The organism is Pseudomonas sp. NPDC089401, assembly GCF_044749485.1.
Lineage (GTDB): Bacteria > Pseudomonadota > Gammaproteobacteria > Pseudomonadales > Pseudomonadaceae > Aquipseudomonas.
Window position 1 is genome coordinate 322,199 of sequence record NZ_JBIVIA010000001.1, and the last position, 115,343, is coordinate 437,541.

General features: G+C 64.7%; 84 protein-coding genes, 10 tRNA genes and 1 pseudogene (1 of these 95 cut by a window edge). 66 read left to right on the forward strand and 29 right to left on the reverse strand.

The genetic code is table 11. From position 1 onward, the window contains the following. Positions 1–86: 86 nt before the first annotated feature. Positions 87–2,102 carry an excinuclease ABC subunit UvrB gene (gene uvrB, locus ACIP21_RS01545; RefSeq protein ID WP_400683163.1) on the forward strand — a complete coding sequence of 672 codons (2,016 nt, stop codon included), beginning with the start codon at positions 87–89 and terminating at the stop codon, positions 2,100–2,102. Positions 2,103–2,214: 112 nt separating this feature from the next. On the opposite strand, the gene ACIP21_RS01550 is transcribed toward uvrB, so the two are convergent. Further along, complete coding sequence (locus tag ACIP21_RS01550; protein ID WP_400684273.1) at positions 2,215–3,705, reverse strand: MDR family MFS transporter; 1,491 nt, start codon at positions 3,703–3,705, stop codon at positions 2,215–2,217. A gap of 49 nt (positions 3,706–3,754) precedes the next feature. Beyond that, a complete protein-coding gene (locus ACIP21_RS01555; RefSeq protein ID WP_400683165.1) occupies positions 3,755–4,810 on the reverse strand; it encodes an HlyD family secretion protein in 1,056 nt (351 codons plus the stop codon). A gap of 143 nt (positions 4,811–4,953) precedes the next feature. Here ACIP21_RS01555 and gltX point away from each other — a divergent pair, with 143 nt between their 5' ends. The 12 genes from gltX (at position 4,954) to ACIP21_RS01615 (ending at position 11,175) form a co-directional block, all read left to right on the forward strand. Continuing rightward, positions 4,954–6,435 carry a glutamate--tRNA ligase gene (gene gltX / locus ACIP21_RS01560; RefSeq protein ID WP_400683167.1) on the forward strand — a complete coding sequence of 494 codons (1,482 nt, stop codon included), beginning with the start codon at positions 4,954–4,956 and terminating at the stop codon, positions 6,433–6,435. Positions 6,436–6,723: 288 nt separating this feature from the next. Further along, a tRNA-Ala gene (locus ACIP21_RS01565) sits at positions 6,724–6,799 on the forward strand. 73 nt (positions 6,800–6,872) lie between these two features. Continuing rightward, positions 6,873–6,948: transfer RNA gene (locus ACIP21_RS01570), tRNA-Glu, on the forward strand. 53 nt (positions 6,949–7,001) lie between these two features. Then, positions 7,002–7,077, forward strand: a tRNA-Ala gene (locus ACIP21_RS01575). Positions 7,078–7,119: 42 nt separating this feature from the next. After that, positions 7,120–7,195, forward strand: a tRNA-Glu gene (locus ACIP21_RS01580). A gap of 53 nt (positions 7,196–7,248) precedes the next feature. Further along, positions 7,249–7,324, forward strand: a tRNA-Ala gene (locus ACIP21_RS01585). Positions 7,325–7,366: 42 nt separating this feature from the next. Beyond that, positions 7,367–7,442: transfer RNA gene (locus ACIP21_RS01590), tRNA-Glu, on the forward strand. 172 nt (positions 7,443–7,614) lie between these two features. Next, the gene (locus ACIP21_RS01595; protein WP_400683169.1) at positions 7,615–8,154 is read left to right on the forward strand and encodes a TetR/AcrR family transcriptional regulator; all 540 of its coding nucleotides are present in this window, start codon (positions 7,615–7,617) and stop codon (positions 8,152–8,154) included. Positions 8,155–8,178: 24 nt separating this feature from the next. Next, complete coding sequence (locus ACIP21_RS01600) at positions 8,179–9,006, forward strand: alpha/beta fold hydrolase (RefSeq protein ID WP_400683171.1); 828 nt, start codon at positions 8,179–8,181, stop codon at positions 9,004–9,006. Positions 9,007–9,049: 43 nt separating this feature from the next. After that, the gene (locus ACIP21_RS01605; protein WP_400683173.1) at positions 9,050–9,484 is read left to right on the forward strand and encodes an acyl-CoA thioesterase; all 435 of its coding nucleotides are present in this window, start codon (positions 9,050–9,052) and stop codon (positions 9,482–9,484) included. Between the two features lie 51 nt (positions 9,485–9,535). Then, positions 9,536–10,507, forward strand: a complete 972-nt coding sequence (locus ACIP21_RS01610; RefSeq protein ID WP_400683176.1) for a tRNA dihydrouridine synthase — start codon at positions 9,536–9,538, stop codon at positions 10,505–10,507. A 224-nt stretch (positions 10,508–10,731) separates the two neighbouring features. Then, positions 10,732–11,175: an Hsp20 family protein gene (locus ACIP21_RS01615; RefSeq protein WP_400683179.1), complete on the forward strand. Its 444-nt coding sequence runs from the start codon at positions 10,732–10,734 to the stop codon at positions 11,173–11,175. A gap of 49 nt (positions 11,176–11,224) precedes the next feature. On the opposite strand, the gene ACIP21_RS01620 is transcribed toward ACIP21_RS01615, so the two are convergent. Together ACIP21_RS01620 and ACIP21_RS01625 are read right to left on the reverse strand one after the other, a co-directional pair. Further along, positions 11,225–14,521, reverse strand: coding sequence for a PAS domain S-box protein (locus ACIP21_RS01620; RefSeq protein WP_400683182.1), 3,297 nt, complete (start codon positions 14,519–14,521; stop codon positions 11,225–11,227). A 62-nt stretch (positions 14,522–14,583) separates the two neighbouring features. Further along, positions 14,584–15,462 (reverse strand): LysR family transcriptional regulator, encoded by an 879-nt coding sequence (locus ACIP21_RS01625; RefSeq protein WP_400683184.1) that lies wholly within the window; start codon positions 15,460–15,462, stop codon positions 14,584–14,586. A 131-nt stretch (positions 15,463–15,593) separates the two neighbouring features. Between ACIP21_RS01625 and leuC the strand changes: the two genes are divergently transcribed. The 21 genes and pseudogenes from leuC to ACIP21_RS01730 all read left to right on the forward strand — a co-directional run bounded on the left by leuC (position 15,594) and on the right by ACIP21_RS01730 (position 35,133). Then, positions 15,594–17,027 carry a 3-isopropylmalate dehydratase large subunit gene (leuC, locus tag ACIP21_RS01630; protein ID WP_400683186.1) on the forward strand — a complete coding sequence of 478 codons (1,434 nt, stop codon included), beginning with the start codon at positions 15,594–15,596 and terminating at the stop codon, positions 17,025–17,027. Then, positions 17,024–17,668, forward strand: coding sequence for a 3-isopropylmalate dehydratase small subunit (leuD, locus tag ACIP21_RS01635; RefSeq protein WP_400683188.1), 645 nt, complete (start codon positions 17,024–17,026; stop codon positions 17,666–17,668). Before leuC ends, leuD begins: the two co-directional genes overlap by 4 nt. A 159-nt stretch (positions 17,669–17,827) precedes the next feature. After that, positions 17,828–17,926 (forward strand): annotated as a pseudogene (locus tag ACIP21_RS01640) (SAM-dependent methyltransferase); the annotation flags it as partial. 54 nt (positions 17,927–17,980) lie between these two features. Beyond that, positions 17,981–19,063 carry a 3-isopropylmalate dehydrogenase gene (leuB, locus tag ACIP21_RS01645; RefSeq protein WP_400683191.1) on the forward strand — a complete coding sequence of 361 codons (1,083 nt, stop codon included), beginning with the start codon at positions 17,981–17,983 and terminating at the stop codon, positions 19,061–19,063. A gap of 62 nt (positions 19,064–19,125) precedes the next feature. After that, positions 19,126–20,238, forward strand: a complete 1,113-nt coding sequence (gene asd / locus ACIP21_RS01650; protein WP_400683193.1) for an aspartate-semialdehyde dehydrogenase — start codon at positions 19,126–19,128, stop codon at positions 20,236–20,238. 205 nt (positions 20,239–20,443) lie between these two features. Next, positions 20,444–21,448: an aspartate-semialdehyde dehydrogenase gene (locus ACIP21_RS01655; RefSeq protein WP_400683196.1), complete on the forward strand. Its 1,005-nt coding sequence runs from the start codon at positions 20,444–20,446 to the stop codon at positions 21,446–21,448. Between the two features lie 72 nt (positions 21,449–21,520). Continuing rightward, positions 21,521–24,286 carry a FimV/HubP family polar landmark protein gene (locus tag ACIP21_RS01660; protein WP_400683199.1) on the forward strand — a complete coding sequence of 922 codons (2,766 nt, stop codon included), beginning with the start codon at positions 21,521–21,523 and terminating at the stop codon, positions 24,284–24,286. A gap of 148 nt (positions 24,287–24,434) precedes the next feature. Next, on the forward strand, positions 24,435–25,295 hold the full coding sequence (gene truA, locus ACIP21_RS01665) for a tRNA pseudouridine(38-40) synthase TruA (protein WP_400683201.1): 861 nt from the start codon (positions 24,435–24,437) through the stop codon (positions 25,293–25,295). Positions 25,296–25,356: 61 nt separating this feature from the next. After that, on the forward strand, positions 25,357–25,977 hold the full coding sequence (locus tag ACIP21_RS01670) for a phosphoribosylanthranilate isomerase (protein WP_400683204.1): 621 nt from the start codon (positions 25,357–25,359) through the stop codon (positions 25,975–25,977). A gap of 222 nt (positions 25,978–26,199) precedes the next feature. Beyond that, on the forward strand, positions 26,200–27,093 hold the full coding sequence (gene accD / locus ACIP21_RS01675) for an acetyl-CoA carboxylase, carboxyltransferase subunit beta (RefSeq protein ID WP_400683206.1): 894 nt from the start codon (positions 26,200–26,202) through the stop codon (positions 27,091–27,093). Beyond that, positions 27,093–28,379: a bifunctional tetrahydrofolate synthase/dihydrofolate synthase gene (folC, locus tag ACIP21_RS01680; RefSeq protein ID WP_400683208.1), complete on the forward strand. Its 1,287-nt coding sequence runs from the start codon at positions 27,093–27,095 to the stop codon at positions 28,377–28,379. The genes accD and folC overlap by 1 nt, the downstream gene beginning before the upstream one ends. 4 nt (positions 28,380–28,383) lie before the next feature. Next, positions 28,384–29,049: an SPOR domain-containing protein gene (locus ACIP21_RS01685; protein WP_400683211.1), complete on the forward strand. Its 666-nt coding sequence runs from the start codon at positions 28,384–28,386 to the stop codon at positions 29,047–29,049. A 249-nt stretch (positions 29,050–29,298) separates the two neighbouring features. Further along, positions 29,299–29,856 (forward strand): CvpA family protein, encoded by a 558-nt coding sequence (locus ACIP21_RS01690; RefSeq protein ID WP_400683213.1) that lies wholly within the window; start codon positions 29,299–29,301, stop codon positions 29,854–29,856. Between the two features lie 42 nt (positions 29,857–29,898). After that, positions 29,899–31,404: an amidophosphoribosyltransferase gene (gene purF, locus ACIP21_RS01695; RefSeq protein WP_400683216.1), complete on the forward strand. Its 1,506-nt coding sequence runs from the start codon at positions 29,899–29,901 to the stop codon at positions 31,402–31,404. Positions 31,405–31,420: 16 nt separating this feature from the next. After that, positions 31,421–32,632, forward strand: a complete 1,212-nt coding sequence (locus tag ACIP21_RS01700; protein WP_400683218.1) for an O-succinylhomoserine sulfhydrylase — start codon at positions 31,421–31,423, stop codon at positions 32,630–32,632. Further along, the gene (locus ACIP21_RS01705; protein ID WP_400683221.1) at positions 32,632–33,402 is read left to right on the forward strand and encodes an SDR family oxidoreductase; all 771 of its coding nucleotides are present in this window, start codon (positions 32,632–32,634) and stop codon (positions 33,400–33,402) included. Before ACIP21_RS01700 ends, ACIP21_RS01705 begins: the two co-directional genes overlap by 1 nt. Before the next feature lie 148 nt (positions 33,403–33,550). Continuing rightward, a tRNA-Val gene (locus ACIP21_RS01710) sits at positions 33,551–33,626 on the forward strand. 67 nt (positions 33,627–33,693) lie between these two features. After that, a tRNA-Asp gene (locus ACIP21_RS01715) sits at positions 33,694–33,770 on the forward strand. Positions 33,771–33,869: 99 nt separating this feature from the next. Beyond that, positions 33,870–33,946, forward strand: a tRNA-Asp gene (locus ACIP21_RS01720). 140 nt (positions 33,947–34,086) lie between these two features. Then, positions 34,087–34,163: transfer RNA gene (locus tag ACIP21_RS01725), tRNA-Asp, on the forward strand. Between the two features lie 190 nt (positions 34,164–34,353). Further along, complete coding sequence (locus ACIP21_RS01730; protein ID WP_400683223.1) at positions 34,354–35,133, forward strand: DUF2242 domain-containing protein; 780 nt, start codon at positions 34,354–34,356, stop codon at positions 35,131–35,133. Between the two features lie 393 nt (positions 35,134–35,526). On the opposite strand, the gene ACIP21_RS01735 is transcribed toward ACIP21_RS01730, so the two are convergent. Together ACIP21_RS01735 and ACIP21_RS01740 are read right to left on the reverse strand one after the other, a co-directional pair. Then, positions 35,527–36,567, reverse strand: coding sequence for an AraC family transcriptional regulator (locus ACIP21_RS01735; RefSeq protein ID WP_400683225.1), 1,041 nt, complete (start codon positions 36,565–36,567; stop codon positions 35,527–35,529). A gap of 4 nt (positions 36,568–36,571) precedes the next feature. After that, positions 36,572–37,690: a nitrilase-related carbon-nitrogen hydrolase gene (locus ACIP21_RS01740; RefSeq protein ID WP_400684276.1), complete on the reverse strand. Its 1,119-nt coding sequence runs from the start codon at positions 37,688–37,690 to the stop codon at positions 36,572–36,574. A 186-nt stretch (positions 37,691–37,876) separates the two neighbouring features. On the opposite strand from ACIP21_RS01740, the gene ACIP21_RS01745 reads away from it, so the two are divergent. Beyond that, positions 37,877–39,913, forward strand: coding sequence for an FAD-dependent oxidoreductase (locus tag ACIP21_RS01745; protein ID WP_400683228.1), 2,037 nt, complete (start codon positions 37,877–37,879; stop codon positions 39,911–39,913). Between the two features lie 135 nt (positions 39,914–40,048). Beyond that, positions 40,049–40,939: a 1-aminocyclopropane-1-carboxylate deaminase/D-cysteine desulfhydrase gene (locus tag ACIP21_RS01750; protein WP_400683230.1), complete on the forward strand. Its 891-nt coding sequence runs from the start codon at positions 40,049–40,051 to the stop codon at positions 40,937–40,939. On the opposite strand, the gene cybB is transcribed toward ACIP21_RS01750, so the two are convergent. Further along, positions 40,930–41,475, reverse strand: coding sequence for a cytochrome b561 (gene cybB, locus ACIP21_RS01755; RefSeq protein ID WP_400683232.1), 546 nt, complete (start codon positions 41,473–41,475; stop codon positions 40,930–40,932). The two genes, ACIP21_RS01750 and cybB, sit on opposite strands and share 10 nt — an antisense overlap. Before the next feature lie 185 nt (positions 41,476–41,660). Here cybB and ACIP21_RS01760 point away from each other — a divergent pair, with 185 nt between their 5' ends. After that, positions 41,661–43,268, forward strand: a complete 1,608-nt coding sequence (locus tag ACIP21_RS01760; RefSeq protein ID WP_400683234.1) for a WG repeat-containing protein — start codon at positions 41,661–41,663, stop codon at positions 43,266–43,268. 9 nt (positions 43,269–43,277) lie between these two features. Here the strand turns inward: ACIP21_RS01760 and ACIP21_RS01765 are convergent, their stop codons facing one another. Beyond that, positions 43,278–44,255, reverse strand: a complete 978-nt coding sequence (locus ACIP21_RS01765) for a DUF1853 family protein (protein WP_400683236.1) — start codon at positions 44,253–44,255, stop codon at positions 43,278–43,280. A 43-nt stretch (positions 44,256–44,298) separates the two neighbouring features. Between ACIP21_RS01765 and ACIP21_RS01770 the strand changes: the two genes are divergently transcribed. The 11 genes from ACIP21_RS01770 (at position 44,299) to ACIP21_RS01820 (ending at position 56,308) form a co-directional block, all read left to right on the forward strand. Next, positions 44,299–45,189 carry an NAD(+) kinase gene (locus ACIP21_RS01770; protein ID WP_103449750.1) on the forward strand — a complete coding sequence of 297 codons (891 nt, stop codon included), beginning with the start codon at positions 44,299–44,301 and terminating at the stop codon, positions 45,187–45,189. Continuing rightward, positions 45,189–46,160, forward strand: coding sequence for a metallophosphoesterase (locus ACIP21_RS01775; protein ID WP_400683238.1), 972 nt, complete (start codon positions 45,189–45,191; stop codon positions 46,158–46,160). The genes ACIP21_RS01770 and ACIP21_RS01775 overlap by 1 nt, the downstream gene beginning before the upstream one ends. Continuing rightward, positions 46,157–47,035 (forward strand): rhomboid family intramembrane serine protease, encoded by an 879-nt coding sequence (locus ACIP21_RS01780; protein WP_400683241.1) that lies wholly within the window; start codon positions 46,157–46,159, stop codon positions 47,033–47,035. Before ACIP21_RS01775 ends, ACIP21_RS01780 begins: the two co-directional genes overlap by 4 nt. Before the next feature lie 13 nt (positions 47,036–47,048). After that, positions 47,049–47,309, forward strand: coding sequence for a YeaC family protein (locus ACIP21_RS01785; protein WP_003247224.1), 261 nt, complete (start codon positions 47,049–47,051; stop codon positions 47,307–47,309). Further along, positions 47,306–48,136, forward strand: coding sequence for a DUF2797 domain-containing protein (locus tag ACIP21_RS01790; RefSeq protein ID WP_400683244.1), 831 nt, complete (start codon positions 47,306–47,308; stop codon positions 48,134–48,136). Before ACIP21_RS01785 ends, ACIP21_RS01790 begins: the two co-directional genes overlap by 4 nt. Positions 48,137–48,149: 13 nt before the next feature. Further along, positions 48,150–50,822, forward strand: a complete 2,673-nt coding sequence (gene pepN, locus ACIP21_RS01795; protein ID WP_400683246.1) for an aminopeptidase N — start codon at positions 48,150–48,152, stop codon at positions 50,820–50,822. Positions 50,823–51,079: 257 nt separating this feature from the next. Further along, on the forward strand, positions 51,080–52,093 hold the full coding sequence (locus ACIP21_RS01800; protein ID WP_400683249.1) for a WD40/YVTN/BNR-like repeat-containing protein: 1,014 nt from the start codon (positions 51,080–51,082) through the stop codon (positions 52,091–52,093). 20 nt (positions 52,094–52,113) lie between these two features. Beyond that, positions 52,114–54,489, forward strand: coding sequence for an RND family transporter (locus ACIP21_RS01805; protein WP_400684279.1), 2,376 nt, complete (start codon positions 52,114–52,116; stop codon positions 54,487–54,489). A 126-nt stretch (positions 54,490–54,615) separates the two neighbouring features. Continuing rightward, positions 54,616–54,906: a DUF5629 family protein gene (locus ACIP21_RS01810; RefSeq protein WP_400683252.1), complete on the forward strand. Its 291-nt coding sequence runs from the start codon at positions 54,616–54,618 to the stop codon at positions 54,904–54,906. Next, positions 54,872–56,002 (forward strand): lactonase family protein, encoded by a 1,131-nt coding sequence (locus tag ACIP21_RS01815; RefSeq protein ID WP_400683254.1) that lies wholly within the window; start codon positions 54,872–54,874, stop codon positions 56,000–56,002. Before ACIP21_RS01810 ends, ACIP21_RS01815 begins: the two co-directional genes overlap by 35 nt. Positions 56,003–56,131: 129 nt before the next feature. Then, entirely contained in the window at positions 56,132–56,308 is a 177-nt protein-coding gene (locus ACIP21_RS01820) for a hypothetical protein (RefSeq protein ID WP_400683256.1), read from the forward strand. A 119-nt stretch (positions 56,309–56,427) separates the two neighbouring features. On the opposite strand, the gene ACIP21_RS01825 is transcribed toward ACIP21_RS01820, so the two are convergent. The 13 genes from ACIP21_RS01825 to ACIP21_RS01885 form a co-directional block, all read right to left on the reverse strand. Next, positions 56,428–57,021: a glutathione S-transferase gene (locus tag ACIP21_RS01825; protein WP_400683259.1), complete on the reverse strand. Its 594-nt coding sequence runs from the start codon at positions 57,019–57,021 to the stop codon at positions 56,428–56,430. Beyond that, entirely contained in the window at positions 57,018–60,662 is a 3,645-nt protein-coding gene (locus ACIP21_RS01830) for an AAA family ATPase (protein WP_400683261.1), read from the reverse strand. Before ACIP21_RS01830 ends, ACIP21_RS01825 begins: the two co-directional genes overlap by 4 nt. Beyond that, positions 60,659–61,897, reverse strand: coding sequence for an exonuclease SbcCD subunit D C-terminal domain-containing protein (locus ACIP21_RS01835; protein ID WP_400683264.1), 1,239 nt, complete (start codon positions 61,895–61,897; stop codon positions 60,659–60,661). Before ACIP21_RS01835 ends, ACIP21_RS01830 begins: the two co-directional genes overlap by 4 nt. 188 nt (positions 61,898–62,085) lie before the next feature. Further along, on the reverse strand, positions 62,086–63,711 hold the full coding sequence (locus tag ACIP21_RS01840; RefSeq protein WP_400683267.1) for a BatD family protein: 1,626 nt from the start codon (positions 63,709–63,711) through the stop codon (positions 62,086–62,088). Next, positions 63,708–65,429, reverse strand: coding sequence for a tetratricopeptide repeat protein (locus tag ACIP21_RS01845; protein WP_400683269.1), 1,722 nt, complete (start codon positions 65,427–65,429; stop codon positions 63,708–63,710). Before ACIP21_RS01845 ends, ACIP21_RS01840 begins: the two co-directional genes overlap by 4 nt. Next, entirely contained in the window at positions 65,426–66,502 is a 1,077-nt protein-coding gene (locus ACIP21_RS01850) for a vWA domain-containing protein (protein WP_400683271.1), read from the reverse strand. Before ACIP21_RS01850 ends, ACIP21_RS01845 begins: the two co-directional genes overlap by 4 nt. Continuing rightward, positions 66,495–66,989, reverse strand: a complete 495-nt coding sequence (locus tag ACIP21_RS01855; protein ID WP_400683274.1) for a DUF4381 domain-containing protein — start codon at positions 66,987–66,989, stop codon at positions 66,495–66,497. The genes ACIP21_RS01850 and ACIP21_RS01855 overlap by 8 nt, the downstream gene beginning before the upstream one ends. Further along, the gene (locus ACIP21_RS01860; protein ID WP_400683277.1) at positions 66,986–67,930 is read right to left on the reverse strand and encodes a DUF58 domain-containing protein; all 945 of its coding nucleotides are present in this window, start codon (positions 67,928–67,930) and stop codon (positions 66,986–66,988) included. The genes ACIP21_RS01855 and ACIP21_RS01860 overlap by 4 nt, the downstream gene beginning before the upstream one ends. Positions 67,931–67,933: 3 nt before the next feature. Beyond that, a complete protein-coding gene (locus ACIP21_RS01865) occupies positions 67,934–68,893 on the reverse strand; it encodes a MoxR family ATPase (protein WP_060477736.1) in 960 nt (319 codons plus the stop codon). Between the two features lie 135 nt (positions 68,894–69,028). Further along, positions 69,029–69,220 carry a hypothetical protein gene (locus ACIP21_RS01870; protein WP_400683280.1) on the reverse strand — a complete coding sequence of 64 codons (192 nt, stop codon included), beginning with the start codon at positions 69,218–69,220 and terminating at the stop codon, positions 69,029–69,031. Between the two features lie 169 nt (positions 69,221–69,389). Next, entirely contained in the window at positions 69,390–69,647 is a 258-nt protein-coding gene (locus tag ACIP21_RS01875) for a hypothetical protein (RefSeq protein WP_400683283.1), read from the reverse strand. A 207-nt stretch (positions 69,648–69,854) separates the two neighbouring features. Further along, on the reverse strand, positions 69,855–70,340 hold the full coding sequence (locus tag ACIP21_RS01880) for a hypothetical protein (protein WP_400683286.1): 486 nt from the start codon (positions 70,338–70,340) through the stop codon (positions 69,855–69,857). After that, entirely contained in the window at positions 70,337–75,010 is a 4,674-nt protein-coding gene (locus ACIP21_RS01885; RefSeq protein ID WP_400683288.1) for an RHS repeat-associated core domain-containing protein, read from the reverse strand. Before ACIP21_RS01885 ends, ACIP21_RS01880 begins: the two co-directional genes overlap by 4 nt. 239 nt (positions 75,011–75,249) lie before the next feature. Between ACIP21_RS01885 and ACIP21_RS01890 the strand changes: the two genes are divergently transcribed. Beyond that, positions 75,250–76,494 (forward strand): phospholipase effector Tle1 domain-containing protein, encoded by a 1,245-nt coding sequence (locus ACIP21_RS01890; protein WP_400683291.1) that lies wholly within the window; start codon positions 75,250–75,252, stop codon positions 76,492–76,494. Positions 76,495–76,582: 88 nt separating this feature from the next. Here ACIP21_RS01890 and ACIP21_RS01895 read toward each other — a convergent pair whose 3' ends face one another. After that, positions 76,583–76,936, reverse strand: coding sequence for a hypothetical protein (locus ACIP21_RS01895; protein ID WP_400683294.1), 354 nt, complete (start codon positions 76,934–76,936; stop codon positions 76,583–76,585). A 274-nt stretch (positions 76,937–77,210) separates the two neighbouring features. On the opposite strand from ACIP21_RS01895, the gene ACIP21_RS01900 reads away from it, so the two are divergent. Continuing rightward, complete coding sequence (locus ACIP21_RS01900; RefSeq protein ID WP_400683296.1) at positions 77,211–82,076, forward strand: NAD-glutamate dehydrogenase; 4,866 nt, start codon at positions 77,211–77,213, stop codon at positions 82,074–82,076. 166 nt (positions 82,077–82,242) lie between these two features. Here the strand turns inward: ACIP21_RS01900 and ACIP21_RS01905 are convergent, their stop codons facing one another. Then, positions 82,243–83,061, reverse strand: coding sequence for a pyruvate, water dikinase regulatory protein (locus ACIP21_RS01905; RefSeq protein ID WP_400683299.1), 819 nt, complete (start codon positions 83,059–83,061; stop codon positions 82,243–82,245). Positions 83,062–83,249: 188 nt separating this feature from the next. Between ACIP21_RS01905 and ppsA the strand changes: the two genes are divergently transcribed. From ppsA to ACIP21_RS01945, 8 genes are all read left to right on the forward strand, one after another. Further along, the gene (gene ppsA / locus ACIP21_RS01910) at positions 83,250–85,625 is read left to right on the forward strand and encodes a phosphoenolpyruvate synthase (RefSeq protein WP_400683302.1); all 2,376 of its coding nucleotides are present in this window, start codon (positions 83,250–83,252) and stop codon (positions 85,623–85,625) included. A 102-nt stretch (positions 85,626–85,727) separates the two neighbouring features. Beyond that, positions 85,728–86,720 (forward strand): alpha/beta fold hydrolase, encoded by a 993-nt coding sequence (locus ACIP21_RS01915; RefSeq protein WP_400683305.1) that lies wholly within the window; start codon positions 85,728–85,730, stop codon positions 86,718–86,720. A 207-nt stretch (positions 86,721–86,927) separates the two neighbouring features. Continuing rightward, positions 86,928–87,419: a ribonuclease E activity regulator RraA gene (gene rraA, locus ACIP21_RS01920; protein ID WP_400683307.1), complete on the forward strand. Its 492-nt coding sequence runs from the start codon at positions 86,928–86,930 to the stop codon at positions 87,417–87,419. Between the two features lie 27 nt (positions 87,420–87,446). Continuing rightward, a complete protein-coding gene (locus ACIP21_RS01925) occupies positions 87,447–88,442 on the forward strand; it encodes a zinc transporter ZntB (RefSeq protein ID WP_400683310.1) in 996 nt (331 codons plus the stop codon). A gap of 93 nt (positions 88,443–88,535) precedes the next feature. Beyond that, positions 88,536–88,799, forward strand: coding sequence for a CrfX protein (locus ACIP21_RS01930; protein WP_167272106.1), 264 nt, complete (start codon positions 88,536–88,538; stop codon positions 88,797–88,799). A gap of 2 nt (positions 88,800–88,801) precedes the next feature. Further along, a complete protein-coding gene (locus tag ACIP21_RS01935; protein ID WP_400683313.1) occupies positions 88,802–89,626 on the forward strand; it encodes a mechanosensitive ion channel domain-containing protein in 825 nt (274 codons plus the stop codon). Positions 89,627–89,739: 113 nt separating this feature from the next. Further along, on the forward strand, positions 89,740–90,306 hold the full coding sequence (gene sigX / locus ACIP21_RS01940; protein WP_400683316.1) for an RNA polymerase sigma factor SigX: 567 nt from the start codon (positions 89,740–89,742) through the stop codon (positions 90,304–90,306). 111 nt (positions 90,307–90,417) lie between these two features. Then, positions 90,418–91,452, forward strand: a complete 1,035-nt coding sequence (locus tag ACIP21_RS01945; RefSeq protein WP_400683319.1) for an OmpA family protein — start codon at positions 90,418–90,420, stop codon at positions 91,450–91,452. Between the two features lie 165 nt (positions 91,453–91,617). Here ACIP21_RS01945 and ACIP21_RS01950 read toward each other — a convergent pair whose 3' ends face one another. From ACIP21_RS01950 to ACIP21_RS01965, 4 genes are all read right to left on the reverse strand, one after another. Continuing rightward, positions 91,618–93,273 (reverse strand): protein kinase, encoded by a 1,656-nt coding sequence (locus ACIP21_RS01950; protein ID WP_400683321.1) that lies wholly within the window; start codon positions 93,271–93,273, stop codon positions 91,618–91,620. Positions 93,274–93,282: 9 nt separating this feature from the next. Beyond that, entirely contained in the window at positions 93,283–94,494 is a 1,212-nt protein-coding gene (locus ACIP21_RS01955) for a nitrate/nitrite transporter (RefSeq protein ID WP_400683324.1), read from the reverse strand. Between the two features lie 310 nt (positions 94,495–94,804). Beyond that, positions 94,805–95,380 carry an ANTAR domain-containing response regulator gene (locus tag ACIP21_RS01960; RefSeq protein ID WP_400683327.1) on the reverse strand — a complete coding sequence of 192 codons (576 nt, stop codon included), beginning with the start codon at positions 95,378–95,380 and terminating at the stop codon, positions 94,805–94,807. An 11-nt stretch (positions 95,381–95,391) separates the two neighbouring features. Then, the gene (locus ACIP21_RS01965) at positions 95,392–96,594 is read right to left on the reverse strand and encodes a CmpA/NrtA family ABC transporter substrate-binding protein (RefSeq protein ID WP_400683329.1); all 1,203 of its coding nucleotides are present in this window, start codon (positions 96,592–96,594) and stop codon (positions 95,392–95,394) included. A gap of 129 nt (positions 96,595–96,723) precedes the next feature. Here ACIP21_RS01965 and ACIP21_RS01970 point away from each other — a divergent pair, with 129 nt between their 5' ends. Continuing rightward, positions 96,724–97,746, forward strand: coding sequence for a quinone-dependent dihydroorotate dehydrogenase (locus ACIP21_RS01970; RefSeq protein WP_400683331.1), 1,023 nt, complete (start codon positions 96,724–96,726; stop codon positions 97,744–97,746). Positions 97,747–97,958: 212 nt separating this feature from the next. On the opposite strand, the gene rmf is transcribed toward ACIP21_RS01970, so the two are convergent. Beyond that, complete coding sequence (rmf, locus tag ACIP21_RS01975; protein ID WP_003248687.1) at positions 97,959–98,174, reverse strand: ribosome modulation factor; 216 nt, start codon at positions 98,172–98,174, stop codon at positions 97,959–97,961. A gap of 565 nt (positions 98,175–98,739) precedes the next feature. Here rmf and rlmKL point away from each other — a divergent pair. From rlmKL to ACIP21_RS02010, 7 genes are all read left to right on the forward strand, one after another. After that, complete coding sequence (gene rlmKL / locus ACIP21_RS01980; protein WP_400683333.1) at positions 98,740–100,938, forward strand: bifunctional 23S rRNA (guanine(2069)-N(7))-methyltransferase RlmK/23S rRNA (guanine(2445)-N(2))-methyltransferase RlmL; 2,199 nt, start codon at positions 98,740–98,742, stop codon at positions 100,936–100,938. A 391-nt stretch (positions 100,939–101,329) separates the two neighbouring features. After that, positions 101,330–104,242 carry a type VI secretion system tip protein VgrG gene (locus ACIP21_RS01985; RefSeq protein WP_400683336.1) on the forward strand — a complete coding sequence of 971 codons (2,913 nt, stop codon included), beginning with the start codon at positions 101,330–101,332 and terminating at the stop codon, positions 104,240–104,242. Beyond that, positions 104,239–109,014, forward strand: coding sequence for an RHS repeat-associated core domain-containing protein (locus tag ACIP21_RS01990; protein ID WP_400683338.1), 4,776 nt, complete (start codon positions 104,239–104,241; stop codon positions 109,012–109,014). The genes ACIP21_RS01985 and ACIP21_RS01990 overlap by 4 nt, the downstream gene beginning before the upstream one ends. Before the next feature lie 11 nt (positions 109,015–109,025). Further along, complete coding sequence (locus ACIP21_RS01995; protein ID WP_400683341.1) at positions 109,026–109,397, forward strand: hypothetical protein; 372 nt, start codon at positions 109,026–109,028, stop codon at positions 109,395–109,397. A 97-nt stretch (positions 109,398–109,494) separates the two neighbouring features. Continuing rightward, positions 109,495–109,866 carry a hypothetical protein gene (locus tag ACIP21_RS02000; protein WP_400683344.1) on the forward strand — a complete coding sequence of 124 codons (372 nt, stop codon included), beginning with the start codon at positions 109,495–109,497 and terminating at the stop codon, positions 109,864–109,866. A 737-nt stretch (positions 109,867–110,603) separates the two neighbouring features. Next, positions 110,604–110,978: a hypothetical protein gene (locus tag ACIP21_RS02005; RefSeq protein ID WP_400683347.1), complete on the forward strand. Its 375-nt coding sequence runs from the start codon at positions 110,604–110,606 to the stop codon at positions 110,976–110,978. Between the two features lie 1,067 nt (positions 110,979–112,045). Continuing rightward, entirely contained in the window at positions 112,046–114,439 is a 2,394-nt protein-coding gene (locus ACIP21_RS02010) for a diguanylate cyclase (RefSeq protein ID WP_400683350.1), read from the forward strand. 113 nt (positions 114,440–114,552) lie between these two features. Here ACIP21_RS02010 and dacB read toward each other — a convergent pair whose 3' ends face one another. Then, positions 114,553–115,343, reverse strand: partial view of a D-alanyl-D-alanine carboxypeptidase/D-alanyl-D-alanine-endopeptidase gene (dacB, locus tag ACIP21_RS02015; protein ID WP_400683352.1) — the 3' portion only. 676 nt of this gene lie beyond the right edge of the window; the window shows 791 of its 1,467 coding nt (coding positions 677–1,467); the start codon falls outside the window, past its right edge — the gene reads right to left on this strand; it ends in the stop codon at positions 114,553–114,555.

Below are 115,343 nucleotides of genomic sequence, written 5' to 3' on the forward strand. Positions count from 1 at the left end.
TGGCCTTGATTCTGGTCCCGGCAGGGCACATTTGGGTATAGACTACTGGCTAAATTTACAGTTGCTGCGTTACCGCGAGGTCCGTCATGTCCGAGTTCCAGCTCGTCACCCGTTTCCAGCCGGCCGGCGACCAGCCCGAGGCCATTCGCCAGATGGTCGAGGGCATCGACGCGGGCCTGGCGCACCAGACCCTGCTCGGGGTGACCGGTTCGGGCAAGACCTTCAGCATCGCCAACGTCATCCAGCAGGTGCAGCGCCCGACCCTGGTGCTGGCGCCGAACAAGACCCTGGCGGCGCAGCTGTATGGCGAGTTCAAGGCGTTCTTCCCGAACAATGCGGTGGAGTACTTCGTTTCCTACTACGACTACTACCAGCCCGAAGCCTACGTGCCGTCGTCGGACACCTTCATCGAGAAGGACGCCTCGATCAACGACCACATCGAGCAGATGCGCCTGTCGGCGACCAAGGCGCTGCTGGAGCGGCGCGACGCGATCATCGTCACCACCGTGTCGTGCATCTACGGCCTGGGCAGCCCCGAGACCTACCTGAAGATGGTCCTGCACGTCGACCGCGGCGACAAGCTCGACCAGCGCGCGCTGCTGCGCCGCCTGGCCGACCTGCAGTACACCCGCAACGAGATGGACTTCGCCCGTGCCACCTTCCGCGTGCGCGGCGACGTGATCGACATCTTCCCGGCCGAATCCGACCTCGAGGCCATCCGCATCGAGCTGTTCGACGACGAGGTGGAGAACATTGCCGCCTTCGACCCGCTGACCGGCGAGGTTTTCCGCAAGTTGCCGCGCTTCACCTTCTACCCCAAGAGCCACTACGTCACCCCGCGGGAAACGCTGCTGGAGGCGGTGGAGGGCATCAAGGTCGAGCTCAAGGAGCGCCTCGAGTACCTGCACAAGGCCAACAAGCTGGTCGAGGCCCAGCGCCTGGAACAACGCACCCGCTTCGACCTGGAGATGATCCTCGAGCTGGGCTACTGCAACGGCATCGAGAACTACTCGCGCTACCTGTCCGGGCGCCCGGCCGGGGCCGCGCCGCCAACCTTGTACGATTACCTGCCGGCCGATGCGTTGCTGGTGATCGACGAGTCCCATGTCAGCGTTCCGCAGGTCGGGGCCATGTACAAGGGCGACCGTTCGCGCAAGGAGACGCTGGTGGAATACGGCTTCCGTCTGCCTTCGGCGCTGGACAACCGGCCGATGCGCTTCGACGAGTGGGAAGGCGTCAGCCCGCAGACCATCTTCGTCTCCGCCACCCCCGGGCCTTACGAGGCCGAGCATGCCGGGCGCGTGGTCGAGCAGGTGGTCCGCCCGACCGGCCTGGTCGATCCGCAAGTCGAGATTCGCCCGGCGCTGACCCAGGTCGACGACCTGCTGTCGGAGATCCGCAAGCGGGTCGCGGCTGGCGAGCGGGTGCTGGCCACCACGCTGACCAAGCGCATGGCCGAGGACCTCAGCGATTACCTGGCCGACCACGACGTTCGGGTGCGCTATCTGCACTCGGACATCGACACGGTGGAGCGGGTGGAGATCATCCGCGACCTGCGCCTGGGCACCTTCGATGTACTGGTCGGGATCAACCTGCTGCGCGAGGGCCTGGACATGCCCGAGGTATCGCTGGTGGCGATTCTCGATGCCGACAAGGAGGGCTTCCTGCGTTCCGAGCGCTCGCTGATCCAGACCATCGGCCGCGCCGCGCGCAACCTCAATGGCCGGGCGATCCTCTACGCCGACAACATCACCGGCTCGATGCAGCGCGCCATCGACGAAACCGAGCGGCGCCGGGAAAAGCAGATCGCCTTCAACCAGGCCAATGGCATCGTGCCCAAGGGCGTGGTCAAGGACATTACCGACATCCTGGAAGGCGCCACCGTGCCGGGGGCGCGCAGCAAGAAGCGCAAGGGCATGGCCAAGGCAGCGGAAGAGAGTGCGCGTTACGAAGCCGAACTGCGCACGCCGGGCGAGATCACCAAGCGCATCAAGCAGCTGGAAGAGAAGATGATGCAGTTCGCCCGCGACCTGGAATTCGAGGCTGCCGCGCAATTGCGTGACGAGATTGCCCAGCTTCGCGAGCGGCTGATTACCAGCTGATTGATCTTTCGCCTGTTCCGGCCTCTTCGCGGGTAAACCCGCTCCCACAGGAACCGCAGCACCTGTGGGAGCGGGTTTACCCGCGAAGAGGCCGGTACAGACGACAAAAGGTTCAGTGAGCTTCCCCAGCCTTCAACCCCTGCGGCAACTTACGGGTCAGCAGCACCGCCACCATGCTCACCGCCAGTCCGATCCCGACCAGGTGAAAGGCATCGTTGTACGCCATGATCATCGCCTGCTGGTGGGTGATCTCGCTCAACCTGCCCAGTGCCGCAGTGTCGTTGCCCAAGCGCTCCGCCAGTTGCGTCAGGCGCTCGGCCACCTGCGGATTGCCCGGCACCACCGACTCCCTCAGGTAATCGAAGTAGACCTTGGTCCGCGCATCCAGCAGGGTCGCCAGCAGGGCAATGCCGATGGCGCCCCCCAGGTTGCGCAGGATGTTGAACAGGCTCGACGCCGATCCGGCATCCTGCGGCTGGATATACGCGGTGGCGATCAACGAAATGGTCACCATGATCATCGGCTGGCCGACCGCGCGGATGATCTGGATATGATTGAATTGCGGCCCGGCGAAGTCCGGGTTCAACACGCCCGAGCTGAAGCTGGCGACACCGAACAGGCAAAAGCCAACGGCGCACAGCAGCTTGGGCGAGATCACCTTCATCAGTTGCGGCACCAGCGGGATCAGGAACAGCTGCGGGATACCCATCCACATGATCACCTCGCCGATCTGCAGGGCGTTGTAGCCCTGGATCTGCGCCAGGTACAGCGGCAGCAGGTAGATCGACCCATACAACCCGACCCCCATGCCCAGGCTGGCGATGCTCGACAGGCCGAAATTGCGGTTGCCGAGGATGCGCAGGTTGATCAGCGGGTGCGGTTTGGACAGCTGCAGGATGACGAAGGTGATCAGGCTGACCAGGGCGACCGTGGCCAGGCCGACGATCAGGCTGGATTCCAGCCAGTCCTTGCGGTGACCCTCCTCGAGAAACACCTGCAGGCAACCCAGGCCGACGCCGAGGGTAACGATGCCGGCATAGTCGGTGCTTTTCAGCAGCTCCCAGTGCGCCTCCTTCTTCTCCAGCCCGTAGAGCAGGCCGGCGATCATCACCAGCCCGGGCGGGATGTTGATGTAGAAGATATATTCCCAACCCCAGTTCTCGGTCAGCCAGCCACCCAGGGTCGGCCCGATCGAGGGGGCGAAGGTGGCCGTCATGGCGAACATGGCCATGCCCTTGGCGCGGTGGTGTTCGGGCAGCTTGATCAGGGTCAGGGTGAAGGCCAGCGGGATCAGCGCGCCACCGGTGAAGCCCTGCAGGGCGCGGAACAGGATCATGCTTTCCAGGTTCCAGGCCATCGAGCAGAGCAATGACGACACCAGGAAACCGCCCGACACCCACACGGCAAGGCGCCGTGCCGACAGCAACTGCACCAGCCAGGCAGTCAGCGGGATCATGATGATCTCCGCCACCAGGTAGGAGGTGGAAATCCACGAGCCTTCCTCCAGGGTCGCCGACAGCGCGCCCTGGATGTCCTTGAGCGAGGAGTTGGTGATCTGGATGTCGAGTACGGCCATGAAGGCGCCGAGCATCACGCTCATCACCGCGATCCAGTCGCGCCGGGTCGGCTCCGCGACAGGGCGCAGCAGCTGATCACCGGCCATCGTGGCCTTCGTCTTCGCGGCGCAGGTCGACGGTGGCGGTGACCGACATGCCGGGGCGAATGCGCCCGTGCAGCGGGTTGTCGGCGGAGAAGGTCAGTTTGACCGGGATGCGCTGCACCACCTTGGTGAAGTTGCCGGTGGCATTGTCTGGCGGCAGCAGGCTGAACTGCGCGCCGGAGGCGGCGAACAGGCTCTCGACGCGGCCTTCGATCGGTGTGTTGGGATAACTGTCGAACACCAGTTCGGCACGCTGGCCGGGCTGCATGTGGCCGATCTGGGTTTCCTTGAAGTTGGCCTGCACCCAGATGTCTTCGTCAGGCACGATCGACAGCAGGTAGGCGCCGGCTTGCACCACCTGGCCGTTGCGCGCGCTGCGCTGGCCGATGGTGCCGCTGAGCGGCGCGCGGATCTCGCAGCGGGCCAGGTTCAGCTCGGCCTGGGCCAGGTCGGCGCGGGCGTTGGCGATCTGCGCGTCGAGGCGCTTGAGCTCGGCGTTCAGCGCATTGACCTGCTGGCGCTGGCTTTGCAGGTCGGCGCGGGCCTTGTCGACCTGGGAGCCGGCGACATGGCTGTCGGCTGCCAGGGTGGTGACCCGTTCCTCGGAGACGAACCCGGGCTTGCGCAGTTTTTCCACCCGGCTCAAGTCCAGGCGCGAACGGTCGAAAGTGGCCTGGCTGGCCGCCACCTGGGCCTGGCCTGCGGCGATCAGGCTGCCTTGCTGGGTCAGGCGGCTCTGCGCCTGGGCATATTCGGCTTCGCGGGTGGCGAGGGCGGCGCGGGCGCGCTCCAGCGCCAGTTCGAAGTCGGCGGACTCCAGGCGCACCAGCAGGTCGCCCTTGTCGACGTGCTGGTTGTCGTCGACCCGTACCTCGTCGATTCGGGCGCCAAGCTGGCTGGAGATGCGGGTGATCTCGCCCTGCACATAGGCGTTGTCGGTGCTTTCGTAGAAGCGACCCTTGAAATACCAATGGGCCAGGAAGGCGAGGGCGATGATGGCCACCAGGGTGAAGAAGATCGCCAGGCGGCGTTTGAGTTGGGCAGGCATGGGGACTATCGTTCCAGAAATGTAAGTAAATTTAACAGCGGCAGATGGCCCGTCGACAAGTGACGTTCGCGCCATTGCTGGAGCCCGGTGCCTGCTCCCTGCTAACATCGCGCCTTTGTTTCATCTTTCGTCCGAGACTCTCCATGACCACCGTTCGCACGCGTATCGCGCCATCGCCCACTGGCGACCCCCATGTCGGCACCGCCTACATCGCCCTGTTCAACTACTGCTTTGCCAAGCAGCACGGCGGTGAGTTCATCCTGCGTATCGAAGACACCGACCAGCTGCGCTCCACGCGCGAGTCGGAGCAGCAGATCTTCGACGCCCTGCGCTGGCTCGGCATCGAATGGAACGAAGGCCCGGATGTCGGCGGCCCGCACGGCCCGTACCGGCAGAGCGAGCGTGGCGAGATCTACGCCAAGTACGCCAAGGAACTGGTCGACGCCGGCCACGCCTTCTATTGCTTCTGCACCGCTGAAGAGCTGGAGCAGATGCGCGCCGAGCAGATGGCCCGCGGCGAGACGCCGCGCTACGACGGCCGTGCCCTGCTGCTGAGCGACGAGGAAGTGCAGCGTCGCCTGGCCGCCGGCGAGCAACACGTGATCCGCATGAAGGTGCCGAGCGAAGGGATCTGCGTGGTCCCGGACATGCTCCGTGGCGACGTCGAAATCCCGTGGGACCGCATGGACATGCAGGTGCTGATGAAGAACGACGGCCTGCCGACGTACTTCCTCGCCAACGTGGTCGACGACCACCTGATGGGCATCACCCACGTCCTGCGCGGCGAAGAGTGGCTGCCGTCGGCACCCAAGCTGATCAAGCTGTACGAGTACTTCGGCTGGGAGCAGCCCAAGCTGTGCTACATGCCGCTGCTGCGCAACCCCGACAAGTCCAAGCTGTCCAAGCGCAAGAACCCGACTTCGGTGACGTTCTACGAGCGCATGGGCTTCATGCCCGAGGCGATGCTCAACTACCTCGGTCGCATGGGCTGGTCGATGCCCGACGAGCGCGAGAAGTTCTCCCTGGACGAGATGGTCGAGCACTTCGACCTGTCGCGTATTTCCCTGGGCGGGCCGATCTTCGACGTCGAGAAGCTGTCCTGGCTCAATGGCCAGTGGCTGCGTGAGCTGCCGGTGGAAGCGTTCGCCGCGCGCCTGCAGAAATGGGCCTTCAACAGCGACTACATGATGAAGATCGCCCCGCACGTGCAGGGCCGGGTCGAAACCTTCAGCCAGGTCGCGCCGTTGGGTGGGTTCTTCTTCGAGGGTGCGCTCAAGCTCGACGCCAAGCTGTTCGAAAGCAAGAAGCTGTCCGCCGACCAGGTGCGCCAGGTGATGCAGCTGATCCTGTGGAAGCTGGAAAGCCTGCGTCAGTGGGAAAAAGACCGTATCACCGGTTGCATCCAGGCGGTGGTGGAAGCGCTGGAATTCAAGCTGCGCGATGCCATGCCGCTGATGTTCGCCGCCATCACCGGCCAGGCCAGCTCGGTGTCGGTGCTCGACGCCATGGAAATCCTCGGCCCCGACCTGACCCGCTACCGCCTGCGCCAGGCGCTGGACCTGCTGGGCGGCGTGTCGAAGAAAGAAAACAAGGAATGGGAAAAGCTGCTGGCGAACATCGCCTGAGCGCATTTCTGAAGCGATAGCTGAACCTGTGGGAGCGGGTTTACCCGCGAATACGATGGGTCATGCACCGCCGCATTCGCGGGTAAACCCGCTCCCACAGGGCTCGGTGCTTGTTTTTCACCAGGGCAGGGCGGTAAGTGATTGTTATCTGTGAAAAAAATTTTGAATATTTTCAAAATTTAGTTTGACAGCCCTGCAATCCGATCTTAATATGCGCCCCGTCCACAGCGATGAACGAAAACGAAACGCCAGGCACCCAGCCAGCGCTTCTGTTCAGAGCGACATTGTGGGGCTATAGCTCAGCTGGGAGAGCGCCTGCATGGCATGCAGGAGGTCAGCGGTTCGATCCCGCTTAGCTCCACCAAATTCCGCTTGGCAGCCGACGGCTGGCAAGCAAGACCGGGTCCAGCAACCGGGTCTTGAAGGTAAGAAGGTTCGTCCCCTTCGTCTAGTGGCCTAGGACACCGCCCTTTCACGGCGGTAACAGGGGTTCGAGTCCCCTAGGGGACGCCAGTTTCACACAAGCGATGTTTTACTATGTCGCTGGGCCGCGAGGCTAGAAATCCGGGGCTATAGCTCAGCTGGGAGAGCGCCTGCATGGCATGCAGGAGGTCAGCGGTTCGATCCCGCTTAGCTCCACCAATTTTGCCGCGATTCGCTTCGGTGGGTCGGCACGAAGGTTATGTCCCCTTCGTCTAGTGGCCTAGGACACCGCCCTTTCACGGCGGTAACAGGGGTTCGAGTCCCCTAGGGGACGCCAGTTTCACACAAGCGATGTTTCACTATGTCGCTGGGCCGCGAGGCTAGAAATCCGGGGCTATAGCTCAGCTGGGAGAGCGCCTGCATGGCATGCAGGAGGTCAGCGGTTCGATCCCGCTTAGCTCCACCAATTTTGCCGCGATTCGCTTCGGCGGGTCGGCACGAAGGTTACGTCCCCTTCGTCTAGTGGCCTAGGACACCGCCCTTTCACGGCGGTAACAGGGGTTCGAGTCCCCTAGGGGACGCCATTTTTACCCGCGTTTTGCGGGACTTTAAAGGCTCATTCGCATATTGAATGGGCCTTTTGTTTTTCTCCCTTTCCGAACTTTTCCTCGTCGACCAACGGTTGCGATTTTGCTTGCATAAAAATATGATGAAGATCATATTTCGATCATCATATTTTGCTCGGTGAATGCTTCCATGAGCGACAAGAAGACCAGAACCCGCGAACGCATCCTTGAGGCTGCCCGCAGTGCATTGATCCAGCACGGCCCGGCCGAGCCGAGTGTCAGCCAGGTGATGGGGGCCGCAGGCCTGACGGTAGGGGGCTTCTATGCGCATTTCGACAGCAAGGACGAGCTGATGCTCGAAGCCTTCAGCCAGTTGTTGAGCGAGCGCCGGGCATTGCTTGCCCAGGTCGACCCCAGCCTCGACGGGGAAGGCCGCCGCGCCCTGGTCAGTGCGTTCTACCTGTCGCGCAAGCACCGCGACGCCGAGGTGCATGCCTGCCCGCTGCCCAATGCACTCGGCGAAATGCAGCGCCTGCCGGAGGCTTTCCGGGAAGTGCTGGCAGAGCACATCGAGCTGATGACCGCCGCCATGGTCGACCGCCCGGAGGACGCCGACAAGGCCCTGGCCGACCTGGCCCTGATGATCGGCGGCCTGGCCCTGGCGCGTGCCCTGGGCACGGGCGAGCTGTCCGATCGCATCCTGCGTGCCGCCAAATCGGCGGTTCTCTAACCTAGTGCAACCTGGAGCAAGGCGATGACAACCCTGAGCTGGATTCGCGGCGTCAACGGCACCCTTGGCCATCTGGCCCCTGAGCATGTCGCCGGCAAGATGCGCCGCGCTTTCATGACCCCGCGCAATCTGCCGCCCAGGCACTGGGAGCTGCCGCTGCTGGCCAGCGCCGAGCGCATCACCTTGCGCTTCGGCCTGTCGGCGCTGCGCTGGGGCAAGGGGCCGACGGTGTTGCTGATGCACGGCTGGGAAGGGCGCCCGACCCAGTTCGCCGCGCTGATCGAAACCCTGGTGCGCGGCGGCTACACCGTGGTGTCGCTGGAAGGGCCGGCCCATGGCCGTTCGCCGGGGCAGCAGGCGCACGTGGTGCTGTTTGCCCGGGCGTTGCTGGAGGCCGCTGCCGAGTTGCCGCCGCTGCGCGCCGTGATTGGCCACTCCATGGGCGGTGCCAGCGTGCTGCTGGCATTGCAGATGGGCCTGCGTGCCGAGGCTGCCGTGAGCATCGCCGCGCCGGCGCAGTTGCTTGGCGTGTTGCGTGGCTTTGCCCGGCGCCTGGGGCTGCCGGCGCGGGCCAGGGCGGCGTTCATCCGCCAGGTCGAGCGAGACGTCGGCATGCAGATCGCCCGCCTTGATGTCAGTGGCTATCAGCTGGAACTGCCGGGCCTGGTGGTGCATGCCAGTGATGATGGCCTGGTGCCCGCCAGTGAGGCTGCGCTCATCCACAAGGCCTGGTTCGACAGCCGCCTGATGCTGCTGGAGGAGGGTGGGCACCAGCGCGTGCTGGCTGATCCGCGCCTGAGCGAGGCGGTGCTGGAGCTGCTGGCCCGTGAACCTGCGCGGCAGAGTGCCTGAACATCCGTTACACTCGGCCCGTTCACTGACATTGGGAGCGGGCATGAGCTGGGACCTGGCAACGCCATTCATCATCGACCTGCGCGTCGGCAGCGAGGACATCGACGGCCTCGGCCACGCCAACAACGCGGTCTACGTCACCTGGCTGGAGCGCTGCGCCTGGCGCCACTCCCAGCGCCTGGGCCTGGACCTGGCCGAATACCGGCGTCTGGACCGGGCCATGGCGGTGGTGCGCCATGAAATCGACTACCTCGCTGCCGGTTACGAGGACGATGAACTGCAACTGGCCACCTGGATCATCGACTGGGACCAGCGCCTGCGCATGACCCGGCGCTTCCAGCTCAAGCGCCCGCGTGACGGTGTGACCCTGCTGCGTGCGCAGACCACCTTCGCCTGCATCGAGCTGTCCAGCGGCAAGCCCAGGCGCATGCCGGCGGAATTCCTCGACGGTTATGGCGCGGCGCTGATCGGCGCCTGAAACCCCGGCAATATTTGCTAGACTGCCGGCTTTTTCCGCCGAGACCCTGAAATGCAAATTGCCCTGGCCCCGATGGAGGGGCTGGTCGACAACATCCTGCGCGACGTCCTGACCCGAGTGGGCGGCATCGATTGGTGCGTCACCGAGTTCATCCGTGTGTGCGACCGCCTGCTGCCGGCTTCCTCGTTCGACAAGCTCGCCCCCGAGTTGCGCCAGGGTGCACGCACGGCTGCCGGCGTGCCGATGCGCGTGCAGTTGCTCGGCTCGGACCCTGTGTGCCTGGCGGAAAACGCCGCGCTGGCCTGCGAGCTGGGGGCGCCGGTGATCGACCTGAACTTCGGCTGCCCGGCCAAGACGGTGAACAAGTCCCGCGGCGGCGCGGTCTTGCTCAAGGAGCCGGAATTGCTCCACGCCATCGTGCGTGAAGTGCGCCGGGCGGTGCCGGCGCATATCCCGGTCACCTCGAAGATGCGCCTGGGCTTCGACAGCCCGGACGGTGCGCTGGATTGCGCCAGGGCGCTGGCCGAGGGCGGTTCGGCGCACCTGGTGGTGCATGCGCGGACCAAGGTCGAGGGCTACAAGCCGCCAGCGCACTGGGAATGGGTGGCGCGGGTGCAGGATGTGGTCCGGGTGCCGGTGTTCGCCAATGGCGAGATCTGGACCGTCGACGACTGGCGGCGTTGCCGCGAAGTCAGTGGTGCCGAGGACATCATGCTCGGCCGCGGGTTGGTCTCGCGGCCGGACCTGGCCTTGCAGATCGCTGCGGCGCGCGATGGTCGCGAGTACCAGCCGCTGAGCTGGGACGACCTGCTGCCGTTGCTGCGCGAGTTCTGGCGCCAGGCTCAGGCCAAGCTGTCGCCGCGCTATGCGCCGGGGCGCATGAAGCAGTGGCTGGCGATGCTGACCCGCAGCTATCCCGAGGCGGTGGTGCTGTTTGCCGAGTTGCGGCGTGAGGATGATTGCGCGCGGATCAGCCGCTTGCTGGGGGTTGAGGCGACTTCCTTCGAGGCATGTGTGGCCTGAGCCGGCCTCTTCGCGGGTGAACCCGCTCCCACAGGTACAGCGCTGTTCTCTGGGTTTGTGTTATCCCTGTGGGAGCGGGTTTACCCGCGAAAAGGCCGACGCTGATTTCAGATTTTTTCACCCTGCCCCTTGAAAGCTTTTCCCCAGCCCATATCTCTTGAGTACGCGATGCCGAAGTCGGGTCGCGTAATGACCTACTTGCTGAATTTCAGGAGTTTATGACCATGACCAGCGCTTTCTCTCTCGCTCCACTGTTCCGCCATTCCGTTGGCTTCGACCGTTTCAACGACCTGTTCGAATCCGCGGCACGTAACGAGGCGGGTAGCAGCTACCCTCCCTACAACGTGGAAAAACATGGCGATGACCACTATCGCATCGTGGTTGCCGCCGCCGGTTTCCAGGAGCAGGACCTCGACCTGCAAGTCGAGAAGGGCGTCCTGACCGTTATCGGTGGCAAGCGCGAAAACGGCGCCGCTGAGGTGACCTACCTGCACCAGGGCATTGCCCAGCGCGCCTTCAAGCTGTCGTTCCGCCTGGCCGACCACATCGAAGTCAAGTCGGCGGGCCTGGCCAACGGCCTGCTCAGCATCGACCTGCTGCGCATCGTGCCGGAAGAAGCCAAGGCCAAGCGCATCCCGATCAATGGCGACAAGCCATCGCTGAACTGATCGCCAGCGGCATGAAAGAAAGGGCACCTTCGGGTGCCCTTTCTTGTTTTCAGAAGTCCGCCGGCGCTTCCTGCAGCATGCGCCGGAACTCCGACAGCGGCAGCGGCCGGCTGTGCAGGTAGCCCTGATACAGATGGCAGCCCAGGCGTTCGAGAAACGCCAGTTGCTCGGTCAACTCCACCCCTTCGGCGATCACCGCCAGGTCCAGGCTGCGGGCCATCGCCACGATGGCGCGGACGATTTCCGCATCGTTGGGGTCCACCGGCGCGTCGCGGACAAAGGTCTGGTCGATCTTCAGCGCGTCCACCGGCAGGCGCTTGAGGTAGGTCAGCGAGGAGTAGCCGGTGCCGAAATCGTCCATCGCGAAGCTCACCCCGTAGCCCTTGAGCTCGCGCATCTTGCTGATGGTGTCTTCGAGGTTCTGGATGACGATGCCTTCGGTGATCTCCAGCTTGAGCATCTGCCGTGGCAGGCGGTAATCGTCCAGGCTGCGCAGTACCCGTGCGACGAAGTCGTTCTGGCGGAACTGGCGGGGGCTGATGTTCACGCACAGGCTGAAGTCCTCGGCGTCGATCAACCCGTCTTGCAGCATGCGGGCGCAGGCGTCGCAGGCTTCGTCGAGGATCCAGCTGCCAACTTCGAGAATCAGGCCGCTTTCCTCCAGTACCTGGATGAACTGCGCCGGCGGTTGCTGGCCCAGTTGCGGGTGGTGCCAGCGCAGCAGTACTTCGGCGCCGACGATGCGGTTGTCACGGGCATCGACCTGGGGCTGGAAGTGCAGGGCGAGTTCGCCCCGGGCCAGGGCCAGGCGCAGGTCGCTTTCCATGCGCAGGCGCTCGCTGGCGGCCTTCTGCATGGTGGTGTGGAACAGCTCGGTGGTGTTGCGCCCGGAGTCCTTGGCCCGGTACAGGGCAATGTCGGCGCGCTTGAGCAGGTCGGCCGGGGTGGTGCCGTGGTCGGGGATCAGCGCCACGCCGATGCTGGGCGTCACCTGCAGGCGCTGGCCATCCAGCGACATCGGCTCGGCCAGCAGTTCGCGCAGGGTATCGGCCAGTTCGCGAACCTTGTTTTCCACGGCCTCGCGGCTGCCTTCCAGGCCGCTGAGCAGCACCACGAACTCGTCGCCGCCCAGGCGTGCCACGGTGTCTTCCAGGCGCACGCTGGCCTCCAGGCGGGCGGTGATGATCTTCAGCACCGTGTCACCCACCGGGTGGCCGAGCGAATCGTTGATGTGCTTGAAGTGGTCGAGGTCGAGGAACAGCAGCGCGCCGCGCAGATTGTGCCGGCGCAGCAGGGCGATCTGCTGGCTCAGGCGGTCCATCAGCAGGGCGCGGTTGGGCAGGTTGGTCAGCGGGTCGTGGTAGGCCAGGTGGCGGATCTGCGCCTGGGCGTTTTTCAGCAGGCTGACATCGCGGGCGGTCAGCAGCAGGCAGTCGACCTCGTTGAGGCTGATCGGCTCCACCGAGACCTCGACGGTGAGGATGTCGCCGCGCTTGTTGCGCCCGAGCATCTCCCGGTGGTGTACCCGGCCGCGCTCCTTGAGTTCGCTGAGCAGGGCGTTGCGCTGCTTGTCGTCGGCCCAGATGCCGACTTCATAGACGCTGCGGCCCACCACTTCGTCGGCGCTGTAGCCGGTCAGGCGGCTGAAGCCGTCGTTGACCTCCAGGTAGCGGCCGCTGCGGCGTTCGGTGATGGTGATGGCGTCGGGGCTGGAGTGGAAGGCTTTGGCGAACTTCTCCTCGCTGGCCTTGAGCGCCGCCTCGGCGCGTTGCTGCTGGGTGATGTCGCGCAGGGTGGTGACGCTGCAGGGCTGGTCGTCGACGGTGATCAGCCGGCTGGCGATCACGCAGGTCAGCGCCGCGCCGTTGCGGTGGTTGACCACCACGGCCACGTTGCTCAGCGCCTGCTCGCGGATCACCCGTTCGATGCGCTGGGCGCGCTCGATCGACTCGGCCCACAGGCCGATCTGTTCGGCGGTGCGGCCGATGATCTGCTCGGCGTCCCAGCCAAAGGTCTGGGTGAAGGCCGGGTTGATCTCGATGAACTGGCCGGTGTCCTGGCGGGTCACGCAGATCGGGTCGGGGCTGACCTGGAACAGGCTGGCGAATTTTTCCTCCGAGGCGCTCAGGCGCTGCTCGCGCTCCACCTGTTCGGTGATGTCCAGCAGGGTGCCGGCCATGCGCAAGGGGTTGCCCTGTTCGTCGCGGTACAGCCGTGCGCGGCTTTCTATGTAGCGCGAAGCGCCGTTTTCCAGCTGCACCCGGTAGGTGATCTGGTAATTGCCCGCCGGGCCCTCGCGCAGGCTGCGGTAGGCCTGGCGCATGCTGATGCGTTCGTGTTCCGGCACGCCTTCGAAGAAGGCGTCGAACGATTCGTGGAAGGGCACCGGGTCCAGCCCGTGCAACTGCGCGGCGCGGGCCGAGCCGTAGAGCATGCCGCTGGGGATGTGCCAGTCCCAGGTGCCCAGCTGGGCCGAATCCAGGGCCAGGTCGAGACGCTCCTGGCTGTCCTTGAGCGCCTGCTCGGCGCGTTTGCGTTCGGTGGTGTCGACGAAGGTGCTGATCAGGTAGCTCACGCCTTCGAGGTCGATGCTCTGGGTACAGAGAATGCCGTCATGGAGCTTGCCGGTACTGGCGCGGAACTGCACTTCGAGGATCGCCGGGCCACTGCTGGCGCGGGTCGCCTCCATCACCTGGCGGCGGTGGTCGGGGTTGACCCACAGGCCCAGCTCGGTGCTGGTCTTGCCGATCACCTGGTCGCCGGGCCAGCCGAACATGTCCTCGAAATGCTGGTTGACCTCGATGATCATGCCGTCCTGGCGGCGGCTCAGCAGAATCGCGTTGGGGCTCAGGTGGAAGAGGGTGGCGAACCGCTTTTCCGAGTTGATCAGCGCGTTTTCCCGATCACGCTGGCGGGTGATTTCGCGGATCACGCCAATCATCTGCCGCCGGCCGTGGTGGTCGTGGGTCAGGCTGCCGTTGATTTCCAGCCAGTGCAGGCTGCCGTCCGGCCAGCGGATGCGGTGGCGCATGGCCTGTTCCGCCGGCTCGCCATTGACCACGGCATGGAACAGCTGGCGGGTGCGTGCGCGGTCTTCTTCAGGCAGCAGGTCGAGGTAATCGATGTCGTTGGGCAGCGGCCGGTGCGGGTCGAAGCCGAACAGTGCCTGGGTGCCGCGCGACCAGCTGACGCGGCCGGTCTCGATATCCCATAGCCAGGCCCCCAGGCGTGCGCCGTTGAGCGCCGCCAGCAGCTGCGGGGCGTTCTGCCAGGCCTGCTCCGACTCCTGGGGATCAGCCGCAGGGATGCGCGGCAGGCGCGGAAAGCGATTTGCTGATTTGGGCATTGATTACCAGACCTTTGGCGTATGACGCGTCCTTGAGTTGGAAATGCCGAGCTGACGACCGGTCAGGCGGACCCTGCGTGGCTGTCGAGCAGGGCCATGAAGGCCCTGGCCGCATTCGATAGCGTTCGCTCCGTGTGCAGAATGTAGCCTAGCTGGCGCGACAGCTGTATGCCGGGCAAAACGATGGATGCAACCTGGTCGTCGAGCATGGTGCGCGGCAGCACGCTCCAGGCCAGGCCGATCGATACCATCATCTTGATGGTTTCCAGGTAGTTGGTGCTCATGGCGATGTTCGGCGTCAGGCCCTGGCTCTCGAACAGGCGCTGGACGATATGGTGGGTGAAGGTGTTGCCGCCGGGGAACACCGCCGGGTGGCGGGCGACATCGGCCAGGCTGACCGCGTGGTTGCTGGCCAGCGGGTGCTCCGGCGCGGCGACGAAATCCAGGGCGTCGTCCCATACCGGTATCGCCCGGACCAGGTGGTGGGGTTCGGGGGCGAGGGTGATAACCGCGATTTCGGCGCGGCCATGGAGTATCTCGTCGTAGGCCTGTTCCGAATCCATGAACTGAATATCCAGCGCCACGGCGGGGTACTGGCGGGTAAATGCCCGTAAGAGCGGGGGCAGGCGGTGCAGGCCGATGTGGTGGCTGGTGGCCAGGGTCAGGCGACCGCTCACCTCCCCCGTCAAATTGCTCAGCGCCCGTCGGGTATCATCGAGGACGTTGAGTATCTGATAGGCACGGGGCAGCAGGGCGCGGCCGGCCTCGGTCAGCTTCACCTCGCGGCCCAGGCGGTCGAACAGGCGCACGTCCAGCTGCTGCTCGAGGCCGGCGATGCGTTTGCTGATGGCCGGCTGGGTCAGGAACAGGCGTTCGCCGGCCCCGGAAAAGCTACCGGTTTCGGCGATGGCGATGAAGGCACTAAGGTTAGCCAGGTCCACGGCTTTGCATTCCTTTTGGTTATCCAAAGCATGAAAATTATGAATTTGAGTTATTCAATCTAACCCCATAGCATCGTCCGTACAAGCCAAGGGGTCTTTGGCATAGAAAGACGCTGATGAGGAACAGTCTGATGGCTGGCAAAACGCTCTACGACAAACTCTGGGAAGCCCATGAGGTCAAGCGCCGTGATGACGGCTCGTCCTTGATCTACATCGACCGCCATATCATCCACGAGGTGACCTCGCCCCAGGCCTTCGAAGGCCTGCGCCTGGCCAAGCGCAAGCCGTGGCGCATCGATGCCAACATCGCCACCCCGGACCACAACGTGCCGACCACGCCGGAGCGCAAGGGCGGTATCGAGGCGATCGTCGACCAGGTCTCGCGTCTCCAGGTGCAGACCCTCGACGAGAACTGTGACGAATACGGCATCGTCGAATTCAAGATGAACGACGAGCGCCAGGGCATCGTCCACGTCATCAGCCCGGAGCAGGGCGCCACCTTGCCAGGCATGACCGTGGTCTGCGGCGACTCGCACACCTCGACCCACGGCGCCTTCGGAGCCTTGGCCCACGGCATCGGTACCTCCGAGGTCGAGCATGTGCTCGCCACCCAGTGCCTGGTCGCCAAGAAGATGAAGAACATGCTGGTGCGCGTCGAAGGCCAGTTGCCTGCCGGCGTCACCGCCAAGGACATCGTCCTCGCCGTGATCGGCAAGATCGGCACCGCCGGTGGCAACGGCCATGCCATGGAATTCGCCGGCAGCGCCATCCGCGCATTGTCGATGGAAGGCCGCATGACCATCTGCAACATGTCCATCGAGGCCGGTGCTCGTGTCGGCCTGGTGGCCACTGACGCCACCACCGTCGCCTACGTCGAAGGCCGCCCCTATGCGCCGAAGGGCGAGAACTGGACGCGTGCCGTCGAAGCCTGGAAAGACCTGGTATCCGATGACGATGCCGTGTTCGACACCGTGGTCGAGCTCGACGCCGCGCAGATCAAGCCGCAGGTCAGCTGGGGCACTTCCCCGGAGATGGTCCTCGCCGTCGACCAGCGCGTGCCGGACCCGGCCGCCGAGGCCGACCTGATCAAGCGTGGCTCGATCGAACGTGCGCTCAAGTACATGGGCCTGACCGCCAACCAGGCGATCACCGATATCCAGCTCGACCGCGTGTTCATCGGCTCGTGCACCAACTCGCGGATCGAAGACCTGCGCGCCGCGGCGGACATCGCCAAGGGCCGCAAGGTGGCCGCCAGCGTCAAGCAGGCCATCGTCGTGCCGGGCTCCGGCCTGGTCAAGGCCCAGGCCGAGCGTGAAGGCCTGGACAAGATCTTCCTCGAGGCCGGCTTCGAATGGCGTGAGCCTGGCTGCTCGATGTGCCTGGCGATGAACCCGGACCGCCTGGAGAGCGGCGAGCACTGCGCGTCCACCTCCAACCGCAACTTCGAAGGCCGTCAGGGCGCCGGTGGCCGTACCCACCTGGTCAGCCCGGCCATGGCCGCCGCCGCCGCGGTAGCCGGCCACTTCATCGATGTCCGCGAGTTGATCCAAGGGAGCGCAGCATGAAAGCCTTTACCCAGCACACCGGCCTTGTCGCGCCGTTGGACCGTGCCAACGTCGACACCGACCAGATCATCCCCAAGCAGTTCCTGAAGTCGATCAAGCGCACCGGTTTCGGCCCCAATCTGTTCGACGAATGGCGTTACCTGGACGTCGGCCAGCCGTATCAGGACAACAGCAAGCGCCCGCTGAACCAGGAGTTCGTGCTCAACCACGCACGCTACCAGGGTGCGAGCGTGTTGCTGGCGCGGGAAAACTTCGGCTGCGGTTCGAGCCGTGAGCACGCCCCGTGGGCGCTGGACGAATACGGCTTCCGTAGCGTGATCGCGCCAAGCTTTGCCGACATCTTCTTCAATAACAGCTTCAAGAACGGCTTGCTGCCGATCATCCTCAGCGATGAGGAAGTCGACGAGCTGTTCCAGCAGGTGGAAGCCAACCCGGGCTACCAGCTGACCATCGACCTGCAGGCGCAGGCGGTGACTCGCCCGGACGGCAAGGTGCTGCACTTCGAGATCGACGCGTTCCGCAAGCACTGCCTGCTCAACGGGCTGGACGACATCGGCCTGACCTTGCAGGACAGCGACGCGATCAAGGCCTTCGAAGGCAAGCACCGCGCCGGGCAGCCCTGGCTGTTCCGCGATGCCTGAGGTTCGTCGCTGGCAGTGCCGGCCTCTTCGCGGGTGAACCCGCTCCCACAGGAACATCATCAGCCCCGAGGGCAGCGCTGTACCTGTGGGAGCGGGTTCACCCGCGAAAGGGCCGGAACAGGCTTGCGGTGCTGGTCATGTCGCGGCCTGGGCAAATAATTGCAGCGAGCCATGGGCGAAGAAGTACGGCAGTATTACCAGATCGAAGCCGATGGCTCGTTCAGTACCGATGTGCTGGTGCTGTGGGCCGAGCGTTGAGAACGTTTCGGTGGGGCCCGCTTGGCCGCACCGTGTGAATGGATAGAGGAAAGCATGAGCAAGCAGATTCTGATTCTCCCAGGTGATGGCATCGGCCCGGAAATCATGGCCGAAGCGGTCAAGGTACTGGAACTGGCCAACGACAAGTTCCAGCTCGGTTTCAGCCTGGAGCACGACGTGATCGGTGGCGCTGCCATCGACAAGCACGGTGTGCCGCTGGCAGACGAGACCCTGGAGCGCGCCCGCAAGGCCGACGCCGTGCTGCTGGGCGCCGTGGGCGGCCCGAAGTGGGACAAGATCGAGCGTGACATCCGCCCGGAGCGCGGCCTGCTGAAGATCCGTTCGCAACTGGGCCTGTTCGCCAACCTGCGCCCGGCCATCCTCTACCCGCAACTGGCCGACGCGTCGTCGCTCAAGCCGGAAATCGTCGCCGGCCTGGACATCCTCATCGTCCGTGAGCTGACCGGCGGCATCTACTTCGGTGCCCCGCGTGGTCAGCGCGAGCTGGAAGGCGGCGAGCGCCAGGCCTACGACACCCTGCCGTACAGCGAAAGCGAAGTGCGCCGCATCGCCCGTGTCGGCTTCGACATGGCGCGCGTGCGCGGCAAGAAGCTGTGCTCGGTGGACAAGGCCAACGTCCTCGCCTCCAGCCAGCTGTGGCGCGAAGTGGTCGAAGACGTGGCCAAGGACTACCCGGATGTCGAGCTGAGCCACATGTACGTCGACAACGCGGCCATGCAGCTGGTGCGCGCGCCGAAGCAGTTCGACGTGATGGTGACCGACAACATGTTCGGCGACATCCTGTCGGATGAAGCGTCCATGCTCACCGGCTCCATCGGCATGCTCCCTTCGGCCTCGCTGGACGCCGACAACAAGGGCATGTACGAGCCTTGCCACGGCTCGGCACCGGACATCGCAGGCCTGGGCATCGCCAACCCGTTGGCGACTATCCTTTCGGTATCGATGATGCTGCGTTACAGCTTCAACCAGTCGGTTGCCGCCGAGGCGATCGAGCGGGCGGTGAGCCTGGTGCTGGACCAGGGCCTGCGCACCGGTGACATCTTCTCCGAGGGTTGCCGCAAGGTCGGTACGCAGGAAATGGGCGACGCAGTAGTCGCGGCCCTGCGGAATCTGTAATCTCTCTGGCCCGCCACCAAAATTGAGGGTGGCGGCCCACTTTTAGCAAAGGTGTAGTTGCGATGAAACGTGTAGGTCTGATCGGTTGGCGCGGCATGGTCGGTTCCGTGCTCATGCAGCGGATGCTGGAGGAGCAGGACTTCGACCTTATCGAGCCGGTGTTCTTCACCACCTCCAACGTGGGTGGCCAGGGTCCGAACGTGGGCAAGGATATTGCTCCGCTCAAGGACGCTTATTCGATTGAAGAGCTCAAGACCCTCGACGTGATCCTGACCTGCCAGGGCGGCGACTACACCAACGAGGTGTTCCCCAAGCTGCGTGAGGCCGGCTGGCAGGGCTACTGGATCGATGCCGCTTCGTCCCTGCGCATGCAGGACGACGCCGTGATCGTTCTCGACCCGGTCAACCGCAAGGTCATCGACCAGCAGCTCGATGCTGGCACCAAGAACTACATCGGTGGCAACTGCACCGTCAGCCTTATGCTGATGGGCCTGGGTGGCCTGTTCGAAGCCGGTCTGGTCGAGTGGATGAGCGCCATGACCTACCAGGCGGCCTCCGGTGCCGGTGCGCAGAACATGCGCGAGCTGATCAAGCAGATGGGCGCCACCCACGCTGCCGTCGCCGAAGACCTGGCCAACCCGGCCAGCGCCATCCTCGACATCGACCGCAAGGTCGCCGAAACCATGCGTGGCGAAGGCTTCCCGACCGAGAACTTCGGCGTACCGCTGGCCGGCAGCCTGATCCCGTGGATCGACAAGGAACTGCCGAACGGCCAGAGCCGCGAAGAGTGGAAGGCCCAGGCCGAGACCAACAAGATCCTTGGCCGCTTCAAGAGCCCGATTCCGGTCGATGGTATCTGCGTGCGCATCGGCGCCATGCGTTGCCACAGCCAGGCGCTGACCATCAAGCTGAACAAGGACGTGCCACTGGCCGACATCGAAGGCATGATCAGCCAGCACAACCCTTGGGTGAAACTGGTGCCGAACCAGCGCGAGATCAGCATGCAGGAGCTGACTCCGACCAAGGTTACCGGTACCTTGAACATCCCGGTTGGCCGTTTGCGCAAGCTGAACATGGGTTCGCAGTACCTGGGTGCCTTCACCGTGGGTGACCAGCTGCTGTGGGGCGCGGCCGAACCGCTGCGCCGCATGCTGCGGATCCTGCTGGAGCGTTGATCGCTGCGGCTTTACCGAAAACCCGCGCTGGTGACAGTGCGGGTTTTTTATTTCCCGTGCTGGCCTCTTCGCGGGTAAACCCGCTCCTACAGGACAGCGCTCTACCTGTGGGAGCGGGCTTGCCCGCGAAGAGGCCAGCACAGACAAACGCCTACAATCCAAGTAAAGTGCCGCCCCCCGCCGTTTCAGCAAAAGGATCCCTTCAATGACCACCCCCCTGGACATCGCCGTCGTCGGCGCCACCGGCAGCGTCGGTGAAACCCTCGTACAGATCCTCGAAGAGCTGAACTTCCCGGTCGGCACCCTGCACCTGCTGGCCAGCATGGAATCGGCGGGCAGCAGCGTGATGTTCGCCGGCAAGAAACTCAAGGTGCGCGAGGTCGACAGCTTCGATTTCGCCCAGGTCAAGCTGGCCTTCTTCGCCGCCAGCCCGGCCGTCAGCCGCAGCTTCGCCAGCAAGGCCGAGCAGGCCGGCTGCAGCATCATCGACCTGTCCGGCGGCCTGGACGATGCCCTGCCGGTGGTGCCGGAAGCCAACGCCGACAGCCTTGCCGGCATCAAGTTGCCAGCGCGCCTGGCCAGCCCCAGCTCTGCTGCCGTTGCCGTGGCCGTTGCCCTGGCGCCGTTGCAGGGGCTGCTGGATATCGAACGGGTACAGGTCATGGCCGCACTGGCGGTATCCGCCCAGGGCCGCGAAGCGGTCAACGAGCTGGCCCGGCAGACCGCCGAGCTGCTCAATGCCCGCCCCCTGGAGCCGCGCTTCTTCGATCGGCAGGTGGCCTTCAACCTGCTGGCCCAGGTCGGCGCCGCCGATGAGCAGGGCCATACCGCCGTTGAGCGCCGCCTGGTTCGCGAGTTGCCCGTGCTGTTGGGCCAGCCGGAACTGAAGATTTCCGTGAGCTGCGTTCAAGTCCCGGTGTTTTTCGGCGATAGCTTCAGTGTGGCGGTGCAGAGCCGCCGCCCGGTCGATCTCGCGCAGGTCAATCAACGGTTGAACCAGGCTGAAAGTATCGATTTGGTGGAGAACGACGATTATCCGACCCCGGTTGGTGACGCAGTGGGCCAAGACGTGGTCTATGTTGGTCGTGTACGTCATGGAATTGATGAAGATCAGCAGCTTAACCTGTGGTTGACCACCGACAATGTGCGCAAGGGGGCCGCGCTCAATGCCGTGCAGCTGGCACAATTGTTGATTAAAGACATGCTGTAAAAGATACTGGCGAGCACTTTTGTCCTACACCTCGCGCAGGTTTTTGGGACGATTCTTACAAGGGAAGAGGTCATGCTTCGAATTCGCAAACTGGTTCTGGCCATGGCGGCAGCGTCGGCGCTGTCGTCGGGCATGGCGAATGCCCTGGGGTTGGGTGAGCTGACATTGAAGTCGGCGCAGAACCAACCGCTGGATGCCGAGATCGAGCTGCTCGATGTCCGCGACCTCTCCGCCGCCGAAGTGGCGCCGAGCCTGGCTACACCGGAAGAGTTCAGCAAGGCCGGGGTGGCCTATCCCACCTATCTTGAGGATCTCAAGTTCACCCCGGTGATCAACCCCAACGGCAAGAGCGTGCTGCGGGTCACCTCCAGCCAGCCGCTGCCGGGCACGGTGGTCAAGTTCCTGGTCCAGGTGATGTGGCCCCAGGGCCGCCTGCTGCGGGACTACAGCGTGCTGCTCGACCAGGCCCAGGCCCAGGGTCAGCAGCCGGCTGCCGGCAACGTCAATCCGGCCACCAGCAGCGCCGCCAGCTACACCACCAAACGCCGTGACACCCTGTGGCAGATCGCCGCGCGCAATACCCAGGGCGGCGGTTCGGTGCAGCAGACCATGATCGCCATCCAGGCGCTGAACCCGGATGCCTTCATCGGCAACAACATCAACCAGCTGAAGGTTGGCCAGGTCTTGCGCCTGCCCGACCAGCAGCAGATCCAGAGCGTCCCGCGGCCCGAGGCCAATCGCGAAGTGGCCGAGCAGTATTCGGCCTGGCGTGAAGGCCGTCGCCTGGGGCCGCGTGCGCGGCAACTCGATGCCACCCGCCGTGGTGCTGCCGATGCAGCGCCCGAACGTATCGCCCAGGGTGACAACCTGCGCCTGGTCAGCCCGGGCAACCAGGCCGCCGGCGGCTCTGCCAAGGCGCTCAATGACAAGCTGGCCGTGGCCCAGGAAAGCCTGGACACCAGCCGTCGTGACAACGATGAGCTGAAGAGCCGCATGACCGACCTGCAGAGCCAGCTGGACAAGCTGCAGAAGCTGATCGAGCTCAAGAACGACCAGTTGGCACGCCTGGAGGCCCAGGGCGCTGCCGCCGACGCCCCGCCTGCCACCAGCCTGCCTGGCGAGCCGACGCCGACGCCAGCCCAGCCGCCGGCCGACACGGCGGCTCCGCCTGCCCCGGCAGAGCCGGTGGTGACCCCGGCGCCCGCCGCCGTCGACACCGCTCCGGTTGCGCCAGCCGAGCCGGCCCCTGTAGAGCCGCAACCAGGTGCGCTGGACGGGTTGCTGGGCAACCCGGTGGTGCTCGGCCTGATCGCCGGTTCCGCATTCCTGGTGCTGCTGCTTCTGCTGCTGTTGCTGGCGCGCAAGCGCAAGGCCCAGCAAGAGGCTGAAAAGCACCTGCGCATGGCCCAGGCGTTGAGCGAAGAGGGCGAGCGCAACCCGGACCTGGACATGCCGTCGAGCAGCTTCGACGAGCTGGAAGTGTCGTCGCCGAGCGTGACCCTGTCGCCTGCCGTGGTAGCGGCGTCGGCCGCTGCCGCGGTCGCCGCTGAAAAGCCCCAGCCGTCGGCCGCCGTGGTTGCGCCAGAGCCTGAGCCTGAGCCCGAACCTGTACAGGACCCCAACGCCGCGTTGCTGGCCGAAGTCGACGAGAGCCTGGCGCGTGGCCGCCTGAATCATGCCGCCGACCTGCTGGAGGCCGCAGTCGCGGCGCAGCCGGAAGACGACGCCCTGCGCCTGAAGCTGATGGATGTCTACGCCCGCCAGGGCGACCACAGCGCCTTCGTCGAGCAGGAGCGCAAGCTGCCGGCCAGCGAAAGCAACACCGCCCAGGTCGAGGACCTCAAGGCGCGCTACCCGGCCATGGTCGGTGTCGCGGTCGCGGCGGCTGCAGGCGTGGGCGCCGCGGCGCTGGCTGCGGAACTGGACGAGCAGTATGTGCAGGAGCTGCTGCAGGAACAGCCTGAGCCGCCCGCGGTGGCTGAAGCCGAGCCTGAGCCACTGGTCGAGCCCGAGCAGGCGCTCGAACCTGAGCCTGTGGTCGAGGCTGAAGCCGAATCGATGTCGGAGGCTGAGCTCGAAGCAGCTGCCGAGGCGTTCAGCGAAACCTCGGTACTCGCCGAGAGCGAGCTGGACAGTGCCTTCGACCTGAGCCTGGGCGATGACTTGCCCGTGGACGATCATCTCGAGCCGCCAGTGCTGGAAGAGGCCGACCTGAACGATCTGCAGGCCGATGTCGAGCCGGTTGCCGCCGCCGAACCGCAAACCGATGCCGATGACGACTTCGAAGCCCTGCTGGCCCAGGCCCAGGCGCCAGTCGAGCCTGAGTCACCGAGCCTCGACGATCTGGCTGACTTCGACCTGGACGTTGGCGAGCCTGTCGCAGCGGCTGCCGCCGAGGAAGAGCCGGTGGATGTCGCCGCCGAACTCGCGGCCTTCGATGCCATGCCGGAATTCGATCCGATTTCCGAGCTGGAGCTGCCGGAGGACTTCGACCTGTCGTTGTCGCTGGATGACGACTCGCCTGCGGCCAAGCGCTTCGCCTCGGAACTGGACGATGTCAACGCCGAGCTCGACAAGTTGTCGCAGAATCTCGAGTCGCCGTCGCTGGAGCCGCACTTCACCGCCGAAGACGCCGCCGCCGAGCCAGCGCCACTGGACGACCTGGACTTCGACTTCTTCTCCGGTGCCGACGAAGTGGCGACCAAGCTCGACCTGGCACGGGCCTACATCGACATGGGCGACCACCAGGGGGCCCGTGACATCCTCGACGAAGTGGTCAGGGATGGCGATGAAGGCCAGCGCTCGGAAGCCGAGGAGATGCTCACCCGCCTGGTCTGAGGCGAGCAGGTCAGGAAGGCAACGCCTGACCTGTGGGAGCGGGTTTACCCGCGAAGAGGTCCTCAGGTTCCGTACAAAACCAACGGCAGCCCAACACGGCTGCCGTTGTCGTTATAATCCCCGCCATTGCGTACCAGCCACAGGTTTCATGCTCTTGGACATCATCGATACCGCCGCCACCGAATCGGCCGCCGAAGGCTTCACCCGCATCGCCCTGGGCGTGGAATACAAAGGTTCGCGCTACCGCGGCTGGCAGCGCCAGGCCAGTGGCGTGCCCAGCGTCCAGCAGGCGCTCGAGCAGGCGCTGTCGAAAGTGGCCGACGAACCGATCAGCGTCCTCTGCGCCGGGCGCACCGATGCCGGCGTGCACGGCTGTGGCCAAGTCGTGCATTTCGACACCCGCGCCGTGCGCGACGAGCGTGCCTGGACCCTGGGCACCAACTTCAACCTGCCCCACGACATCAGCGTGGTCTGGTCGCGGCCGATGCCGGCGGACTTCCATGCGCGCTTCAAGGCCTGTGCCCGGCGCTACCGCTACGTCATCTACAACGACCCGATCCGCCCGGCGCACCTGGCCGAGGAAGTGACCTGGAACCACCGGCCACTGGATGTCGAGCGCATGGCCCAGGCCGCGCAGTACCTGCTCGGCACCCACGACTTCAGCGCCTTCCGCGCCAGCCAGTGCCAGGCCAAGTCGCCGATCAAGCACCTCTATCACCTGCGCGTGACCCGCCATGGCCAGATGATCGTGCTCGACGTGCGCGCCACCGCCTTCCTGCACCACATGGTGCGCAACATCGCCGGCGTGCTGATGACCATCGGTGCCGGCGAGCGCCCGGTGGAGTGGGCCCGCGAGGTGCTGGAGGGGCGCGACCGTCGTCACGGCGGCGTCACCGCGCATCCTTACGGCCTGTACCTGGTGCAGGTGGAATACCCCGACGAGTTCCAGTTGCCGCAGCGTTACATCGGCCCACACTTTTTGACCGGCTACGAAGCGCTGGCCGACTGACGCGCCGGAGGTCATTTGCTACCATCGGGCCTTTCACACGATCACTCAAGGTTTGCCGTCCATGAGCAACGTTCGCAGCAAGATCTGCGGTATTACCCGCGTCGAGGACGCCTTGGCTGCGGTCGAGGCGGGCGCCGATGCCATCGGCTTCGTCTTCTATGCCAAGAGCCCGCGTGCCGTGGACGTGCGCCAGGCGCGGGCGATCATCGCCGAACTGCCGCCGTTCGTGAGCACCGTCGGCCTGTTCGTCAACGCCTCGCGCTGTGAGCTGAACGAGATCCTCGAAGTGGTCCCGCTCGACCTGCTACAGTTCCACGGCGACGAAACCCCGGCCGACTGCGAGGGCTATCATCGTCCCTGGATCAAGGCCCTGCGCGTGCGCCCGGGGGATGACCTGGAGGCGGCCTGCCAACGGTATGCCGGTGCTCAGGGCATTCTCCTCGATACCTATGTGGCCGGCGTGCCCGGTGGCACCGGCGAGGCCTTCGACTGGTCGCTGGTGCCGGCGCGGCTGAGCAAACCGATCATCCTCGCCGGTGGGCTGTCGGCCGACAATGTCGCCCAGGCCATCGCCCAGGTGCGGCCATACGCGGTGGATGTCAGCGGCGGGGTCGAGCAGGCCAAGGGCATCAAGGATGCGGCAAAGATCGAAGCCTTCATGCGTGCGGTGAAACAGGCGTGATGGCAGATGTGACGGCTGGCGGCGCGCCATCGTCCATAGGTTTCGCAGCCCTGCGGGGCGGCCCGCGGCCCGCCGCGTGGCCTTTGCACAGATTGAAGACGGCGCGGTACGCAGGCAGCCCCTGTGGCCGGGCCGTCATCGTTTCATAGAAGAATTTGAGCTCAAGGGCAGGGCATGGCCGGCCAGTCCGGTCCCCGTCCGCCAATACTGGAGAAAGAAAGCATGAGCAACTGGTTAGTCGACAAACTGATCCCATCGATCATGCGTTCCGAGGTGAAGAAGAGCTCGGTGCCGGAAGGCCTGTGGCACAAGTGCCCAGCCTGCGAGGCCGTGCTGTATCGTCCGGAGCTGGAAAAGACCCTGGATGTCTGCCCCAAGTGCAACCATCACATGCGCATCGGCGCACGTGCCCGCATCGACATCTTCCTCGATCCGGAAGGCCGCGCCGAGCTGGGCGCCGACCTGGAGCCGGTCGACCGCCTGAAGTTCCGTGACGGCAAGAAGTACAAGGACCGCCTGGTCGGCGCGCAGAAGCAGACCGGCGAGAAGGACGCGCTGATTTCCATGAGCGGTACCCTGATGGGCATGCCGATCGTGGTCAGTGCCTTCGAGTTCTCGTTCATGGGCGGTTCCATGGGCGCCATCGTCGGCGAGCGCTTCGTGCGCGCCGCCAACTACGCCCTGGAGCACCGTTGCCCGATGATCTGCTTCTCCGCCTCCGGCGGTGCGCGCATGCAGGAAGCTTTGATCTCGCTGATGCAGATGGCCAAGACCTCGGCCGTGCTGGCACGCTTGCGCGAAGAAGGCATTCCGTTCATCTCGGTGCTGACCGACCCGGTCTACGGCGGCGTATCCGCCAGCCTGGCGATGCTCGGCGACGTCATCGTCGGTGAGCCGAAGGCGCTGATCGGCTTCGCCGGCCCGCGCGTGATCGAGCAGACCGTGCGCGAAAAACTGCCGGAAGGCTTCCAGCGCAGCGAGTTCCTGCTGGAGCACGGCGCCATCGACCTGATCATCTCCCGCGGCGAACTGCGCCCGCGCCTGGCTCGTCTGCTGGCGCAGATGACCGGCCAGCAAACCCCTGAGCAGGCCCGTGAGGACGCTGCGGTCGCGTGATGAAACAACGATCCCTGGGCGAGTGGCTCGCCTACCTCGAGCAGTTGCACCCTTCGGCCATCGACATGGGCCTGGAGCGGTCGCAGAAGGTGCTTGCCCGGCTGGCGCTGGGCAAGCTGGCACCGCGAGTGGTTACCGTGACCGGCACCAACGGCAAGGGTTCGACCTGCGCCTTCGTGGCGTCGTTGTTGCGTGCCCAGGGGCTCAAGGTGGGCGTGTACAGCTCGCCCCACCTGCTGCGCTACAACGAACGGGTGCTGATCGATGGCCAGGAAGCCAGCGATGAGCGCCTGTGCGATGCCTTCGCCGCCGTCGAGGCGGCGCGGGGCGAGATTTCCCTGACCTACTTCGAGATGGGCACGCTGGCGGCGTTCTGGTTGTTCCAGCAGTCGCAGCTCGATGCCGTGGTGCTCGAAGTGGGCCTTGGTGGCCGCCTGGACACCGTGAACGTGGTGGATGCCGACCTGGCCCTGGTGACCAGCATCGGTGTCGACCATGTCGATTACCTGGGCGACACCCGCGAATTGGTGGCCTTCGAGAAGGCCGGCATCTTCCGTGCGGGCAAGCCGGCGCTGTGCGGCGACCTGGACCCGCCTCAGCCGCTGCTGGACAAGGCCGCCGAACTGGCCGCGCCGCTGTTCCTGCGCGGCCGTGACTTCGACCTGGCCTGGGCTGAAGGCAGCTGGAACTGGCGCGGCACCACAGCCGAGGGGCAGCGGGTGGAATTGCGCGATCTGCCATTGCTCGACCTGCCGATGGAAAACGCCACCCTGGCCCTGCAGGCCTACCTGCTGATGGGCCTGCCGTGGGATGCCGGGCAGGTCCGCCAGGCGCTGCTCGATACCCGTATCACCGGCCGCCTGGACCGTCGTCAGGTGGTCTGGCAGGGCAGGGCGGTGGAGTTGCTGCTGGATGTCGGGCACAACCCGCACGCCGCCGAGTACCTGGCCCGCCGCCTGGCAGCACGGCCGCTCGTGGGGCGTCGCCTGGCGGTGTTCGGGCTGCTCGCCGACAAGGACCTGGCGGGCGTGCTCGCACCGTTGCAGGGGCTGGTCGACGACTGGGCGGTCACGCCCCTGGATACCCCGCGCAGCCGCCCGGCTGCCGAGCTGGCTGCTGCCTTGACGAACCTCGGCGCGGCGGTGAAGTCTTACGCCAGCGTCGGCGCCGCCCTCGAAGGGCAATGCGCGCAGGCGACGGCGGATGACCAGATCCTGCTGTTCGGTTCGTTTTTCTGTGTCGCCCAGGCCCTGGAATGGCTGGAGCGGCAGGCCCTGGAGGGGTGACTAGATGGCAGTGCTGGACAAAGGGATGAAGCAGCGCATGGTCGGTGCGCTGGTGCTGGTGGCGCTGGCGGTGATCTTCCTGCCGATGCTGTTCACCCGCGAGGACGAGATGCGCCAGGTGCGTGTCGAGGCGCCACAGGCGCCGGCCATGCCGAGCCTGCCGGAAGTGAAGGTGGAGCCGGTGGCGGTGCCTGAGCCTCAGCCGCTGCCGGAAGAGCCGCAACAGCCGCAGCCGGTAGTGCAGCCTCAGCAGCCGCCGGTGGTGGTCAATGAGTCCACCCGGCCGGTCACCGCGCCGAGCCAGCCAATCACGCCCTCACCGCAGACCCAGGCGCAACCTCGGCCGCAGACGCCGGTGCCTGCGCCCGCCGTCAAGGCGGCGACGCCTGCGGCTGCGGCAACCGCGCCGTCGAAGATCGACGTCAACGGCCTGCCGGTGAGTTGGACGATCCAGCTGGCCAGCCTGTCCAACCGGGCCGGCGCCGAAAACCTTCAGAAGACCCTGCGCAGCCAGGGTTACAACGCCTACATCCGCTCGGCCGGCGGCATGAACCGGGTGTATGTCGGGCCGCTGATCGAGCGTGCCGAGGCTGACAAGCTCAAGGATGCGATCAACCGCCAGCAGAAGCTCAACGGCTTCGTGACGCGCTTCCAGCCCGAAAAAGGCTGAACCCGCCGCGCTTTCGCGATGTGTAGGAGCGGCCTTGTGTCGCGAAAGGGGCGCGAAGCGGCCCCAGGATCTCAGCAAAAACGCACGAATTGCCGGGGCTGCTTCGCAGCCCTTTCGCGACGCAAGGCCGCTCCTACAAAGGGCAGCGCAGGCCTGAAAACCTGACCCGCCGATCCACCTGACATTCCGCTTACTCCCGGCCTTTCGCTCTGGTAAAATGCGCCGCCTCAAACGTCTGCAGGCAGCACCGTGGCCTTTACCCTGGTTGATTGGGCGATCATCGCGATCATCGCCGTCTCCACACTGATCAGTCTCAAGCGCGGCTTCGTCAAGGAAGCCTTGTCCCTGCTCATCTGGATCGTCGCAGGGGCGGTCGCCTGGATGTTCGGTGGGTCGCTTTCGGTGTACCTTGAAAGCTATATCCAGACGCCGTCGATGCGTACCATCGCCGGTTGCGCCATTCTTTTCGTCGCCACCTTGCTGGTAGGCGCCATGCTCAATTTCCTCATCGGCGAGCTGATCCGCGTGACCGGGCTGTCCGGCACCGATCGTTTCCTCGGCATGGCCTTCGGCGCCGCGCGCGGGGGCTTGCTGGTGGTGGTGGCGGTCGGCCTGCTCAGCCTGGGGCCGGTGCAGCAAGACACCTGGTGGCAGGAGTCGCGCCTGATACCACAGTTTCTATTGGTCGCTGACTGGTCGAAAAACCTGATCCTGGGTTTCACCGGTCAGTGGGCTCCCAGTGGGGTGATCAGCGCTCCGGCTGATCTTCCATTCAAGGAGCAGTTGCTCGGGCCATCCAAGCCCTGAGCGCTGTTCGTTCCAGTTTCATCAAAGTAGGGGTTGCGTCGCATGTGTGGCATCGTCGGTATCGTCGGTAAGTCGAACGTCAATCAGGCGCTGTATGACGCGCTTACGGTCCTCCAGCACCGCGGCCAGGACGCTGCCGGTATCGTCACCAGCCACGACGGCCGGTTGTTCCTGCGCAAGGATAATGGCCTGGTGCGCGACGTCTTCCAGCAGCGTCACATGCAGCGCCTGGTGGGCAGCATCGGCATCGGCCACGTGCGCTACCCGACTGCGGGCAGCTCGACCTCGGCCGAGGCCCAGCCGTTCTACGTCAACTCGCCGTACGGCATCACCCTGGCGCACAACGGCAACCTGACCAACGTCGAGCAGTTGGCCAAGGAGATCTACGAGTCCGACCTGCGCCACGTCAACACCAACTCCGACTCGGAAGTGCTGCTGAACGTGTTCGCCCACGAGCTGGCCGTGCGCGGCAAGCTGCAGCCGACCGAAGAAGACGTGTTCGCTGCCGTTTCCCACGTGCACAGCCGCTGTGTCGGTGGCTACGCCGTGGTGGCGATGATCACCGGCTACGGCATCGTCGGCTTCCGTGACCCGAACGGCATCCGCCCGGTGGTGTTCGGCCAGCGCCACACCGACGAAGGCGTGGAGTACATGATCGCCTCGGAAAGCGTCGCCCTGGACGTGCTCGGCTTCACCCTGATCCGCGACCTGGCGCCGGGCGAAGCGGTGTACATCACCGAGGAAGGCCAGCTGTTCACCAAGCAGTGCGCCGAGGCGCCGAAGCTGCAGCCATGCATCTTCGAGCACGTCTACCTGGCCCGCCCGGACTCGATCATCGACGGCATCTCGGTGTACAAGGCGCGTCTGCGCATGGGTGAGAAGCTCGCCGACAAGATCATGCGCGAGCGCCCCGAGCACGACATCGACGTGGTCATCCCGATCCCGGACACCAGCCGTACCGCCGCGCTCGAGCTGGCCAACCGCCTGGGCGTGAAGTTCCGCGAAGGCTTCGTCAAGAACCGCTACATCGGCCGCACCTTCATCATGCCTGGCCAGGCCGCGCGCAAGAAATCGGTGCGCCAGAAGCTCAACGCCATCGAGCTGGAATTCCGCGGCAAGAACGTGATGCTGGTGGATGACTCGATCGTGCGCGGCACCACCTGCAAGCAGATCATCCAGATGGCCCGCGAAGCCGGCGCCAAGAACGTCTACTTCTGCTCCGCGGCCCCTGCGGTACGCTACCCCAACGTCTACGGCATCGACATGCCGAGTGTCCACGAGCTGATCGCCCACAACCGTACCACCGACCAGGTGGCCGAGTTGATCGGCGCCGACTGGCTGGTCTACCAGGACCTGCCTGACCTGATCGATTCGGTCGGTGGCGGCAAGATCAAGATCGATCACTTCGATTGCGCGGTGTTCAACGGTGAATACGTCACCGGCGACATCGACGAAGCCTACCTCGAGCGCATCGAGCAGGCCCGTAACGACCTGGCCAAGGTCAAGAACCAGGCGGTCAGCGCGATCATCGACCTCTACAACAACTGATTTAGGGAGCGACGGCATGACGGATCAATGGGATGCCGGGCGACTGGACAGTGACCTCGAGGGTGTCGGTTTCGACACCCTGGCGGTGCGCGCCGGTCAACACCGTACCGCCGAGGGCGAGCACAGCGAAGCGCTGTTCCTGACCTCCAGCTATGTGTTCCGCACGGCAGCCGATGCTGCCGCGCGCTTTGCCGGTGAAACGCCGGGCAACGTCTACTCGCGCTACACCAACCCCTCCGTGCGCGTCTTCGAAGAGCGCCTGGCGGCCATGGAAGGTGCCGAGCAGGCCGTGGGCACCTCCACCGGCATGGCGGCGATCCTCGCCGTGGTCATGTCGCTGTGCAGTGCCGGCGACCATGTGCTGGTGTCGCAGAGCGTGTTTGGCTCGACCATCAGCCTGTTCGAGAAGTACTTCAAGCGCTTCGGCGTGCAGGTCGACTACGTGCCGCTGGTCGACCTCAGCGGCTGGGAAAAGGCCATCAAGGCCAACACCAAGCTGCTGATCGTCGAGTCGCCGTCCAACCCGTTGGCCGAACTGGTCGACATCGGCGCGCTGGCCGAGATCGCCCACGCCCGTGGTGCCATGCTGGTGGTGGACAACTGCTTCAGCACCCCGGCCTTGCAGCAGCCGCTGAAGCTGGGTGCCGACATCGTGTTCCACTCGGCCACCAAGTTCATCGACGGCCAGGGCCGCTGCATGGGTGGCGTGGTCGCCGGCCGTGCCGAGCAGATGAAAGAGGTGGTGGGCTTCCTGCGTACTGCCGGGCCGACCCTCAGCCCGTTCAACGCCTGGATCTTCACCAAGGGCCTGGAGACCCTCAAGCTGCGCATGCGTGCGCACTGCGAGAGCGCCCAGGTGCTGGCCGAATGGCTGGAGCAGCAGGATGGCGTGGAGAAGGTGCATTACGCCGGCCTGCCGAGCCACCCGCAGCACGAGCTGGCCAAGCGCCAGATGAGCGGCTTTGGTGCGGTGGTCAGCTTCGAGGTCAAGGGTGGCAAGGAGGGCGCCTGGCGCTTCATCGACGCCACCCGGGTGATCTCGATCACCACCAATCTCGGCGACAGCAAGACCACCATCGCCCACCCGGCCACCACCTCCCACGGCCGCCTGTCGCCGCAGGAGCGTGAGGCCGCCGGTATCCGCGACAGCCTGATCCGGGTTGCCGTGGGCCTGGAAGACGTGGCCGACCTGCAGGCGGACCTCGCCCGTGGGCTGGCGGCGCTGTGATGGAAATCAAAGGCAGCGCACCGGGCCATAACGGCCGGGTTGCCCTGGTCACCGGTGCCGCGCGCGGCATCGGCCTGGGTATCGCTGCCTGGCTGATCTGCGAAGGTTGGCAGGTGGTGCTCAGCGACCTCGACCGCCCGCGTGGCACCAAGGTGGCCAAGGCCCTGGGCGACAACGCCTGGTTCATCACCATGGACGTGGCCGACGAGGCCCAGGTCAGTGCCGGGGTTTCCCAGGTGCTCGGCCAGTTCGGCCGGCTCGATGCGCTGGTGTGCAACGCGGCGATCGCCAACCCGCACAACCAGACGCTGGAAAGCCTGAGCCTGGCGCAGTGGAACCGGGTGCTGGGGGTCAACCTCAACGGCCCGATGCTGCTGGCCAAGCACTGTGCGCCGTACCTGCGCGCGCACAATGGCGCCATCGTCAACCTGACCTCGACCCGTGCCCGGCAATCCGAGCCGGACACCGAGGCCTACGCGGCGAGCAAGGGCGGCCTGGTGGCCTTGACCCACGCCCTGGCCATGAGCCTGGGGCCGGAGATTCGCGTCAATGCAGTGAGCCCGGGCTGGATCGACGCCCGTGACCCGTCGCAACGGCGTGCCGAGCCGCTGAGCGAGGCCGACCATGCCCAGCATCCGACGGGCAGGGTCGGCACCGTGGAAGATGTCGCGGCCATGGTCGCCTGGTTGTTGTCGCGCCAGGCCGGGTTCGTTACCGGTCAGGAGTTCGTGGTCGATGGCGGCATGACCCGCAAGATGATCTACACCTGAGCGTGACGCTGTCAGGGAAGGGGACCGAAAGGTCCCTTTTCCGTTTTTGCCTTTTTTGAAAAAAATTCAATGGGGCTATTGACTTAGCATCGGCACCTGCGTAAATTTCGCGGCCTCAGCGAAGCAAACGCAACAAGCAACATCGCGAGGGTGATTAGCTCAGCCGGGAGAGCATCTGCCTTACAAGCAGAGGGTCGGCGGTTCGATCCCGTCATCACCCACCACTTCCTGAGAATGTTTCTGGTGCTGGATGCTTCTGATGAAGCGGATAGCCGGAGAGAAACGCACTGCGCAGCGGTAGTTCAGTCGGTTAGAATACCGGCCTGTCACGCCGGGGGTCGCGGGTTCGAGTCCCGTCCGCTGCGCCATTTTTCAGTACCAGATGGGTGCCTGGCACCGGTCTGAAGCAGAAGGCCTAAAGGCCTGAAGCTGACCCAGTTTCAATCGGGCGCAAGCCTGAACGATACGCAGCGGTAGTTCAGTCGGTTAGAATACCGGCCTGTCACGCCGGGGGTCGCGGGTTCGAGTCCCGTCCGCTGCGCCATCTTCGTTTCAAGGTCCCTAGAACGCCTTGAAGCACACACAAGAGAAGCGATCGAATGTCGCTTTTTTTGTGCCTGCCCCGAGGCCCTCGTGCCACAAGGGTAGACCCAGGTTTCAATCGGGCGAAAGCCTGAATGATACGCAGCGGTAGTTCAGTCGGTTAGAATACCGGCCTGTCACGCCGGGGGTCGCGGGTTCGAGTCCCGTCCGCTGCGCCATCTTCGCCTCGAAGCCCCTTGAACGCTTCGCGGCTTCGATAAAGCGACCTTCGGGTCGCTTTTTTCGTTTCTGCGCCCGCGCGTGGCCAGATTTACACGATCCTGACGAACTCTTCACCCATCAGCGGTTCCTGTGCCCGCCCGCTGTGTTGCACAATAGGCACCTTTCTCGACATCACCGGAATTCGCAATGACCAGATCATCCGTCTTTGGTGCGCTCGGGCTGGCCCTGGTGCTGGCGGGCGTGACCGGTTGCTCTTCGAAAAAACCCGCCGTCTACGAGCACGAGAACTTCGACGACTCGGGTACCTATTCGCGCAGCTTCCCGGTGACCGATGCCGGCTCCTGCGAGGCGGCCCGCCGTGCGCTGCTCAGCCAGGGCTACATCATCACCAGCAGCGGTTCCAACCAGGTGATGGGCAACAAGAGCTTCCAGCAGAACAGCGAGAACCACCTGCAGATCAGCTTCAACGTGACCTGCGCGCCTGACGTCAATGACGACCAGCGCTCGACCATGTTCGCCAATGCCCTGCAGGACCGCTACAGCCTGAAGAAGTCCAATTCATCGGCCAGCCTGGGGGTAGGGGTGCTCGGTTCGGTGTCGATGCCGATCGGCTCCAGTGACGACTCCATGGTCAAGGTAGCCAGCGAGACGGTGACCGCGGCGCAGTTCTACGATCGCTATTTCGCCCTGGTCGAGAGCTATCTGCCCAAGCCGAAGAAAGTGGCCAAGGCCAAGGTCGAGGCGCCTGCGCCGAAGCCAGAGAAGCCAGCGCCGGATCTGGGCTTGCCGGAGCAGGCCGCAGCGACGCCGCCAGCACCGGCTGCAGCGCCCGCCAGTGAAGCCGTGGCGGCACCTGTGGTGGATGACAGCCAGAGCTCGCAGCCGGTGGCACCGCCCGCGGAAGCTGCGCCGATCCAGGTGCAGCAGGATGCGCAGCCTGCCGAGGCTGCGCCTTCCTCGCTCTGAATCTTCGCCTGTGCCGGCCCTTTCGCGGGTGAACCCGCTCCCACAGGTACCGTGCAAGCCTCAGGCCTGAGGTATCCCTGTGGCTCCCACAGGTAACCTGCAAGCCTCTGGCCTGTAGTGCCCTTGTGGGAGCGGGTTTACCCGCGAAGGGGCCGGGACAGGTTAAATGCGCTGTTACAGATGGCCGGCGATAACTTCCTGAACACCTGCTACGTTTACCACTCATAAGCTTGTCATCATTCCTTCATCCGCCACGCTTAGGTTGAAGGCATGACCAACGAAGACAAATGAGAAAAGAGGACGCAGGGCTATGGATGACTATCAGGAAGAGCTGCTCGAGTTTCAGGCCTATGAGCTGGACCCGCCGGAACCGGCAGAAGACGCCACCGAGCTTTAACCCACTCGCCGCTGGCTGCGGCGAAACTCCCCCGGCGTAACACCTGTCCAGCGCTTGAACGCGCGCTGGAAGGCTTCAGCCGAGGCAAACCCCAACAGATAGGCGATCTCGCCAAAGGCCAGCTCCGTGTCGCGGATGTAAGCCTCGGCCAGGTCGCGACGCGTGTCGTTGAGCAGGTCGCGAAAGCGCGTGCCTTCCTCGGCCAGCTTGCGCCGCAGGGTCCAGCTGGGCATCTGCAGGTGCAGAGCCACTTCCTCCAGGTCCGGTTCACGGCCGCCGTTGAGCAGCGGGCCGAGCAGGTGCGTAATGCGCTCGCCCAGGCTGCGTACCCGCGTGCGCTGGAGCATTTGCGCCTCGCACAGCTGCAGCAGGTGCTGCCAGGTGCTCGGGCAGTGCTGCGGGTTGGCCAGCGCCAGGGTGGCGCGGCTCAGGCGCAGTTGGTTGCCACCGGCAGCGAACTGCACGGTACCGCTGCACAGGGGTTGATATTGCGCGGCGTACTCGGGGGCCTCGAATTCGATCTCCAGGCGCTCGGCCTGCAACCGCGTGCCAGCCAACCCCGACAGTTGTGCCAGCCAGCCGCTCAGCAGCGAATCGACCACGAAGCGGTTGTAGGCGTTGTACGGGCTGATCGAGTAGAAGCGCAGCCAGGCCCCCTGGGCATCTTCCAGAAAGCTTGAATGGCCCCGGTAGTTGGCGGCATACAACGGCCCGAAACGCAGCAGGGTGCGAGCCGCTTCGCCCAGCGTGGGGGCCTGGGCGGCGGTGACGCCCGCCAGGCCTGCCTGGGCCAGGCGGCTGAGGCGGCCCATGCGCAGGCCCAGGGCCTGCTCGCCGCAGAGGGCGATGGCGGCATGCCCCAGGTGCATGTAGCGAGGAATCGACAGTCGCGCGTCCGGTTCGGCCAGGCGTATGGCGTCCAGCCCGTAACGCTCCAGCAGCGGCAGCGGGTCGTGGCCCAGTTCGTCGAGGGCTTCGGCCAGCGGCTGGACGAAGCCGACCGAAAGATCGCCCAGGCGCACGCGGGGGCGCGTCATCGCGCTACAACCACAGGTTCAGCAAGCGCGCGCCCTGGCTGGGCGGGCCGGCCAGCAGTTCGCCGGCCTGGTGGGCAAAGCCCTGGCCGTCGCTGCCCAGTTCCCAGAACTGACCACGCATGAACACGCTCATGCTGCTGGCGCCTGCGCCAGTGCCTTGCGTGAGACGTTGCCAGGCGCTCTGTTCGCTGACCTCGCCACGCTGCAGACCCAGATCGGCGGCGGCATCCTGATGGCGGTTACCGCGCCAGGGACTCTGCCAGCTGCCCTTGCCACTGAGGAACGCCGGGTTGGCGATCAGTTGCACCTGCTGTTGCTGCAACTGGCGCACATTCTCGGGGTACCAGCTGTCGCTGCCGATCAACACGCCCAGGCGACCGGCCGGGGTCTGCACGACCTGAAGGGGGAAGTGCCTGCCGTGATGGATGTAGCGGCGCACTTCACTGTCGGGGTATTGCTGACGCTGGGGCTGGCCCAGCAGCGCGCCATCGGCGCCGAACACCAGGCTGCTGTTGTACAGCGGGCCGCGGCCGATGTGCAGCACGCCCTGTTCCACGTAGGGGGCTGGCAGCACGATCGAACCGGCCACCAGGGTCACGCCGAATTCCTTGGCCAGGCCGCCGAACAGTTGCTGGTAATCGCTGGCCATCTGCTGGGCCTTCATGCGCAGGTGGGCGTCGGCGCGGCGGTCGTCGCCGCGGGCCGCGAGCATCGCCAGGCCATAGCGCAGCGGGTTGCTCAGCTCCAGCCACTGCTCGGCTTCACGGCTTTGGGTAACCTGGTAGAGCTCGCGCTTCTCGCCCCTGGCCCACAGCCAGGTGCCGATGTGCTCAGGCAGCACCACCACCGTTCGCGGCCCTACCAGGCCTTGGGCGCGGGCCTGTTCCAGATAGGCCGAGAGCTTGCGGTGCAGGCGCTGCAGGTTCTGGTAGTCGCTGGGAAACAGCAGCGGTTCGACGCCCAGCAAGTTGCCGTGTTGACCCGGCACGCCGTGGTTGAGCGCCAACTCCACGCGCAGGTCGGAAAGGTAGTGGCCTTCCGGACGCTGCAACGTCCAGAAGCCATAGCCGCAGAGGGCGGCGATCGTCACCAGCGCCAGGGCGCCTGCCAGGAGTTTGCGCATCAAGCGGTACAGCGCCTTGGAAATTGGAAGTTTCCTAGGGTAGTCCCGCTGTGCGAAAGGATCAATAAGTTGTCAGTTTCGATCATTGAGGCTGTTCAAACGGCTGTTTAATGTCGCAGGCAGATAAACGACGGGGCCCCTGGAGGCACCCGCATTCCGTGATCATGCCACCTGGGGACCCTTACCATGGCTGCCGACCGTTATCCGCACTTGCTGGCCCCGCTCGACCTGGGCTTCACCACCTTGCGCAACCGCACCCTGATGGGCTCGATGCACACCGGCCTCGAGGAGCGCCCGGGCGGCTTCGAGCGCATGGCGGCTTACTTTGCCGAGCGCGCCCGCGGTGGCGTCGGCCTGATGGTCACCGGCGGTATCGCGCCCAATGACGAGGGCGGGGTGTACTCCGGCGCGGCCAAGCTGAGCACCGAGGAAGAGGCGCAGAAGCACCGCATCGTCACCGAGGCGGTGCATGCTGCCGGAGGCAAGATCTGCCTGCAGATCCTGCACGCCGGGCGTTACGCCTACAGCCCACGGCAGGTGGCGCCAAGCGCGATCCAGGCGCCGATCAACCCGTTCAAGCCCAAGGAGCTGGACGAGGCCGGTATCGAGAAGCAGATCGCCGATTTCGTCACCTGCGCGGCACTGGCCCAGCGCGCCGGCTACGACGGCGTCGAGATCATGGGGTCGGAAGGCTACTTCATCAACCAGTTCCTCGCCGCCCATACCAACCACCGCACCGACCGCTGGGGCGGCAGCTACGAGAACCGCATGCGCCTGGCGGTGGAGATCGTCAGCCGTGTGCGCGACGCGGTGGGGCCGAACTTCATCATCATCTTCCGCCTGTCGATGCTCGACCTGGTCGAGGGCGGTAGCACCTGGGACGAGATCGAACTGCTGGCCAAGGCTATCGAAAAGGCCGGCGCGACGCTGATCAACACCGGCATCGGCTGGCACGAGGCGCGCATCCCGACCATCGCCACCAAGGTGCCGCGCGCAGCGTTCAGCAAGGTCACCGCCAAGTTGCGCGGCGCGGTGCAGATCCCGCTGATCACCACCAACCGCATCAACACCCCGGAAGTGGCCGAAGCGGTGCTGGCCGAGGGCGATGCCGACATGGTCTCGATGGCCCGGCCGTTCCTCGCCGACCCGGACTTCGTCAACAAGGCGGCGGCAGGGCACGCCGACCAGATCAACACCTGCATCGGCTGCAACCAGGCCTGCCTGGACCACACTTTTGGCGGCAAGCTGACCAGTTGCCTGGTCAACCCGCGTGCCTGCCATGAAACCGAACTCAACTACCTGCCGGTGCGTGCGGTGAAGCGTATCGCCGTGGTCGGCGCCGGCCCCGCCGGCCTGGCGGCAGCCACCGTGGCGGCCGAGCGGGGCCATGAAGTGACCTTGTACGATGCGGCCGCGCAGATCGGCGGGCAGTTCAACGTGGCCAAGCGGGTGCCGGGCAAGGAAGAATTCTTCGAGACCTTGCGCTATTTCGACAACAAGGTGAAAAGCACCGGCGTCGATCTGCGCCTGAACACCCGGGTCGATGTGGCGTCGTTGCTGGAGGGCCGCTTCGACGAGATCATCCTGGCCACCGGTATCGCCCCGCGCACCCCGGCCATTCCCGGTGTCGGGCATGCCAAGGTACTGAGCTACCTGGATGTGCTGCTGCAGCGCAAGCCGGTCGGTAAGGCGGTCGCGGTGATCGGTGCCGGTGGCATTGGCTTCGACGTTTCCGAGTACCTGGTGCACCAGGGCGTGGCCACCAGCCAGGACCGCGAGGCGTTCTGGAAGGAATGGGGTATCGATACCCGGCTCGAGGCGCGAGGCGGTGTGGCCGGCGTCAAGGCCGCGCCGCATGCGCCGGCGCGGCAGGTTTACCTGTTGCAGCGCAAGGCTTCCAAGGTCGGCGATGGCTTGGGCAAGACCACCGGCTGGATTCACCGCACCGGGTTGAAGAACAAGCAGGTGCAGATGCTCAACGGTGTCGAGTACCTGGGCATCGACGATGCCGGCTTGCACATTCGGGTCGGTGATGGCGAGCCGCAGGTGCTGGCGGTGGATAACGTGGTGATCTGCGCCGGGCAGGAGCCGCTGCGCGAACTGCATGAAGGACTGGTGGCGGCGGGGCAGTCGGTGCACCTGATTGGCGGCGCCGACGTGGCGGCGGAGCTGGATGCCAAGCGGGCGATCAACCAAGGGTCGCGACTCGCTGCCGAGCTTTGAGGTTGCCGGGGCCGCGTTGCGGCCCTTTCGCGACACAAGGCCGCTCCTACGGGTGACCGCGTTCCGTGTAGGAGCGGCCTTGTGTCGCGAAAGGGGCGCAAAGCGCCCCCGCGATTTCAAGGTAGACTCGGCCCCATGTCATGTGACCTCCCCCAAGCCCCCCTACAGCCCCTGAACCTGCCCTGGCTCCAGCAAGCGCGGATCCAGGCCGCAATCCTGCGCCTGGACCTGATCGACCCGCTGATCAGCGGCAACAAGTGGTTCAAGCTCCGCCATCACCTCCAGCACGCCCGGCAAGCCGGCGCCCCCGGCCTGATCAGCCTGGGCGGCAATCACTCCAACCACCTGCACGCCCTGGCCGCCGCCGGCAAACGCTTCGGCTTCGCCTGCGCCGGCCTGCTGCGCGGTGACCCGCAAGACACCCCCACGGTGCGCGACCTGAAAGCGTTGGGCATGGACCTGCACTGGCTCGGCTACGGTGGCTACCGCGCCCGCCACCAGCCCGGCTTCTGGGAGCCCTGGCAGGCCCGTTACCCGGGCTGGCACTGCATCCCCGAAGGCGGCGGCGGATTGGCGGGCGCCGAAGGCTGCGCGTCGATCGTCGAACAGGCCCGCAGGCAACTGGCGTCATTGGGCTGGTCTGGATACGACGCCTGGTGGCTGGCGGCGGGTACCGGCACGACCCTCGCGGGCCTGGTGCTGGCGGAGGCGGGACAGCACGAGGTACATGGCGCCCTGGCGGTGCCTCGGCAGCACGGCGTGCCCGAGACCGTGGCGGAACTGGCCGGCGCCCATGGCTACCGGCTCCACGACGCCTGCCGCGGCGGCTTCGGCAAGTTCGACGATGACCTGCTGGCCTTCATCGCCGACAGCGAGCGCCACAGCGGCGTGCCGCTCGAAGCGCTGTATACCGGCAAGGCGCTGATGGCCCTGCGTGACCAGGTCGAGGCCGGTGGTTTCGCGCCCGGCACCCGGCTGATCTTCGTCCACACCGGCGGCCTGCAAGGCCGGCGCGGTTACTTGTAGGGCAGCATGCGCAGCAGCGTGTTGTCGCGCTGCACGTAGTGATGGTAAAGCCCGGCCAGGGCATGCAGGCCGATCAGCCAGTAACCCCAGGTGGCCACCCGCTCATGCCAGCCCTTGATGAACTTGGCCTGGTCCGGGTCCGCGCCGATCAGGTGCGGCAGTTCCAGGCCATAGAACGGCACCGGCTTGTCGGCGGCACTGAGGATCAGCCAGCCGGCCAGCGGCAGGCCGATCATCAGCAGGTACAGCGCCAGGTGCATGAGGTGCGCGAGGCCCGTCTGCCAGGCCGGCGGCCTGGGCACGATGGGCGGGGTGGGGCGGGCCAGGCGCACGGCCAGGCGCAGCCAGACGAGCAGGAACACGCTCAGGCCGAGCATGAAGTGCAGGTCCTTCATCAGGTTGCGCTCGGCGCTGTCCTTGGGAAACAGGCCGCGAAACTCCATGCAGGCGTACACGGCCGCCAACAGCACCAGCATCAGCCAGTGCAGGGCGATGGACAGGCGCGAGTAGTGGGTCGCGGAGGTGGATGAAACCATGGTCGGTCCTCGTCATCAGGTCGTGGTGGCGCTCTTTGCGGCGCTCAGTAGTTACTGTAAACGCTGCAGCAGTTATTTCTTTGCTTCAGATCCGTGAAAGCTGGCCGACATGTTTCTGGGTGATGGCTGACTGCCAGCTTTTGCCCTGATTGGTTTCTGCTTTTCTACACAAGGACCTGGTGTAAATGAAACACTTCCCTTCCGCCCCCAAGGCGGCATTGCTCTGCGCGTTTTCCACCCTCCTGCTCGGCGGGTGCCAGCAGACCCCAGAAGTCAAACCCATCGCCAATATCGTCGTGCCCCTGTGCGTCAACGACGAATGCGCGGTCATCGACCAGAACGGCAGCTTGCTGGTCGGCCCCGACAACGACTACTCGGGCGTCTATACCGTTCCCTTCAGCAACAGCTTCATCTTCGGTGACAACAACGCCTGGAACCTGGCCAGCCGCGATGGCAAGCAGGTCATCAAGGCCGCCATCACCGATGAACTCTATGACCTGCCCCCGGGCCTGTTCGGCTTCGTGCGCGACGGCAAGGTCGGGGTCATGGACGAGCAGGGCAAGGAAGTCCAGCCGGCCATCTTCGACAACGTCTTCGTTGGCGGCGACGACGAATTCATCGTCTACGAGGTGAACGATCTGCGTGGCATCCTCACCGCCAAGGGCGAGAAAGTCAGCGACCCGGTGTTCGATTCGATGTACGTGCGTGGCGAGATGAAAGGCCATTGGGTCCTGGCCGAGCGTGAGGGCCAGAGCTGGGGCTACAACCTGCAGACCAAGGTCCTGCGCAAGCTCGATTTCGATGAAATCGAGCGGGCCGGCGATGACCACCTGGTGGTCAAGCGCGAAGGTGCGCAGGGCGTGGCGCTGGCGGATGCCGCCGGCAACCTGGTGGTGCCGTTCGGCAACTACTGGATGGGTTACCCGGGCGCCGGCCTGGTGGCCTTCAAGGCGACCTACGACGGCAAGTGCGGCTACCTGGACTACCAGGGCAAGACCGTCATCGAGCCCCAGTACGAATCCTGCGAAGCCTTCGGCAAGACCGGTGCGATGGTCCAGGTACCACGCACCGAGGCCGGGCGTGGCAAGGCCGGGATGCTCGGCCACGATGGCAAGTGGCTGATCGAACCGAAGTACGACTCCGTCGGCGATGCCGGCACCGGTACCGGCATGATCGGCCACCGCCCGGGCTTCAGCCACATCGGCGTGCTGCAGAACATGTTCCTGGCCACCTACGGCACCATCGACCTCGACACTGGCAAGGTGGTGGTCGAGCCGACCTATGCCCAGGTTGGTGTGCTGGCGCCCGAGCGCTTTGCCTTCTCGGAACTGCAGTCGCCGCAGAAAACCGTCAAGTTCCTGGGCATGCCCAATCAGGAACGCACCCAGGGCATGATGGATGCAAAAGGCAAGGTACTGATCAAGCCCGAGCAATTCATCAAGCTGTCGCTGACCGCCGACCAGCATCACGTGCTGGCCGCCGAAGGCCAGAGCACCGATGCCAACCGCGCCCTCTATGACCTGCAAGGCAAGCTGCTGGTGCCGGCCAAATGGCAGGACATCAAGGTGGACGAGGCCCGTGGGGTGATATTCGGCTATCGCGTCGAAGGCCAGAACGACAACGCGGTCAGAACGCTGCGGGCCATGTACCGCCTCGACGGCACGGTGGTGTTCGACACCAACCGCCTGCCATGCGGCGCCGAGCAGGTGGTCGACGGCAAGGGCAAGGTGCTCTGGCCGGCCGACGCCCAGGCCCATTGCCCTGAGCCTGAGCCGGTGGCCGACGCCTCCTGACCCGGCACGTCAAGCCGGCAGGTGCGGCCAGCTGTCGGCGACCAGGAACAGCCGTTCGACCTCTTGCCAGGCGCCGTCCGGCTGTTCCTCCAGGCGCGCCAGCAGCTGCGCCGGGGCATGCGGCCCCAGTGCCTGCAGCCATGCGGCGAACCCGGCAGGTGCCAGGCAGTCGCTGGCCTCGACCCGTGCCGGGGCCAGCCAGGCGTGCCGTGCCAGCGGCAGCCAGCGCTGCGCTGGGGCGGGTATCCAGTCCTGCCGCCGCAGCCAGCGGCCGCGCAGGTGTTGCGGATTGGCCCCTGCTGGCGGCTCGGCCTGCCCGGGCCATGGATAGAACAGATACCCGCCCAGCCACAGGTGCGCCTGCACCGCACCGATGCCCAGCCCGTCCAGCACCTCGCGGCTGTGGGCCATGCCCGACATCGGCAACTGGTGCGTCGCCAGGTGCGCCAGCTTGCTGCCCAGGCGGTCATGGCAGCCAGGCCCCAGCCAGTTCAGCGGCTCGCGCCCGTCGGCATCGTTCGGCCCCAGGTACAGCTTGATCGCCAGCTCCAGGTGATGGCTGCCGTGGCCATCGCGCACCAGCATGTCCAGCTCGCCCAGGGTCCGCCCACTCGCGCGTATCGCCAGGTTGGCCGCCAGCAGCTCGACCCCCGGCGCCTGCCCCAGGGCAAATTGCCACAGACCTTCGTAGTACAAGCCCAGGCGGCGGCTGGTGATCTTCGCCAGCCAGTCGCACAATGGCTGGTCGTCGGCATCCAGCGCCCGCAGCCAGTCGTGCAGGCGCTGCGGGTCGGCCGCCCAGGCACTGCCTGCCAGCGGGTGGCGCTGGGGGCAGGGCGGGTCGCTGAGCAGCGCCGGCGCCAGCAGGGTCCAGGCCAGGTCGCGCACGGCAGGGCGGCGCAATTGGCGTGGCAGCTCGGAAAGCTCGGGGAACGGCATCATGCACCGAGCATAGCCGGTTTGCCGCTGCCCCGTGGTTTCGCCCATAATCGGCGCATCGTCACCCGCCGCAGAGCCTTGCAGGAGCCCCATGGAGCAATTTCGCAATATCGGTATCATCGGCCGCCTTGGCAGCTCCCAGGTGCTCGACACCATTCGCCGACTGAAAAAATTCCTCCTCGAGCGCCACCTGCACGTGATCCTCGAGGACACCATCGCCGAAGTGCTGCCCGGCCACGGCCTGCAGACCTCGACGCGCAAGCTGCTGGGCGAGGTCTGCGACCTGGTCATCGTGGTCGGCGGCGACGGCAGCCTGCTTGGCGCCGCCCGCGCCCTGGCCCGGCACAACGTGCCGGTGCTGGGCATCAACCGCGGCAACCTGGGCTTTCTCACCGATATCCGTCCCGACGAGCTCGAGGAAAAGGTCGCCGAGGTGCTCGACGGCCACTACCTGGTGGAAAACCGCTTCCTGCTGCAGGCCGAGGTCCGTCGCCATCACGAGGCAATCGGCCAGGGCGACGCGCTCAACGACGTGGTGCTGCACCCGGGCAAGTCGACGCGGATGATCGAGTTCGAGATCTACATCGACGGCCAGTTCGTCTGCAGCCAGAAGGCCGACGGCCTGATCGTCGCCACCCCGACCGGCTCCACCGCCTACGCGCTGTCGGCCGGCGGCCCGATCATGCACCCCAAGCTCGACGCCATCGTCATCGTGCCGATGTACCCGCATACCCTGTCGGGCCGGCCGATCGTGGTCGACGGCAACAGCGAGCTGAAGATCGTCGTGTCCAAGGACCTGCAGATCTACCCGCAGGTCTCCTGCGACGGCCAGAACCACTTCACCTGCGCCCCCGGCGACACCATCACGGTGAGCAAGAAGCCGCAGAAGCTGCGCCTGATCCATCCGCTCGACCACAACTACTATGAAGTGTGCCGCACCAAACTCGGCTGGGGCAGCCGCCTGGGAGGCAGGGACGACTGATGCTCGATCCGGCGCGCAGTTTCGACATCATCGGTGACGTGCACGGCTGTGCACTGACCCTCGAACGCCTGCTCGACGCCCTCGGCTACAAGCGCGTCGGCGGCGTCTGGCGTCACCCACGGCGCCAGGCCCTGTTCCTCGGCGACATCGTCGACCGTGGCCCGCGTATCCGCGAGGCGCTGCACATCGTCCACGACATGGTCGAGGCCGGCCAGGCGTTCTGCATCATGGGCAACCACGAGTACAACGCCCTGGGCTGGGTCACCCCGGCGCTGCCCGGCAGCGGCAAGGCGTTCGTGCGCGAACACACCGCGCGCCACGCCCGGCTGATCGACGAGACCCTGACCCAGTTCGCCCAGCACCCCGCCGACTGGCACGACTTCGTCCAGTGGTTCTACGACATGCCGCTGTTCGTCGACGCCGGGCGTTTCCGCCTGGTGCATGCCTGCTGGGACCCGCGGCTGATCGAGCCGCTGCGCCAGCAGTACCCCGACGGGCGCATCGACGAGCACTTCATCCAGGCCTCGGCGGTGTCCGGCAGCTTCGCCTCGACCGTGTGCAACCGCCTGCTGCGCGGCACCGACATGCGCTTGCCGGACGGCCTCACCCTGACCGGCGGCGACGGCCTGACCCGCGCCTTCTTCCGCACCAAGTTCTGGGAAGAAGACCCGCAGACCTACGGTGACATCGTCTTCCAGCCCGACGCGCTGCCCGACGAAGTGGCCCGCACGCCGCTCAGCCACACCGAGAAGAACGCCCTGCTGCGCTACGCCGAAGACGAACCGCTGCTGTTCGTCGGCCATTACTGGCGCAGCGGCCGTCCGGCGCCGATCCGCGGCAACCTGGCCTGCCTGGACTACAGCGCGGTGCTGTACGGCAAGCTGGCGGCCTATCGCCTGGATGACGAAACCTGCATCGACCCGCACAAGTTCGTCTGGGTCGATGTCGACCGCCCGCAGGCCAGCCAATGAACATTGTCGAAGTCCTGCGCCTGCCGCTATCGATCGACCTCGGCGGTTTCGTCGGCCTGCTGGAGCGCCTGCAACTGCCGCACCGGGTCAGCCTGGAGGGCGAGGAGCAAGTGCTCTGGGCCCCCGACACCCTGGCCGCCGACGTGCGCGAGCTCTACCAGCGCTTCCCCGACGGCAACGCCGAAATCCAGGTTGCAGAAGACCCTGTGGGAGCGGGCTCGCCCGCGAATGGTCCGACCCTGGCCGAACAGGCCAAGGCCTGCAAGGTCACGGCCGGTATTCTCATCCTCTGCCTGGTCGTCGCCGGCCTCACCGGTCTGGGCGACAACCTCGACGCCATCCGCTGGCTCACCTTCCTCGACTTCCGCGTCCAGGGCGACTACCTGTTCTTCACGCCATTGGCCCAGGGCCTGGCCGAAGGCCAATGGTGGCGCCTGGTGTCGCCGATGCTGCTGCACTTCGGCGTGCTGCACCTGGCGATGAACAGCCTGTGGTACTGGGAACTGGGCAAGCGCATCGAACTGCGCCAGGGCCCCTGGCTGCTGCTGGGCCTGACCCTGCTGTTCAGCCTGGTGTCGAACCTGGCCCAGCACTACAGCAGCGGGCCGAGCCTGTTCGGCGGCCTGTCCGGCGTGCTCTACGGCCTGCTCGGCCATGTCTGGCTGTTCCAGTGGCTGGCGCCCAACCGTTACTTCAACCTGCCCAAGGGCGTGCTGGTGATGATGCTGATCTGGCTGGTGGTCTGCCTGACCGGCGTGGTCGGCCAGCTCGGCTTCGGCCAGATCGCCAACGCCGCCCACGTCGGCGGGCTGCTCATCGGATGCCTGACCGGGCTCTTGGGCGGGGCGCTGGCCCGGCGTAAACTGTCGGCTTGAACCAGGAGACACTATGTCCACTTTCGCGCAAATGATCGAAAACATCACTCCGGAAATCTACCAGAGCCTGAAACTGGCCGTGGAAATCGGCAAATGGTCGGACGGGCGCAAGCTCACCGCCGAGCAGAAGGAGCTGTCACTGCAGGCGGTGATCGCCTGGGAGATGAAGAACCTGCCCGAAGACCAGCGCACCGGTTACATGGGCCCGCAGGAATGCGCCTCGAAGTCCGCCCCCATCGCCAACATTCTGTTCAAGTCGGACTCGGTACATTGATCGAACTCGCTCGTGGCTCTTTGAGCAAGATGGCGGTCAGCCTGCAGGCACCGGTGGTGCAGTACAGCTTCCGTCTGGATGACACCCAGGTGCCGGTCAACCCGCTGATCGGCCAGCGCCTGCGCCTGGAATACCTCGGCGCCATTCACTGCAGCCATTGCGGCAAGCGCACCAAGACCAGCTTCAGCCAGGGTTACTGCTACCCGTGCATGACCAAGCTGGCCCAGTGCGACGTGTGCATCATGGCCCCGGAAAAATGCCACTACGACGCCGGCACCTGCCGCGAGCCGTCGTGGGGCGAACAGTTCTGCATGACCGACCACGTGGTCTACCTGGCCAATTCGTCGGGGATCAAGGTCGGCATCACCCGCGCCACCCAGCTGCCCACCCGCTGGCTCGACCAGGGTGCCAGCCAGGCCTTGCCGATCATGCGCGTGGCCACCCGCCAGCAATCGGGCCTGGTCGAAGACGTGCTGCGCAGCCAGGTGCCCGACCGCACCAACTGGCGTGCGCTGCTCAAGGGCGACGCCGAGGTACTCGACCTGCCGGCCATCCGCGAGCAGATCTTCGAAGCCTGCGCCGACGGCCTGGGCGAGCTGCAGGGCCGTTTCGGCCTGCAGGCGATCCAGCCGCTGCCCGACGCCGAAGTGGTGCAGATCAACTACCCGGTCGAGGCCTACCCGAAAAAGATCGTCAGCTTCAACCTCGACAAGGACCCGGTGGCCGAAGGCACGCTGCTGGGCATCAAGGGCCAGTACCTGATCTTCGACACCGGCGTGATCAACATTCGCAAGTACACGGCCTACCAGTTGGCCGTGCTCCAGTAAAAAGGACCTGCACATGCGTACCGAACAACCGCAAGTGATCTACCTCAAGGACTACCAGGCGCCCGAGTACCTGATCGACGAGACGCACCTGACCTTCGAACTGTTCGAGGACCACACCCTGGTTCATGCGCAACTGGTCATGCGCCGCAACCCGGCACGCGGTGCCGGCCTGCCGGCGCTGGTGCTCGACGGCCAGCAGCTGGAGCTGCTGCGCGCCTCGCTGGACGACCAGGAACTGCAGGCGGGCGACTACCAGCTCGACGCCGACAGCCTGACCGTTCAGCCCAAGGCCGAGCGCTTCACCCTCGACACCAGCGTGAAGATCCACCCGGAGAGCAACACCGCGCTGGAAGGCCTGTACAAGTCCGGCAAGATGTTCTGCACCCAGTGCGAGGCCGAGGGCTTCCGCAAGATCACCTACTACCTCGACCGCCCGGACGTGATGAGCACCTTCACCACCACGGTGATCGCCGAGCAGCATCGCTACCCGGTGCTGCTGAGCAACGGCAACCCGGTCGGCAGCGGCACCTTCGAGAAGGGCCAGGGTGAAGACGGCCGCCATTGGGCGACCTGGGAAGACCCGTTCGTCAAGCCGGCTTACCTGTTCGCGCTGGTGGCCGGTGACCTGTGGTGCGTCGAGAGCGAATTCAAGCGCCAGTCCGGCCGCGATGTGACCCTGCGCATCTACGTCGAGGAAGAAAACCTCGACAAGTGCGACCACGCCATGGTCAGCCTGAAGAAGTCCATGCGCTGGGACGAAGAGGTGTACGGGCGCGAGTACGACCTGGACATCTTCATGATCGTCGCGGTCAACGACTTCAACATGGGCGCCATGGAAAACAAGGGCCTGAACATCTTCAACTCGAGCTGCGTGCTGGCCCGCGCCGAAACCGCCACCGATGCCGCCCACCAGCGCGTCGAGGGGGTGGTCGCCCACGAATACTTCCACAACTGGTCGGGCAACCGCGTGACCTGCCGCGACTGGTTCCAGCTGTCGCTCAAGGAAGGCTTCACGGTGTTCCGCGACGCCGAGTTCAGCGCCGACATGAACTCGCGCACGGTCAAGCGCATCGAGGACGTCGCCTACCTGCGCACCCACCAGTTCGCCGAAGACGCCGGCCCCATGGCCCACCCGGTGCGCCCGGACAGCTTCATCGAGATCTCCAACTTCTACACCCTGACCGTCTACGAGAAGGGCGCCGAAGTGGTGCGCATGGTCCGCACCCTGCTGGGCGCCGAGGGCTTCCGCAAGGGCAGCGACCTGTATTTCGAGCGCCACGATGGCCAGGCGGTGACCACCGACGACTTCATCAAGGCCATGGAAGACGCCAACGGCGTCGACCTGACCCAGTTCAAGCGTTGGTACAACCAGGCCGGCACCCCGCGCCTGGAGGTCAGCGAGGCCTATGACGCCGCCGCGCAGACCTACAGCCTGACCTTCCGCCAGAGCTGCCCGCAAACCCCGGACAAGGCCGAAAAGCTGCCGTTCGTGATCCCGGTCGAGCTGGGCCTGCTGGACGCCGCCGGCAACGACCTGCCGCTGCAACTGGCGGGCGAAGCGTCGGCAACGGGCAGCAGCCGCGTGCTGTCGGTGACCGAAGCCGAGCAGACCTTCACCTTCCAGGGCATCGCCGCCAAGCCGCTGCCGTCGCTGCTGCGTGGGTTCAGCGCGCCGGTCAAGCTGAGCTTCCCGTACGACCGCGACCAGCTGATGTTCCTCATGCAGCACGACAGCGACGGCTTCAACCGCTGGGAAGCGGGCCAGCAGTTGTCGGTGCAGGTGCTGCAGGAGCTGATCGGCCAGCATCAGCGTGGCGAGGCGCTCAAGCTCGACCAGCGCCTGATCACCGCGCTCGGTACCGTGCTGGGCAACGAATCGCTCGACGCGGCCATGGTCGCCGAAATGCTTTCGCTGCCGGGTGAGGCCTACCTGACCGAAATCAGCCAGGTGGCTGACGTCGACGCCATCCACGCCGCCCGCGAGTTCGCCCGCCAGCAGATCGCCGAGCAGCTGTTCGACGCCCTGTGGGCGCGCTACCAGGCCCACCGCGAGGTGTCGCGCAACACCGCCTACGTGGCCGCCGCCGAGCATTTCGCCCGCCGCAGCCTGCAGAACATCGCCCTGTCGTACCTGATGCAGAGCGGCAAGCCGCAGGTGCTGGAGGCGACCCTGGAGCAGTTCGAGCAGTGCGACAACATGACCGAGCGCCTGACGGCGCTGGCGGTGCTGGTCAACTCGCCGTTCGAAGCCGAACGCGCCAAGGCGCTGGAGGCCTTTGCCGAGCACTTCAAGGACAACCCGCTGGTCATGGACCAGTGGTTCAGCGTGCAGGCGGCAAGCGCCTTGCCGGGCGGGCTGGCGCGGGTCAAGGCGCTGATGCAGCACCCGGCGTTCACGTTGAAGAACCCGAACAAGGTGCGGGCGCTGGTCGGCGCGTTTGCCGGGCAGAACCTGGTCAACTTCCATGCCGCCGATGGTTCGGGGTATCGCTTCCTGGCGGACCTGGTGATCGAGCTGAATGCGCTGAACCCGCAGATCGCCTCGCGCCAACTGGCACCGCTGACCCGCTGGCGCAAGTATGACGGCGCCCGGCAGGTGCTGATGAAGGGCGAGCTGGAGCGGATTCTCGCCTCCGGCGAGCTGTCCAGCGATGTGTATGAAGTGGTGAGCAAGAGCCTGGCTTGAGTTCTCCATAGTCTGAACTGGCCTATTCGCGGGTAAACCCGCTCCCACAGGTACTGCACAGTTTTTGAAACCTGTGCGGTACCTGTGGGAGCGGGTTTACCCGCGAAGCTTTTTGGCGGTTAACAAAACATAACGTCCCGCGCGTTGTAATCGCGCAACCTTCCCCGATACGATCCCCCAAGCCTCTAACACAGGCTTTCCAAAGCACAGACCCACCAAGAAGAACACAACAGGGGATGGTCATGAAGGAGCGGGTGATGACGCAGGCCAGGCGTGGTGCCTGGCCGTTGGCGGCTGGCGCGATGCTGGCGCTGGCACTGGGGATGTGGGCCGACAGCGCGCAAGCCGCTGCCGCCGACGAATACTCGACCGAATCGGCCAAGGCCAGCCAGAGCCTGCTGATCGGCGCCACCCATGCCGGCAAGCGCCTGGTGGTGGTCGGCGATCGTGGCCACATTCTGTTCTCCGACGACCAGGGCAGCACCTGGACCCAGGCCCGGGTGCCCACCCGGCAACTGCTCACCGCGGTATTCTTCCTCGACGACAAGCGCGGCTGGGCGGTCGGCCACGATGCGCAGATCCTCGCCAGCAACGACGGCGGCGCGACCTGGAGCAAGCAGTTCGAAGACCTGTCCCGCGAAGCACCACTGCTCGACGTGACCTTCCTCGACGCCCAGCACGGCTTTGCGGTGGGCGCCTATGGCGCGCTGCTGGAGACCGCTGACGGCGGCCAGCACTGGAATGACGTCGGCGAACGCCTCGACAACCCAGACCAACTGCACCTCAACGGCATCACCCGGGTGCGCGACGCCGGCCTGTTCATCGTCGGCGAGCAGGGCGGCATGTTCCGCTCCAGCGATGACGGCCAGACCTGGGCCAAGGTCCAGGGCCCCTACGAGGGCTCGCTGTTCGGTGTGATCGGCACCGCCAAAGCCAACACCCTGCTGGCCTACGGCCTGCGCGGCAACCTGTTCCGCTCCAGCGACTTCGGTGACAGCTGGCAGCCGATCGCGCTCAAGGCCGAACGCGGCGAACTCGAATTCGGCCTGGCAGGCGCTACGCTTGTCGAGGACGGTAGCCTGGTGCTGGTCGGCAACGGCGGCAGCGTGCTGCGCAGCACCGATGACGGCCAGACTTTCAGCGTCTACAACCGCAGCGACCGCATCGCCCTGGCCGGCGTCAGCGGCCTGGCCAACGGCGGCCTGCTGCTGGTCGGGCAGGGCGGTGTGCACCTGGCCACGGCGCAGGGTGCAGAGGAGCAGCGGCCATGACCAGCAGGGAGAGCATCACCATGCACCCGCACCATCAGGACAAGGCCACGCTGCTCGAACGCCTGATCTTCAACAACCGCCCGGTGGTCATCGCCCTGTGCCTGCTGGTCAGCATCTTCCTGTTCTGGCAGGCCACGCAGATCCGCCCCTCGACCAGCTTCGAGAAGATGATCCCGCTGCAGCATCCGTTCATCGAGCAGATGATGGAGCACCGCAACGACCTGGCCAACCTCGGCAACACCGTGCGCATCTCGGTGGAGGCGGTCAACGGCGACATCTTCGACAAGGACTACATGGAGACCTTGCGGCAGATCCACGACGAGGTGTTCTACATCCCCGGCGTCGACCGTGCCGGACTGAAGTCGCTGTGGAGCCCCAGCGTGCGCTGGAGCGAGGTCACCGAGGAGGGCTTCTCCGGCGGCGAGGTGATCCCCAATACCTACGACGGCTCCCAGGACAGCCTCGACACCCTGCGCGACAACGTGCTCAAGTCCGGCCAGGTCGGGCGCCTGGTGGGCAACAACTTCAAGTCCAGCATCGTCGACATCCCGTTGCTCGAAAGCTTCCCCGACCCGCAGGACCCGGGCAGGCAGGTCAAGCTCGACTACCAGCAGTTCTCGCACCAGCTCGAGGAAAAGATCCGCGACAAGTTCCAGGCGCAGAACCCCAACGTGAAGATCCACATCATCGGCTTCGCCAAGAAGGTCGGCGACCTGATCGACGGCCTGGTGATGGTGGCGATGTTCTTCGGCGTGGCCCTGGTGATCACCTGGATCCTCCTGTACTGGTTCACCTGGTGCATCCGCAGCACCGTCGCCGTGCTGATCACCACCCTGGTGGCGGTGGTCTGGCAGCTGGGCCTGATGCATGCGGTGGGCTTTGGCCTGGATCCGTACTCGATGCTGGTGCCGTTCCTGATCTTCGCCATCGGCATCTCCCACGGGGTGCAGAAGATCAACGGCATCGCCTTGCAGTCGAGCGACGCCGACAACGCCCTGACCGCTGCCCGGCGCACCTTCCGCCAGCTGTTCCTGCCGGGGATGATCGCCATCCTCGCCGACGCGGTGGGCTTCATCACCCTGCTGATCATCGACATCGGGGTGATCCGCGAGCTGGCCATCGGCGCCTCGATCGGTGTGGCGGTGATCGTGTTCACCAACCTCATCCTGCTGCCGGTGGCGATTTCCTACGTAGGCATCAGCAAGAAGGCCATCGAGCGCAGCAAGAAGGACGCCACGCGCGAGCACCCGTTCTGGCGCCTGCTGTCGAATTTCGCCAGCGCCAAGGTAGCGCCGGTGTCCATCGGCCTGGCCCTGGTGGCCTTCGCCGGCGGCCTCTGGTACAGCCAGAACCTGAAGATCGGCGACCTCGACCAGGGCGCGCCGGAGTTGCGCCCGGACTCGCGCTACAACCAGGACAACAACTTCATCATCAGCAACTACTCGACCAGTTCCGACGTGCTGGTGATCATGGTCAAGACCCCGCCGGAGAAATGTTCGATCCACTCGACCATGGCGCCGATCGATGAACTGATGTGGACCATGCAGAACACCCCCGGGGTGCAGTCGGCGATTTCCCTGGTGACGGTGTCCAAGCAAGTGATCAAGGGCATGAACGAAGGCAGCCTGAAATGGGAGACCCTGTCGCGCAACCCGGACATCCTCAACAACTCCATCGCCCGCGCCGACGGCCTGTACAACGCCGACTGCTCGCTGGCGCCGGTGCTGGTGTTCCTCAACGACCACAAGGCCGAGACCCTGGAGCGTGTCACCGGCGCGGCCAAGGCCTTTGCCGACAGCCATGACAAGGACGGCCTGCAGTTCCTCCTGGCAGCGGGCAACGCCGGCATCGAGGCGGCCACCAACGAGGTGATCAAGTCGGCCGAGCTGACCATCCTGATCCTGGTCTACCTGTGCGTGGCGGTGATGTGCATGATCACCTTCCGCTCGTTCGCCGCGACCTTGTGCATCGTCCTGCCGCTGGTGCTGACGTCGGTGCTGGGCAACGCGCTGATGGCGTTCATGGGCATCGGCGTGAAGGTCGCCACCTTGCCGGTGGTGGCCCTGGGCGTGGGTATCGGCGTGGACTACGGCATCTACATCTACAGCCGCCTGGAAAGCTTCCTGCGCGCCGGGCTGCCGTTGCAGGAGGCCTATTACCAGACCCTGCGCTCGACCGGCAAGGCGGTGCTGTTCACCGGCCTGTGCCTGGCGATCGGCGTGTGCACCTGGATCTTCTCGGCGATCAAGTTCCAGGCCGACATGGGCTTGATGCTGACCTTCATGCTGCTGTGGAACATGTTCGGCGCGTTGTGGCTGCTGCCGGCATTGGCGCGGTTCCTGATCAAGCCGGAGAAGATGGCGGGCAAGGCGGGGGGCTCGATTTTCGCCCATTGAACCGCTGGGGGCCGCGTTGCGGCCCTTTCGCGACACAAGGCCGCTCCTACAGCGGCCTTGTGTCGCGATGGGCTGCAAAGCAGCCCCAACGGTTATAATGCCGCCACATCCACTACAGGTATCCCCATGTCCCCCCTCGCCACCGCCCTCGCAGCCTGCGACATGCTCCTGATCGACGGCCTGCACGCCTTCGACTTCACCTGCGACGCCTCCGGTCTCACGGTTGAATGCATGGATGGCCGCCAGCACCGCCGCTGGTCCTTCACCCCCGAGCAGCTTGCCGCCGCCGTCGCCAGCGGTGATGAATGGCAACTGGCCGATGCCCAGGGCGAGCATCGACTAGTCTGTATGAGTGCCTTTCGTGCCCCGGATGAAGACGACGATGAATCGGATCTGGACGAGCCTGCTGACCGCTAGCCTGATGAGCCTGGCAATCTCCGCCCCTGCCGCGACCTTGCTGGTGGGCAGCTATACCGATGGCCAGAGCCAGGGCATCTACCGCTACCGGTTCGACGACAAGACGGGGCAGATCGACCCCACGCCGCAGCAGGTGGTCAAGAGCGTCAGCCCGTCGTGGCTGGTGCTGTCGGTCGACCACCGGCAACTGTTCGCGGTCAACGAGACCAAGCAGGGCCACGCCAGCAGTTTCAGCATCGGCAGCAAAGGGGAGATCAAGCCGCTGAACCAGGTGGCCAGCCGCGGCGACGAACCGACCCACGCCAGCCTCAGCCGTGACCAGCGTTTCCTGTTCGTCGCCAACTACGCAGTCGACCCGAACCCGGGCGGCAGCCTGGTGGTGATCCCGGTGGCCAAGGACGGCAAGCTCAAGGACGTGGTCCAGCAACTGCGGCACACGCCCAGCAAGGTCAACCCCGAGCGCCAGGCCGGTGCCCATGTGCATTCGCTGGTGCTGTCGCCCGATGGCCAGCACGTCTATGCCTGCGACCTGGGCGCCGACAAGGTGTTCATCTACCGCTACGACGGCGCCAGCGCCGACCGTCCGCTGAGCCCGGCGATCCCGGCCTCGGTCGACCTGCCGCCGGGCAGCGGGCCGCGCCATCTGCTGTTCGACGCCAAGGGCCGGCATGCCTACCTGACCCTGGAGATGAGCGGCGAAGTGGTGATGTTCGACGTCAAGGACGATGCCTTGCTCGAACGCCAGCGCCTGCCGCTGACCGACCGGCAGGACGCCGCCGCCAAGGCATCCGGTGCGCTGCACCTGTCGGCGGACGGGCGTTTCCTGTACGTCAGCAACCGTGGCACGGCGAACGAGATCCTGGTGTTCAGCGTGGGCAAGGACGATGGCCGGCTGGCCTTCCTGCAGCGCCGCTCGGTGGAGGGTGACCACCCCCGGGAGTTCGCCCTGGACCCGAGTGGCAATTTCCTGCTGGTGGCCAACCAGAAGAGCAACCAGATTGTGGTCATGCACCGCGACCCGCGTAGCGGCAAGCTGGGCGAGACCGTGCAGACGCTGAAGCAGGATGCGCCGTCGGACCTCAAGTTCATCGACTGACGCGCGACTATCGATGGCGCTGATAACGCTTACCAGCGCAATGAATTTCTGCGGGCGACCTCAGCGGCGTAAGTTTGACCCAAGGCCCAAGCGGCTGAACGTCAAACCCCACCCGTCGAGGTCAGCCCCATGAACTTCAATCTTTTCCCCGTGATTGCCGCCTCCGCCATTTCCGCTTCCGTGGTGCTGCCGGCCCATGCCCATGCCGACAGCAGCAAGGCCTCGGCCACCCACAGCTACACCGAGCAGTATCTGCGCCAGAGCGCCAACTTCCATGCCGCCCTGGGTGGCAAGCACAGCCACTGATCAGGCACGTGTGAGATCCCTGTGGGAGCGGGCTCGCCCGCGAACACCGGCGAAGCCGGTGCCCTGCACCGCGGTATCTGCTTCGCGGGCAAGCCCGCTCCCACAGGGATCCGCGTGTATCAGCGAGCCATCACCGACTTGAACAGGTCAGACGCCAACCACCCCTCCAGCCAGCTCCGCACCCGCGGATAAGCCGCCTCGGCGAACCACAGCGGTTCGACCCCGGCAAACTGGCGCATCAGGGGCAACAGCGCGACGTCGGCCAGGCTCGGGTGATCGGCCAGCAGATACGGCCGGCCTTCGAGCAACTGTTCAAGCGTCACCAGCCAGGTTTCGGCCTGCTGACGATAATGCTCGCGAGAATGCTCCGGGTAGCGCTCGGCATATTTGTACAGGTTCACCTGCGCCTTGAACTCGCTGTCGTTGCGGGCAATCAGCGTTTCGGCTCGCTGAGCGGCGGCAGGGTCGGCCTGCAGCCGCCAGTCCTGCGGGTCGTGGCGTTCGAGTGCCCAGCGCATGATGTCCAGGCTCTCTTCCAGCACCCCGGCACCGGTATCGAGCACCGGCACCGTGCCCTTGGGCGACAAGGCCAGCAGTTCTGCCGGCTTGTTCTTCATCGCCACCTCGACGATCTCCACCGCACACCCCGCATAACGCAGTGCCAGGCGCGCACGCATGGCCCATGGGCAGCGGCGGAACGAGTAGAGGATCACCCGCACACCTCCACATCGCTCAGGCCATTGCCCTGGCGGCGCACCTGGATCTGCACCGGGATGCGCTCGTGCATCTCCTGCACGTGGGAAATCACCGCCACCTTGCGCCCTTGGGCCTGCAGGCCGTCGAGGGCGTCCATGGCCAGTTGCAGGGACTCGGGGTCGAGGCTGCCGAAGCCTTCGTCGATGAACAGCGATTCGATGCGCAGGGTGCTCGACGCCATCGACGCCAGCCCCAGGGCCAGGGCCAGCGAGACCAGGAAGGTTTCGCCACCGGACAGCGAGTGCACCGAGCGCAGTTCGTCGCCCATTTCGGTATCCAGCACCAGCAGGCCCAGGGCGCTGCCACCGCGCTTGAGGCGGTAGCGCCGGGCCAGCTGGCGCAGTTGGGCGTTGGCGTGGTGCAGCAGCAGGTCGAGGTTGTAGCCTTGGGCGATCTTGCGGAACACGTCGCCGGACGCCGAGCCGATCAGGGCATTGAGCCGCGCCCAGCGCTGCCATTGCTGGCTGGCCTGTTCGATTTCCCCGGCCAGAGACGCGCTGGCCTGCTGGCGGCGCTGGTCGTCGGCCTGCTGCGCACGCAGCTCGGCGCACTGCTGCTCGTGGCCGGTGAGCCGTTCACGCAGTTCGCCCAGGGCCTGTTCGAGGTCTTCGACCGAGCGTTCCACGGTCATCTGCGCGGCATGCTGTTGCAGGCGCTGTTCGCGCTCCTGGAGCAGCACGCGGCTTTGCTCGATGGCCGTTTCCGCGCCTTGCAGGCGCTGGCGCAGTTCACCGAGCTGGCTGTCGTCCATGGCCAGCAGGCGATCGAGGCCGGCGTCGTCCAGTTCCGGGTGCGCGGCGCGCCACTGGGCGATGTCGCCTTGCAGCTGCTGGCATTCGTTTTCCAGCGCCTGTTGCTGCTGGGTATTGGCCTTGAGCTCGCTGGCCAGCTGCACGCCCTGGGTGCGCAGGTCCTGCAGGCGCTGGGCAGTGTCGGCGTCGAGGGCGCGGGCTTGCTCCAGCTGGCTGTCCAGGTGCGACTGCCAGGCTTCTGCGCTGGCATGGCTACCGAGCAGTTCGCCCAGCGCGGTGCGGGCCTGCTGATGCTGCTCGTTCAGCGAGGCCAGCTGTTGCTGCGCCTGTTCCAGGCTCTGCAAACGCCCTTGCTGCTGGTCGCGCAGCTTGTCGAGCCGGACCTGGCGGGCCTGCTGTTCTTGCGCCTCGTCCTTGCGCTGCTCCAGCTGCTGCAAGCGCTGGGCGATCTGCTGGTCGAGGGCGAGGAAGGCATGGGCCGGGTCATCGCCCAGTGCTTTGAGCACATCTCCCGGCAAGACGCTGGCCAGGTCGCCGAGGCCTTGCGCCAGTTGCTGCTCGTCGCTGGCCAGGGCCTGGTGCTGGTGCTCCAGGTTGCGCTGGGCCTGCTGCTGGGCCTGCTCGGCGGCCTGCAACTGCTGGCCGAGGCGGGCGGCGTCCTTCTGCAGGGCGAGCAGGGCGCTCTGGCGCTGCTCGTCCTTGCCGATTTCGTCGTCCAGGCGCCGTAGCTGGCTGTCGAGCCAGGTGCTGCGGGCCTTGTCGTCCTGCGGCGCGAGCGCCGGCCACAGGCTGTGGGCCTGCACCTGGGCCACCAGCGGTTGCAGTTGTTCGCCGAGTTGCTGCTGTTGCTGCTGGTAATCCTTGAGCTGGGCGTTGACCACGCCGAGCTGGGTGCGCAGGTCGACCAGCTTGCCGTTGAGGGCTTCTACCTGCTTCTGCGCGGCGTCTTCTTCGGCCTGGTCGTGGCGGCCCAGGCTCTGCAGCAGTGCTTCAGGTTGATGGAACGGGTGCTCGGCGCTGCCGCACACCGGGCAGGGCTCGCCATCGCGCAGCTGGCCGCGCAGTTCCTCGACGCTGGTGTTGCGCGCCAGGCGCTGGCGCTCCAGCAGCTGGCGGGTGAGGGTCAGGGCCTGCTCGGCCGCTTCCAGCTCGGCCTTGGCGGCGGTGCCTTCGCCGATCAGTTGCTGGCGTTGTTGCATGGCCTGTTGCTGGCGTTCGCGCAGGGCTTCGAGTTGCTGGCGCAGCTCCCGTTCGCGGGCATGCAGGCGTGACAGTTCCTCGACGGCGCGTTGCTGCTTGCGGTTGTCCTGGAGCATGCCGCCGAGCAGGTCGATCTGCTCGGCCAGGGCCTGGGGTTCGGCCTTGGCTTCGCGGAACAGCAGCTCGACGTGGTCGCGCTGGGCCTGCAACTGGGCATTGGCCTGGCTGGCCTGGGCCTGCAGCCCCGGCAGTTCCTCGCGGCCCTTGGCCAGGCGGCCGCCGATCAGCATCACTTGCTTGAGTTGCGGCAGGTAGGCCTGCCAGGCGCTGGCCAGGCCCGCCAGGTGCTGGCTGTCGGCCAGGGCGGTGTCGATCTGCGCCAGTTGCTGCAGGCTGCGTTGCTGGTGTTGTTCCAGTTGCTGCAGCTGTTGCTGGCCTTCGGTGACCTGCTGCTCGGCCTGCTGGCTGCTGCTGTGTTGCGCTGTCAGGGCTTGGTCGAGGCGGGCGAGGGTGTCCTGCCCGGCAAAGGCCTGGCGCAGGCGCGGGGTATTTTCGCCGTGCTGGGCCTGGTGTTGCGCGAGGGCTTCGCGCGCAGCAGCCAGGGCCTGTTCGAGCTCGCCGGTCTGGGTCTGCAGTGCGCTTTGCTGGCGCTGCTGTTCGGCAATCTGCGCGGCGACCGGGGCCAGTTGCGCGGTGAGCGTCTGCTGGCGGTGGAACTGGTGGCGCTGCGGGGCCAGGCGCTCCAGGCGTTGCAGGTCCAGGCGCTGTTCGGCCAGTTGCTGCCAACCCTGCTCGGCGGCCTGCAGGGCGGCGCTGGCTGCGCCGTGCTGGGCCTGCAGCTGGCGCTGTTCATCGAGCCAGTTGCGTTGCTGCTCCAGCTGGCGCTCGCCGGCCTGGTCGGCCTTGAACTGTTGCAGCGCCTGCTCCAGGCGCTGGTCGAGTTCGGCGCGGGCCTCGGCAGCCATCGGCAGCAGGTGGCTGGCGCGCTCCTTGAGGCTGTTGTGGGCTTCGGCGGTTTCCCGCGTCTTGCTGAAGGCGCGTTGGCCGAGGCGGGTGTAGATGGCGGTGTTGGTGAGCTTTTCCAGCAGCTCGCTGCGGTCTTTGTCGTCGGCCTTGAGGAAGGCGCCGAACTCGCTCTGGGCCAGCATCACCGCACGGGTGAACTGCTCGAAGTTCAGGCCCAGGCGGGCTTCGATCAGTTGCTTGTATTCGTTCTTGCCGCTGCCCAGCAGCTGTTCGCTGTCCAGGTCGTACAGGCTCTGGCGGCTGTGCTGCAGCTTGCCGTTGGCCTTGTCGCGGGCGCGGTTGGCTTCCCAGCGGGCGCGGTAGCGGTGGCCGTCGATGCCGACGAAATCGACTTCGGCAAAGCCGCTGCCGGTGCCGCGGCGCAACAGGTTGCGCGGGTCGGAGGTGGGGATGTCGCCGTCGGCGTCCGGCACCTTGGCTTCACGGCCGATGTCGTTGAGACGCGGCACGGTGCCGAACAGGGCCAGGCACAGGGCATCGAGCAGGGTGCTCTTGCCGGCGCCGGTAGGCCCGGTGATGGCGAACAGGCCGGCGCTGGCCAGGGGCTCGGCGGTGAAGTCGATGTCCACCGGGCCGGCCAGGGAGGCCAGGTTCTTGAGGCGGATGGCGAGAATCTTCATGGCTGCTCCTCTTCCTGCTGGACGTCCTGCAGCAACAGGGCGAAGTCGGCCAGGGCCTGCTCGTCGACGGGGTTGCCGTAGGCCTGCTCCCAGGCGCGACTGAACAGGTCCTGCGGGGTCATCTGGGCCAGTTCGACGAAGGCCTGGTCGTCCTCGTCGGCACTGCCGGCCCCGGCGTATTCGGCACTGATGCGGATCAGCCGCACGGCCTTGCCTTGCAGGGCGCTTTCGATCTGCTGACGCAGGTCGGGCTGCGGTTCGTCCAGGCGTACCCGCACCTCCAGCCAGGGCTGGCGGTTTGGGTCTTCGAGCAGGTCGATCACCGGCAGGTTGGCCAGTTGTTCGAGCAACTCGCCCAGCGGGGCAGGGCCGACCCGTTGCAGGGCCACGGCACGCGGTACCGGGCGCGCTTCGACGCTGACCAGCTCGGTACCGCTGAGCTCGACCTCCAGCACCTGGTGCGGGTAGTTGATTTCGGCAAACGACAGCGGGATCGGCGAGCCGCTGTAGCGGATGCGGTTCTCGCGGTTGACCTTTTGCGGTTTGTGCAGGTGGCCCAGGGCGACGTAGCTGATGCCCTTGTCGAACAGCCTGGCCGGCAGGGCCTCGGCGTTGCCGATGATCAGGCTGCGTTCGGAGTCTTCGGAAATCGCGCCGCCCGCCATGTGCGCATGGCTGATGGCGATCAGCGCCTGGTCTTTCCTGCGCTTCTTCTGCGCCGCCTCGATCAGTTGCTGGTGCACCTGGGTGATGCCTTGCAGGTAATCGTCACCCAACTGCGGGCCAGTGACTTCGGCCGGGCGCAGGAAGGGCAGGGCCAGGCACCAGGCGGCGACCTTGCCGCGGCCGTTGGTCAGCGGGATCAGCAGGCGCTCGGCATCCAGCTGGCCTTCGTCGAGCCAGTGCACCCGGCCCAGCGCATGGGTGCGCAGGCGCCGCATCAGGGCGGCGGGCAGCTCAATGCGCGAGCCGGAGTCGTGGTTGCCGGCGATCATCACGATGTCCAGTTTCGGCTGCTGCTCGTGGGCCTTGACGATGAAGTCGTAGAGCCGCTCCTGGGCTTTGACCGGCGGGTTGACCGTGTCGAAGATGTCGCCGGCGATCAGCAGGGCGTCGGGCTGGCGCAGGTGCAGCTGGCCGAGCAGCCAGTCGAGGAAGCAGGCGTGTTCGAAGTCGCGTTCCTGGCCGTGCAGGCTTTGGCCCAGGTGCCAGTCGGAGGTGTGAAACAGACGCATGGATGACCTGTCGGAAGGGAGCTTGGGGGCGGTTGTGTTGGCGCGGTATGGTAACGCAAGAGCTCGACTGCCTGTACCGGCCTCTTCGCGGGTAAACCCGCTCCCACAGGGAACACCACTGGTTTCAAGTCTTGTGACGACCCTGTGGGAGCGGGTTCACCCGCGAAGAGGCCGGTACAGCCAATACATCATTTGGGGTAGAGCGGCGGCAGGCTGCCGCTCTCGCCGGTCGGCAGCAACACCTGCTCCGCCGGAGGAATGGTGCCGATCGCCCGCCACAGCTCCTCACCCTGCCAATACTGCCCGCTCTCGCTGTACAACGCCCCGTTCAAGCCATCCAGCGCGTCCGACAACGGCACGAAGCGCGCCGCCATCTCGGCCAGGGTCTGCGGCTGCTGTCGCGCCCAGGCGTCGAGGGCCTGGCGGGTGGCCTGGGGGTCGTTGGCCTGGCAGGCGCGCTTGAGGTCGTCGAGCAAGGTGCGTGGGCTCGGCCCGTTCTGCGCGGCGCGCAGCACCGCCGGTTGCGAGCGGGCGCGCCACCACAGGGCGAAGCCGAGCAGGGTGGTCAGGGCGAACACCAGCGTCGCCAGTTGCCACGGCCACAGCAGCTGGCTGGCGCTGCTGGCGTCACCGACCGGGGTATCCGCGCTCAGGGCGGGGTTGTCCTCCACGTTCAGGGTACGCGCCGGCAGGCTGCTGTGTTCCAGGTGGTCTTCGCGGGTGTTCCACCAGGTGACCTCCAGCGCCGGCAGGGCCAGCGCGCCGCTGTGGGTCGGCACCAGCGCCTCGCGTTCTTCGCGGTTGGCGGTCATGCCGCGTTCGTTGATTTCGTTGCGCAGCAGCGGCTGGTCCGGGTAGCGGCGCAGGCCGACGATCTCGGTGGCCGGCAGTTGCGGCAGCTGGGTGCTCGACAGGCCCTCGGCGCGCAGGGTGATGCTGCGGGTCAGCGAGTCACCGATCTGCGGTGGCTGGCTGCCTGGGTCGGGGCTCCAGTGTTCTTCGAGGCTCAGGCTGCGTGCCGGCAGCCATGGCGCGCCGGCTGGCCAGGCGGCGGGGATGGCCCGCACCGTCAGGTGCAGCGGCAATGAGCTGACCTGCACCTGGCGCCCGGCGCGGGTCGCACCCGCCGCTTGCGGGTCGCTGTCGGCGGCGGTGGCGGTGAAGGTCAGGGGTGGGATTTCGAGGCTGCCGCTGTGCTGCGGGTATACGGCGTAGCGGGTCTCGATCACGCCATGGCGCACGCCGTTGATTTCTTTCTCGTAGGTGCGCGATTCACCCAGCGGCTCGACCTTGGCGTCTTCCAGTTGCAGCGGGCTGAGGCTGCTGTCGTCGTACAGCGACACCGAATGGTAGATGCGCAGAACCAGCACGGCCTGGGCCTGGACGTAGACCTCGGTGCTGTCCAGGGTCGCCTCGACGAACACCTGCGAGGCGCTGTCCGGGCGGCTGGCATCGGCCTGCAGCACCTGCAGGTCGATGGCCTGGCTGCGCGACTGGCCCAGCTGCAGTTCAGGGATGCGCAGGCTGCCGCTGCGCCGCGGCAGCAGGGTGATGATCCAGCGGGTGCTGGCGCGGGTTTCGCCGTCGAGGGTGTGCAGGCTGTTCAGCTGGCGTGTGCCACGCACGTCGAAGTCGGTTTCCAGGGCGCGCAGGTCGGGCTTGCCGAACTGGGTCACGTCCTGGCTTTCGAGGGTCAACTCGAGGGTTTCGCCGGCTTCCAGGCGTGTGCGGTCGACGCTGGCCTGCAGGGTCGGCAGCGCCTGGGCCATGACGGCCCAGAGCAGGCTGAGGAGAAAGACGCCGAAGCGACTCATCGTTGGTTTTCCTGATGCAATTGCTGTTCATACCAGAATTTGCGCCGCAGCAGCTCCGCCGGGTTGTCGGGGATCTCCCGCAGCCATTGTTCCAGGGCCTGGCGCTGTTCGGCGTCGAGGCTGGTCGACACCGGGCGTTGTGGCGGCTGGGTGACGCTGTCGTCGTTGCCGCCCTGGTTACCGGGGCTGGCCTGACTGGTGTTCTGGCCTTCGCCGGGTTGCTCGGCGGCGGCCTGTTGTTCTTCCCCGGGGGTGCCCTGGGCCGGCGTGCTGGCCGAGCTGCTGTTGCCCTCGGTTTCGTTGCCGGGCGTACCTTGGGTATCGCTGTTGGCCGGTTTTTCCTCGGCCTGGGCCTCGCGTTGCTGCAGCAACTGCTGGACCAGCGCCTGGTTGGCCAGCGCCGGCTGCAGATCGGGCTGCTGCTCCAGGGCTTGTTCGTAGGCGTCCAGGGCGGCTTCCAGCTCGCCGCTGCGTGCCAGGGCATTGCCTCGATTGTAGTGGGCCGCAGCGCTGTTGCCCTGGGCGAATGCCTTGGCCGCAGCGGCATAGTCGCCGGCCTGGTACAACGCCATGCCGCGCCACAGCGGGTCCTGGAAATGTTCGGCGGCTTGCACCGGGTGATTCTGCCGCAGCAGGCGCTGGCCTTGCTGGTCGGGGCGCAGCCACAGGTCGTTGAGTTCGAAGGCCTGGCTCGGTTGCGGCAGCGCCAGCAGCAGCGGCAGGCAGAACAGCCAGCCGCGGCGGCCGGCGCAGGCGGCCAGCAACAGCAACGGCAGCAGCAGCCAGTAGCCCTGGTCGGCCCAGCTGTCCAGTTGCAGGGTCTGGCTGTTGTCTTCGCGCAGGCTGCCTGGGTTGTCGAACAGGCCCAGGCCGCGCAGGTCGAGGTCGTCGATGCGGGCATGGCGGTAGCGCCCGCCGGTGCCGGTGATGAAGGCCTTGAGGCCTGGGCTGTCCAGACGCGGCACGAGGATGCCGCCCTGGTCGTCCTTGAGGAATTCGCCATTGGCCTGGCGCACGGGGGCGCCTTCGCGGGTGCCGATGCCGAGCATCAGCAGGCTCGGGCCCTGGCGGCCGAGGGCCTGGGTGATGCCCTGGCGCTCGGCCGCGCTCAAGGCCGAGCCGACCAGCAGCAGGCGGCCCTGGCCAAGGCCACTCTGGGCCAGCAGGGCCAGGCCCTTCTGCACCGCCAGGTCGGCGCGCTGGCCCGGCTGCGGCATGATCGACGGGTCGATGGCCTCGAGCAGGTTGCGCGTGGTGCCGAGGTCGTCGGACAGCGGCACCAGGGTATGTGCGGAGCCGGCGTAGACGATCAGCGCGGTCTGGCTGTCGCGGCGGTGCTCGAGCAGGTCGAGGACCTTGCGCCGGGCCTGTTCCAGGCGGTTGGGCGTGGTGTCCTCGGCGAGCATCTGCGGGGTCAGCTCGAGCAGGATCACCAGCGGGTCGGCGGGGCGCTGGCGGGTTTCCTCCAGGCGCTGCCAGCTCGGCCCGAGCAAGGCCAGCACGACCAGCAACCAGGCCAGGCCCAGGGCGACCCAGGGGCGCTTGCTGTGGCTGCCGCTGCCGCCGCCGAGCAGTACCGGGTGAAACGCCGGCGGCAGGATCATCTGCCAGCGCCCGGCGCGCTTGCGCCGGTGCCACAGCTTGTACAGCAGCCAGGCCAGCAACGGCAGCACCAGCAGCCAGAGGGGACGCAGCCATTGCGGCCAGAGTTCGATCATCGCCGCCTCCTCAGGCGCAGGCGCTTGAGGCGCTGGCGCCATTCCGGATGGGGCTGCAGGAAGCGCGGCTTGCGCAGCAGCCGGTGCAGCAGGTGGTCTGGCCATTGCGCGGCCACCACCAGCAGCACGCTGAGCAGCAGTGCCAGGGCCAGCGGCCAGGCATACAAGGCCTCGGCGGTGCGCGCCTGGGTCGGCTGCTGAGCCACCGGTTCGAGCTGGTCGAGGGTGTCGCCGATGGCATCCAGTTCGGCGCCGTCGTGGGCGCGGAAGTAGGCGCCGTGGGTGATGTCGGCGATTTCCTTGAGCGAGGCTTCGTCCAGGTCCAGGCTCGGGTTCAGCCCGAGCAGCCCGGGGGTGCCGCTGGCCTCGGGGTTGGCGCCGATGCCGATGGTGTAGATGCGCACGCCTTCCTGGGCGGCCAGGCGCGCGGCGGTCAGCGGGTGGATCTGCCCGCCGTTGTTGGCGCCGTCGGTGACCAGCACCAGCACCCGGCTCTGCGCCGGGCGCTGGCGCAGGCGCTTGACCGCCAGGCCGATGGCGTCGCCGATGGCGGTGTTCTTGCCGGCGATGCCGATTTTCGCCTCGACGAGGAAAGTGCGCACGGTACGCCGGTCGAAGGTCAACGGCGCCTGCAGGTAGGCCTGGCTGCCGAACAGGATCAGGCCCACGCGGTCGCCTTCGCGGTCCTGCAGGAAGTCGCCGAGCAGCGCCTTGACCAGGTCGAGGCGGCTGATGTCTTCACCTTTCCACTGCATGTCGGGGAAGTCCATCGAGCCGGACACATCCACCGCCACCAGCAGGTCGCGGCCGCTGGAGGCCACCGGCACCGGTGCGCCCAGCCATTGCGGGCGGGCCGCGGCCAGCAGCAGCAACAGCCAGATCAACACGTAGGGCGCCTGCTGGCGCAGGGTCGGCAGGTTCAGGCGCGCGCGGCGCCCGGCGAGGCCTTCGAGCTCGTCGAGAAATCCCACCTTGAGCACCGGTTCGCCGCTGTCTGCCGCGGGCAGCAGCAGGCGCATCAGCCACGGCAGCGGCAGCAGCAGGAAGATCCACGGCCAGGCCAGTTCAAACATGTTTGCGGATCCAGGTTTCGACCGCCTGGCTGAGCCCGACGATGGCCTTGTCGTCGAGCTTGCACTCGGGCTTGTAGGCGCCTTCGACCAGCACCATCCAGCGGGTCAGGCCGGCGGCCGGGCAGCGGTTGTCGAGAAAGGCCAGCCATTGGCGGCCGTTGAGGGTATGGCTGTTGGCGCCGGGGTAGTGGTTGCGGCACAGGCGCTTGAGCAGGGCGTTGATCTGCTGCAGCCAGGCACCGGCCGGGGCGCCGTCGTAGGGCCGCGGCAGGCGGGCCAGTTCGGCCAGGGCTTCGGCGCGCACCGGGTCCAGCGGTTGCTCGGCGCGCACCAGCGGGCGCTTGCCCGGGCGCCAGCGGCGTAGCCGCCACAGGCCCCAGGCCAGCAACGGCAGCAGGGCGAGCAGCAGCCACCAGCCGGGGGCGGGCGGCCACAGGCCGATCGGCGCCGGGGCGATCAGCGGTTGCAACTGGTCCAGTGGGTTCACGAGCCGCTCCGTGGGCGCTGGGCGTTCAGGTACTCGCGCAACTGCTCGATCATGTCGCTCTGGGTGCTCAGCGGCATCAGCAGCACGCGTAGCTTCTGTGCCATGAGCTCCCAGCGTTCCACCCGCGCCTCGGCCTGTTGGCGGTAGGCCTGGCGCAGGTTGGCGTCGAGGGTATCGAGCTCCAGCTGTGCGCCACGCTGGGCGAAGCGCAGCAGGCCGGCGGCGGGCAGGGCATGGTCGAGCGGGTCGGACACCGGCAGCAGCAGCAGGTCGCAATGCCGCGAGAGCATGGCCAGGTGCTGTTCGGCCTGGTCGCTGAGCGAGCGTTCGTCGCAGATGACGATGGCCAGGCTGCCAGGGCGCAGCACTTCGCGCGCGCGGCGCAGGCCCAGGCCCAGGCTGTCGGCCTGGGGCGCGGCCTCGGTGTGCAGCGCCTGGTTGACCTTGGCCAGGCGGTTGAGCAACTGCAGCAGGCTCTGCTTGCTGCGCCGTGGCTTGACCTCGTGGTGGTCGTTGTCGCCGAATACCAGGCCGCCGATGCGGTCGTTATGGCCCAGCGCGGCCCAGCCGAACAGCGCCGCAGCCTGGGCCGCGAGCACCGACTTGAACATCAGCCCCGAGCCGAAGAACAGCCGCTGGCTCTGCTCGACGAGGATGAAGATCGGCCGCTCGCGCTCTTCGTGGAACAGCTTGGTGTGCGGCTCCTGGGTGCGCGCGGTGACGCGCCAGTCGATGTTGCGCACGTCGTCGCCGGCCTGGTACACGCGCACCTGGTCGAAGTCCACGCCGCGCCCGCGCAACTTGGAGTGGTGCAGGCCGACCAGCGGGCTGCGCTGGCCAGGGCGGGAGAACAGCTGGATTTCGCGCACGCGGTGGCGCATGTCGATCAGTTCGGCGAGGCCGATGCGGATGCCGTGGTCGGCCAGCTGCGTGGTGGGCATGGGTCAGGCGACGGCGACGACGTCGAGGATGCGCTGCACCACTCGGTCCTGGTCGACCCCGGCCGCCTCGGCCTCGAACGACAGGATGATGCGGTGGCGCAGCACGTCGAACAGCACCGCCTGGATATCCTCGGGGCTGACGAAGTCGCGCCCGGCCAGCCAGGCGTGGGCGCGGGCGCAGCGGTCGAGGGCGATCGAACCCCGCGGGCTGGCGCCGTAGGCGATCCAGTCGGCCAGCTCGGTGTCGAACTTGGCCGGGGTGCGCGTGGCCATCACCAGTTGCACCAGGTATTCCTCCACGGCGTCGGCCATGTACAGGCCGAGGATCTCCTTGCGCGCGGCGAAGATCGCCTGCTGGCTGACCCGGCGCTCGGGCTTCACTTCGCCACCCAGCGCCTCGCCACGGGCCTGGGCGAGAATGCGCCGCTCCACGGCGGCATCCGGGAAGCCGATCTTCACATGCATGAGGAAGCGGTCGAGCTGCGCCTCGGGCAGCGGGTAGGTGCCTTCCTGCTCGATCGGGTTCTGCGTGGCCATGACCAGGAACAGCGGCGACAGGTCGTAGGTGCTGCGCCCGACGCTGACCTGGCGCTCGGCCATGGCCTCGAGCAGCGCCGACTGGACCTTGGCCGGGGCGCGGTTGATTTCGTCGGCCAGCACCAGGTTGTGGAAGATCGGCCCCTGCTGGAACACGAAGCTGCCGGTTTCCGGGCGGTAGATTTCGGTGCCGGTGATGTCGGCCGGGAGCAGGTCGGGGGTGAACTGGATGCGGTGGAACTGCGCCTCGATGCCTTCGGCCAGCTCCTTGATCGCCTTGGTCTTGGCCAGGCCCGGCGCACCCTCGACCAGCATGTGGCCGTCGGCCAGGAGCACGATCAGCAGCCGCTCGACCAGCTTTTCCTGGCCTAGGATCTGGGAGGAAAGAAAGGTGCGCAGCGCGATCAGCGCTTCACGGTGTTCCATCGGCGGCGGTTCCTGGGGAATGGGCCGGCGCGCGCGAGGGAAAGCGGCGGCCGGGCAAGGGCTGATACTTTAATCCATACGGGGGTGGCGACCAATGGCGATGGGTAAAAATCTTGAAAGGGCAGGGGGGAAGGCTCACCTCAGTGACTGCAGTGCTTGGGAAAGTGCCTCTTTGAGGGTGTCGAGGTTTGTGGCGGACCCTTGGAAAGCGGGGTGCTCCCAGTCATGGTCCTTCACCAGCACGATATGGAGCTTGCCGCTGGCATCGAAGGAAGGGCGCCAGCCGATGTCCAGGATATGGCCGTCAGGGTATTCGACCTGCAGCATGTCCTCTTTCAGTTCATCCAGGCACTGGGCACGCGTGGTGTTAGTAGCTTCGACTCGGTTCGGGCTCGAGAGGCAGAGAGGGCTCCAATGTCGCTCAAGATCAGGTCCATATCTATGGCTGTAGAGGCTCATGTCTATGGAGTCTGGTGGAAAGATCGATGTTACGTATTTACGTTTTATTTGGCTTGATGATGGTGTTGTTAAGCAGGATGATATCGACATGCTTGCCGTGGCTGAAGGTTTTTAAAGCGTCTTGTAAGTGAATGTGATCCATGTCGTCGGTTTTCATTTTTTTAGCCGATTCAATGAAAAATTCTCCCAGGCTTTGTAAGGTGTCAGGTGACGCTAATAGTGATATTTCATCAAGGTCTAGTGTTTTGTCGGTTCCTGCTTCAGTGCCATGTATTGTGAAGTTATCAAGGGGCATGGGCGATCCATTGGCGGCCTGAAGGCCATGAAGAGTTGTTCGAAGTTCGCTCGCGCTTGACTTAAAGTGTAGTTTCAAGCTGTCTTTTTCTTGATCGGCGCTGAGCAGGCATCGTACATGGCCTGGTAGGTCAAGTGGGGTTCGTGGTGATGTGAGTGGGCCCACCTGACCTTTAATGATTTGGTGTGGGGGTGGGCTTGAATCACTTTAAAGGGGTTTTTTGTTGTGATGATTTATTTGGTTGTCAAGAGCTAGTCCGAGTTTTTTGCATTGTTCTACTAGGGTTTCTCTTGTCTCGTACATGAATGCCATGTAGTTATCTTGGCTGATGTCCATGAGCATTGCTTTTTTCTCCCCCCAAGGCCTTACTGCTAGCCGCTCATTGCCGTCAACAATCACCAAGCTAACAAACTCACCATCGAAGCTTTCTACGCCCGTAGGTAAGTCATAGTTTTGCAAGTCTTCCTCAAGTGCTTTTAATTCGTCTTCCAGTTGCTTGGTTGTAAGGTGGATTGGTTCTTTCGCCTTAATTCTGTTGAATAAATCCAAGAAGGCAACATTCAAGGAGCCTGCCACCATGAGTTGGTCAAAGTCACCGACGGTGAGTGTCTCGAAAGTAAAGCAACATTGTGCAAAGACGCTGTCTCCGTCAGCGCTCCTGAAAGTTTCTATTCTTGCTTTTAATTGGGTCACTTTTTCTTTACTCCGCATACGCAGTCTTTTTTCATGTCAGCAAACCTCTTCTCAACTTCAGAAGGAACCTTTAATCCTCGCTGTTGGACCGAGTCCCCATTCCAGTGAGCTTTCCCATCGTTGCTGTTTCCGAATCGGTGTATGACTCCGTCGTTATCCATGGCATACCAGTGTGTGCCCTCTTTGTCGGGTACTGCTTTTTTATAAAGCTCTTCGGCATTTTTAGGGAGTATAGAGGTCTTGCTGCCGCCTCCGCGGAATTTTCCGGAAGATGGATCATGGTGGCCGGGATTTTCATATTTCGGTTTAGGGCCATGGTACCGTCCAGCTTTGGGTTGGCGGGCCAGCCCGAGAGGATCTGTCCACGCAATGGCATTGGGCGCATAAGCAAATAGATTTAAACCGCCGGCATAGCTGATCGGATCTTTGCTTATATACCGTCCGATGATTGTTTCGTAATAACGATATCGATTGTAGTGCAATCCGGTTTCGCTATCGTGATACTGTCCTTGGAAACGAATCGGATTACTCAACGCATGCCGCTTGGCCCATTCCGACCGATCTTCCCGGACCTCGCCCCACGCTTTGTACTGCCCCGCCCAGGCGATATTGCCTTGCTCGTCGGTGAGTTCCATCGGCGTGCCGAGGTGGTCGCAGTGATACCAGGCAATCGCATCAAACGCCTGTGGCTTCATCTCCGTTTGCCACAACGGATCATCGTCGAAATCGTACTCGCGCTGGCTCCAGTCCGGCTGCCGGTGCAGAACGATCGGACGCTTGCGCAGCGCCTGCGCGACCGGCACGAAGCTACCCGGTTCGTACAGGTAGTGCACGGTCCGACCAGTATCGCCGTCATCCCGCGGCGGTGAGCTTTCCCACGCCAGGGTGTCGCCATCCCAGCCAAACAGGGTGAAGCCACATTCCAACTCTCGTTGACGCTTGGCCCTTTGCATCTGGTTCCAGCCGGTACCGGCTTCCGGTCGATCCCAGTAGTGCGCGACGGAATTCTTGTACAAGCGCCGGCCCAAGGCGTCATAACCGAAATCGACCTTGAGCTTGTCGTCGTTGTAGCTGGCCAACCGGTCGAACAGGTCCCAGCTAAAGTGCGCGTGGGAGCCATTGTGCAGGCGGTGAATCAGGTTGCCGCGCTCGTCGTACTTGTAATGGGTGCCGGCGTACTCACGCAGCAAGTTATCCATCAGCTTGTTACGGCGTGGGTTCGCTTCCAGCGGACGGTTCAGTTCCTGGGTTTTCTGGTCCAGCAGGTTACCGGCCGGGTCGAAGGCGAAGGTCTCGACACCCAAGCGGCTGGTGGCCTGGAGCAAGCGACCGACCGGGTCGTACTGGTACTCCAACTGGCCGCGACGGGTGTCGTGGATATTGGTCAGCTGGCCGGCAGCGTCGTAACGATACTGGCGCTTGAGCAACGTGGACTGGCTGTCATGGCTGCCCAGCCACTGCTCCTGCAGACGCCCGGCAGGGTCCCAGGCCTGGGTCTGCATGAGCTTGTTGCCCTGATGGCGCACGACCTCGCGGTGCAGGTCATCACGTTCGTAGGCCAGCATCTCGTGGTGATCGAGGGTCATGCCCAGCAGGTGACCGCTGCCATAGGTCAGCCAGCTGACCTTGTGCCCGTCCGGGCGCACTGTCGAGATACGCTGGTTAAGCGCGTCGTACGCGTGCTGCCACACCGCAACCATCGGTTTGCCGGTGTCCAGGTAATGCTGGTGCTCGTGGGTGAGGTTGCCGGCGTCGTCATGGAACCACTGCAACTTGCTACCGGCGTTGACGGCCTGGATCAGCTTGCCGTTGCCGTCGTAGGCGAAGGTTTCGGTCTGGCGTTGGTCGCCCTGGCGGGCAGTCCGCTCGACCAGGCGATTCATCGGGTCGAAGCGCAAATCGATATGGCGTTGCCCAACCTGGGTCGAGGCCAGGCGCCCGGAAGACGGGTCGTACTGGTAACGGGTCACCAGCCCGTCGAAGCCGTTCTCCTGCAGCAGGCGACCGACCGGGTCATAGAAGAAGCTCGCCTTGCTCTCGTTCTCGTTCTCCAGCCCGATCAGGCGGCCGAGCTTGTCCCAGCGATAGCGCAGGGTATGTTCGTTGGCATCGATGCGTTCAGCCAACAGGCCAGCGGCGCTGTAGGACCAGGTGGTGCAGCGATCCAGACCATCCGAGTGGGCGAGCAAGCGGCCTTCTGCGTCGTAGTCGAAGCGCTCTTCGCTTTTGTCCGGGTGAGTGACCTTGCACAGCTGGCCGGCCTTGTATTCATAGGCTGTCTTGTTGCCCATGGCGTCGGCGAACTGGGTCAGCTGGCCGAAGGCGTTGTATTCCCAGGCGCTGGTCTTGCCCGAGCAGTCGGTGTACGCCAGCATCTGGCCGGCAGCGTTGTAGGCCAGCGTCTTCTCGTTGCCCAGCGCGTCCTTGATCGCCTGGACCAGCCCGGCTGAGGTATAGGCAAATTCGGTCTTGTTGCCCAGCGGGTCGATTGTTTCGACCAGGTTGCCGCGATCGTCGTAATCGCGCAGCCACAGCCCGGCCTCGGCATCGCGGATCTTGATCAGCTGGTCGTGATCGTCATAGGCGTAATGCACGGTGCTGTGGTCGGGGCGGATGTGCTGCAGCAGGTTGCTGCGCTCATCGTAGGTGAAGCGGTCCTGGCTGCCGTCGGCGTGCACATGGCGGATGATGTTCTTGCGTTCGTCGCGGAACAGCCATTCCTCGCGCCCGTCCGGGTGGACGATGCGGTAGGTGTAGCCGAGGGCGTCGTAGTAGTGCCAGGTTTCCTGGCCGTGGGCGTCGGTGAGGTAGGTCAGGCGGATGCGCTCGTCCCACGCCAGGCGGGTTTCGAAGCTGCCGTCGTCGGCCCACTCGTGAATGGCCCGGGCGTGTGGGCCGCTGCCGTCCCACTTGAGGTTGATGCCACGGTCGGTGCGGTCGGTGTAGCGGGTGATCAGGTGGTGCTGGTACTGGTAGCGCCAGGCGGCGCCGTTTTCGTCCTGGGCGGCAATCAGGTCGCCGTGGTCATCGTAGTGATACCCGCACAGCTGGCGCAGCGGCTTGCCGTCGACCACCTGCCACAGGCCCTGGATGTGGCCGTGGTCGTCGAGCAGGGTACCCAGTTGCAGGTGGACCTTGTTCGGGTCGTCGTCGAAGTAGGTGTTGATGTCCGACAGCACCGGCTGGTCGTGGTGGCGGTGCTCGTAGTGCAGCATCGCCCCGGCACCGCTGCGCAGCTTGATGTGGGTCAGGTAGAAGCGCTCGCCATGGCGGGCATAGGTTTCCTGGCGGTCGAGGCCGCGGACCAGCACCAGCTGTTGTTCGCCGGTGCGCTTGAGGCACAGGTATTCGATCGGGTCGTAGTGGTAGGCGCCGACCTTGGGCAGCGGGAAGTCGTGGCTGCGCCCGTCCAGGTCGTGCAGCACCAGGCCCTTGCCGACCACGTCGATACAGGTGGTGAACTCGGTGAGCCAGCGCGCGCCGAGGCGGCCCTGGTCGAGGGCGGCGAGCCGCGAGTTGTAGACCCGGGTCCAGACCACGGGGAACGGGCCGGGCAGGGCGAAGTCCTGGTGGGCCAGGGTTTCGTCGCCGAGCACGTGGCCGATGCTGAAGTCGGTGCAGGGGCAGGGGCCGTTCTTCTCGGGCTTGGGCGCCTTGCTAGGTTTGACCTCGCGGCTGACCACTTCGGTCGGGCCTTCGCTGTGGATATGCCGGGCCTGCTGGGTGGTGCCCGGGCGGATATTGGCCGACAGGGTGACCCCGCGCGGGCGTTTCATCACGGTTTCCAGCAGGCGGGTGAGCAGCCAGGCGATGCTGTTTTCCAGGCCGGCCGAGCCGAGCGCCTCCAGGCGGCGTGGCACGGCCACGGCAAGGCCTTCGAGGGTGCGCACCAGCGGTTGCAGCAGGCTTTGCAGTTCGTCGCCGAAGTGGCTGGCGACGCTGTTGTAGCCATCCTTGATCGCGCCTTCGCCTGCGTTGGCCAGGGCCGACAGCGACAGTTTCCAGAAGCCGGTTTCCAGGGCCGAGTCGTACAGCGCGGCCTCGGCCATCTGTGCCCGGGACATCTGGTAGCTGGCGGCGGCGTCGAGCTCGCCACGGGCGGCCGCGTCGATGGTGGTGGCCAGGTCGGTGAAGATCTTTGCCGCCGTTTCGGCGGCGGCCGTGAGCATGGCCGGCAACTGCGCCAGGGCCTCGCTGACGTACTGCTCCAGATGGCCACGGATACTGGCGTGCAGATGGCCGTCGATGACTTCCAGGATCGCCTGGGTGATGGTCGCCCCGGGGCGGCGGCGCAGGGTCTGGCGGGTCAGTTGCAGCACCGGGCGCAGCACCATGCGCGACCTGGACAGGCCGGGCGGGTAAGGGATCACGCCGATCAGGTTGATGCCCAGGCTGACCCACAGCAGCGGGTCGGGGGAGGGGCTTTGCACCAGGTCGATGATGTCGATCAGCACATCGATGGCGGCCAGGGCATTGGCGACCGCCGGGTTGCTGTCGCCCAGCTGGCGCAGCAGTTGCAGGTTCACCAGGCCGTAGGTGTGTTCGCTGAGCCAGTGGTCGACGGAGGCGGCAGCGGCGCCGAGGTCTTCGCTGAGCAGGGTGTCGAGCGGGGCGACAGCGATCTGGACTTCGCGCTCGCTGGGCGCGGAATCGGAGGGTACAGCGGTCATCAGAAATAGCCTTCCTTAGGCAAGGGACAGGAGGTCCCGGGTGGTCCGTGAAGGCGAAATTTTACTGGTGGACGGGCGTTCACACCATGGGGGGAACACTGACGGGGAAGGCTTGACGTCCGGGAAAACCTGACCAGGGCTGCGTCATAACCCGCCTATGACGCTTGAGGTGAATTCTGATTTTTCGCCTGGGCGGATTGTCGCTTCCTGCTTCCTTCACGCCATGAAGGAGCGCGACGATGACTACGCAGAACAACCCCGTGCGGGTCGGCATTTTTTTCGACGGTACAGGTAACCACCAAGGCAATTCCGGCCAGGCCAATGGCGAACTGACCGGCAGTTACGCCAACGCGCGCAGCAACATAGCGCTGTTGCATGCGCTCTACCCAGAAGGGCCGGTCGGCGACCAGGCCTTCATCAAGCTTTACATCGAAGGCGTCGGTACCCGCGAAGGTGCGCCTGATTCGTTGTACGCCATGGCCACGGGCAGAGGCGCGGCGGGGGTGGAGGCGCGAGTGGCCCAGGCGCTGAGTCGGGCTGCCGAGCAGTTGCGCCAGCACGGCTCACCTGCGCGTATCGAATTCGACCTGTTCGGCTTCAGCCGCGGCGCCGCCTCGGCCAGGCACCTGGCCAACCGCCTGGGGGGCAATGAACGAGGCATGCCGGCGCAGTTGCAAGGGGTTCGCGGGATCAACTTCATCGGCCTGTTCGACACGGTGGCCGCCATCGTCGAGCCGCTGGTTGGCGACTTCGACCCTGCCGATGCACGCCATTGCAACCTGCGCCTGGGCCTGGAGGCGGGTATTGCCCGGCAGGTGGTGCAGTTGGTGGCGGGCGATGAACGCCGGCACAACTTCGCCCTGATACGCAGCGGCAACGATATCGTCGTGCCCGGCGCGCATGCCGACATTGGCGGGGGTTATCCGCTTTCGATGCGTGAGCAGGTGCTGCTGAGCAAGCCACGCTCAAGCCGGGAGAGGCAGGCGACGCCGCCCGAGCGGAGCGAGGCCTATGCGCAGGCGAAGGCCTTGCTGGCCGACCTGGGCGAGCCCAGGTCACGGGTGCTGGCCTGGGAAGTGCCGGTGGGCAATGGCCGGGCGCAGCGCGACGATGCGCAGAAGCTGGTGTATGCGGCGGTTTACCGGGAGCGCGAGGTGAGCGGGCACCTGTCGCGGGTGTACCTGAGCATCATGCGTGAACTGGGCGTGCGGGCCGGGGTGCCGTTCATGCCGTTGGGCGGCGATGAGGCCCATGGACTGCCGGGCGAGTTGCAGGGGATCAGTGGCAAGCTGCACGCCTACGTGCTGGGCGCAGGTCAGGCGCTGCAACTGTCGGCTGCAGAGGATGCGCTGCTGCGGGGCAAGTACGTGCATGCCTCGGCGCACTGGAATGCGCTGAAGGGGTTGCGCGGGAGTGGGCTGGATTCGCTGTATGTCAACCGGCCGGGGCAGGGGGGCAGGGTGGTGCATGACAACCCGGTTTGACAGTGCCGGCCCTTTCGCGGGTGAACCCGCTCCCACAGGGACCGCTGTGGGAGCGGGTTCACCCGCGAAAGGGCCGGAACAGAGGTACTCAGAGCTCGCTGACGAAGGTCCCGGTGCCATCGAGGATGTTGCGCAAGGTCAGCGCCACTTCCTCCAGGTCGGTCCCTGCGGACGTCAGCACGATCTCCAGCACCTCATCCCCTTTCAGCGCATCCCGGTCCCCGGCCGCCACCTCGATCAGCAGGCGCTGCGCGCTCAAGGTCACCTTCAGCCCATCCAGCGTCGACGGCTCGTCATCCAGGGTCAGGTCGACGGTGTCCTCGTCCGGGTAGCGGGTCAGCAGGAACATCTGCCCCTTGTCGCTGTGGCAGCACAGGGTCGCCATGTTGTCTTCCTCGTCATCGCAAGGGGTGGCGAACAGCAGGGCGGTCTTGATTTGCATGGCAGCGCTCGGGATTGCGGAAATGAGAGGGAATTCTGACAGCCTTGCACACATCCATAAACGTAAATTGCCAGCCCTTGACCGAAATTGTCGCAGCACCGCAAGCGGCGATGACCGCTCAGTCGTTAAGCTTCGGCGAGCCTGAACGTGCCACGCACGTTCCATGTCTGGTTTTTTTGCCGTCCGCCTTGCCAAGGGTTGGCTATCGTTGATCCGTAATTGGCGGACGCACGCGACGCTTCAACTATTACAAAGCCCAAGCGGAGTACCACAGATGGCGTTCTTCACCGCAGCCAGCAAAGCCGACTTCCAGCACCAACTGCAAGCGGCCCTGGCGCAGCACATCGGCGATCAGTCCCTGCCACAAGTGGCGCTGTTCGCCGAGCAGTTCTTCGGCATCATTTCCCTGGACGAACTCACCCAGCGCCGGCTCTCGGACCTGGCCGGCTGCACCCTGTCGGCCTGGCGCATCATCGAGCGCTTCGACCCCGAACAACCGCAGGTGCGGGTGTACAACCCCGATTACGAACGCAATGGCTGGCAGTCGACCCACACCGTGGTCGAGGTGCTGCACCATGACCTGCCGTTTTTGGTCGACTCGGTGCGCACCGAGCTCAACCGTCGCGGCTACAGCATCCACACCCTGCAGACCACCGTGCTCAGCGTGCGCCGCGGCGCCAAGGGCGAGCTGCTCGAGCTGCTGCCCAAGGGCAGCCAGGGCGAGGGCGTGCGGCACGAGTCGCTGATGTACCTGGAGATCGACCGCTGCGCCAACGCTGCCGAGTTGAGCGTGCTGGTCCGCGAGATCGAGCAGGTGCTGGCCGAAGTGCGCGTGGCGGTGGCCGACTTCGAGCCGATGAAGGCCAAGCTGCGTGACGTCGTCGCCGAAGTGGAGAAGACCGCCTTCGGCCCGGCCCAGCACGAGAAGGGCGAGGTGAAAGCCTTCCTCGAGTGGCTGCTGGACAACCATTTCACCTTCCTTGGTTATGAAGAGTTCACCGTGCAGGGCGACAGCGCCGGCGGCCGGATGGTCTACGACGAGCAGTCGTTCCTCGGCCTGCCGCGCCGCCTGCGGGTGGGCCTGAGCGAGGAAGAGCTGCGCATCGAAGACTACGCCGTGGCCTACCTCAACGAGCCGCTGCTGCTGTCGTTCGCCAAGGCCGCGCTGCCCAGCCGCGTGCACCGCCCGGCCTACCCGGACTACGTGTCGATCCGCCAGCTGGACGCCGCCGGCAAGGTGGTCAAGGAACACCGCTTCATGGGCCTGTACACCTCGTCGGTGTACGGCGAAAGCGTGCATGCCATCCCCTACATCCGCGTCAAGGTCGCCGAAGTCGAGCGCCGCTCGGGCTTCGACCCGAAAGCCCACCTGGGCAAGGAACTGGCCCAGGTGCTCGAAGTGCTGCCGCGCGACGACCTGTTCCAGACCCCGATCGACGAGCTGTTCAACACCGTGATGGCGATCGTGCAGATCCAGGAGCGCAACAAGATCCGCGTGTTCCTGCGCAAGGACCCTTACGGCCGCTTCTGCTACTGCCTGGCCTACGTGCCACGGGAAATCTACTCCACCGAGGTGCGGCAGAAGATCCAGCAGGTGCTGATGGAGCGCCTGAAGGCCAGCGACTGCGAGTTCTGGACCTTCTTCTCCGAGTCGGTGCTGGCGCGCGTGCAGTTGATCCTGCGGGTCGACCCGAAGAACCGCATCGACATCGACCCGCAGCAACTGGAAAACGAAGTGATCCAGGCCTGCCGCTCGTGGCATGACGACTATTCGGCACTGGTGGTCGAGAACTTCGGCGAGGCCCAGGGCACCAACATCCTCGCCGACTTCCCCAAAGGCTTCCCGGCCGGCTACCGCGAGCGCTTCCCGGCGCATTCGGCAGTGGTGGACCTGCAGCACGTGGTCGCGCTGTCCGAGAACAAACCGCTGGCGATGAGCTTCTACCAGCCCCTGACCCGCCTCGGCGACCGCCTGCTGCACTGCAAGCTGTACCACGCCGATACCCCGCTGGCGCTGTCCGACGTGCTGCCGATCCTGGAGAACCTCGGCCTGCGCGTGCTCGGCGAATTCCCCTACCGCCTGCGCCATGCCAGCGGGCGCGAGTTCTGGATCCACGACTTCGCCTTCACCTACAGCGAAGGCCTGGACCTGGACATCCAGCAGCTCAACGACACCCTGCAGGATGCCTTCGTCCACATCGTCAACGGCGACGCCGAAAACGATGCCTTCAACCGCCTGGTGCTCACCGCCGGCCTGCCGTGGCGCGACGTGGCGCTGCTGCGCGCCTATGCCCGCTACCTCAAGCAGATCCGACTGGGCTTCGACCTCGGCTACATCGCCAGCACCCTGAACAACCACACCGACATCGCCCGCGAGCTGACCCGGTTGTTCAAGACCCGCTTCTACCTGGCGCGCAAGCTCGCCAATGACGACCTGGACGACAAGCAACAGCGTCTGGAACAGGCGATCCTCAGCGCCCTGGACGATGTCCAGGTGCTCAACGAAGACCGCATCCTGCGTCGCTACCTGGACCTGATCAAGGCCACCCTGCGCACCAACTTCTACCAGCCTGACGCCAACGGCCAGAACAAGTCGTACTTCAGCTTCAAGTTCAACCCCAAGCTGATCCCCGAACTGCCCAAGCCGGTGCCCAAGTTCGAGATCTTCGTCTATTCGCCACGGGTCGAGGGCGTGCACCTGCGCTTTGGCAACGTCGCCCGCGGCGGCCTGCGCTGGTCGGACCGCGAGGAAGACTTCCGCACCGAAGTGCTGGGCCTGGTGAAGGCCCAGCAGGTGAAGAACTCGGTGATCGTGCCGGTCGGCGCCAAGGGCGGCTTCCTGCCGCGGCGCCTGCCGCTGGGCGGCACGCGTGACGAGATCGCCGCCGAGGGCGTGGCCTGTTACCGCATCTTCATCTCGGGCCTGCTCGACATCACCGACAACCTCAAGGACGGCGGCGTGGTGCCGCCGGCCAACGTGGTGCGCCACGATGACGACGACCCGTACCTGGTGGTGGCGGCCGACAAGGGCACCGCGACCTTCTCCGACATCGCCAACGGCATCGCCATCGACTACGGCTTCTGGCTCGGCGATGCCTTCGCGTCCGGCGGCTCGGCCGGTTATGACCACAAGAAGATGGGCATCACCGCCCGGGGCGCCTGGGTCGGCGTGCAGCGCCACTTCCGCGAGCGCGGCATCAACGTGCAGCAAGACCCGATCAGCGTGATCGGCGTCGGCGACATGGCCGGCGACGTGTTCGGCAACGGCCTGCTGATGTCCGACAAGCTGCAACTGGTGGCGGCGTTCAACCACCTGCACATCTTCATCGACCCGAACCCGGACCCGGCCACCAGCTTCGCCGAGCGCAAGCGCCTGTTCGACCTGCCGCGCTCGGCCTGGAGCGACTACGACAGCAGCATCATGTCCGAAGGTGGCGGGATCTTCCCGCGCAGCGCCAAGAGCATCGCCATCAGCCCGCAGATGCAGGAACGCTTCGCCATCGAGGCCGACCGCCTGACCCCGACCGAACTGCTGCACGCGCTGCTCAAGGCCCCGGTCGACCTGCTGTGGAACGGCGGCATCGGTACCTACGTCAAGGCCAGCAGCGAGAGCCACGCCGATGTCGGCGACAAGGCCAACGATGCGCTGCGGGTCAACGGCAACGAACTGCGTTGCAAAGTGGTGGGCGAGGGCGGCAACCTCGGCATGACCCAGCTCGGCCGCGTCGAGTTCGGCCTCAACGGCGGCGCCACCAACACCGACTTCATCGACAACGCCGGTGGCGTGGACTGCTCCGACCACGAGGTCAACATCAAGATCCTGCTCAACGAGGTGGTGCAGGGCGGCGACATGACCGAGAAGCAGCGCAACCAGCTGCTGGGCAGCATGACCGACGAAGTGGCCGGCCTGGTGCTGGGCAACAACTACAAGCAGACCCAGGCGCTGTCCCTGGCGGCGCGCCGCGCCCGCGAGCGGATCGCCGAATACAAGCGCCTGATGGCCGACCTCGAAGGCCGGGGCAAGCTGGACCGGGCCATCGAGTTCCTGCCGTCCGAGGAACAGTTGGCCGAGCGCCTGGCCGCCGGCCAGGGCCTGACCCGCGCCGAGTTGTCGGTGCTGATCTCGTACAGCAAGATCGACCTCAAGGAACAGCTGCTCAAGTCACTGGTGCCGGACGACGACTACCTGACCCGCGACATGGAGACGGCCTTCCCGCCGTCGCTGGTCAGCAAGTTCGCCGAGGCCATGCGCCGCCACCGCCTCAAGCGTGAGATCGTCAGCACCCAGATCGCCAACGACCTGGTCAACAACATGGGCATCACCTTCGTCCAGCGCCTCAAGGAGTCGACCGGCATGAGCCCGGCCAACGTCGCCGGGGCCTATGTGATCGTGCGCGACATCTTCCACCTGCCGCACTGGTTCCGCCAGATCGAGGCGCTGGACTACCAGGTGCCTGCGGAAATCCAGCTGACCCTGATGGACGAGCTGATGCGCCTGGGCCGTCGCGCCACCCGCTGGTTCCTGCGCAGCCGGCGCAACGAGCAGGATGCCGGGCGTGATACCGCGCACTTCGGGCCGAAGATCGCCCAGCTCGGGCTGAAACTCGACGAGCTGCTCGAAGGCCCGACCCGCGAGCGCTGGATGGTGCGCTACCAGAGCTTTGTCGACGCCGGTGTGCCGGAACTGCTGGCGCGCATGGTCGCCGGCACCACCCACCTGTACACCCTGCTGCCGATCATCGAGGCGTCGGACGTCACCGGGCATGACCCGGCGCAGGTGGCCAAGGCGTTCTTCGCCGTGGGCAGCGCGCTGGACCTGACCTGGTACCTGCAGGAAATCAGCAACCTGCCGGTGGAGAACAACTGGCAGGCCCTGGCCCGCGAGGCGTTCCGCGACGATATCGACCTGCAGCAGCGGGCGATCACCATCTCGGTGTTGCAGATGGCCGATGCACCGGAGGACATGGACGCCCGTGTGGCCCTGTGGGCCGAGCAGCACCGGGTGATGGTCGAGCGCTGGCGGGCGATGCTCGACGACCTGCGCAATGCCACCGGGACCGACTATGCGATGTACGCGGTGGCCAACCGCGAGCTGGTCGACCTGGCCATGAGCGGGCAGGCGGCGGTGGTGCCTTCCTGAGCCCTGCGCTGGAATGAGAAAGCCCCGGCAGTGATGCCGGGGCTTTTTTTGTACACCTGTACCGGCCTCTTCGCGGGTAAACCCGCTCCCACAGGCATTGCACCACAGCTGATATCGGTGCAATACCTGTGGGAGCGGGTTTACCCGCGAAGAGGCCGGTGCAGGCTTACTTGAACCTGCGCTCCACGCCTTTCTCCACGAGGATCTTCGCCGAAATCTCTTCCACCGAAAAATGCGTGGAGTTGATGTTGGGAATGTTCTCCCGGCGGAACAGGCTTTCCACCTCGCGCACTTCGAATTCGCACTGGGCAAAGCTCGAATAGCGGCTGTTGGGCTTGCGCTCGTGGCGGATGGCGGTCAGGCGGTCGGGGTCGATGGTCAGGCCAAACAGCTTGTTCTGGTGCTTTTTCAGCACTGCCGGCAGCTGCAGGCGTTCCATGTCGTCCTCGGTCAACGGGTAGTTGGCCGCGCGGATGCCGAACTGCATGGCCATGTACAGGCAGGTCGGGGTCTTGCCGCAGCGCGACACGCCGACCAGGATCAGGTCGGCCTTGTCGTAGTAGTGGGTGCGCGCGCCATCGTCGTTGTCGAGGGCGAAATTCACTGCCTCGATGCGCTCCATGTAGTTGGAATTACCGCCGATCGAGTGGGACTTGCCCACGGAATACGACGAATGGGCAGTCAATTCCTGCTCGAGCGGGGATAAAAACGTCGAAAAGATGTCGATCATGAAGCCGTTGGACGTCGCCAGGATCTCGCGGATGTCCTGGTTGACGATGGTGTCGAAGATGATCGGGCGCATGCCGTCGCGCTCGGCGGCCGCGTTGATCTGCTGCACCATGGTCCGTGCCTTGTCCGGCGTGTCGATGTAGGGACGGGTGAATTTATTGAACGGAATGCTTTCGAATTGAGCGAGCAGGCTCTGGCCCAGGGTTTCGGCGGTGATGCCGGTGCCATCGGAGATGAAGAACGCGGTTCGTTTCATTTGCGATCTGGGCCTTAAGCTGATGACGTTTCTTGGATATGATAAGTTCGGTTTGCCGAATGCGGCTGTCGGCATTCTGCCATATTTTGCGAGCCTATTTTCCAGGTACAGGCCACAAGCGCCCGGCCAAGTCATCAAGGCAGGCGGGCGCCCTAGAGTTTTTCCAATACAGCTAGTGGAGAATCACCTTGGTAGAGTACGTAGTTTCCCTCGATAAGCTCGGCGTCCATGATGTGGAGCATGTGGGGGGCAAGAACGCATCCCTGGGCGAGATGATCAGCAACCTCGTCGGTAAAGGCGTGTCGGTGCCAGGCGGCTTTGCCACCACGGCGCAGGCGTACCGTGATTTTCTCGAGCAAAGTGGCCTGAACGAGCAGATTCACGCGGCCCTCGATGCCCTGGACGTGGACGACGTCAACGCCCTGGCCAAGACCGGCGCGCAGATCCGCCAGTGGGTGATGGAGGCCGAGTTCCCGGCCCGTCTGGATGCGGAAATCCGCACCGCCTTCGCCGAGATGTCCAAGGGCAACGACAACATCGCCGTGGCCGTGCGTTCCTCGGCCACCGCCGAAGACCTGCCGGACGCCTCCTTCGCCGGCCAGCAGGAAACCTTCCTCAACATCCGCGGCGTCGACAACGTGATCCGCGCGGCCAAGGAAGTGTTCGCCTCGCTGTTCAACGACCGTGCCATCGCCTACCGCGTGCACCAGGGCTTCGACCACAAGCTGGTCGCCCTGTCCGCAGGCGTGCAGCGCATGGTCCGTTCGGAAACCGGCACCGCCGGCGTGATGTTCACCCTCGACACCGAGTCGGGCTTCCGCGACGTGGTGTTCATCACCGGCGCCTACGGCCTGGGCGAAACCGTGGTACAGGGTGCGGTCAACCCTGACGAATTCTACGTGCACAAGCAAACCCTCGAGGCCGGCCGCCCGGCCATCCTGCGCCGCAACCTGGGCAGCAAGGCGATCAAGATGGTCTACGGCGACGAAGCCAAGGCCGGTCGTTCGGTCAAGACCGTCGAGGTCGACCGCGCCGAGCGCGCACGCTTCTGCCTGAGCGACGACGAAGTCAACGAGCTGGCCAAGCAGGCGATGATCATCGAGCAGCACTACCAGCGCCCGATGGACATCGAATGGGCCAAGGACGGTGACGACGGCAAGCTGTACATCGTCCAGGCGCGCCCCGAGACCGTGAAGAGCCGCGCCAGCGCCAACGTCATGGAACGCTACCTGCTCAAGGAAAAGGGCACGGTGCTGGTCGAGGGCCGCGCCATCGGCCAGCGCATCGGCGCCGGCAAGGTCCGCGTGATCAACGACGTGTCCGAGATGGACAAGGTGCAGCCGGGCGACGTGCTGGTCTCCGACATGACCGACCCGGACTGGGAACCGGTGATGAAGCGCGCCAGCGCCATCGTCACCAACCGTGGCGGGCGTACCTGCCACGCGGCGATCATCGCCCGTGAGCTGGGCATCCCTGCGGTGGTCGGCTGCGGCAACGCCACCCAGGTGCTCAAGGACGGCCAGGGCGTGACCGTGTCCTGCGCCGAAGGCGACACCGGTTTCATCTTCGAAGGTGAACTGGGCTTCGACATCAAGCAGAACTCGGTGGACGCGATGCCGGAGCTGCCGTTCAAGATCATGATGAACGTCGGCAACCCGGACCGCGCCTTCGACTTCGCCCAGCTGCCGAACGAAGGCGTGGGCCTGGCCCGCCTGGAGTTCATCATCAACCGCATGATCGGCGTGCACCCCAAGGCGCTGCTGAACTACGCCGGCCTGCCGCCGGAGCTCAAGGACAGCGTCGACAAGCGCATCGCCGGCTACAACGACCCGGTCGGCTTCTATGTCGAGAAGCTGGTCGAGGGCATCAGCACCCTGGCCGCCGCCTTCTACCCGAAAAAGGTCATCGTGCGCCTGTCGGACTTCAAGTCCAACGAGTACGCCAACCTGATCGGCGGCAAGCTCTACGAGCCGGAAGAAGAAAACCCGATGCTGGGCTTCCGCGGCGCCTCGCGCTACATCAGCGAGTCGTTCCGTGACTGCTTCGAGCTCGAATGCCGCGCACTGAAGCGTGTGCGCAACGAGATGGGGCTGACCAACGTCGAGATCATGGTGCCGTTCGTGCGCACCCTGGGCGAAGCCAGCCAGGTCGTCGACCTGCTTGCCGAAAACGGCCTGGCCCGCGGCGACAATGGCCTGCGCGTGATCATGATGTGCGAGCTGCCGTCCAACGCGATCCTCGCCGAAGAGTTCCTCGAGTACTTCGACGGCTTCTCGATCGGTTCCAACGACCTGACCCAGCTGACCCTGGGCCTGGACCGCGACTCGGGCATCATCGCCCACCTGTTCGACGAGCGTAACCCGGCCGTGAAGAAGCTGCTGGCCAACGCCATCGCCGCGTGCAACAAGGCCGGCAAGTACATCGGCATCTGCGGCCAGGGCCCGTCGGACCACCCGGACCTGGCCAAGTGGCTGATGGAGCAGGGCATCGAGAGCGTGTCGCTGAACCCGGACTCGGTACTCGAGACCTGGTTCTTCCTGGCCGAGGGCCAGGGCGCGGCCTGATGCGGTAAATTGCGGGGGTGCGTCTGGCGCGCCCCCGCCTGGTTTTTTCCAGGGCGAGCTCCAGTGATGGACCCCGCCCTTTTTTGTGCACCAAGCAACCTTATGCAAAGCAGCAGCAACCTATTTCCCGTGGCCCTGCTCAGCGCCGAACGCCGCGGTGACCTCAGCGAGGACGTGTACCGGATCAAGGCCGGAAACAGCCCTGACCCCAGCGTCGAACTGGCCGTCACTCGCCTCGGCCTGGCCGATCAGGGGCCGCCCCAGGGCGTGCCGGTGATCCTTCTGCACGGCAGTTTTTCCAACCGGCGCTTCTGGTATTCGCCCAAAGGCATCGGCCTGGGCGCCTACCTGGCGCGGGCCGGGTTCGATGTGTGGATCCCGGAGATGCGCGGCCACGGCCTGTCGCCGCGCAACCACAACTGGAAGCACAACCGCGTCGCCGACTATGCCCGCGATGACCTGCCGTTGATCGCGGCATTCGTGCGCGAGCAGTCTGGCCAGGCGCCACACTGGGTCGGCCACTCCCTGGGAGGCACCACCCTGGTGGCTGCACTGGGCGCAGGAACCCTGACCAGCGAACTGGCCGCCAGCGTGGCGATCTTCGGCACCCAGATCAGCCGGGTGTACTGGCCGTTGAAAGTGCCGCCATTGACCTGGGGGGCGAAGCTGCTGCTCAAGCGCTGGGGGCAGATATCCGGGCCCCGCTTCAAGCGCGGCCCTGAGGACGAACCGATCGGCCTGGCGCTGGAAAGCATGCGCTGGCATGGTCTGTTCGGGCGCTTTGGGGACAAAGAGAGTGACTGGTGGGCCGGGTTGGCCGAGGTCGATGTACCGTTGCTGGCAGTGGCTGGCGCGGGGGACTTCCAGGACCCGGTGTGGGCCTGCCGCAAGCTGTTCGATCAACTGGGCGGGGCGCGCAAGCAGTTCCTGCGGCTGGGGCGTGAGGAGGGCTTCGAAGCCTTCGGGCATGTCGACATGCTGGTGAGCAAGGCGGCGCAGGTGCAGGTGTGGCCGTTGGTGGAGCGCTGGTTGCGCAACCCGTCGTTGCCGGTGCATGAGTCGACGGTCGTGCGCGAGCCGGTGCCTGCCAGCTGAATCCGCTTCGCCTGTGCCGGCCTCTTCGCGGGTGAACCCGCTCCCACAGGTACTGTACAGCCTTGGTACCTGTGGGAGCGGGTTCACCCGCGAAGAGGCCGGCACAGGATGAAATCAACTGACTGCCCGGTCCTGGATGACTGCAACGGCGTCTACGGTGTAGCCTTGGCCGACACCCGCTTTCGTTGTGACTGACAGGAGCTTCCCATGCAGCATTACGTAACGCCCGACCTGTGCGACGCCTATCCGGACCTGGTCCAGGTGCTCGAGCCGATGTTCAGCAACTTCGGTGGCCGCGATTCGTTCGGTGGCCAGATCGTCACCCTCAAATGCTTCGAGGACAACTCGCTGGTCAAGGAGCAAGTCGAGCTCGACGGCAAGGGCAAGGTCCTGGTGGTCGACGGCGGCGGTTCCCTGCGCCGTGCGCTGCTCGGCGACATGCTTGCCGAAAAGGCCGCCAAGAACGGCTGGGAAGGCCTGCTGATCTACGGCTGCGTGCGTGATGTCGATGTGCTGATCCAGACCGACGTCGGCGTGCAGGCCCTGGCCAGCCACCCGATGAAAACCGACAAGCGTGGCATCGGCGACCTCAATGTCGTCGTGACATTCGCCGGGGTGACTTTTCGCCCGGGCGAGTACCTCTATGCCGACAACAACGGTGTGATCGTTTCGCCCAGCCCGCTGAAAATGCCGGAGTGACGCGCAGCGCGCGCTGATGGAGTGTTGATGTTCGAGGAAGACAACGCGCAGTGGGGGCTGGTGCATGCCCTGGTGCTCGATGGCAATGGCGGCGCGCGTCCGATCGCCCGCACAGCGCTGGACACCCTGCAACTGCAGCCACAGGAAAGCCTGTGGCTGCACTGGGACCGCAGTCACCCGCAAACCCGCACCTGGCTGCTGCACGACAGTGGCCTGAGCGAGTTCGCCTGCGACCTGCTGCTGGAGGAAAACACCCGGCCACGGCTGCTGCCGCAACCCGGCGAGCAGCTGTTGCTGTTCCTGCGCGGGGTCAACCTCAACCCGGGCGCCGAGCCCGAGGACATGGTCTCGGTGCGTATCCATGCCCAGGCTCAGCGGGTCATTTCCCTGCGCTTGCGGCCGTTGCGCGCCAGCGATGAGGTGCTCCAGCTGCTGGAAGAGGGCAGGGGGCCGAAATCGGCCTCCGAGTTGCTGCTGCTGATGGGCGAACTGCTGACCGAAAAGGTCCAGGGCCTGGTCAGCGACCTGTCCGAGCTGGTCGACCTGGAGGAAGAAAAGCTCGAATCCGACGAACGGTATACGCCCGAACATGGCAGCCTCCAGCAGATTCGTCGTCGCGCCGCCGGCCTGCGTCGTTTCCTGGCGCCGCAGCGAGACATCTATGCCCAGCTGTCGCGCAGCAAGTGGAGCTGGTTCTGCGATGCCGATGCCGACTACTGGAACGAACTCAACAACAGCCTGATCCGCTACCTCGAAGAACTCGAGCTGACCCGCGAGCGCGCCGCGCTGGTGCTGGAAAGCGAGGACCGCCGACGCAGCGAGCGCATGAACCGGACCATGTACCGTTTCAGCATCATCACCTGCATCTTCCTGCCCATGAGCTTTCTCACCGGGCTGCTGGGCATCAATGTCGGCGGCATCCCCGGTTCGAGCAGCCCTTATGGCTTCCTGGTCGCCTGCATCATCGTGCTGGCGCTGGCGGCAGGGCAGTGGTGGATGTTCAGGCGGTTGCGCTGGGTATGAGCATGTCGAATCAGGTTGGAACATCCTCGCGGGGGCGATGTGTGACCGATTGCACGGCCATCTCGTCTCTGACTGACACTGCGCGAGGTGCACATGCACGATCCGTTTGAACAATCCCTGCGTGACCTGCTCAACGCGTCGCCGTCCGGTGAGGACCGCGACGACGCCGCGTGCCTGGGGCGCGTGCTGAAAACCGCCAACCGCCAGGTAGGCGCCGGTGACCTGTTCAGCTTGCTTGGCCGCTGGAGCCAGGCGCTGCTGATCGCCGTGAACAATGGCTCGGCGCACGTCGCGCCGGTACGTCGACACTCTACCCGCAACGCTGCCACCGGCAGCAAAGCAGATAAGGCCGATTGAATATGGAACTCGATCTCTGGACCCAGAGCCTGGTCACTGCCATGACCGCCCTATGGACCAAGGTGGCGAACTTCATCCCCAACCTGTTCGGCGCGCTGGTCGTGGTGCTGCTCGGTTTCGTGGTGGCCAAGCTGCTCGACACGCTGCTCTCCAAACTGCTGGCCAAGGTCGGCCTGGACCGCCTGATGGCTGGCACCGGGCTGACCAAGATGCTGGGCCGGGTCGGCATCCAGGTGCCGATCTCGACCCTGGTCGGCAAGATCGTCTACTGGTTCGTGCTGCTGATCTTCCTCGTTTCGGCCGCCGAATCGCTGGGCCTGGAGCGCGTCTCGGCGACCCTCGACATGCTCGCCCTGTACCTGCCCAAGGTGTTCGGTGCGGCGCTGGTACTGCTGGCCGGCGTGCTCCTGGCGCAGGTGGCCAACGGCCTGGTGCGTGGCGCCGCCGAAGGTATCGGCCTGGAATATTCGGCAGGTCTTGGGCGGATCACCCAGGGCCTGGTGATCATCATCAGCATCTCGGTGGCGATCAGCCAGCTCGAGGTCAAGACCGACCTGCTCAACCACGTCATCGTCATCGGCCTGATTACCGTTGGTCTGGCCGTTGCGCTTGCCATGGGCCTGGGCAGCCGCGAAATTGCCGGGCAGATCCTGGCCGGCATCTATGTCCGCGAACTCTACCAGGTCGGCCAGCAGGTGCGGATTGGAGAGGTCGAAGGGATGATCGAAGAGATCGGCACGGTCAAGACGACGTTGCTCACCGATGATGGCGAACTGGTGTCGTTGTCCAACCGGGTGTTGCTCGAGCAGCGAGTCAATAGCCGCTAACCGCACAAAAGCTGTTAATGTATGCCGCCGCGAAATTCGGCCCATGGGGCCGAGCGGCGACATTGACCTGACTGTCGGCCAGATCCGTTTTGAATAAAGTTCATTCGCCGCCCATGCGTTACGACCCCCGCGAACTCACCGACGAGGAGTTGGTGGCGCGTTCGCATGAGGAGCTGTATCACGTAACCCGCGCCTATGAGGAACTCATGCGGCGTTACCAGCGGACCCTGTTCAACGTCTGCGCGCGTTACCTGGGGAACGACCGGGACGCCGATGATGTCTGTCAGGAAGTGATGCTGAAGGTGCTGTACGGTCTGAAGAACTTCGAGGGCAAGTCCAAGTTCAAGACCTGGCTCTACAGCATCACCTATAACGAGTGCATTACCCAGTATCGCAAGGAGCGCCGCAAACGCCGGTTGATGGATGCCTTGAGTCTGGACCCTGTTGAAGAGGCGTCCGAAGACAAGGCCCCGAAGCCGGAAGAAAAAGGCGGACTGGACAAATGGCTGGTGCATGTGAACCCGATCGATCGGGAAATCCTGGTGCTGCGATTCGTCGCGGAACTGGAATTCCAGGAGATCGCCGACATCATGCACATGGGGCTGAGTGCGACGAAAATGCGCTACAAGCGAGCGCTAGACAAGCTTCGTGAGAAATTTACGGGCCTGGATGAAACTTAGTCCTACGTAAATGTCTCTAACGGATCGGCGAGTTCTGCTAGACTTGCCGTCGAGTTGTCCCCCCGGATTTTGGTGGGGCTGCTTAACTATCACCAGATGGGGATTTAACGGATGAAATTGAAAAACACCTTGGGCTTGGCCATTGGTTCGCTGGTAGCCGCCACTTCGATTGGCGCTATGGCACAAGGCCAGGGCGCCGTTGAGACCGAACTCTTCTACAAGAAAGAGTTCTTCGACAGCCAGCGCGACTTCAAGAACGACGGCAACCTGTTCGGCGGTTCGATCGGTTACTTCCTGACCGACGACGTTGAACTGCGTCTGGGCTACGACGAAGTGCACAACGCTCGTGGCGAAGACGGCAAGAACATCAAGGGCTCGAACACCGCCCTGGACGCCGTTTACCACTTCAACAACCCGTACGACGCCATCCGTCCGTACGTTTCCGCTGGCTTCTCGCACCAGTCCCTGGGCCAGACCGGCCGTGGCGGTCGTAACCAGTCGACCTTCGCCAACGTTGGCGCTGGCGCCAAGTGGTACATCACCGACATGTTCTACGCCCGTGCCGGCGTTGAAGCTCAGTACAACATCGACCAGGGCGACACCGAGTGGGCCCCGAGCGTTGGTGTTGGCCTGAACTTCGGCGGTAGCCCGAAGCACGCCGAAGCCGCTCCAGCTCCAGTTGCTGAAGTCTGCTCCGACTCCGACAACGATGGCGTCTGCGACAACGTCGACAAGTGCCCTGACACCCCAGCCAACGTTACCGTTGACGCTGATGGCTGCCCGGCTGTTGCCGAAGTCGTTCGCGTTGAGCTGGACGTCAAGTTCGACTTCGACAAGTCGGTCGTCAAGCCAAACAGCTACGGCGACATCAAGAACCTGGCTGACTTCATGAAGCAGTACCCACAAACCACCACCGTGGTTGAAGGTCACACTGACTCCGTGGGCCCAGACGCTTACAACCAGAAGCTGTCCGAGCGTCGTGCCAATGCTGTGAAGCAGGTTCTGACCCAGCAGTACGGTGTTGAGTCCGGCCGCGTTCAGTCGGTTGGCTACGGTGAAACCCGTCCGGTTGCCGACAACGCCACCGAAGAAGGCCGTGCTGTCAACCGTCGCGTTGAAGCTCAGGTAGAAGCCCAGGCCAAGTAATTGGTTTGAAGCTTCAATGAAAAACCCGGCCTCGGCCGGGTTTTTCTTTGCCTGGAGTTTTTCGGGCGGAACCGGCGCCGCTTTCGCGGCGCATCGCGAGCAAGGCTCGCTCCTACAGCTGGCCCCGCGCCTTTCCTGTAGGGGCGAGCCTTGCTCGCGATGGGTCTAGACAATCAGCAGAATCAGATTGACCAGCAATGACAGCAGTGCCACGGTCCGCCACACCTTCAACGGCTCGCGCTCCAGCAGCGGGCGCGGGCGGCTGGCCAGTTCCTGGCGGTCGCCACGCTCGAGCAGCAACAACCACTGCTCTGCGGTTTCGAAACGCTGCGCCGGGTCCGCCACCACGGCTTGCAGCACATTGTGTTGCAGCCACTCGGGCAGATCCGGCCGATAGCGTGCAGGATTCACCGCTTGCGAGAAGCGCGGGCGCTGGAAGGCCTCGACCTCGCCATAGGGAAAGTGCCCGGTCAGCAACCGATAGAGCGTGACGCCGACCGCGTACAGGTCCTGGCGTGGGCTCGGCGGCAGGCCATCGAAGGCTTCCGGAGCGATGTAGGAGGGGGTGCCGGGCAGGTCGTGCTGCGGGTCCTGGGACAGGCCCGGGCAATACGCCAGGCCGAAATCCAGCAGGCGCAACTGGCCATCTTCGCCCAGGTGCAGGTTGTCGGGCTTGATGTCGCGGTGCAGCAGATTGCGCCGGTGCAGCACGCCAACCGCCTGCAGCAGTTGGCGGGCGACTTCCAGCCATTGCGCCAGGGGCAGCGGGCCGTGTTCGGCGAAGTGCGCGGCAAGGGTCTGCCCACGGTGCTCGCGCATCACGTAGTACAAGTGCTGGCGCTGGCTCGCGGCATGCAGCTCGGGGAAGTGGCGGCCGGCGACCCGGCGCAGGAACCACTCTTCCAGCAGCAAGCCTTGGGCGGCGCCCGGCTCCTGCTCGCGCTCGGCGGGCAGGGTTTTCAGCAGCCACGGCTGGCCCTGGCCATCGCGCACGCGGTAGAGCAACGACTGGCGGCTGTGTGCCAGGCGCGATTGCACCTGCCAGCCATCGATCGACTGGCCCTCGCGCAGGGGCCCAGGTAGCGGCCACTGCTGCAATTGCACCAGGGTGTCGCCGAGGTTGGCCGGGCCCAGTTGCTCGACCCGCACCAGCAACGCGCTGGCGTTGTCCTGGCTGCCGTTGTGATGGGCGCTGGCGACCAGCGTGTCGGCGGCCAGTTGCAGGTCGGGCTGCTCGCGCAGCACGGCCTGGATGTGTGCGTCGCCGAGGCTGGCCCAGACGCCGTCGCTGAGCAGCAGGTAGCACTCGCCGGGCTGCAATTCGCCGTCCAGGTAGTCGACCAGCAGGTGCTGGTCCAGGCCCAGGGCGCGCTTGAGCACATGCTGCATGCCGGGTTGGTCCCACACATGGTCTTCGCTCAGGCATTGCAGGCGGCCGGCGTGCCAGCGGTAGGCGCGGCAGTCGCCGACGTGCGCCAGGGTGAAGCGCCGACCGCGCAATACCAGGGCGCTGAGGGTGGTCAGCAGCGGCTGGCCGCCCTGGGCGCGCAGCCAGCGGTTCTGTGCCAGCAGCAAGCGATCCAGGGCCTGGGCCACGCTCCAGGTGGCAGGCGTGGCGTAGTAGTCCATGGCCAGGGCCTGCAGGCTGGCGCGCGCCGCCAGGCCGCCGTCGGCACATTGGCTGACGCCGTCGGCGAGGGCGAACAGGTAGCCCTTGCTGGCGGCCAGCTCCGGTGCCGGGGTGACCAGGCGCAGGGCATCCTGGTTTTCCGCGCGCGGGCCGGTGGCGCTGGCCTGGGCGAAACTCAGCCGAAGGCTCATCAGGCCGCCTCAGACCCGCGCCGCAGTGATCGCGGCCGAGCCCCAGGTGGTGCGCCAGCGCTGCTTGACGCCGTGCAGGCCGAACCAGGCCAGCAGGCCCAGGCTGGCGAACAGCCACAGGCCCAGCTGATAGTCACCGGTGTGTTGCTTGATGGTGCCCAGGCCCGCCGCCAGCAGGAAGCCGCCGATGCCGCCGGCCATGCCGATCAGCCCGGTCATCACCCCGATTTCCTGGCGGAAGCGTTGCGGCACCAGCTGGAACACCGCGCCGTTGCCGGCGCCCAGGCCGAGCATGGCGCTGACGAACAAGGCCAGGGCCGCCGCCGCGCTGGGCAGGTTGAAGCCGACCGCGGCGATGCAGATGGCCGCCACGCTGTACATGCCGAGCAGGGTGCGGATGCCGCCGAAACGGTCGGCGAGGGCGCCGCCCAGTGGACGCATCAGGCTGCCGGCGAACACGCAGGCCGCAGTGTAGTAGCCGGCGGTGATCGGGCTAAGGCCGTACTGGTCGCTGAAGTAGCCGGGCAGGGCGCTGGCCAGGCCGATGAAACCACCGAAGGTGACGCTGTAGAAGAACATGAACCACCAGCTGTCGCGGTCACCGAGGGCCTTGAGGTAGTCGGCCACGGCCTTGGGCTTGGGCCGCTGCGGGGCATTGCGGGCGAGCAGGGCGAACAGCGCCAGGGTCAGCAGCAGTGGCAGCACGGCCAGGCCGAACACGTTGTTCCAGCCGTAGGCGGCGGCCAGCAGCGGGGCCAGCAGGGCGGCGAACACCGTGCCGGAGTTGCCGGCTCCGGCGATGCCCATGGCCTTGCCCTGGTGCTGTGGCGGATACCACTGCGAGGCGAGCGGCAGCGACACCGCGAACGAAGCACCGGCTACGCCGAGGAACACCCCCAGCAGCAGGGCCTGCTCATAGGTGTGTACCCCGAGGTGCCAGGCGCTCGCCAGGGCGACGATGACCAGCACCTGGCCGATCAGGCCGGCGGTCTTGGGCGAGAGGCGATCGACCAGGATGCCCATGACGAAGCGCAGCAGCGCACCGGCGAGGATCGGCGTGGCCACCATCAGGCCGCGCTGCTGCGGGCTCAGCTGCAGGTCAGTGGCGATCTGCACTGCCAGCGGGCCCAGCAGGTACCAGACCATGAAGCTCAGGTCGAAATACAGGAAGGCGGCGAACAGCGTGGGCACATGCCCGGATTTCCAGAAGCTGGTACTCATCGAACACCTCACTCGGCAATGCAACGGAAACGAAAAAGACGCCGCTACCCGGCCCACTGGCGTGGGGGGGAGAGCGACGTCTTTGTCGGGAATGGTTTCGAGGCAACCGCCGTTGGCTACCGGTGATCGTTACTCAGCAAGAGCTGGGCCAACTCTTCAGATACGGCTCGTTTCCTGTAGGAGCGGCCTTGCGTCGCGAAAGGGGCGCGCAGCGGCCCCAGGTTTTCAGCTTCGCAGCAGGGGGTGTCGGGGGCCGCTTCGCGGCCCTTTCGCGACGCAAGGCCGCTCCTACAAGGGATCGCATGTAGCGCTACCCAAGCATTTCATGCATGGCGATGATCTGGTCCGCCACCTGGATCAGCTTCTGCTGGCGGCTCATGGCCTGGCGGCGCATCAGGGTGTAGGCCTGTTCCTCGTTGCAGTCCTTCATCTTCATCAGCAAGCCCTTGGCCTGCTCGATGCGCTTGCGCTCGGCCAGTTGCTGGTCGCGGGCCTGCAGCTGGGCCTTGAGCGCCTGGTCGCTTTCGAAGCGGGCCATGGCCACGTCGAGGATCGGCTGCAGCCGTGCGGCGTGGATGCCTTCGACGATATACGCGCTGACCCCGGCCTGGATCGCCTGGCGCATCACCCCGGGGTCATGCTCGTCGGTGAACAGCACGATCGGCCGCGGGCGGTCGCGGCTGACCAGCACCACCTGTTCCATCACGTCCCGATCCGCTGATTCGGTATCGATCAGCACCACGTCCGGGCGCACCGTTTCGACGCAGGCCGGCAGGTCGATGGTCAGGTCCGGCGCCTCGATCACTTCGAAACCGGCCTCGCGCAATGCGGCCTTGAGGCGGCCAACCTTCTTCTGGGTATCATCGATCAGCAGGATGCGCAGCATGGCGATGGCCCTCACAGACCGGTACGGGCGTTGGGCAATTCGCCCAGGGCATGTAGGCGGAAGCTGCGGGCGTAGCCGTGGGGGTCGCTGCCGTCCCAGCAGCTGCCATCGATCAGCAGGCTGCTGCGCATGGAGCTGGCCGGGCAGGGCACTGCCACGGCGGCCGCGGCGTCGCGGTACAGCGCCAGTTGCTGCACCTGCTGCGCCACGCCGAGGTAGTCGGGGTCGTCGCGCAGCAGGCCCCAGCGGCGGAACTGGGTCATGAACCACATGCCGTCGGACAGGTAGGGCAGGTTGGCACGGCCCTGGTCGAACAGGCGCAGGCCGTGGCGGTCGTGCCAGTGGTGGCTGAGGCCGTCCTGGTAATCGCCGAGCAGGCGTGGTTCGACGTTTTCCACCGGCGTGTCCAGGTAGGCGCTGCCGCTCAGCAACTGCGCGGTGCTGCGGCGGTTCTCCGGGCTCTGTTCGATGAAACGGCTGGCGGCGAGGACCGCCTTGATCAAGGCGCGGGCACTGTTGGGGTAATGCTCGACGAAGGCGCGGGCACTGGCCAGGACCTTTTCCGGGTGATCCGGCCAGATCGACTGGCTGGTTGCCAGGGTGAAACCCTGGCCCTGGGCCACGGCCGCGGCGGACCAGGGCTCACCGGCGCAGAAGCCGTCGATGCGCCCGGCCTGGATATGCGCGGCCATCTGCGCCGGTGGCACCACCACGCTGTTGACGTCATGCAAGGGATGGATGCCTTGGCTGGCCAGCCAGTAATACAGCCACATGGCGTGGGTGCCGGTGGGGAAGGTCTGGGCGAAGGTCAGCCGTGCGCCATGCTGGTGCACCCGCTGGGCCAGTGCCTCAGGGCTGGTCACGCCCAGGCGCTGCAGGGCCGGCGAGAGGTTGATGGCCTGGGCGTTCTGGTTCAGCCCCATGAGTACCGCCATGGGGCTGGCCGGCACGCCGCCGATGCCCAGGTGCACGGCATAGACCAGGCCGTACAGGCAATGGGCGGCATCCAGCTCGCCGCTGGCCAGCTTGTCGCGCAGGCCGGCCCACGAGCCTTGGCGCTTGAGGTTGAGGGTCAGGCCATGTTGCTGGGCGAAGCCCTGGGTGGCGGCGACCACCACCGAGGCGCAGTCGGTCAGGGCCATGAAGCCGATGTCGAGGCTGGGTTTTTCCGGCGCGTCGCTGCCGTTGACCCAGGCTAGGGGTGTTGTGTTCACAAAGGTCCTCGCCCTTACTGGATAGGCTGCTTGCAGGCGATGTAGCAACCCATGTGCCAAGCCCCTGTCATGCCGGGCCCTCGCTGGCTATAATCGCAGCCTCACTCTCCCCCCGAGCCTTGCCCGCCCATGTATACCCTGGCCCGCCAGCTGCTGTTCAAGCTTTCTCCGGAAACCTCCCATGACCTGTCCCTGGACCTGATCGGCGCCGGTGGCCGCCTCGGGCTCAACGGCGTGCTGTGCAAGCAGCCGGCGGCGTTGCCGGTGACGGTGATGGGCTTGAACTTCGCCAACCCGGTCGGCCTGGCCGCAGGCCTGGACAAGAACGGCGCGGCCATCGACGGCTTCGCCCAGCTGGGCTTTGGTTTCGTCGAGATCGGCACCGTGACCCCGCGCCCGCAGCCGGGCAACCCCAAGCCTCGGCTGTTCCGCCTGCCAGAGGCGACGGCGATCATCAACCGCATGGGCTTCAACAACCTGGGGGTCGATAATCTGCTCGAGCGTGTGCGCGCCTCGCGCTACGACGGCGTGCTGGGCATCAACATCGGCAAGAACTTCGACACCCCGGTCGAGCGTGCGGTCGACGACTACCTGATCTGCCTGAACAAGGTCTATGGTGACGCCAGCTACATCACCGTCAACGTCAGCTCGCCGAACACCCCGGGCCTGCGCAGCCTGCAGTTCGGCGATTCGCTCAAGCAGCTGCTCGATGCCCTGGCCGAGCGGCGCGAGCAGTTGGCCGGCGAGCACGGCAAGCGCGTGCCGCTGGCGATCAAGATCGCCCCGGACATGAGCGACGAAGAAACCGCGCTGGTGGCCTCGGCGCTGATGCAGTCGGGCATGGATGCGGTGATCGCCACGAACACCACACTGGGCCGGGAAGGTGTCGAAGGGCTGCCGCATGGGGGCGAGGCAGGCGGCCTGTCGGGCGCGCCGGTGCTGGAGAAGAGCACCCATATCGTCAAGGTGCTGGCCGGCGAGCTGGGTGGCAAGCTGCCGATCATCGCGGCGGGTGGCATTACCGAAGGCCGGCATGCGGCCGAGAAGATTGCCGCGGGTGCGAGCCTGGTGCAGATCTATTCGGGCTTCATCTATAAAGGGCCGGCGCTGATTCGCGAAGCGGTGGATGCCATTGCCGCGATGCCGCGCTGACCTGGCAGAGCCTCTTCGCGGGTAAACCCGCTCCCACAGGGGGAGGGTTGCCTTGAGGCTGGCGCTGTACCTGTGGGAGCGGGTTTACCCGCGAAGAGTCCAGCATTGATGTAGGATCGGGCCCATAAAAAAGGGCCCCATCAAGGGGCCCCTGGGCCGTAGCCCGCCGCCCGGATAGGGCGCGCATGGTGACTCGAATTCAGTGTCCTCGTTCAGCCAACGGCGTGATTTTCGTTGAGTCTATGGATGCCAGCGGTGCCAGTCATGCCGTCCCAGTTATCACCGCGACCTTCGCGCCAGCCGTTGATCCAGGCTTGGCGAACAGAAGGAAGATTGAAAGGGCAAAGTTCGCGGGATTTGCCGGTGACCCCGTATTGGTAGCCACGTGAATATGCTCTTTCCAACGGATCACGCTTTAGTCTTCTCATAGGGTGTTGCCCTCACTTGTTGACTGTAATGTCCCGTCGGCCTCTCCGAGGCCGGGCAGAGTCTTTCTGCCGGTTTTGCGCTCGCTGCCGGCGTGGCGAGCTGGAAGTGCCGCCTCGTTGCGAAGCGGCCTGAGACCAGTTCTAACGAATGCAGGTCACGGTGTGAATGATCGATTTGTCATAAGCACGTAACCTTTCCAAGGGTGAGGGGATAAGTAAATAAATGCGACTCAACCTTGTTTGGCGTTGAGCCCGCTGTGATCGGGGTTTTGCCGATCCTTGACGTCATTTCGCCAGCGTTGCTGAGCGATGACAGAAATAAATTGAAATGCGACGAAGGGTCACATCGGCCCTCAAGTCGACGGAAATTATTCGTACTGCCTGATGATCTAAGCTGTTCCTGCCACCTGGCAGGCGGCTGATCGATCAGGCGGCCTGGCCGAAACACTGCGCGAAACGCAGCTGCAGAGGCCACTCGGACGCTTGCTGGAAGGGCGTTCGGGCAAACATCGGCGGGGCGATGCGTCGCTTCGTCACCTAAATAGCCCAAGGCGCTGGAAAACTCATGTCGGACCGTTTCGAACTCTATCTCACCTGCCCCAAAGGCCTGGAAGGCCTGCTTGCCGAAGAGGCCAAGGGCCTCGGCCTCGACGAGGTGCGCGAGCACACCTCGGCCATCCGCGGCGCCGCCGACATGGAGACCGCCTACCGCCTGTGCCTGTGGTCGCGCCTGGCCAACCGCGTGTTGCTGGTGCTCAAGCGCTTCCCGATGAAGAACGCCGACGACCTCTACGATGGCGTCAACGCGGTCGACTGGGCCGATCACCTGGCGGCCGACGGCACCCTGGCCGTGGAATTCAGCGGCCATGGCTCGGGCATCGACAACACCCACTTCGGCGCGCTGAAGGTCAAGGATGCGATCGTCGACAAGCTGCGCAACCGCGAGGGCCTGCGCCCGTCGGTGGAAAAGGTCGACCCGGACGTGCGTGTGCACCTGCGCCTGGACCGTGGCGAGGCGATCCTCTCCCTCGACCTGTCCGGTCACAGCCTGCACCAGCGCGGTTACCGCCTGCAGCAAGGCGCCGCGCCGCTGAAGGAAAACCTCGCCGCCGCAGTGCTGATCCGTTCCGGCTGGCCACGCATCGCTGCCGAAGGCGGCGCCCTGGCCGACCCGATGTGCGGCGTGGGGACCTTCCTGGTCGAAGCGGCGATGATCGCCGCCGACATCGCCCCCAACCTCAAGCGCGAGCGCTGGGGCTTCAGCGCCTGGCTCGGCCACGTGCCGGCCACCTGGCGCAAGGTCCACGAAGAAGCCCAGGCCCGCGCGCAAGCCGGCCTGGCCAAGCCGCCGCTGTGGATCCGCGGCTATGAAGCCGACCCGCGGCTGATCCAGCCGGGGCGCAACAACGTCGAGCGCGCCGGCCTGGGCGACTGGGTGAAGATCTACCAGGGCGAGGTCAGCACCTTCGAGCCGCGCCCCGACCAGAACCAGAAAGGCCTGGTCATCAGCAACCCGCCGTACGGCGAGCGCCTGGGTGACGAAGCCAGCCTGCTGTACCTCTACCAGAACCTTGGCGAGCGCCTGCGCCAGGCCTGCATGGGCTGGGAAGCGGCGGTGTTCACCGGCGCCCCGGAACTGGGCAAGCGCATGGGCATCCGCAGCCACAAGCAGTACGCCTTCTGGAACGGCGCCTTGCCGTGCAAGCTGCTGCTGTTCAAGGTCCAGCCTGACCAGTTCGTCACCGGCGAGCGCCGCGAGGCCCAGGCCGACAACGGCAACGGCGAAAGCCGCCGCCCGGCGCCGGTGGCCAGCGAGCCGGCACGCCTGTCGGAAGGCGCGCAGATGTTCGCCAACCGCCTGCAGAAGAACCTCAAGCAACTGGGCAAGTGGGCGCGCAAGGAGCAGGTCGACTGCTACCGCCTGTACGATGCCGACATGCCCGAGTACGCCCTGGCCGTCGATATCTACCAGGACTGGGTGCATGTGCAGGAATACGCGGCACCGCGCTCGATCGATCCGGAAAAGGCCCAGTCGCGCCTGCTCGACGCCCTGGCGGCGATCCCTCAGGCCCTGAACATCGACCCGCAGCGCGTGGTGCTCAAGCGCCGCGAGCGCCAGAGCGGCACCCGCCAGTACGAGCGCCAGGCCACCGAAGGGCGCTTCCAGGAAGTCAACGAAGGCGGCGTCAAGCTGCTGGTCAACCTCACCGACTACCTCGACACCGGCCTGTTCCTCGACCACCGCCCGATGCGCATGCGCATCCAGCGCGAGGCCAACGGCAAGCGCTTCCTCAACCTGTTCTGCTACACCGCCACGGCCACCGTGCACGCGGCCAAGGGCGGCGCGCGCAGCACCACCAGCGTCGACCTGTCGAAGACCTACCTGGACTGGGCACGGCGCAACCTGTCGCTGAACGGCTTCTCCGAGCGCAACCGCCTGGAGCAGGGCGACGTCATGGCCTGGCTGGAAGCCAACCGCGACAGCTACGACCTGATCTTCATCGACCCGCCGACCTTCTCCAACTCCAAGCGCATGGAAGGCGTGTTCGACGTGCAGCGCGACCACGTGCAACTGCTCGACCTGGCCATGGCCCGCCTGGCGCCGGGTGGCGTGCTGTACTTCTCCAACAACTTCCGCAAGTTCCAGCTCGACGAGCACCTGAGTGCACGTTATGCGGTGGAAGAGATTACCGCTCAGACCCTGGACCCGGACTTCGCCCGTAATAACCGCATTCACCGCGCCTGGCGTTTGCAGTTGCGCTGATAGTCAATTGACATGAACCCCCGCTCAGCTTGAGCGGGTGTTCATGTATTTCTGGAAGTCTACGCAATCCCCTGTGGGAGCGGGCTTGCCCGCGAACATGGGCGAAGCCCGTGCCATCCACTGCACTTCCTAAACCTGAAGACTTTTCCTACTCCAACTTCCTACTCCCCATTTCCTCTCCCTTCCTACATACACACGAAACTTTTTCCAGTAGGGTTGTGGCTATCTGCTAGCAGCCATTATTGGCCTCGATTCGACTGAGCAAGAAGTTGCTCAACATTTGAATGGATGAACTTGCACGAACTATCCGCACGGATGCCTGGTAGTTCCCGTTGCATGATTAATAGGTCGTGGCACGACTCTGTCTTGCCGCCCCAAGAGGAGGACACGGATGTTTGCCGCCGCAAACCAGACCCATTTCAGCTTGCACATTGACGGCCTGGAACATGATTTCCAGGTCCTCGCCTTCGACGGCACGGAAGCCATCAGCCAAGCCTATGCCATCGACCTCGAGCTGGTCAGCGAAAACCCCTCGCTGGACCTGGAAAGCCTGCTGCACAAGCCCGCGTTCCTTCAACTCGGCGATGACGGGCGTGGCCTGCATGGCCTGATCTACCGCGCCGCACAGGGCGAGTCGGGCAAGCGCCTGACCCGCTACCAAGTCACCCTGCGCCCGCAGCTGGCCTACCTGAAACACCGCATCAACCAGCGCATGTTCCAGCACAAGACCGTGCAGGAAATCATCGCCCAGGTGCTCGAGGAGCATGGCATCCTCGCCAACGCCTACCAATTCCAGTTGGGCGCGACGTACCCGCAGCGCGAGTATTGCGTGCAGTACGACGAGTCCAATTTGCAGTTCATTCAACGGCTGTGTGAGGAGGAGGGGATTCATTACCACTTCCGGCACAGTGCGGACGGCCATTTGCTGGTGTTCGGCGATGACCAGACGGTATTCCCGAAATTGGCGCCGGTGAGCTTCCAGCATGACTCCGGTTTGGTCGCCGATACGCCGATGATCAAGCGCTTTGCGCTGCGGCTGGAGACTCGGACCAGCAGCGTCGCGCGCCGTGATTACGACTTCAAGAAGCCCTTGATCACACTTGAGGGCGAGGTCGACAGCCACGACGAGCCAGCGCTGGAAGACTACGACTATCCCGGTCGTTTCCTCGACCGCACGCGCGGCAAGCACCTCGCCAATCGAGCGCTTGAGCGCCATCGCAGCGACTACCGCCAAGCCCAGGGCGATAGCGACCAACCGTTGCTTGCCAGCGGTCATTTCCTCACGTTGGCTAGCCATCCGAACGCGAGCTGGAACGACCTCTGGCTCCTCACCGAAGTGCACCACCAAGGTCGCCAGCCGCAAGTCCTAGAAGAGGCGATCACCAGCGACGTCGACGCCCGCTTCGACGGTTTCCAGCAGGGCTACCGCAATTTCTTTGTCGTGACCCCTTGGGAGCTGCCATTCCGCCCAGCGTTGTTGCATCCAAAACCCAAGGTCCTCGGCACCCAGCGTGCCATCGTCAGCGGCCCCGCTGGCGAAGAGATCTACTGCGACGAATACGGCCGCATCAAGGTCCAGTTCTTCTGGGATCGTGAAGGCCAAGCCGACGACAAGTCCAGCGTGTGGATGCGCGTCGCCAGCAGCTGGGCCGGTCAGGGCATCGCCGGCCTGCAACTACCGCGCGTGGGCATGGAAGTGCTGGTCAGCTTCCTCGAAGGCGACCCCGATCAGCCCTTGGTGACCGGCTGCCTGTACCACGGCGTGAACATGCCGCACTACAAGCTGCCCGACCTGAAAACCCTCGCCACCATCAAGAGCAAGGAGTACAAGGGCAGCCGCGGCAACGAACTGCGCATCGACGACACTACCAGCGAAATCAGCATCGGCCTGCGCAGTGATCACGGCGCCAGTGCCCTGAACCTGGGCTACCTGACGCACCCAAGGCCATCTGGTGGCGCCCCACGCGGCGAAGGTTTCGAACTGCGCACCGACCGTCACGGCGCGATCCGCGCCGCTGGCGGCCTGCTCATCACAACTGAGCCCCGCCCGAACGAAGCCAAGCATCACAAGGACCTGCCGGAAACCGCCGAACGCCTGGCCACCGCCAGCGACCAACAGGACAGCCTGGCCGAACTGGCCAAGCAGATGCAGGCCCAGGAGCCCGGCGACCAGGACCTGGTAGCCAAGGACCTGCACGCCCAGCACCAAGGCATTCTCGGCAGCGGCCCAGGCGATCTCACCAAAAACGAGTTCGCCGAATTCACCCAACCGCACTTGGTCGTGTCGAGCCCCGCCGGCATCGCCCTGACCACCCCCGGCCCGAATCACATCACCACCGGCAGCCACCTGGCCCTGAGCAGCACCGGCCACACCAGCCTGTCGATCGGCAAACGCCTGCTGGCCAGTGCCAGCCAAGGCATGCGGTTCTTCGTGCAAAGCCTGGGCTGGAAACTCGTCGCAGCCGATGGCGACATCGACGTCCGCGCCCTGAAGGACAGCATCAATCTGCTGGCCAAACTCGATATCACCGCCAACGCCGACCGCATCATCCTCCAGGCCAAGACCGAGCTGGTGATCCAGGGCGGCGGCAGCGCGACGACCTACAACGCCAGCGGCATTACCCACGTCACCAGCGCCAACTACACCGCCCATGCCGCGCAGTTCGCGCACATCGGCGCGGCGAGCAAGGCCGGCACCTTCCCCGAGCCGCCCAAACCGGGCAAGGGCGCGCTGGAGCTGTTCAACCTGTACGCCAATACCAACGGCATCAAGGTCGGCGAGTACAAGGTCACCGACGCCCTGGGCAACCTGTTCACCGGTAGCCTCGACGGCCAGGGCTTCAATGCCGTGAGCGGTGCGGCGCCAGGGCCGGCGCCCAGCTGGCTCGGCGTCGACAGTGCCGACAGCTGGAGCCCTGGCAGCCTGGTCAAGTCAGCCCCCTGGCCGAAACTGTCCGCCGCCCAGGAAGGCACTTCGTCGCTGATTGATGGCATCTATGAAAAGCTCAAGCCCGAAGGCAGCGATGGCCTGTTCGACCAGGCCAAGCAACTGGCCAGCAGTGGCCTGGACGCTGCCAAACAAGGCATCAGCCTGTTCAAGGCAGGGCAGGGCGCGTTGCAGAACGTCCAACAGGTGCAAGGCGGTGTCGCCGGCCTGCCACAGCTGGCCAGCGCCGCCAGCTCGGCGCTGACGACGGCCACTGCTGCCCAGCGCGCGCTGGCAGCCCTGCCCAAGCTCCCCACCTTCAAGGCCCCCAGCCTGAACAGCCTTTCCAACCTGACCCCAGGTGACCTGATCGCATGACCGCACAGACTTCTGCAGCAGACGAAAACGCCCGCGCCCCGCAGGTCGCGATCACACCCCTCGACGAGATCCAGATCGAGGACGTCGGCCGCGGCGCCGTGGTGTTCGACACCTGGCTGCGCAGCACCAGCGCCAGCTACGTCACCCTCGAACGCCTCAGGGGCGTCGCTGGCAACCTGGCCGTGTCGGGCAACATCATCGCCCTGGTCGATGCCCTCGGCGATATCCCCCTGCTGGCCCGCCAGCCGGTGCCGGACCCGGTCAGCTGCGCCGGTTACGCCATCAACCTGATCGGCCTGATCACCACGCCAGCCAGCGAGGCCGGGGCGCGCATGGCCCTGCGGCCGATGCTGTTCATCGTCCGCCAGGAGCGCAAGCAGGTGCTCGGCGATGCCCTGGTCGAGCTGATGGCTGGCCACCTCAACACTGACATCGTCGCCAGCCTCGACGACTTCGTCAGCCAGTCGGCGGGCAAGCTCAAGGCCGCTCTGAACGACGCGGCCACGCTCGGTGAACAGCTGATCCTCGACCTCGCCAGCGGTATGCAGGCCTTGCTCGCCGGGGCAAGCCCGGCGCCGGGCGGCGCGGGTGGCAACCTGTTGATCCACGACGCACAGGCGAGCATCGACAACTACCTCAGCGCGGCCTACGGCGCCTACAAAAGTGCCGGCAAAGGCCTGACCAGCGCGGATGTCAGCCCGTCCCTCAGCCCGACGGCCAAAGCTGAAGTCACCGCCCAGGTGGCCCGCCTGCGCCTGCTGGCGCCGCAGGTCGGTGCCGCGATCCTCAAGCTCGGCGATGCCGGCAGCCCAGGCTCGATCGAAGCCCTGCGCCAGACCCTGGCCAGCAGCGTCGAGCAGTGGCGTGAGCGCAACCCGCAGATGGTGGTCGCCAACATCAAGGTCGGCAGCATCAGCCAGGCTCGCCACCAGTTGACCGAAGGCAAGCTGGAAACCCAGAAGGAACAGGCCCCCGCCACCGCGGCTGCCAATCAATGCAAGAACGGCGTGCCGACCAGCACCTGCAACAGCATCAACTTCGCCCTGGGTAGCGAGACCTTGCAGCACACCGATTTCAGCCTGCCCGGGCCGTTCCCGATCATCTGGACCCGCACCTACCATTCGCGCCTGGCCGCCCTCGACGACGGCCACCTCGGTGCACGCTGGATCACCCCCTTCACCACCTGCATCGACGTGCACGGCGATGGTCTGCTGCTGCATGACATCGACGGCCGCAGCCATGCCTACCCACTGCCCAAGGTCGGCAAGACTCATCACGACCCGGTGGAGTACCGCGGCCTGACCCGCACCACCGAAACCCAGATCATCCTCAGCCGTGGCCAGGAACGCCGCGAAACCTACCAGCGCCTCGGCGACCGCTTCCTGCTCACCCACATCGCCATGCGCAACGGCGTCGGCGCGACGCTGCACTACGAGCACCGCCACCAGGGCCGCGCGGTGCTGTCGGACATCAACACCTACCAGGACAACGACCGCACCCAGTTTCTTCTGCAATTGGGCACGCTGCTCGACGAGCATGGCCGTATCCAGGGCCTGTGGCAGGTGGTCGACGGCAAGCCACTGCGCCAGCTGTGCGCCTATCACTATGATGATCACGGCGACCTGGTGGCCGCCCAGGACGAGAACGGCGCGGCCTGGCGCTACCAGTACCAGCGCCACCTGATCACTCGCTACACCGACCGCACCGAGCGCGGCTTCAACCTCGAATGGGACGGCAGCGGCCCACAGGCCAGAGCCATCCGCGAATGGGCCGACGACGGCAGCTTCGAAACGCGCCTCAAGTGGGACGAACACATCCGCCTGACCACGGTGACCGACGCCTATGGCGCCCAGACCCACCATTACTACGACGCCGAGGGCTACACCTACCGCATCCGTCACGCCGACGACCGTTCCGAGTGGCTGTTCCGCGACAACCGCAAGAACGTCATCCGCCACCTGCACGCCGACGGCAGCCAGGACCGCTACACCTACGATGAGCGCAGCAACCGCCTGCAACATATCCGCGCCGACCACAGCGTGGTGCACTACGCCTACGACGACAAAGACCAGCTAATCAAGGTGCTCGATGCCGAAGGCGGCCTGTGGCGGCGCGATTACGATGACGTCGGCAACCTGATAGAGACCCTCGACCCGCTGGGCAACAAGACCGCGTTCGCCTACACCTCCACCGGGCTGCTTAAGGCGATCAAGGACGCCAACGGCAACGAGAAAAAGCTGGCCTACAACGCAGCCGGGCAGTTGCTCGAATACACCGACTGTTCCGGCAAGACCAGCCAGTGGGCCTATGACGAACTCGGCCGCCTGGTCCAGGCTACCAATGCCATGGGCGAGCAGATCCAGTACGCCTACAAGGCCGGCCAACTGGCCAAGGTCACCCACCCCGACCAGACCGAAGAGCGCTTCGAGCGCGATGCCGAAGGCCGGTTGCTGGCCCATGTCGATGCGCTGGATCGGTGTACGACCTGGACTTATACCGCCGCCGGGCTGCCGGCGGAGCGCATGGATGCGGCCGAGCACACTCTGCGTTGCCATTGGGACAAGCGCGGGCGCCTGGTCGCGCTGGAGAACCAGAACGAAAGCAAGGCCACTTTCATTTACGACACCATTGGCCGCTTGCTCCAGGAGACAGGCTTCGACGGCCTGGCCAAGGATTACCACTACGACCCGCACACCGGCCGACTGTTGTCCACCCAGGTCGGCCAGCGGCGCATCGCAATGCGCTTCGACCGCATGGGCAGGCTCACCGAGCGCACGGCCCGCCTGGGCGATCAGGTCGAGACGGAACGCTACGCCTACAACGGCAACGGCCAGCTGACCCTGGCCAGCAATGCCGCCAGCAAGGTGCAGTGGTTCCACGACGAAGCCGGCAACATGACCCGTGAGCATCAGCACTACCTGGCCGTGGGCACGCCCATGGTCGCGGTCTGGCAACATGAATACGATGCCTTGAACCAACGCGTGGCAACCGTCCGCCCCGATGGGCACAAGGTCAGTTGGCTGACCTATGGCAGTGGGCACCTGGTAGGCATGATGCTGGACCATCACGAAATGCTGGCCTTCGAGCGCGACGACCTGCACCGTGAAATCGTCCGCCATCAAGGCAACAAGCTGGTCCACAAGCAACGCTGGAACGAGATGGGAAGGCCGCAGGAGCAGTTGCTCGGCCGTGATGACGGGCAAGCGATCCTGTTCAAGCGAGAATACCAGTACGACGATGTCGGGCAACTGACCGACATCCACGACAGCCGCCGTGGCCACCTCGGCTACCAGTACGACCCGCTGGGCCGCCTGCTGCAGGCAACCAGCCGCCAGGGCACGGAAAACTTCGTGTTCGACCCCGCAGGCAACCTGATCGACGAAGCCCGCCAACTCTCCCGTCCCCTGGAAGAGGATGCGAGGCACCGCAAACTGATGGACAATCGCTTGCGCGAGTACCACGGCGCCCATTATCGATACGACGAGCGCGGCAACCTGACCCATCGCTTGCAGGACGGCAGCCAGGCGCACTTCACCTGGGACCTGTTCGATCGCCTGTCCCATTACAACGATGACCGGCTGAAGGTCGATTTCAGCTACGACGCGTTAGGGCGTCGGCTGCACAAGCATTCCGTTGCACATTATTGGAACAAACCCGAGGCGGGAACTGGATGGAACCAGATGCAGCGCGCCAAACGCCAACGTGAATTGAACTGTGGCTTCACCCTGTTCGGCTGGGACGGCAACGCCCTGGCTTGGGAGAGTTCGCCTGCGCGGGATGAAGGGGACACGGGCAGGACCGTTCATTACTTTTATTTGCCCGGTAGTTTTGTGCCTGTTGCCCAGGCTGTGCGCAATCAGCCCATTCGCCTGCATCGTCAGCCTGACTGGCGTGGGCGGGAGTATGACTTCGAGCAGGATACGTTGTGGCATTCGGAGGTGAAGGTGCAGGCGTTTGATCACATTCTTTGGTATCACTGTGATCATCTTGGGACGCCGTTAGAGATGACGGATGAAGGTGGAAATACAGTTTCGGTTTTGAATTGTGATGCTTGGGGGGCGGTACGCAATGATCGGAGCTCAGGGGCGCATACCGTAACCAGCGCTATCCGCTTGTTAGGCCAAATTGAAGATCATGAAACTGGATTGCACTACAACAGATTTAGATACTACGATCCGAAGCGTGGACGCTACATTTCTCAAGACCCCATTGGCTTTTCGGGTGGGTTGAATCTTTATGTATTTGCGAATGGAAATCCATTGAGGTTCTCTGATTCGATGGGGTTGGCTCCATGGGATTGGAATGGTCAGGGCGATACAAGTGTTTGTACCTACTATGAGGCGCGAGCTTGTGAAACAACAGGGGGTTTAAGTGAATATTATGAGGCGGCTGGGGGGATTTGCCGGGGTCAGAACTATGTAGTAACTCTTGCGGTGATAGCGGCGCTGGGTGAAGCTTGGATGACGGGGCGAACGTCTGCTTCTCAAGCGGATATTTTAGAGACTATTCGGAATACTTTGATTGCGAATGATAAGGCAGAATCCTTGGCACATGGCCCGAATGGAGTTACTGGGAACATGATTGATGCATATCATGACAAGGCTTTTGAAGCAGGAGGCTTGCATGTCGGGTTTTATGGCGGAAACATTTGGCCGCAAAACATACATCCAAACCCAGTGCCGTTCGATCCAGTAGGTAAGTCGCGTTTTGATCCAAGAAAGCTGCTTCCTAAGGCCGACGCTACAAAGGCAGTAGGATGTAAGGCGGATTAGGGAGTGTTGGTATGTGTAAGGCGAATTTTTTGCTTATTTTAAGGGTTGTCCTTGCTGCCCCCTGTATGCTGTTTTTTTTGTTGCTTTCTGTTGCGGCAAAAATGGCTGGTGATCCGCCATTCATAGGGGGGTATCTTGGAATAGCGCTGTTTAGTGGCATAGTTCCTCTTATTTCATGGTTGGCTTTGATATTTTTCGCTGGCAAGAAAAATCTCATAAAGCTGCTATTTTTTTCGGTTTTTGCAACTATGTTTCACTATGTCGTTGCGGCTTTTCATGGACATGCCGACCCTTGGTACTGGTGGTTGCAGCCAATGGAGATCGCACTGTTGTTAGTTCTGGTGAATTTACTGAAAAACAACAGATTCTTCGGGCGAATTTGATGTGTGCGGCTGTAAGTGTTAACTGTTTTTGTAGAGTTAATGAAGTGTTCGCGAAGATTCCATGTGGTGAGGTGCCGTGGTCTGTAAGGGGGTAATGGTGGGCTATTGTCTTGCTTGGGTGCTGAAGGTTGTTTTAGCGATACCACCATTGCTTGTGTATTTGGTTTTCTGTTATCTCGCAATGCGTGCTGATAACCTTTCACTGGTGGGTATTTTTAGGCATATGGTCCTTGTTACCGGGTTGCTTCCGTTGTGTTCGTGGATGGTGGTGATTTTTAAGGGGCGTCGTAATACGTACTTCAGGCTTGCTTTGTTTGCTATTTTGATAACGGCATATCATGTGTTTTTATTTGCTGTTTCTGCGCACCGTGATGGTGTCGAGTATTGGGGAGTGCAGATGCTGGAGTTTGGTATGTTTGGCTGGATGGTCAAGAGCGCATTTAGAGCAAATAATGTTGCTTTTCGATGAGGTCGTCTACTAAGTCTTAGGTGGAGTGTTTATTTGATTTGTGCGATCTATTAGTTTTTCTTGAGTTGTTGGGGTTTATGCTTGCATGTGGAAATTTTGCATACTTTGCTTTGTCAGACTACTGGTTGCTGCGCCATGTGTCCTAGTATTTTTGTTGTTTGCTTACGCTGGGGTTATGGGAGGTAGGCCATCTACTATTGGTGAAGTGGTTCAAAATGTATTTCTATTCAGCGGGTTGATTCCTCTCGTTACGTGGCTGACTTTGATTTTTGTAGCGAACAAGAGAAATTTTATTAAATTGTTGTTGTTTTCCATGTTGGTGACTTTATTTCATTATGTGGTTGCGGTCTTTCAAGCGCATTCCACTCCGCAATATTGGTGGCTTCAGGCTATCGAGATTTCGTCACTGTTGGTGCTAGTGAATTTGGTGCGAAACAATAAGTGGTTCAGGTGAGTCTGATTAATGAAAGTTTGATTTCTGGTGAAGGCTGAGGTTGCGGTGCACGAGGTAAATGGTCCGCTGGGAGGCATGTTTGATGCCTGTCATAACACTGAATTTGCATCAGGAGGTGTGTCAGAAAATATTTTATTGGCTAATGTTTTGTGGCAGTGCATATGGTTGAGTCCTGTGCCGTTTGATCCGACGAACAGTTCGCGTTTCGACGTACGCCACTTTATGCCCAAGGCGGATATAAACGTGTCGGTTGGGTGTCGGCGTGACTAAAGGGAATTGCTTCGTGATGCTCAACGCAATTATTCTTATTGTTCGATGTGTTTTAGTATCGCCAGCCGTAGCGATCTACGTTTTGTTTGTTGTTCTAGGTCTTATTAGCGGAGAGGTAAAAGATGTGTATGAGCTTGTGTGTTATGTTTTTTTGGCGAGTGGCTTGGTGCCCCTGACGTGTTGGGTGCTTTTGGTGTTCAAGGCAAATCGGGAGACTTGGGTGAAATTAAGCATTTGCTTTGTAGGTGTTTTTGCATATCACTACTTTTTGGTTGTGGTGGGTGCGCATGCAGATTTTCGAATCTATGCATGGATGCAAGTTGCTGAGCTTTTCATGCTGTATTTTGCCATTCCGTATTCTGAGAGCCGGTTCTCTTTGGTCAGGTAACTGATGTAAGTTTTATTGGAAGTGTTTGAGGGGTGTTTAGGTGTGGCTTTATCGAAAGCTTTGATATTGGTTAAGGTGTTACTATGTGTGCCACCTTGTCTCTTTTGTGTTTTTTGGATCTTGGCTACTTTTCATAATTCTCCCGGAACTTTTACCATTATGTTTTTCTATGGGGTTCTTGTAGGAGGCTTGATTCCTTTGTGTACATGGTTTCTATTGCTATTTAAGTCGAGTAGGAGTTCTCTGTTCGCGTTTTCTATGTATTTTATTGGGCTTACTGCGTACCATTACTATCTTGCTATTGTGGCAGCGCATGCGGAGTTTTATATCTATTTAGCATTTCAGGCCGCAGAGGTGATTTCGTTGTTCTTGCTTGCGATAATCCTAAGGAATAATGGGTGGCGCGTGCAAAAAGGCCAATAGAATCTCATTGTTGGTTTTGTGCGTTGCATTGAGCTTTACGTGGTTTTGAGGTTTACGCTCGTATGTGGAAAATTTGTGCGCTTTGCTTTGTCAGGCTGTTGTTGTCCGTGTCATGTTTTCTGGTGTTTTTGTTACTTTTTTATTCAATGCTTACGACAGATGGGCCGCCACTGATGCTAGGGTATATTGGTGTTGTGCTGTTCAGTGGCTTGGTTCCTCTTGTTTCATGGTTGGCATTGATATTTTTAGCTAGCAGGAGAAACTTCATCAAGCTGCTGTTTCTATCCGTTTTTTCAACTATGTTTCACTATGTCGTTGCGGCTTTTCATGGGCATGCCGACCCTGGATACTGGTGGCTGCAACCAATGGAGATCGCATTGTTGTTGGTTTTGGTTAATGTAGTCAAAAACAATAGATTCTTTGGGCGAATTTGAAATGTATGGCTGATGCTCCACCGGCTCGTGTAAGGCACACCCAAAACAGCCCCCGCGCCCTGACCGACCGTCACACCCTTAGCCCGCGCCCGGCAACCGACTCCGCCGTCCACAAAAGCGACGAACCACATTGCGCGCCTAATGGCCAATAGCTATAAATCAGCACAGGGCCCGAAAATTCGCAGGACGCTGATGTGATGAGACTGATGTATGTCGAAGTGGAGCGTGCGTGCGAAGGTGCTGAGCCTGTGCAGCGAGGCGATGGCTGCCTGGTCGGTGGCACTGGTGGCGTTGGTCGCCGGCCTGCTGCTGTCGGCCGCGTTGGCGTTGGCCACGCAGACCTATTACAAGCAGCAGCTGCGCCAGCGCTTCGAGCTGCTGGCCGGTGAGCGTTTCAGCCGCATCGCCGAGCGTTTCGACGACCAGGAACAGCGCCTGGATGGCCTGAGGCGCTTCTTCAGCTATTCCAGCGAGATCACCCCACGCGAGTTCGACGGCTATGCGCGGCCCTTGCTGCGCCGCACCCAGGCCTATTCCTGGGCGCCGCGGGTCGAGGCCGGGCAGCGGCGGGCATTCGAGCAGGCGGCGAGTGCTGCGTTGGGGCAGGACTATGTGATCCACGAGCTGGACGCCCAGGGGGAGTGGCATCCGTCGCCTGCGCGTGATCATTACTACCCGGTGCTCTACACCCAGGCCACCCAACAGCAGGGGCAGCCCTATGGGCTCGATCTGCGCAGCCAGGCGAGCCGCGAGCAGACGCTGCTGCGGGCGCTGCAGCCGGGCAGCATGGCGGTGTCGGCGCCGCTGGACATGATCAATGTCGACCCCGATTTCAGCCGTGGGCTGCTGATGGTCGCGCCGGTTTTCGTCGATGGCGAGCCTGCCGTGCAGCCGACCGGCTACGTGATGGCCTTGCTCAACCTGCGCCAGCTGATCAGTGAGGGGCTGCCGGTCGCCGCCGACGACAACCTGGTGGTGCGGGTGGTCGACCCCAGCGGGCGCGATGGCCAGGAAGTGTTGTACGACTCGCGCAACCCGGCCGCGCCGTTGCCGTTGCTCAGCAGCCAGCTGCTGCACCTGGCCGACCACCATTACCAGCTGGACATCCGCCCCAGCCAGGCCTTCCTGGAGGCCAACCGCTCGGCCGCGGCGCTGGCGGTGGGCTTTCTCGGCGGGCTGTTGAGCCTGCTGCTCAGCACCTTGCTCTACAGCTTGTTCAGCCAGCGCTTGCGGGCGCTGAACCTGGTCGAGCAGCGCACCGCCGCGCTGCAGGTCAGCGAGCAGTCGTTGCGCGACACCCACAACCAGCTGCGCAGCGTGCTGGATGCCGCGACCCAGGTGGCGATCATCGCCACCAGCCTCAAGGGCGTGGTCAGCACCTTCAATGCCGGTGCCGAGCGCATGCTCGGCTATACGGCCAGCGAGGCCATCGGCCACCTGCACCTGGAAGACCTGGTGCTGCCCGAGGAGCTCAACCAGCGCAGCCATGCCCTGAGCCTGCGCTATGGGCGGGAAATTCCCGGTGGCCAGGCGATGTTCGCCGAGACCATCCAGGAGCGTGGGGCCGAACCTGGCGAGTGGACCCTGATGCGCAAGGATGGCAGCCACCTGCTGGCCAACATGCTGGTCACCGCCGTGCTCGACGAGCAGGGGCTGTGGGTCGGCTACCTGGCGATCTGCATCGATGTCACCGAGCGGCGCCGCGTGCACGAGGCACTGGAGATGCGCGACCGGCTGCTGGAAAAGCTCAGTGCCGAGGTGCCCGGTGGCATCTACCAGTATCGCCTCGATGCCGATGGCCATTCCTGCTTCCCGTATGCCAGCCAGGGCCTGTTCGACATCTACGAGGTCGATCTGCAAGTGCTGCGCGAGGATGCCACGGCGGTGTTCGAGCGCATCCACCCCGATGACCTCGAGCGTGTGCGGCGCTCGGTGCGCTACTCGGCCGAACACCTGACGCCGTGGCGCGAAGAATACCGGGTCAACCTGCCGCGTGCGGGCGCACGCTGGGTGCGCGGCGAGGCGACCCCGGAGGTGGGCGAGCACGGCTGCACGCTGTGGCATGGCTACCTCACGGATATCTCCGACATGAAGGGCGTGGAGGAAGAACTGCGCGCCCTGTCGGTGACCGACGCGCTGACCGGCATCCACAACCGCCGCTACTTCCAGGAGCGGCTCAAGGTCGAACTGGACCGCGCCCAGCGTGACGACCAGGACCTGGCGGTGATCATGCTCGATATCGACCATTTCAAGCGCATCAACGACCGCTTCGGCCATGCGGTGGGCGACCATGTGCTGCGCAGCCTGTGCCAGCGTATCGGCAACCGCCTGCGGCGTACCGATGTGTTCTGTCGGCTGGGCGGGGAGGAGTTCATGGTGCTGTGCCCGGGCAGCAATGCCGAGCAGGCGCGGATGCTGGCCATGGAGCTGTGGCAGGGGGTGCGCAGCGTGCCGGTGGAAGGGGTGGGCAAGGTGACGGCGAGTTTCGGGGTGGCGGGGTGGCGGCCGGGGGAGGGGGCCGATGCCTTGTTGCTGCGGGCGGATGCCGGGGTTTATGCGGCCAAGCAGGCGGGGCGGGATAGGGTGGAGGCAGAGTTGGATTGAGGTTTGGATTTAGCCTGAACTGGCCCCTTCGCGGGTAAACCCGCTCCCACAGGGGCTGCGGTGCTTCTGTGGGAGCGGGTTTACCCGCGAAAGGGCCGGTTCAGGTTAATGCATCACTGGCCTGCTGCAGCGGTCGCGCTGCTGTTCAGCTTCGGCTGGCGATACAGGTCCAGCAGCACCTGGTCGAGCACCTGCGAGGCGCCCCAGGGTTTCGGGTCGTTGAGAATCGCCGACACCGCCCAGGTGTTGCCGTTGCTGTCGCGGCTGAAGCCGGCAATGGCGCGCACGGTGTTCAGGGTGCCGGTCTTGATGTGGCCTTCGCCGGTCATGGCGGTGCGCTTGAGGCGCTTGCGCATGGTGCCGTCCATGCCCACCAGCGGCATCGAGCTCATGAACTCGGCGGCGTACGGGCTGTTCCACGCCGCCTGCAGCAGTGCGGCCATCTCGCGGGTGCTGACCCGCTCGGCACGCGACAGGCCGGAGCCGTTCTCCATCACCAGGTGCGGCGCGGTGATGCCTTTCTTCGCCAGCCACTGGCGCACCACGCGCTGCGCGGCGCGGGCATCGTCGCCGTCGGCGTCGGTGCGGAACTGCGCGCCGATGCTCAGGAACAGCTGCTGGGCCATGGTGTTGTTGCTGTACTTGTTGATGTCGCGGATCACTTCCACCAGGTCGGGCGAGAAGGCGCGGGCCAGCAGGCGGGCGCTCTTGGGCACGTTCTCGACACGGTCGCGGCCCTGGATGCTGCCACCCAGCTCGTTCCAGATCGCCCGCACGGCGCCGGCGGCGTAGGTCGGGTGGTCGAGCAGCGACAGGTAGGTCTGCGAGTTGCAGCCGTCGCCGAGCTGGCCGGTGACCGTCACGCTGATGCCGTCGGCCTGCTGCACCGGGTTGTAGCGCACGT

Coding starts and splice junctions, on each gene's coding strand:
- uvrB (WP_400683163.1), top strand. CDS start 87: ATGTCCGAGTTCCAGCTCGTCACCCGTTTCCAGCCGGCCGGCGACCAG.
- ACIP21_RS01555 (WP_400683165.1), bottom strand. CDS start 4,810: ATGCCTGCCCAACTCAAACGCCGCCTGGCGATCTTCTTCACCCTGGTG.
- gltX (WP_400683167.1), top strand. CDS start 4,954: ATGACCACCGTTCGCACGCGTATCGCGCCATCGCCCACTGGCGACCCC.
- ACIP21_RS01595 (WP_400683169.1), top strand. CDS start 7,615: ATGAGCGACAAGAAGACCAGAACCCGCGAACGCATCCTTGAGGCTGCC.
- ACIP21_RS01600 (WP_400683171.1), top strand. CDS start 8,179: ATGACAACCCTGAGCTGGATTCGCGGCGTCAACGGCACCCTTGGCCAT.
- ACIP21_RS01605 (WP_400683173.1), top strand. CDS start 9,050: ATGAGCTGGGACCTGGCAACGCCATTCATCATCGACCTGCGCGTCGGC.
- ACIP21_RS01610 (WP_400683176.1), top strand. CDS start 9,536: ATGCAAATTGCCCTGGCCCCGATGGAGGGGCTGGTCGACAACATCCTG.
- ACIP21_RS01615 (WP_400683179.1), top strand. CDS start 10,732: ATGACCAGCGCTTTCTCTCTCGCTCCACTGTTCCGCCATTCCGTTGGC.
- ACIP21_RS01620 (WP_400683182.1), bottom strand. CDS start 14,521: ATGCCCAAATCAGCAAATCGCTTTCCGCGCCTGCCGCGCATCCCTGCG.
- leuC (WP_400683186.1), top strand. CDS start 15,594: ATGGCTGGCAAAACGCTCTACGACAAACTCTGGGAAGCCCATGAGGTC.
- leuD (WP_400683188.1), top strand. CDS start 17,024: ATGAAAGCCTTTACCCAGCACACCGGCCTTGTCGCGCCGTTGGACCGT.
- leuB (WP_400683191.1), top strand. CDS start 17,981: ATGAGCAAGCAGATTCTGATTCTCCCAGGTGATGGCATCGGCCCGGAA.
- asd (WP_400683193.1), top strand. CDS start 19,126: ATGAAACGTGTAGGTCTGATCGGTTGGCGCGGCATGGTCGGTTCCGTG.
- ACIP21_RS01655 (WP_400683196.1), top strand. CDS start 20,444: ATGACCACCCCCCTGGACATCGCCGTCGTCGGCGCCACCGGCAGCGTC.
- ACIP21_RS01660 (WP_400683199.1), top strand. CDS start 21,521: ATGCTTCGAATTCGCAAACTGGTTCTGGCCATGGCGGCAGCGTCGGCG.
- truA (WP_400683201.1), top strand. CDS start 24,435: ATGCTCTTGGACATCATCGATACCGCCGCCACCGAATCGGCCGCCGAA.
- ACIP21_RS01670 (WP_400683204.1), top strand. CDS start 25,357: ATGAGCAACGTTCGCAGCAAGATCTGCGGTATTACCCGCGTCGAGGAC.
- accD (WP_400683206.1), top strand. CDS start 26,200: ATGAGCAACTGGTTAGTCGACAAACTGATCCCATCGATCATGCGTTCC.
- folC (WP_400683208.1), top strand. CDS start 27,093: ATGAAACAACGATCCCTGGGCGAGTGGCTCGCCTACCTCGAGCAGTTG.
- ACIP21_RS01685 (WP_400683211.1), top strand. CDS start 28,384: ATGGCAGTGCTGGACAAAGGGATGAAGCAGCGCATGGTCGGTGCGCTG.
- purF (WP_400683216.1), top strand. CDS start 29,899: ATGTGTGGCATCGTCGGTATCGTCGGTAAGTCGAACGTCAATCAGGCG.
- ACIP21_RS01700 (WP_400683218.1), top strand. CDS start 31,421: ATGACGGATCAATGGGATGCCGGGCGACTGGACAGTGACCTCGAGGGT.
- ACIP21_RS01705 (WP_400683221.1), top strand. CDS start 32,632: ATGGAAATCAAAGGCAGCGCACCGGGCCATAACGGCCGGGTTGCCCTG.
- ACIP21_RS01730 (WP_400683223.1), top strand. CDS start 34,354: ATGACCAGATCATCCGTCTTTGGTGCGCTCGGGCTGGCCCTGGTGCTG.
- ACIP21_RS01735 (WP_400683225.1), bottom strand. CDS start 36,567: ATGACGCGCCCCCGCGTGCGCCTGGGCGATCTTTCGGTCGGCTTCGTC.
- ACIP21_RS01740 (WP_400684276.1), bottom strand. CDS start 37,690: ATGCGCAAACTCCTGGCAGGCGCCCTGGCGCTGGTGACGATCGCCGCC.
- ACIP21_RS01745 (WP_400683228.1), top strand. CDS start 37,877: ATGGCTGCCGACCGTTATCCGCACTTGCTGGCCCCGCTCGACCTGGGC.
- ACIP21_RS01750 (WP_400683230.1), top strand. CDS start 40,049: ATGTCATGTGACCTCCCCCAAGCCCCCCTACAGCCCCTGAACCTGCCC.
- cybB (WP_400683232.1), bottom strand. CDS start 41,475: ATGGTTTCATCCACCTCCGCGACCCACTACTCGCGCCTGTCCATCGCC.
- ACIP21_RS01760 (WP_400683234.1), top strand. CDS start 41,661: ATGAAACACTTCCCTTCCGCCCCCAAGGCGGCATTGCTCTGCGCGTTT.
- ACIP21_RS01765 (WP_400683236.1), bottom strand. CDS start 44,255: ATGGGCGAAACCACGGGGCAGCGGCAAACCGGCTATGCTCGGTGCATG.
- ACIP21_RS01770 (WP_103449750.1), top strand. CDS start 44,299: ATGGAGCAATTTCGCAATATCGGTATCATCGGCCGCCTTGGCAGCTCC.
- ACIP21_RS01775 (WP_400683238.1), top strand. CDS start 45,189: ATGCTCGATCCGGCGCGCAGTTTCGACATCATCGGTGACGTGCACGGC.
- ACIP21_RS01780 (WP_400683241.1), top strand. CDS start 46,157: ATGAACATTGTCGAAGTCCTGCGCCTGCCGCTATCGATCGACCTCGGC.
- ACIP21_RS01785 (WP_003247224.1), top strand. CDS start 47,049: ATGTCCACTTTCGCGCAAATGATCGAAAACATCACTCCGGAAATCTAC.
- pepN (WP_400683246.1), top strand. CDS start 48,150: ATGCGTACCGAACAACCGCAAGTGATCTACCTCAAGGACTACCAGGCG.
- ACIP21_RS01800 (WP_400683249.1), top strand. CDS start 51,080: ATGACGCAGGCCAGGCGTGGTGCCTGGCCGTTGGCGGCTGGCGCGATG.
- ACIP21_RS01805 (WP_400684279.1), top strand. CDS start 52,114: ATGCACCCGCACCATCAGGACAAGGCCACGCTGCTCGAACGCCTGATC.
- ACIP21_RS01810 (WP_400683252.1), top strand. CDS start 54,616: ATGTCCCCCCTCGCCACCGCCCTCGCAGCCTGCGACATGCTCCTGATC.
- ACIP21_RS01815 (WP_400683254.1), top strand. CDS start 54,872: ATGAATCGGATCTGGACGAGCCTGCTGACCGCTAGCCTGATGAGCCTG.
- ACIP21_RS01820 (WP_400683256.1), top strand. CDS start 56,132: ATGAACTTCAATCTTTTCCCCGTGATTGCCGCCTCCGCCATTTCCGCT.
- ACIP21_RS01830 (WP_400683261.1), bottom strand. CDS start 60,662: ATGAAGATTCTCGCCATCCGCCTCAAGAACCTGGCCTCCCTGGCCGGC.
- ACIP21_RS01835 (WP_400683264.1), bottom strand. CDS start 61,897: ATGCGTCTGTTTCACACCTCCGACTGGCACCTGGGCCAAAGCCTGCAC.
- ACIP21_RS01840 (WP_400683267.1), bottom strand. CDS start 63,711: ATGAGTCGCTTCGGCGTCTTTCTCCTCAGCCTGCTCTGGGCCGTCATG.
- ACIP21_RS01845 (WP_400683269.1), bottom strand. CDS start 65,429: ATGATCGAACTCTGGCCGCAATGGCTGCGTCCCCTCTGGCTGCTGGTG.
- ACIP21_RS01850 (WP_400683271.1), bottom strand. CDS start 66,502: ATGTTTGAACTGGCCTGGCCGTGGATCTTCCTGCTGCTGCCGCTGCCG.
- ACIP21_RS01860 (WP_400683277.1), bottom strand. CDS start 67,930: ATGCCCACCACGCAGCTGGCCGACCACGGCATCCGCATCGGCCTCGCC.
- ACIP21_RS01865 (WP_060477736.1), bottom strand. CDS start 68,893: ATGGAACACCGTGAAGCGCTGATCGCGCTGCGCACCTTTCTTTCCTCC.
- ACIP21_RS01870 (WP_400683280.1), bottom strand. CDS start 69,220: ATGCTGCAGGTCGAATACCCTGACGGCCATATCCTGGACATCGGCTGG.
- ACIP21_RS01875 (WP_400683283.1), bottom strand. CDS start 69,647: ATGCCCCTTGATAACTTCACAATACATGGCACTGAAGCAGGAACCGAC.
- ACIP21_RS01885 (WP_400683288.1), bottom strand. CDS start 75,010: ATGACCGCTGTACCCTCCGATTCCGCGCCCAGCGAGCGCGAAGTCCAG.
- ACIP21_RS01890 (WP_400683291.1), top strand. CDS start 75,250: ATGACTACGCAGAACAACCCCGTGCGGGTCGGCATTTTTTTCGACGGT.
- ACIP21_RS01895 (WP_400683294.1), bottom strand. CDS start 76,936: ATGCAAATCAAGACCGCCCTGCTGTTCGCCACCCCTTGCGATGACGAG.
- ACIP21_RS01900 (WP_400683296.1), top strand. CDS start 77,211: ATGGCGTTCTTCACCGCAGCCAGCAAAGCCGACTTCCAGCACCAACTG.
- ACIP21_RS01905 (WP_400683299.1), bottom strand. CDS start 83,061: ATGAAACGAACCGCGTTCTTCATCTCCGATGGCACCGGCATCACCGCC.
- ACIP21_RS01915 (WP_400683305.1), top strand. CDS start 85,728: ATGCAAAGCAGCAGCAACCTATTTCCCGTGGCCCTGCTCAGCGCCGAA.
- rraA (WP_400683307.1), top strand. CDS start 86,928: ATGCAGCATTACGTAACGCCCGACCTGTGCGACGCCTATCCGGACCTG.
- ACIP21_RS01925 (WP_400683310.1), top strand. CDS start 87,447: ATGTTCGAGGAAGACAACGCGCAGTGGGGGCTGGTGCATGCCCTGGTG.
- ACIP21_RS01930 (WP_167272106.1), top strand. CDS start 88,536: ATGCACGATCCGTTTGAACAATCCCTGCGTGACCTGCTCAACGCGTCG.
- ACIP21_RS01935 (WP_400683313.1), top strand. CDS start 88,802: ATGGAACTCGATCTCTGGACCCAGAGCCTGGTCACTGCCATGACCGCC.
- sigX (WP_400683316.1), top strand. CDS start 89,740: ATGCGTTACGACCCCCGCGAACTCACCGACGAGGAGTTGGTGGCGCGT.
- ACIP21_RS01945 (WP_400683319.1), top strand. CDS start 90,418: ATGAAATTGAAAAACACCTTGGGCTTGGCCATTGGTTCGCTGGTAGCC.
- ACIP21_RS01950 (WP_400683321.1), bottom strand. CDS start 93,273: ATGAGCCTTCGGCTGAGTTTCGCCCAGGCCAGCGCCACCGGCCCGCGC.
- ACIP21_RS01955 (WP_400683324.1), bottom strand. CDS start 94,494: ATGAGTACCAGCTTCTGGAAATCCGGGCATGTGCCCACGCTGTTCGCC.
- ACIP21_RS01960 (WP_400683327.1), bottom strand. CDS start 95,380: ATGCTGCGCATCCTGCTGATCGATGATACCCAGAAGAAGGTTGGCCGC.
- ACIP21_RS01970 (WP_400683331.1), top strand. CDS start 96,724: ATGTATACCCTGGCCCGCCAGCTGCTGTTCAAGCTTTCTCCGGAAACC.
- rmf (WP_003248687.1), bottom strand. CDS start 98,174: ATGAGAAGACTAAAGCGTGATCCGTTGGAAAGAGCATATTCACGTGGC.
- rlmKL (WP_400683333.1), top strand. CDS start 98,740: ATGTCGGACCGTTTCGAACTCTATCTCACCTGCCCCAAAGGCCTGGAA.
- ACIP21_RS01985 (WP_400683336.1), top strand. CDS start 101,330: ATGTTTGCCGCCGCAAACCAGACCCATTTCAGCTTGCACATTGACGGC.
- ACIP21_RS01990 (WP_400683338.1), top strand. CDS start 104,239: ATGACCGCACAGACTTCTGCAGCAGACGAAAACGCCCGCGCCCCGCAG.
- ACIP21_RS01995 (WP_400683341.1), top strand. CDS start 109,026: ATGTGTAAGGCGAATTTTTTGCTTATTTTAAGGGTTGTCCTTGCTGCC.
- ACIP21_RS02010 (WP_400683350.1), top strand. CDS start 112,046: ATGTCGAAGTGGAGCGTGCGTGCGAAGGTGCTGAGCCTGTGCAGCGAG.